We start from the raw sequence: 114,842 nt of genomic DNA on the forward strand, positions 1-114,842 counted from the left end.
GGGCTTACGGGTACCGCGACGACGAATACTTCTTCCTCAAGATCCGCGCCGCGTTCCCCGGTAATCCTCGATGAACCAAAAAAAAGCGCCACGGAGACCGTGGCGCTAAAAAAGTTCTAGCCATTCCGAGGGCCGTGCTAGAACCTGAGAGACTGCGCGAAACACCGTTGCCGGTTAAACTCCTGAAACGATGTTTCGAAAACGTGAGACATTCTTTCCGTTTCCGCCCGACAAGTCAAGCGGTATTTGCACCGGTTTGTTCACTTTCCGGCAATGCTCATTTGAGCACTTTCCTAATAAACCAAGGGTGAACCCGTAAAATCGCATCGAATGAACGATTCACCCATGGAACATGCATCTTTTGACAATCATCCTACAATACCAACAAAATGAAATCGAGTTTCGGAAATAGAGAGAATCCCTCGTGTCGACATCTGTAACGCCTCCCGCGCCCCGAGACCGCGAATCGTCGCCGGACGAGATCACCGCGCTCGCGCGCGGCCTCGCTGTGCTGCGCCGCATCGCGGCCGCCGACGCCCCGGTCAGCAACCGCGAGCTGACCGAATTGACGGGCATCCCGAAACCGACCGTGTCGCGCATCACGGCGACGCTCGTCAGCGCCGGCTTCCTGTTCCAGCTGCCCGACAGCGAGCGCTTCGTGCTGACCGCGTCGGTGCTGGAGCTGAGCCACGGCTTCCTGCGCAACTTCGACATCCGCGCGCGCTCGCGGCCGTTCATGATCGAACTCGCCGAGCGCACGTCGCTGTCGGTGCACCTCGCGGTGCGCGACCGGCTCGACATGGTCGCGATCGACGTGATCCGGCCGCGCTCGGCCGTGCTCGTCACGCGCCTCGAGATCGGCTCGCGGATGGACATCGCGCGCACCGCGGTCGGCCGCGCGTATCTTGCGGCGCTGGAGGACGACGAGCGCCGCACGCTGCTCGACGCGCTGCGCGCGACGGCGGGCGACGACTGGCCGCACGTATCGGCACGGCTGACCCCCGGCCTCGAGGACGCGATGCGCGCCGGCCACGCGATCGCGATCGGCGAATGGCGCGAAGGGCTGAATGCGGTCGCGGCCGGGTTCGTCGGCCCGTCGGGCCAGCGCTATTCGGTGAACTGCGGCGGCGCATCGAGTCAGTGCCCGCCCGAATGGCTGCAGGAACACGTGGTGCCCGCGCTGCACGAGTGCATCGCGAAAATCACCCGCGAGATCGGCGGCGCGCCGGCCCGGCGCAGCGCCGTGTAATCGATCCGTCATCGCCCCGTCGCGTTCTGTAACGACCGTAACCCGTTGAAAGATAGACGACTGGACTGTAACGGGGACGGGACGTAGGATCATGCCCATCGTCGCGCCGCATTCGCGGCGCGCACCGCTCTTTTCTTTTTCCGCGCAGACCGGAAGGGCCCGGACCGAGCCGGCCTTCCGGCACCGCATGCCCCTGCGCCGCCCAGGCCCGTTTTCCAGCCCGGTTTCGGGCCCGTTTCCCGGCCTGCCGAGCCGTCTTCCTGACAGAATCCGATGGACAATCAACAAAAGCCCACGCCCCCTTCGAAGGATCCCGCCTCCCCCGCCGCGCGCCGCCCGCGCCGCACGCTGGTGATCGGGACGCTCGCGGTCGTCGTCATCGGCGGCCTGCTGTGGTGGCACCCGTGGAACCGCACGCAGGCCGACGCGCAGGCGGCGGCCAGCGCGGCCTCCGGCGCGAGCGCAGGCGGCGGCCATCGCGGCCGCGGCGGCCCCGCCGCGATGGCGAACGTTCCGCAACCCGTATCGGTCGCGACCGCGACGCAGGGCGAGATGCCGATCGTGCTGTCCGCGCTCGGCACCGTGACGCCGCTCGCGAGCGTGACGGTCAAGACGCAGCTGTCGGGCTACCTGCAGTCGGTCGCGTTCCAGGAAGGCCAGATCGTCAGGAAGGGCGACCTGCTCGCGCAGATCGACCCGCGCCCGTACCAGGTCGCGCTCGAGAACGCCGAAGGCACGCACGCGCGCGACTCGGCACTGCTCGCGACGGCCCGCCTCGACCTGAAGCGCTACCAGACGCTGCTGTCGCAGGATTCGATCGCGTCGCAGACGGTCGACACCCAGGCATCGCTCGTCAAGCAATATGAAGGAACGGTGAAGACCGACCAGGCGGCGATCGATTCCGCGAAGCTGAACCTCGCGTACGCGCGCATCACGGCGCCGGTGTCGGGCCGCGTCGGCCTGCGCCAGGTCGACCCCGGCAACTACGTGACGCCGGGCGACACGAACGGGATCGTCGTGATCACGCAGCTGCAGCCGATGAGCGTGATCTTCACGACTTCGGAAGACAACCTGCCGCAGATCGTCAAGCAGGTGAACGCGGGCCGGAAACTGTCGGTCACCGCGTACAACCGCAACAACACGGTACCGCTCGAGACGGGTTCGCTCGCCACGCTCGACAACCAGATCGACACCAGCACCGGCACGGTCAAGCTGCGCGCGACCTTCGATAACAAGGAAGGGCTGCTGTTCCCGAATCAGTTCGTGAACGCGCGGCTGCTGGTCGACGTGATGCGCGATGCGACGATCGTGCCGACGGCCGCCGTGCTGACGGGCTCGATCGGCCAGTTCGTGTACATCGTGAAGCCCGACAACACGGTGACGGTGCGCAAGGTCACGATCGGCCCGGTCGACGGCGAGCGCACGAGCATCGTCAGCGGCGTCGCGCTCGGCGAGCGCGTGGTCACCGACGGCTCCGACCGGCTGCGCGAAGGCGCGAAGATCACGATCCCGGCCGACAAGCCGAAAGGCGCGTCGGGCGCGCACGGCGCCGGCGCGGCGTCCGGCGCATCGGGCGCGGCCGCCCGCCGCGGCGGACACAAGCACGGCGCGTCGCAGGCAGCGGCCCCCGCGGCCCAGTAACGCGCGGGCCGCTCGATGAATCCATCCCGCCTCTTCATTCTCCGGCCGGTCGGCACCGCCCTCCTGATGGCGGCGATCATGCTGGCCGGTCTCGTCGCGCTGCGCTTCCTGCCGCTCGCCGCCCTGCCCGAGGTCGACTACCCGACGATCCAGGTCCAGACCTTCTATCCGGGCGCGAGCCCGGAGGTGATGACGTCGGCGGTCACCGCGCCGCTGGAGCGGCAGTTCGGCCAGATGCCGTCGCTGAACCAGATGTCGTCGCAAAGCTCGGCCGGCGCGTCGGTGATCACGCTGCAGTTCTCGCTCGACCTGCCGCTCGACATCGCCGAACAGGAAGTGCAGGCCGCGATCAACGCGGCCGGCAACCTGCTGCCGTCCGACCTCCCTGCCCCGCCGATCTACGCGAAGGTCAACCCGGCCGACGCGCCGGTGCTGACCCTCGCGATCACGTCGAAGACCCTGCCGCTCACCCAGGTGCAGGACCTGACCGACACGCGTCTCGCGATGAAGATCTCGCAGATCGCGGGCGTCGGCCTCGTCAGCCTGTCGGGCGGCAACCGGCCGGCCGTGCGGATCCAGGCGAACCCGACCGCGCTCGCGCAGTACGGGATGAACCTCGACGACCTGCGCACGACGATCTCGAACCTGAACGTGAACACGCCGAAGGGCAACTTCGACGGCCCGACGCGCGCGTACACGATCAACGCGAACGACCAGCTCACCAGCGCCGATCAATACAACGACGCGGTCGTCGCCTACAAGAGCGGCCGCCCGGTGATGCTGACCGACGTCGCGAAGATCGTCGCCGGCTCCGAGAACACCAAGCTCGGCGCGTGGGTCAATGCGGAGCCCGCGATCATCCTGAACGTGCAGCGCCAGCCGGGCGCGAACGTGATCGCGACCGTCGACGCGATCAAGGCGCAGCTGCCGAAGCTGCAGGAGACGCTGCCGGCCGCGCTCGACGTGCAGATCGTCACCGACCGCACGACGATGATCCGCGCCGCCGTGCGCGACGTGCAGTTCGAGCTGCTGCTCGCGGTCGCGCTGGTCGTGCTGGTGATGTACCTGTTCCTCGCGAACGTCTACGCGACCATCATCCCGAGCCTGTCGGTGCCGCTGTCGCTGATCGGCACGCTCGCGGTGATGTACATGGCCGGCTTCTCGCTGAACAACCTGTCGCTGATGGCGCTCACCATCGCGACCGGCTTCGTCGTCGACGACGCGATCGTGATGATCGAGAACATCGCGCGCTACGTCGAGGAAGGCGACACGGGCCTCGAGGCCGCGCTGAAGGGCTCGAGACAGATCGGCTTCACGATCATCTCGCTGACGGTGTCGCTGATCGCGGTGCTGATCCCGCTGCTGTTCATGGGCGACGTGGTCGGCCGCCTGTTCCACGAGTTCGCGATCACGCTCGCGGTGACGATCGTGATCTCGGCGATCGTGTCGCTCACGCTCGTGCCGATGATGTGCGCGAAGCTGCTGCGCCATTCGCCGCCGCCGGAGAGCCACCGCTTCGAGGCGCGCGTGCACCGCGCGATCGACTGGGTGATCGCACGCTACGGGGTCGCGCTCGAATGGGTGCTGAACCGCCAGCGCTCGACGCTCGTCGTCGCGGTGCTGACGCTCGTGCTGACCGGCCTGCTCTACGTGTTCATACCGAAGGGCTTCTTCCCCGCGCAGGATACCGGCGTGATCCAGGCGATCACGCAGGCGCCGCAGTCGATCTCGTACGGCGCGATGGCCGAACGCCAGCAGGCGCTCGCGGCCGAGATCCTGAAGGATCCGAACGTCGCGAGCCTCACGTCGTTCATCGGCGTCGACGGCAGCAACATCACGCTGAACAGCGGCCGGATGCTGATCAACCTGAAGGCGCGCGACGCCCGCTCCGAATCGTCCGCACAGATCATCCGCGACCTGCAGCAGCGCGTCGCGAACGTGACCGGCATCTCGCTGTTCATGCAGTCGGTGCAGGACCTGACGATCGACTCGACCGTGAGCCCGACGCAGTACCAGTTCATGCTGACGAGCCCGAACCCGGACGAGTTCGCGACCTGGGTGCCGAAGCTCGTCACGCGGCTGCAGAAGGAGCCGTCGCTCGCCGACGTCGCGACCGACCTGCAGAGCAACGGCCAGTCGGTCTACATCGAGATCGACCGCGCGAGCGCCGCGCGCTTCGGCATCACGCCGGCGACCGTCGACAACGCGCTGTACGACGCGTTCGGCCAGCGCATCGTGTCGACCATCTTCACTCAGTCGAACCAGTACCGCGTGATTCTCGAGTCGGAGCCGAAGGAGCAGCATTACGCCGAATCGCTGAGCGACATCTACCTGCCATCCGCGGGCGGCGGCCAGGTGCCGCTGTCGTCGATCGCGTCGTTCCACGAGCGGCCGTCGCCGCTGCTCGTCGCGCACCTGTCGCAGTTCCCGTCGACGACGATCTCGTTCAACCTCGCGCCGGGCGCGTCGCTTGGCGAGGCCGTGAAGGCGATCGGCGCCGCCGAGCAGGACATCGGCCTGCCCGGCTCGTTCCAGACGCGCTTCCAGGGCGCCGCGCTCGCGTTCCAGGCGTCGCTGTCGAACCAGCTGTTCCTGATCCTCGCGGCGGTCGTCACGATGTACATCGTGCTCGGCGTGCTGTACGAGAGCTACATCCACCCGATCACGATCCTGTCGACGCTGCCGTCGGCCGGCGTCGGCGCGCTGCTTGCGCTGATGATCACCGGGCACGACCTCGACATCATCGGGATCATCGGGATCGTGCTGCTGATCGGCATCGTGAAGAAGAACGCGATCATGATGATCGACTTCGCGCTCGAAGCCGAGCGGGTCGAAGGCAAGCCGCCGCGCGAGGCGATCTACCAGGCGTGCCTGCTGCGCTTCCGGCCGATCCTGATGACGACGCTCGCCGCGCTGCTCGGCGCGGTGCCGCTGATCGTCGGCGCGGGTGCGGGCTCCGAGCTGCGCCAGCCGCTCGGGATCGCGATCGCGGGCGGCCTGATCGTGTCGCAGGTGCTGACGCTGTTCACGACGCCGGTGATCTACCTCGGCTTCGACAGCCTCGCGCGCCGCGTGCGCGGCTGGTTCGAGCGGCACGGCCCCGGCGCCGGCGCGCGCACGGACGTGTAAGCAATGAACCTGTCGCGCCCCTTCATCACCCGCCCCGTCGCGACGACGCTGCTCGCGCTCGGCGTCGCGCTCGCGGGCCTGTTCGCGTTCATCAGGCTGCCGGTGTCGCCGCTGCCGCAGGTCGACTTCCCGACCATCTCGGTGCAGGCGTCGCTGCCCGGCGCGAGCCCCGAGACGGTCGCGACCAGCGTGACGAGCCCGCTCGAGCGGCACCTCGGCTCGATCGCCGACGTCAGCGAAATGACGTCGACCAGTACCGTCGGCAACGCGCGGATCACCCTGCAGTTCGGGCTGAACCGCGACATCGACGGCGCCGCGCGCGACGTGCAGGCCGCGATCAACGCGGCGCGCGCCGACCTGCCCGCGTCGCTCAGGAGCAACCCGACGTATCGCAAGGTCAACCCGGCCGACTCGCCGATCATGATCGTGTCGCTCACGTCGGAAACGTCGTCGCCCGCGAAACTGTACGACGCCGCATCGACGGTGCTGCAGCAGTCGCTGTCGCAGATCGACGGGATCGGCCAGGTGTCGGTGAGCGGCTCCGCGAACCCGGCCGTGCGCGTCGAGCTCGAGCCGCACGCGCTGTTCCACTACGGGATCGGCCTCGAGGACGTGCGGGCCGCGCTCGCGTCCGCGAACGCCAACAGTCCGAAGGGCGCGATCGAATTCGGCCCGAAGCACTACCAGCTCTATACGAACGACCAGGCGTCGCAGGCGTCGCAGTACAGCGACCTCGTCGTCGCTTACCGCAAAGGCGCGGCCGTGCGGCTGTCCGACCTGTCCGAGGTCGTGGACGGCGTCGAGGACCTGCGCAACCTCGGTTTGTCGAACGGCAAGCGCGCGGTGCTCGTGATCCTCTACCGCTCGCCCGGCGCGAACATCATCGAGACGATCGACCGCGTGCGCGCGGCGTTGCCGCAGCTCACCGCGTCGCTGCCGGCCGACATCACGGTCACGCCGGTGCTCGACCGTTCGACGACGATCCGTGCGTCGCTGAAGGACACCGAGCACACGCTGCTGATCGCAGTCAGCCTGGTCGTGATGGTCGTGTTCCTGTTCCTGCGCAACTGGCGCGCGACGCTGATCCCGAGCGTCGCGGTGCCGATCTCGATCGTCGGCACGTTCGGCGCGATGTACCTGCTCGGCTTCTCGATCGACAACCTGTCGCTGATGGCGCTGATCGTCGCGACCGGCTTCGTCGTCGACGATGCGATCGTCGTGCTCGAGAACATCACGCGCCACATCGAGAACGGCAAGCCGAGGTTGCAGGCCGCGTTCGACGGCGCGCGCGAGGTCGGCTTCACGGTGCTGTCGATGAGCATCTCGCTCGTCGCGGTGTTCCTGCCGATCCTGCTGATGGGCGGCATCGTCGGGCGGCTGTTCCGCGAGTTCGCGCTGACGCTGTCGCTCGCGATCGGCGTGTCGCTCGCGGTGTCGCTCACCGTCACGCCGATGATGTGCGCGCGGCTGCTGCGCGAAGCGCACGAGGTGCAGGAGGAAGGCCGCCTCGGCCGCTTCCTCGAGCGCTTCTTCACGCGGATGCAGCGCGGCTACGAACGCTCGCTGTCGTGGGCGCTGCGCCGCCCGCTGCTGGTGCTGCTGATCCTGTTCGCGACGATCGGGCTGAACGTCTACCTGTACATCATCGTGCCGAAGGGCTTCTTCCCGCAGCAGGACACCGGGCTGATGATCGGCGGCATCCAGGCCGACCAGTCGACCTCGTTCCAGGCGATGAAGCTGAAGTTCGCCGAGATGATGCGGATCGTGCAGGCGAACCCGAACGTGAAGAGCGTCGCGGGCTTCACCGGCGGCACGCAGACCAACTCGGGCTTCATGTTCGTGACGCTGAAGGACCGCACCGAGCGCAAGCTGTCGGCCGACCAGGTGATCCAGCAGTTGCGCAGACCGCTGTCGGACGTCGCGGGCGCGCGCACGTTCCTGCAGGCCGCGCAGGACATCCGCGTCGGCGGCCGGCAAAGCAGCGCGCAGTACCAGTTCACGCTGCTCGGCGATTCGAGCGCCGAGCTGTACAAGTGGGCGCCGCTCCTGACCGAGGCGCTGCAAAAGCGCGCCGAGCTGACCGACGTGAACTCCGACCAGCAGCAAGGCGGCCTCGAGGCGATGGTGACGATCGACCGCGCGAGCGCCGCGCGGCTCGGCATCAAGCCCGCGCAGATCGACAACACGCTGTACGACGCGTTCGGCCAGCGCCAGGTCTCGACGATCTACAACCCGCTGAACCAGTACCACGTCGTGATGGAGGTCGCGCCGAAATACTGGCAGAGCCCGGAGATGCTGAACCAGGTGTGGATCAGTACGTCGGGCGGCAGCGCGAACGGCTCGCAGACCACCAACGCCGCGGCCGGCACCTTCGTCGCGACCTCGGCCGGCACGTCGAGCGCCGGCACGGCCGCCACCAGCGCCGCGGCGATCGCGTCCGATTCCGCGCGCAACCAGGCGCTGAACTCGATCGCGTCGAGCGGCAAGTCGAGCGCGTCGTCGGGCGCGGCGGTGTCGACGTCGAAGTCGACGATGATTCCGCTGTCCGCGATCGCGACCTTCGGCCCGAGCACGACGCCGCTGTCGGTCAACCACCAGGGGCTGTTCGTCGCGACGACGATCTCGTTCAACCTGCCGCCGGGCGTGTCGCTGTCGCAGGCGACCCAGGTGATCTACCAGACGATGGCGCAGATCGGCGTGCCGCCGACGATCGTCGGCAGCTTCCAGGGCACCGCGCAGGCGTTCCAGCAGTCGCTGAACAACCAGCCGATCCTGATTCTCGCGGCGCTGCTGGCCGTCTACATCGTGCTCGGGATCCTGTACGAGAGCTACATCCACCCGATCACGATCCTGTCGACGCTGCCGTCGGCCGGCGTCGGCGCCCTCCTCGCGCTGCTGCTGTTCAAGACCGAGTTCAGCATCATCGCGCTGATCGGCGTGATCCTGCTGATCGGTATCGTGAAGAAAAACGCGATCATGATGGTCGACTTCGCGATCGACCAGACGCGCAACGGCAACAAATCGTCGTTCGATGCGATCCACGAGGCGTGCCTGCTGCGCTTCCGGCCGATCATGATGACCACGATGGCGGCACTCCTCGGCGCGCTGCCGCTCGCATTCGGCCACGGCGACGGCGCCGAGCTGCGCGCGCCGCTCGGGATCGCGATCGCCGGCGGCCTGATCATGTCGCAGGTGCTGACGCTCTATACGACGCCGGTCGTCTATCTGTACATGGACCGGTTCCGCGTGTGGGGCGAAAAGCGCCGCAACCGCCGCGGCAATTCGGGCGGACCGGCGGTGGCCGGGGAGTAAGCGGACCACGGGCAGGCGGCCGCGCCACGCGGCCGCCTGACAGGCTTGCACGCCGGCGGCGATCGGCTATCGTGTGTCCATGCCCACCCTCGCGCCCCGTCCCGGGGACCCGCCATGAACGTCCAGCTGAACCATACGATCGTCTGGTGCCGCGACAAGCACGCATCGAGCCGCTTCCTCACCGAACTTCTGGAATTGCCGGCGCCGACGCCGTTCGGCGCGATGCTGGTCGTCCAGCTCGACAACGGCGTGTCGCTCGATTTTTGCGAAAAAGAGGGGGAGATCACCGCTCAGCACTACGCGTTCCTGACCGACGAGGCCGGCTTCGACCGCGTGTTCGCGCGCATTCGCGCGCGCGGCCTGCCGCACTGGGCCGATCCGGCGAAGCGGCAGCCCGGTGAGATCTACCGCCATGACGGCGGGCGTGGTGTGTATTTCGACGATCCGGACGGTCACTTCCTCGAGGTGATGACGCGGCCGTACGTGCTGAACGGATAACGAAGCGCGTCGGCCGGTGTTGCACCGGCCGACGCGGCGGCACGGGCAGCGCCCTCGGTCGGACGCCGCCCCGCCCGGACGCCCTCTGACGCCCGCTGACTCCGTTACTCGGCTACGGCAGCCGTCTTGCGCGGACGGCGCGCGCGGGTCGCCGTCTTGCGGGCCGGCTTCTTCGGCTTGGCGCCGGCTGCTGCGTCGGCGGCCGCTTCAACGGTCGATTCGGCGGCCGGTGCGGCTTCGTGCGACGGCTGCGCGGCAGCCGCCGAGGCACCGTACTCGCCGGCCGTCGGCGCCACGTGCTGCGCCGCGACGTGCCGGTCCTCACCGTGGTCCGCGTCGCGATGCGTCGCTACTGCCTGCTTGCCTTCGGTGTGCTTGCCTTCCGCATGCTTGTCGCCACCGTGCTTCGCACCGCCGTGCGCGGCCTCGTCCGGATTCGCCGCCGTGTGACGGCCGGCCCCCTTCGCATCGCCCGCCTGCTTCACGCCGGCCTTCTTCGCCCCTGCCTTCTTCGCTGCGGTCTTGCGCGCGCGCTTGCGGCCATCCTTCGCGTCACCGTGCGTCTCGGCCGCCTCATTCGCGTCGGCCGTCGCGGCCGGCACGAGCGCCGCTTCGTTCACGAAGTCGACGACGTCCGCCTCGTCGACATCGGCCCGCACGCTTTCGCCGACAGCCGCTTCCGCCCGCTGCCCGCGGCGCCGCGGCTCGCGCTCGGCCGTTGCGGCTTCCCCGTGGCGCCCGCCGTGACCGTGCTGCGCGCCGCCCGTATCGCGCGCCGCCGCCACCGGCTCGGCCGCCGCCGCGGACTGGCGCGGCCGCGACACGAACGCGCCCGACTTGTCGTCGCGACCCACCTCGAGCAGGCCGCGCGCCTGCGCTTCGTCGAGCAGGTTGCCGAATGCGCGGAAACCGTAATACGACTCGTTGAAGTCCGGCTTGCGGCGCTTGATCGCGCTCTTGAGCACCGACGCCCAGATCTTGCCGACGTCGTCGCGCTCCGACGCCAGCGCATCGAACGTCTCGACCGCGAGCGCGATCGCCTCGCTGCGGCGCACTTCCAGTTCCGGCTTGCGCGACGGCTCGTCGGCGCGCTTCGCGCCGCCGTTGCCGGTGCGCTGCTGTTCGCGCTTCGCCAGCGCGCGCTGCTGCTCGCGCACCAGGTCGTCGTAGAAGATGAATTCGTCGCAGTTCGCGACCAGCAGGTCCGACGTCGACTTCTTCACGCCGACCCCGATCACCTTCTTCGCGTTCTCGCGCAGCTTCGACACGAGCGGCGAGAAATCCGAGTCGCCGCTGATGATCACGAACGTATCGACGTGCGACTTCGTGTAGCAGAGATCGAGCGCGTCCACGACGAGCCGGATGTCGGCCGAATTCTTGCCCGACTGGCGCACGTGCGGAATCTCGATCAGCTCGAAGCTCGCCTCGTGCATCGAGGCCTTGAAGCCCTTGTAGCGCTCCCAGTCGCAATACGCCTTCTTCACGACGATGCTGCCCTTCAGCAGCAGCCGCTCCAGCACGGGCTTGATGTCGAATTTCTCGTACTTCGCGTCGCGCACGCCTAGCGCGACGTTCTCGAAGTCGCAGAATACGGCCATGCTGACGTTGTCCAGGGGTAATGCCATGTGTACTCCAACCGGTTGGTCGCCGCGTTGTATTGCCTGGCGGCGAAAAATGCATCGCGCACATGATAGCCGGTCGGCGGGGCGATTCCGCGATCCGTGCGCGCGAGCGCGCGGAGATGGGGCGCCGCGCCAGCCGTTTCGGTGCGGTACAGCCCCAATTACCCGAGCGCCGCCGCCCCGATCGACATACACTTGAGTATCGGTCGTCCGTCCCTATCTGGAAGGACGACGCATCGAGCAAGGAGCGGTTTCATGACGACGAAGGTATTGCTGATTGGCGCGACCGGCCGCACCGGCCGGGCCTGCGCGGATCTGCTGCTGGAGCAGCCGGAATTCGAGGTGACTGCGCTGGTGCGCCGGCACGGCTATGCGCTGCCGGGCGCGAAGGTCGTCGAGGCCGATCTGACGGGCGATTTCTCGCACGCGTTCCAGGGCATCACGCACGTGATCTACGCGGCCGGCTCGGCGGAATCGGAAGGCGCCGCCGAAGAGGAGCAGATCGACCGCGACGCGGTCGCGCGCGCGGCCGAGCATGCGCTCGCCTACAACGTGCAGAAGCTGGTCGTGATCAGTTCGCTGACCGCGTACTGGCCGGAGCGCAGCGGCGACGCGCTGCGCCACTACTCGCAGATGAAGCGCGAAGGTGACGACCGCGTGATCGCGTCGGGCATCGATTACGTGATCCTGCGCCCCGGCCCGCTCGCGGACGGCCCGGGCGTCGGCAAGATCGCGCTGACCGAGGAGCCGCTCGACGCAGCGCCGCCGGTGTCGCGCCAGGATGTCGCGTGGGCCGCGATCGAGGCGATCAAGCTGGGCATTTCGCGCAAGGTCATCGGCTTCGTCGGCGGCAGCGTGCCGATCGAACAGGCATTGCGCGCCTGACGCTTGCCCGGCCTGCCCGCGCCGCCACGGGGCGGCCGCGTGTCATCGCGCCAGCGGCCCGCGAAGCGGGCCGCTTTACGGCGGGCTGGCCGCCTGCGGATGGCTGCTTACGGCTTCGGATGCGCGTCGGCCCACGCCTTCACCGCGCCGAGCGTGTTCTCGACATGCTTGTCGGGCGACAGGCTCGTATATTCGTACAACACCTTCCCTTCCGGCGAAATCACGTAGGACACGCGGTTCGCGCGATCGAGCGCGGGCAGCTTCGCGTCGTATTCGCGGATGATCTTCGCGTCCGGATCGGCCGCGACCGGGAACTTGCTGCGGCACTCGCTCACCGAGAACTTCGTCAGCGTGTCGATGTTGTCCGCGGATACGCCGATCACCGTCGCGCCGTAAGCCTTGTAACGATCGACCGCATCCGCGAACGCATGCGCCTCGATGGTGCAGCCCTTCGTGAACGCGGCCGGATAGAAGTACAGCACGACCGGCCCGTGCTTCAGCGCATCGGCCAGCGAGTACGTGTAAGTCTTGCCGCCCAGCGACGCCTGCGTCGTGAAGGCGGGCGCCGTGGCGCCCGGCTTCAGTTCCGCCTGCGCGACCCGCGCATGGCCGGCCACCAGCAGCGCCGCCGCGGCGCCCATCCATAGTTTTCGCTTCATCTGCGTCCTCATTTCTTATAAAGTCAGCCTCGATGTAGGCCGTATCGGCGTTCGCCTGTCGAACGCCGATGTGCGCGACCCGGTCCAGCGGCCGTGCCAGCCGCGGCCGGCCGGTTAAAGATTTCGCGCAGCCTGCCGTTATTTCTTCCGGACAACCAGTTCCAGCCCTTCACGTCAGCGAGACACATGGAAGCCAACAGGAAACAGACGCCACGCAAGGGCTCCTGGCGCAATGCCTTGCATACGCTGCGCCGCTTCGCCTGGTCGGGCGGCGCGCTGATGCCTGCGCGCGCCGGCGCGCCGCGCCGCGACGACACCGTGCGCAACTGGCTGGAACAGACGGTCGGCACGGTGGACTTCCTCGCCCATGTCGACCGCGAGCTGCGTTTCCTGTACGTGTCCGATGCGAGCCTGCGCTTCATCGGCTATCACCGCGACTACCTGCACACGCTGACGCTGCGCGACCTGATCGCGGAACAGGATACCGCGACGCTCGAAGGCCTGCTTGCACGCGCCGCGCGCTCCGGCCAGGTCGAGAAGGCGACGATGTGCATCGTCAAGTCGCTCACGTATCCGCTCGACGTCGAGGTCCGCGCGTTCAAGAGCCGCCACCACGGCGTCGACGGCTTCGCGATCGCGGCGTTCGACGTGTCGGCCTGGCGTGCGCTCGAGGCCCGCCTGACGTACGAGATGCACCACGACCCGATGACGGGGCTCGGCAACCTGTCCGCACTCGTGCCGGCGCTGATGCGCGCCCAGCAGGCCGCCGACGAAAGCGGCACCTGCGCCGCCCTGCTGCTGCTCGACCTCGACGACTACCAGCGCATCAACCGCGCGCTCGGCTACGACGCCGGCGACACGCTGTTGCGCGACACCGCCCAGCGGCTGCAGGGGCTCGTCGCGCCCGGCGAGCAACTCGCGCGTGTCGCGAGCGACAAGTTCGCGGTCGTGCTCACCGCACCGGACCGCGCACACGCGAGCAATGCCGCGGACGCGCTCGCGCGCCGGCTGCAGGCCGCGGTGCGCGAACCTTACGCGTACCAGGGGCAGACCGTCCACCTGTCCGCGAGCATCGGCATCGCCGTGTACCCGGACGAACGGGCTGCGCCCCATCGCGCGCAGCATCACAGCCCGCTGCTGCGCCGCGCCGACCACGCACTCGCGCAGGCGAAGGCATCGGGCGGCAACGCGCTCGCGTTTCACGCGCCGGTCGACGATCCGGCCGACGCCGAGCGGCTCAAGCTCGAAGCCGACCTGTACGACGGCGTGCGCAACGGCGAGTTCTCGCTCCACTTCCAGCCGATCACGCGCAGCCAGTCGGGGGCGGTGGACGGCGTCGAGGCGCTGATCCGCTGGCGTCATCCGGTGCACGGCCTCGTGCCGCCGGCAACCTTCATTCCGCTCGCCGAATCGATCGGCCTGATCAACTATCTCGGCAACTGGGTGCTCAAGGCCGCGTGCATGCAGCTCGTCGCCTGGGATCGCCAGGGGCTCGCGCTGCAGTACGTGGCGGTCAACGTGTCGCCGCAGCAGTTCCGCGACCCGCGCTTCACGCAGAGCGTGCGCGAGGCGATCGCGCTGACGGGCATCGATCCGCGCCGCATCGTGCTGGAAATCACCGAAAGCCTGCTGATGCACGACCCCGTGCAGGCAAAGGGGCTGCTCGAGGAGCTGACCGAGCTCGGCATCCGCTTCGCGATCGACGATTTCGGCACCGGCTATTCGAGCCTCGCCTACCTGCAGCGCTTCCCGCTCGCGAAGCTGAAGATCGACCGCAGCTTCGTCGAGAACCTGCTGACGTCGCGCAACGACCGCGCGATCGTGTCGGCGGTGGTCGGCCTCGCGCAGACGCTCGATCTCGAACTCGTCGCGGAAGGCGTCGAGACCGAGGCACAGCGCGAACTGCTGACCGAGATGGGCTGCAACCACATCCAGGGCTGGCTCGTGTGCCAGGCGCTGCCGTCCGAGGAACTCGCACGGCGCTTCGAGGCGCAGCAGCTGCGCCTGCACGCCGCCTGACGCGCGCGGCGAACCGGATAGATCCGTATGTCAATCACCGCACACCTGCCCCGCACGGCGCTGCTCGACAAGCTGTGGGCCCGGATGAACGAACGGGGCGACTTCCCGCTGCTGTCGGAGTCGCTGCGCGCGACGATGGCCGCGATGAAGAACGACGACCTCGACTTCACCGCGCTCGTGCGCGTCGTGCTGTCGGATTTCGCGCTCACGCAGAAAGTCCTGCGGCTCGCCAATTCCGCGATGTACATGGCGTTCGGCGGCAACATCACGACCGTCACGCGGGCGCTGATGGTGCTCGGCATGGACACGGTCGGCCATCTGGTCGTCGGGCTGAAGCTCGTCGACCACTTCCACCACAGCACGCCGCGCCGCATCGACGCGAAGCTCGAGCTGAACCGCGCGCTGCTGTCCGGCTGCGTCGCCCGCAAGCTCACCGAGCATGCGGAGCTGCGCGGCGGCGAGGAAGCCGTCGTCTGCACGCTGATGCGCCAGGTCGGCAAGCTGCTGGTGGTCTGCTATCTCGACAGCGAATGGGACCGGATCCGCCGTCGCGCCGCCGAGCTGGACGGCGACGATGCGGCCGCGTGCATCGACGTGCTCGGCGTCGGCTTCGACGAGATCGGTATCGAGGCCGCCGCGAACTGGCGGCTGCCCGACGTGATCCGCGCCGGGATGGCCGACGGCGACGGCAGTACCGCGCATGCCGCGAGCCTCGACGAGGACGATGACGACGCCGATCGCCAGCGCTCCCGCGACGCGTGCGCCGACGACAGCCCCGGCCGCGTACGCTGGCTGCGCGCGGTGAGCCGCTGCTCGACCGATGTCGCCGGTGCGCTCGCGATGCCCGCGGGGCCGCAGCGCGACGCGCACATCGCGGTGCTCGCGCAGCACTACAGCCAGGAGCTGGACATCGACGCCGACGCGCTGGTGGCGATCGCCGACCGGCTCGCATCCGAGGAAGCGAGCGACACCGTGATGCGCGAGATCGTCGAGTTGCGCGCGAACGCCGACGCGATCGCGCGGGCGCAGCCCGATCCCGAGGCATGCCTCGAGGCCGGTCTCGCGGACCTGCGCGCGCTGCCGTCCGAGCACGTGCTGACGCCGGTGCTCGCGCTCGCGTCGGAAAGCCTGCTCGCGGGCCTCGCGTTCACGCGCACCGTGATGTTCGTGCGCCGGGAAGACGGCGCGTTCGCCGCGCGTCTCGGCTTCGGCCCGGGCGTCGATGCGGCGCTCGACCGGCTGTGCTTCGACGAGCGCTTCGAGCCGGACGTATTCCATCTCGCGATCACGAACTCGGTCGGCATCTTCATCGAGCAGGCGCAGGACCCGAAGATGGTGAAGCGCCTGCCCGCGTGGTATCTCGACGCGCTTCCGGACACGCGCGCGTTCGTGCTTCTGCCGGTGCGCGTCGGCGCGAAAACGGTCGGCCTGCTGTACGGCGACTGGGCCGGCGCGCAGCCGGCGCGCAAGATCACGCAGCAGGAGATGAGCGTGCTCAACGAACTCGCGCGCGAACTGGGGCGGTTCTTTCCCGCGTAATCGGCGTGATGCGGGCGGCGCCCCGAAAGCAAACCGGCCGCAAAAGCGGCCGGCTGCAGGTACGACGGATCGAAATGCTTACTTGAGCGTGACCGGCACGCTGAAGTACTTCTTCGCGAGGTTGTCGATCGTGCCGTCGGCCTTCAGTTCCTTCAGCGCCTGATCGAGCGCGGTCTTCAGCGCCGCGTCGTTCTTGCGCAGACCGAAGCCGACGCCCGAACCGAGGATCTCGGCATCGCTGACCGTGCCGCCGGCGAAGCCGAAGCCCTGGCCTTGCGGCTTCGACAGGAAGCCCTTCGAGCCCGCCTCCGAATCCTGGAACGCCGCGTCGAGACGGCCCGACTTCAGGTCGGCGTAGGCCAGGTCCTGCGTCTGGTACGGCACGACTTCGACGCCGGCCGGCGCCCACTTCTTCTTCGCGTACGCTTCCTGGATCGTGCCCTGCAGCACGCCGACGCGCTTGCCCTTCAGTGCTTGCGGGGTCGGCTGCAGGCCGCTGCCCTGCTTCGCGATCAGCTGGTTCGGGATCGTGTAGATCGGATCGGTGAACGCGATCGCGTGCTTGCGCTGGTCGGTGATCGTCATGTCCGAGTTGATCGCGTCGAACTTGCGCGCCTGCAGCGCGGGGATCAGGCCGTCGAAGTCGTTCTCGACCCACACGCACTTCGTCTTCAGCTTCGCGCACACCGCGTTGCCGATGTCGATGTCGAAGCCGGTCAGCTTGCCGTCGGGCGTCTTGTATTCGAACGGCGCGTACGAGGCCTCGACGCCGAACCGGATCTCCTTCAGATCCGCTGCCATCGCGCTGCCTGCCGCCACGGCCGATGCCGCCACTACCGCGTGCGCGGCCACTTTACGCCAATCCAACTTCATCAGGTGTTCTCCTCGATACTCGAATGTTCCGGAACTACGGGCGCATGCATCATCGCAGGGTCGGATGACGACGCCAATGCCGATGCCGCGCCTTGATGCGGCGCAACAGCCGCAAGGCCGCGATTGTACCAATCCGCGCGGCCCGGCACGGCAAAGCGGCCGCCGGCCCGCGATGCTGCGCTGCGTGCACGATGACGGCAGGATGCGCCGTCGAACTTGCAAGACGATGTCGCAAATACGCAAGCGCGCCGCACGGGCCGTCTGCGCGGCATGCGGGCGTCGATCGCAAAAAAGGGAAATGCGGCCGGACGATGCGCGTGCCGCGGCCCCCGCAGCCACGCGCCACCGGCCTTGGATCAGACGAGTGCGGCCAGCGTCTCGCGCGTCGTATCGACCACGAGCAGGCCCGCGCGCAGGCCCGGCTTCACGGCCGGATTCGGAAACACGATGCGCTCCTCGTCGTGCTGCACCGTGTAGCGGTAGTCGCCGTCCTGCGCGAGCACGGTACCGCGCGCGAACGCGGTGAAATTCGCGACGTCGGCCGCGACGAACAGCTCGAGTGCATCGCTCTGCTTCGTGATCTGGTCGATCACGGTGAACACGCGCGGCAACGCGGCGTCGACGTCGCGCGGCGCACCGGACACGAGCTTGCGCACCGCACGGTCCGCCGGCGCGAAGCGCGACAGGTCGTTCTGGCCGAACGGCCGCACCTTGCCGAGTTCGAGCGTGCACGCGAGCGCGCCGCAGTTCTCGGCCGTGTAATGCGAATACGTGTTGCCCTTCGCGGTATGCAGCAGCACGGCCGCGATGCGCGCATCGCCGAGCCATTCGACCATCTTGCGGGCCGGCGGCGTGCCCGTGTGGGGCAGCAGCGCGAACTGTTCGAACACCGATGCGCGGATCGCCGTGTGCATGTCGACGTGCCAGCGCGCGCTGCCGGCCGGCGCGGCCGCGAAGAACGCGGCGGCCGCCGCTTCGAGCTGCACCGCGCGCGGCGCTTCGCGGCTCGCGGGCACTTGTGCGTGACGGCCGCTGAACAGGCGGTTCAGGTCGTCGTCGAGATAGCGTGCGCCCGCGCGCATCGCCGGCACGTTGCCGAGCACGACGAGCAGGCGGCACGCGAGCGGCAGCGTGCCCGCCGCGAGATCGCGCACGAGCATCGACAGCAGCTCGATCGGCGCGGTCTCGTCGCCATGCACGCCGGCCGACACGAGCACGCTCGCACGCGCCGCATCGCCCGCTTCATCCGCTGCCGGCTCGAGCGCGAGCAGCCCGTCGCCGAGCCAATGCCAGCGCACCGCGCCGTTCGCGCACGTGCCGACCTTCACGGCCGGCGCGTCGCCCGCGAGCGTGAACGCGAGGAAATCGTCGAGCAGCACGGCGGCCGGCACGCGGGACTCAGCGCTGGAAGTCATACAGCGACCCGACGCGCAGGATCTGCGTGAGCTCGTCGAGCGCCGTGCGCGATTCGTCGAGCAGCGTCGGATCGGCGAGGTCTTCCGGTGCGAGACGGTCGCGGTAGTGCTTTTCGATCCACGCGTCGAGCGACGCGAACAGCGTGTCGTTGATCCACACGTTCGACGTGACGGCCGCACGCTCGGCGTCGTTCAGCACGACGCGCAGGCGCAGGCAAGCCGGGCCGCCGCCGTTCTTCATGCTTTCGCGCAGGTCGAACACGAGCACGTCGCGGATCGGGCCGTTGCCGGCCGCGAGCTGGTCGAGATAGGCGGCAACGTTCGCGTTCTCGCGGCATTCCTGCGGCACGACGAGCACCTGCGAGCCGTCCGCGCGCGACAGCAGCTGGCTGTTGAACAGGTACGACGTGACCGCATCGTTCACGCTCACGGCCGCATCGGGCACCTCGATCACGTTCAGCCGCGCGCCGCGCGCGTCGAGCGTGGCCGTCAGCGTGTCGTAGATCGCCTGCTTGTTGACGAACGCGCGCTCGTGCGTGAACAGCGTGTCGCGGTTGCCGACCGAGATCACGTCGTTGTGGAACACGCCTGCATCGATCACGTCCGGATCCTGCTGCGCATAGACCGTCGCCGTTTCGGCGAGACCGTGGCGATGCGCAACCGCGCGGCTCGCCTCGAAGGTCTGGCGCGCCGGGAAGCGCTTCGGCTCCACGCCGCGGCGGTATTCCGCGCGGCCGTACACGAAGAACTCGACGCCGGGCAGGCCGTATTCGGCGCAAAAGCGCGTGTGGTTGGCCGCGCCCTCGTCGCCGAGTGCCGGCGTGCCCGTCAGCGCCTCGTGCACCGCGAAGTGCGCGGGATCGGCGAACAGCGTCGACAGCGTGCGGCGCGTCGCTTCGTGCTCGATCGCGCGATGCAGCTTGCTGCACAGGTTGGCCGGCGTGAAGTGCACGCGGCCGTCGCTCGTGTCGGCCGACGGGCTGACGGTCGCCGCATTCGCGGTCCACATCGCCGACGCCGAGCTCGCCGCGGCGAGCAGCTCCGGCGCCTGCTTCGCGGCCTTCGCGATCACGTCCGCGTCCTTGCCGGAGAAGCCGAGCTCGCGCAGCAGGCGCAGCGACGGACGCTCCTGCGGCGGCAGCACGCCTTGCGCGAAGCCGAGGTCCGCGAGCTGCTTCATCTTGCGCAGCCCCTGCTTCGCGGCGGCCTTCGGATTCGCGGCCGACTTCTCGTTGTTGAGCGACGCCACGTTGCCGAACGACAGCCCGGCGTAGTTGTGGGTCGGGCCGACGAGTCCGTCGAAATTGGCTTCTTGTGCGTTCATCGTCGTTCCCTCGATCAGAAATGCAGGCCCGGCGACAGGCTCGCGGGCAAGGTCAGTTGGGTGCTTTCCACCGACGCCATCGGATAAGCGCAATAGTCGGCCGCGTAGTACGCGCTCGGCCGATGGTTGCCCGAGCGGCCCGTGCCGCCGAACGGCGCGGCGGACGATGCGCCGTTGGTCGGGCGGTTCCAGTTGACGATCCCCGCACGAATCGTGCGGCGGAAGTGGTCCCATGCGTTGGCGTCGTCGGCGAGCAGGCCGGCCGACAGGCCGAACGCCGTGTCGTTCGCGCGCTCGATCGCTTCGTCGAACGTCGCGTAGCGGACGATCTGCGCGAGCGGGCCGAAGTGCTCTTCGTCGGGCAGGTTCGCCACGCCGGTCACGTCGATGATCGACGCGTTCACGAAGCCCAGGCGCGGATCGCGCTGCGTCATCGCGATGATCGGCTGCGCGCCCTGCTTGATCAGGCGCGACTGCGCGTCGACGAGCTTGGCGGCCGCGCGTGCCGAGATCACCGCGCCCATGAACGGCTGCGGATCGGCGTCGAACGCGTCGGCCGTGATCTTCGACGTGACGTCGGCGAAGCGTGCGAGGAAGCGGTCGCCGAACGCGCCGTGCGGCACGAAGATGCGGCGTGCGCACGTGCAGCGCTGGCCGGCAGACAGGAACGCCGACTGGATCGTGTGATGCACGGCCGCGTCGAGGTCCTCGACTTCGCCGATCACGAGCGGGTTGTTGCCGCCCATCTCGAGCGCGAGCACGATTTCCGGACGGCCGCCGAACTGCTTGTGCAGCAGCGTGCCGGTATCCGAGCTGCCGGTGAAGAACAGCCCGTCGATCTGCCGGTGATTCGCGAGCGCGATGCCCGTGTCCTTCTCGCCCTGCACGAGGTTCAGCACGCCGGCCGGCAGACCGGCTTCCTGCCACACCTCGACCGTCGCGCGCGCGACGCCCGGGGCGAGCTCCGACGGCTTGAACACGACCGCGTTGCCCGCGATCAGCGCCGGCACGATATGACCGTTCGGCAAATGGCCGGGAAAGTTGTACGGACCGAACACCGCGACGACGCCGTGCGGGCGATGGCGCAGCACCGCGACGCCGTCGGCCATGTCCTGGCGCTTCTCGCCGGTGCGTTCCTGGTAGGCCTGGATCGAGATGCCGACCTTCGCGGCCATCGCCGCGACTTCGGTGCGGGCTTCCCACAGCGGCTTGCCGGTCTCGCGACCGATCGCGGTCGCGATCGCTTCCTTGCGTTCGGTGAGCAGCGCGGCGAAGCGCTTGACGATTTCGCAGCGCGCTTCGAAGTCGAGCGCCGACCAGCCGGCGAACGCGCGGCGCGCGCTCGCGACCGCGCGGTCGACGTCGGCCGCCGACGCGCTTTCGCCCTGCCATGCGATCGCGTCCGTGCCCGGGTTGCGCGAAGCGAAGACGGGGCCCGAGCCTGCGACCCAGGCGCCGTCGATGAAGAGTTCCGTCATGATTCGTTTATCCCTGTTTGACTTTGAGCGGCAGCACGCGGACCGGATCGCCGGCCTTCACGTCGAGCGCGGCGGCATCGTCGGCCGACAGCACGAACGACCCGTTCACGACCACGCCCGGCGCGACGCCGACGCGGAAATCGCCGAGCGACGTGTTCGATACGAGCGACTTCGGCATATCTTCCCGCACGTCGGGCACGCCGATCGCGACCGGCACGACGACGCTCTCGCGCACCGTGCGCAGGTCGTTGATGTGGCATTCGAGCACCGGGCCCGCGTCGAAGATGTCGACGTGGTTCTGGTAGCGCAGCCCTTCGGCCTCGAGCATCTTGCGGGCCGGCAGCGTGTCGCGGTGCGTGAGGCCGACCGCGTCCTGCGCGTCCTGCGGCAGCAGGTCGACGTACACCGGATAGCGCGGCATCAGTTCCGCGAGGAACGACTTGCGGCCGTGCGAGCTGAGGTAGTCGGCCGCGTTGAAATCGATCTGGTAGAAGTGCGAACCGACCGCGCGCCAGAACGGCGACGTTCCGTCCTCGTCGAAGTGGCCGCGCAGTTCCGCGCAGATGCGTTCCGGGAAGCGTTCGCGGAACTGCGCGATGAACATGAAGCGCGAGCGCGACAGCAGGCCGCCGACGCCGCCCGTGCGGTAACGCGGGCTCAGGAACAGCGAGCACACTTCCGCGTAGCCCGTCAGGTCGTGCGAGATGTTCAGCGCGGACATCCGCGTCCACACGCCGAGTTCCTGGCTCGCGTGCACGACCGTGCTCACGCGATAGTTGTAGAACGGCTGTTCGAGGCCGACCTGCGTCTCGATCCCGCACACGCCCGCGATGTCGCCCGTCTTCGATTCTTCCATCACGAAGAAGTAGCCGGCCTCGCCCGGCGCGGCCTCGCCGTCGAGCGTGCGGCGCGTGCGTTCGATGCGCGCGGCGAGCGCGTCGCGATCGGGCTTGAACGTGGTCAGGCCCGGCCCGGTTTCCTTAGCGAGCGACACGAGCGCGTCGACGTCGCCCGTTTGTACGACCCGAACGACGATCATGCTGCGTCTCCCTTCATGTCTTCATCGTCGCGGCGGTGCAGCGGCACGCAGCGCACGACATCACCATCCTTCACATCGAGCGCCGCGCGCACGTCGCCGGCGAGCGGCGCGTCGGCCGTATCGCCCGGCAGGTCGGCCAGCACGCAGCGGAACGATTCGCCGCTGCCGGTCGACACCATGTACGCGACGTCGCCCTGCTGATGCGCGGCTTCGCGCACCGTGCGCTCCGCGCCGTGCTTCACGCATGCGGTGCGGTCGACCTGCGCGGTCAGCACGGGGCCCGCGTCGAAGATGTCGACGAAGCGGTCCGGCTCGAAGCCTTCCTCGAGATGGATGTCGTACGCGAGCAGCGCCGTTTCGTTCGGCTCGCCGAGCACGCGCTGCGCGGCTTCCGGCAGCAGCGGCACGTAGAGCGGATACGCCGGCATCACTTCCGCGATGAACGTGCGGCTGCGGCCGCCCGACGCGATGTCGACGTCGGTGAAGTTGCGGCCGAAGAACTTGCGGCCCACCGCTTCCCAGAACGGCGATGCGCCCGTGCTGTCGCTCACGCCGAGCAGCAGCGTGAACACTTCCGGCGTGAAGCGGCGGCGGTTCGCGGCGATGTACATCATCCGCGCACGCGAGATCAGGTGCGCGGCCGCGTCGCCGCGCAGCGACGGATCGACGTAGAAGCCCGCCAGCCGGCTCTTGCCGGTCAGCTCGTGCGACATCGTGAGCGCGTGGATCTTGCGGTTCACGTGCAGCTCGCGCGACGCGTGGATCAGTGCATCGTTGCGGAATGCGTAGAACGGTTCCGAGTAGCCGGCCGCGGCCACGATGCTCGCCGTGCCGAGCAGCTTGCCCGTCGACGAATCCTCGAGCACGAAGAGATAGAACTCCTCGCCGGCGAAGTCGACGTCCGCGCGAAACGAATCCTCGGAGAGCGCCACGCGCGCTTCGAGCGCCGCGCGATCGTGCGGCAGCGAGTGCAGGACCGGCTGCGCGGTGCGCGCCATGTGCGCGAGCGCATCGAGATCCGTGAGTTTGCCGGGGCGAACAAATAGCATCGTCGTTCCTGTCTGCGATGGGCGCGCCGCTCAGCGCGCGGTGGCTTCCTGGGCCGCGAGCACCTGCTCGACTGCCTTCTCGAAGCGCTTCACGCCTTCGTCGAGCAGGTCGAACGGGATCACGAGCGACGGCACGAAGCGCAGCACGTTCGGGCCCGCGATCAGCATGATCAGGCCGTTCTCGGCGGCGGCGGTGACGAAGTCCTTCGCGCGGCCGTCGAATGCGGCGGTGAGTTCCGCGCCGACCAGGAGGCCCTTGCCGCGGACGTCCTTGAAGATGCCGAAGCGTGCGTTGATGCGTTCCAGCGCGCCCTTCAGGCGCACGCTGCGTTCGCGCACGCCTTCGAGCAGCGCCGGGTCGCCGATCAGCTCGACGACCTTGTCCGCGATCGCCGACGCGAGCGGGTTGCCGCCGTACGTCGTGCCGTGCACGCCGACCTTGAAGTGGGCGGCCAGTTCGTTCGTCGTCAGCATCGCGCCGATCGGGAAACCGTTGCCGAGTGCCTTCGCGGTCGTGAGGATGTCCGGCGTGACGCCCGTGTCCATGTATGCGTAGAACTGGCCCGTGCGGCCAACGCCCGTCTGCACTTCGTCGAAGATCAGCACTGCGTCGTTGGCGTCGCACGCTTCGCGCAGTGCCTTCAGGAAGGCCGGATCGGCCGGGATCACGCCGCCTTCGCCCTGCACCGGCTCGACGATCACCGCGCAGGTTTGCGGGCCGATCGCGGCCTTGGCCGCTTCGATGTCGTTGAACGGCAGGTGCTTGATGCCTTCCGGCACCGGGCCGAAGCCTTCCGAGTATTTCGGCTGGCCGCCGACGCTGACCGTGAAGAACGTGCGGCCGTGGAACGACTGGACGAACGACACGATTTCGTACTTGTCGGCGCCGTGGCGGTCGAATGCGACGCGGCGTGCGAGTTTCAGCGCGGCTTCGTTCGCTTCCGCGCCCGAGTTCGCGAAGAACGCGCGGTCGGCGAAGGTCAGCGCTTCGAGGCGCTTCGCGAGGCGCAGCACCGGCTCGTTCGTGTAGCCGTTGCCGATGTGCCAGAGCTTGCGGCCTTGTTCGTCCAGGACCTTCAGCAGTTCCGGGTGGCCGTGGCCGAGCGACGTGACGGCGATGCCGCAGGCGAAATCCACGTATTCGCGGCCGGCCGTGTCCCACACGCGCGAGCCCTCTGCACGGTCCGGCACGAACGGCGCGGGGGAGAATACCGGCACCATCACTTCGTCGAATGTCTGGCGGGTCACGGTCGAGGTCGTCATGGTCGTTCCTTTCGGTTTCGTAAGAGGGTTCAACAGGATCAAGTTTAGGTAAGGGTGACGCAAGCGTCTTGCGGAATTGCGACGGGTTCTATCGGAAGCGGATAGGGCGCTTTATTTTGCCTCTCCCCGGCGGGGGGCGTGGCGTTTTGTGCTTGGTTGCTGTTTCGCGGTTTTTTGGCGGTGCGCTCGCCGTTTGGCGTGAAGCACCTGTGATCGTGTCGGTCTATTAGCATCGCCCCTGCGCGGGGCGGCGGTTACTTTTCTTTGTCTTGCCAAAGAAAAGTAACCAAAAGAAAGGCGCCCGGATAACGCATGACTTCCCGGTGCCATGGCCACCGGAGTGGCCCTCGCCTAAGTGTCCGCGCCAGTCGGGAACCCGGAGTGGTTCGAGCAATGGTTCTGACACCACTCACTACGCAACGGAGCGGTATACCGCCCGCTAGCTCCGCCCTCGCTTCGCTCGGTCGACAGGTCCACACGCCCCGCTTTGAAAGCTGTCGGTTGATTGGCTTCCACAATTGCGGCGGGTGGCGCATGAATTCAATAAATTGAAATCGTCGTTGCGGTGCAGCGGCACCTCACTGATTTGGGGAACTGATCAGTGGGTGCCCATGTGTGGCGCGGGCGGATGAATTGCGGCCGAAGAACCTTGCAGCCGAGCATAGCGAGGATGGAGCTAGCGGGCGGTATACCGCTCCGTTGCGTAGAGAGTGGTGTCAGAACCATTGCTCGAACCACTCCGGGTTCCGGACTGGCGCGGACACTTAGGCGAGGGCCACTTGGTTGACTACGGCACCGGGAAGTCATGCGTTATCCGGGCGCCTTTCTTTTGGTTACTTTTCTTTGGCAAGACAAAGAAAAGTAACCGCCGCCCCGCGCAGGGGCGACGCTAATAGACCGACACGATCGCAGGTGATTCACGTCAAACGCAAGCGCACCATCAAAAAAACAGAATCAATCCTTAGCACCCCGCTCAACAAGCGCGCCCCCGCGAGGTTCACTACCACCGCCGGTCTGCTTCTCGAGCCAGGCTCTCCGATCCTCCCGAGGCGTGACCCCAAACCTTTCGCGGTACGCATTAGAAAAGTGCGCAGCAGAAGAAAACCCACAGGCGAGGCTCACCTGAACGACCGACTTGCTGGTCCGCTGCAACTGCGTGCGAGCCTTGAGCAACCGAAGATTGAGGTAATACTTGGAGGGCATCGCCCCGAGATACTGCCGAAAGAGCCGCTCCAGCTGCCGCCGCGACACGCCGACGAGCCCGGCGATCTCATCGGTCGTCAAAGGATCCTCGACATTGGCTTCCATCAAAAGCAACGCATCGTTCAGCCGAGGATGCCGCTCACCGGGCGCGGTGACAAAAGGAATCCGCTGCCGCTCCTCGCCGCTGCGCAGCGTGCCGGCCCCGAGCGCATCGGCAATGCGCTCACCCAGATCCGCCCCGTGTTCCCGGCCGATCATGGCCAGCATGAAATCGACGGTCGCCTGCCCGCCCGCACAGGTCGCCCGATCGCGATCGATCTCGAAGATCTGCTGCGTGACGATCGAGCGCTCGAACTGTTCGGCGAACTGCTGATACGTCTCCCAGTTCACGCTCACGCGATATCCGGAAAGCTGCCCGGCCATCGCGAGCCACCACACGCCGTGGTGAATCCCCGTGACGACCGGCGTGCGCTGCCCGACCCGCGCGAGACTCGCGAGAAACAACCGATAGTCGGCAAACTGCTGAAACCGCTCCGACACGACGATGAGCCAGTCGCACGCGATCGCATCGTTGAACGCCGCATCGGCATGCCACTGCGCGCCGCCGGCGAGCGGCACCGGCCGCCCGTCCCACGAACACACCTGCCAGCGATACAGCAAGCGCCCGTCGATCTCGTTCGCGAGATGCAACGCATCGACGATCGGACCCACACCCGACATCGACACGGGCGGCAATGCAACGATCGCCACCTGCGTCGTGCGGGTGGCGCCTGCGGGACGAGACACCGGTACCACGTATGAAACGCCCTTCGCGTTACTTGAGGCTACCCGACAGGAACTGCTTCAGACGCTCGCTCTGCGGACGCACCAGCACCTCCTTCGGATCACCCTCTTCCTCGGTCCGCCCCTGATGCAGGAACATCACGTGATTCGACACGTTGCGCGCGAAACCCATCTCGTGCGTGACGACGATCATCGTGCGGCCCTCCTCGGCCAGCTTCTGCATCACCTTCAGCACCTCACCGACGAGCTCCGGATCGAGCGCCGACGTCGGCTCGTCGAACAGCATCACGTCCGGATGCATCGCCAGCGCCCGCGCGATCGCGACACGCTGCTGCTGGCCACCCGACAAATGCGACGGATACTGCTTCTCGACGCGCGGCGGCAAACCGACCTTCTCCAGGTACTCGCGCGCTCGCTCCTCGGCTTCCTTCTTCGCAATGCCGAGCACGTGCACCGGCGCTTCCATCACGTTCTCGAGCACGTTCATGTGCGCCCACAGATTGAAGTGCTGGAACACCATCGCGAGCTTGGTGCGGATGCGCTGCAGCTGCTTGTGATCGGCCACCTCGAGCGCACCGGCGCGGTCGGTCCTGGTGCGCACGGCCTCGCCGTCGACGACGATCTGCCCCGCATTCGGCCGCTCGAGAAAATTGATGCAGCGCAGGAACGTGCTCTTGCCCGAACCGCTGGCGCCGATGATGCTGATGACGTCGCCGGCCTTCGCGTTCAGCGACACGCCCTTGAGCACCTCGTTGTCGCCATAGCGCTTGTGAATGTCGACCGCGGCAAGCTTGGTGGAAGCGGACGCGCTCGTTTGAGTGATCTCGGCCATCTGGCTCTCCTCGAATGAAATCAATGACGGCCGGCCGCGAGATACGCGAGCCAGTGGCGCTCCGCCCGGCGAAATGCCGCGACGAGTGCGAACGATACCGCAAGATAGATCAGTGCGGCGATCCCGAACGACTGGAACGCCATGTACGTCGCGGAATTGGCGTCACGCGCGACCTTCAGGATGTCGGGCACGGTCGCCGTGAACGCAACGGTGGTCGCGTGCAGCATCAGGATCACCTCGTTGCTGTACAGCGGCAGCGCACGGCGCAGCGCCGACGGCAGGATCACCCGGCGGTACATCGTGAACGGCGACATCCCGTACGCACGCGCCGCCTCGACCTCGCCGTGCGGAATCGCACGAATCGCACCCGCGAAGATCTCGGTCGTGTACGCGCAGGTGTTCAGCGCGAACGCGAGGATCGCGCAGTTGAAGCCGCTGCGGAAGAACGCGTCGAGCAGCGAGTGCGAGCGCACGAACTCGAGGCTGTACATGCCCGTGTACAGCAACAGCAGCTGCACGTAGAGCGGCGTGCCGCGGAACACGTACGTGTAGAACCGCACCGGCATCGACAGCCACTTCTTCTTCGACACGCGTGCGACCGCGAGCGGCACCGCGCACACGAAGCCGAGCGAAATCGACGCGACGAGCAGCCACAGCGTCACCGCAAGGCCGGAGAGGCGCTGGCCGTCCCAGTAAAGGAACGCCTGGCCGAATTCCTGGAGGATCTCGATCATAGTTCTGCGTGGCGCACGCCCGTGGAATAACGTTTCTCGAGCTGGATCAGCACGAGGTTGGAAACGGTCGTGATCGCGAGGTAGATCAGCGCCGCAACGAGGATGAAGAAGAACATGTTGAACGTGCTCTTGCCGGCGTCCTGCGCCGCCTTCACGACGTCCGCGAGACCGATGATCGACACCAGCGCGGTCGCCTTCACGAGCACCTGCCAGTTGTTGCCGATGCCGGGCAGCGCGAAGCGCATCATCTGCGGAAACATGATCCGCACGAACACGCGCAGCCCGCTCATCCCGTACGCCGAGCCGGCCTCGAGCTGGCCGCGCGGCACCGACAGGAACGCACCGCGGAACGTCTCGGTGAAGTACGCGCCGTAGATGAAGCCGAGCGTCAGCACGCCGGCGACGAACGGGTCGATGTCGATCTGGTCCCAGCCGACGAGGTCGGTGAACTGGTTCAGCCAGATCTGGATGCTGTAGAACAACAGCAGCATCAGGACGAGATCGGGCACCGAGCGGATCAGCGTCGTATAACCGGTCGCGACCGCTCGCAGCACCCGGTTGTGCGACAGCTTCGCCACCGCGCCGATCAGCCCCAGCGCCACCGCAGCGGCGAGCGACAGCACCGACAGCTCGATGGTCTGCACGGTGCCGGCCCAGAGGACAGGACCAAAGCCGTAAAGGAACACGCGCGTCTCCAGTGTTGATGTGAACACCGGCGCGCTCACTGTCCGGCGCCGGGCTGACGCGGATAGTCGCAAGCGAAATTGTTTGCCTCAAATCACCGTGCGCGCGATTGCTGCGTCGCAGCAATTCATCCCACCATTTGCAGGCACGGCCTACCGCGCTGTTTCAAAAGGAAAAAAGCCGCTTCCTGACAGTCGGATGACACGCAGGGAAGCGGACTTTTTGCAATTTTCCGGTCGCTTTTTCGATATAGCGCCGCAGGCGGTCTCACCGCCCTTTCAGGATGTCGGAGCGCGAAGTCGTATAGACAAGCCCGTCCGGGCCGAAATGGACGTTGAAGAACGCGTCGGTGTTGACGCCGTCCTCGAGCCAGCGCCAGCTCCATACGGTCTCGGGCTTCAGCGGATACTGCGCGACGTCGCCCGGCTTGCCGAGCAGGCGGCGCACCTCGTCCTCGGTCATCCCCGGGCGCACCTTCGCGAAGTTCTCGGCGGTCAGCACCTGCGTCGCGCCCGTGTAATACCCGTCCGGGTCGAGGTCGACGAACCAGGTCTGGTTGCCCATCGGGCCACGCGGGTATTCGAGGCGCTTCGAGCCGTCGGTGAACGCGCGCTCGGTCTCGGGCTTGCCCATCGTGGCGCGCACGTCGGCTTCGGTCGAGACGCCGGCCTTCAGCCCCTTGAGCAGCAGCGGCGCCGGCTTGATCGCGTTGAAGAAGTCCCTGATACGTTGCACGTCGAGATTGCCTTGCTTGTCGTCGCAGCCGGTCAGCGCCAGCGCGGCGGCCAGCATCGTGACGGGAAGCAGCCGGAAACGGAAGATCATCGGAAGAAATGCGCGTCGAGAAAACACGCGGCAAGGATACCCGCGCAACGCCAAAAGCGCGAGACGGACCGCGCGGCCCGTCTCGTGATCAATGCGTCGTTTCGGTTTGCACCTGGGCCTCGCGGCCCGCTTGCGGGGCGCGCGGCCCGGCCGGCACCGCCTTGATCCGGCGGCGCGTGCGCACCAGCTCGGCCAGTTGCCACGACCCGAGCGCGAGACAGCCGAACAGCACCTCGCGGCCGCGCTTGACCAGCGCGAGCGACAGCGCCGTCTCGCGATCGACGCCGAACATCTGCGCGAGCAGCACGACGGTCGCCTCCTGCACGCCGAGACCGCCCGGCACCATGAACGCCGCATGCCGCACGGCCTGCGTCATCGCCTCGATCGCGATCGCGCCGCCGATCGAGACCGGATGACCGAGCAGCGCGAGCGCCCAGTAGATTTCGAGCGCGCCGAGCACGTAGCCGGACAGCTGCCAGAAGAACGCACTGAACAGCAGCGGCGTGCGCGACATCAGCGCGTCGATGTCGCCATCGAGGCGGCGGCCGTCGACGCCCTGCAGCAACCGGTGCGAATCGCCGAGCAGGCGCCCCGCGAACCGCTCGATCGCATGGAAGATCCCGCCGCGCCGCATCAGCACGACGCCGAGCACCGGCAGCGGCAGGGTCAGCAGCAGCGCGAGGCCGATCGTGCCGCCGCCCATGTCGTGCGTCGTCGCGAGCAGCAGCACGAGGCCGAGCGCCGCGAACGCATACTGAACGACGATCGTCACCAGCACCTCGACGATCACCGACGCGGTCACGCGGCTCGCGTCGGGCACCTGCCAGCGCGCCATCCGGATCCCGACCAGCTCGCCGCCGATCCCGACGACCGGCAGCAGCCGGTTCACCGCTTCACGCACGGTCGCGACCCACCACAGGAACGACAGCGACGCGCGCCGGTCGAGCAGCTGGTGCCACGCATACGCGTCGAGCAGCAGCGGCAGCGCATGGAACGGCACGAGCCACAGCAGCGCGAAGCCGGCGCGCTCGAGCATCCGCGTCACGTCGCCGATGCCTTCGTGCAGCCCGAGCGCGAGCAGGATCCCGATGCCGATCGGCCAGCCGAGCCATTTGATCCACTTGGTCATGACGGCTGCGCCCCCGCTTCGCGCGACGCGTGCGTGCCGCGCCGCGCCGCCGGCTGGCCGAACACGTCGGCAAAACCGCCGGTCGCGACGCCCGCGGCCTTCAGCGCGGCCGCGACGCGCGGCGACAGCAGCGCATCCAGTTCGTCGACCGGCCGGTAAGCGGCCATCGTCGGCGTGATCGGGCCGTCGCCGGCTTCCGCCGGATGACAGTAGATCTCGCCGACCCCGGGCGGCAGCGCCGCGAGCGCGTCGAGCAGCACGCGCTCGTCCATCGCGCCCGTATGCTCGATGCCGACCACGTAGTCGTTGTGCGCGAGCCCCGCACGGTCGAGCCGCGCGCGCACCAGCGCGATCCACGGCTTGAGCAGCGCGGGCGCGCGCGTTTCGTACGGCAGCCGCACCGCACGCAGCCCGTAGTCGCGGCCGATCTCGATGATCATCGACAGCACGGTCGGATGCAGGTGGAAATGCTTGTGCGCGTTCACGTGGTCGAGCGGCAGGCCGCTCGCCGCGAACGCGTCGAACTGCGCGCGGATCTCGCGGCGCAGCTGCGCACGCACGTGCGGCAGGAAGAAGAAGCGACAGCCGTCCTTCGCCATCGCATCGCCGAAGCGCCCGTCGCGGCCGACGAGCGCGGGTATGTCATGCGCGGGCAGCGTGGCCGGCCCGTCCGCGAGGACGAGATGCAGGCCGACCGCGAGCGACGGCAGGCGCCGCGCGCGTTCGATCGCGTCCTGCGCCGCGGGCGCACCGACCATCAGGCTCGCGGCGTTCAGCACGCCGTCGCGATGCGCGCGCTCGACCGCCGCGTTAACGCGCGGATGCAGCCCGAAGTCGTCCGCGGTGAAGATCAGCGCCCGCGCCGCCCGCTGCGTCGCCACGAATCAGGCCTCGTGCGCGCGCAGGAAGCGGAAGAACTCGACGCCTTCGCGCAAGCGACGCTTCATCATGTCCCAGCTCGTCAGCATCTCGCGGACGATCTCCCAGATCTTCGACGGGCGGAAGTAGAACTGGCGATAGAACTGCTCGAGATGGTGATAGATCTCGTCGCGCGACAGGTGCGGATAGCCGATCGCCGCGAGCTGCACGCCTTCCTTGCTGACCAGGTTGATGGTCTTGTTCTCTTCCATCCAGCCGTTCTCGACGGCCTGCTTGTAAAGCGTCGTGCCCGGATACGGCGCGGCGAGCGACACCTGGATCGTGTGCGGATTGATTTCCTTCGCGTACTCGATCGTCTTCTTGATGGTGTCCTGCGTCTCGCCCGGCAGGCCGAGGATGAAGGTGCCGTGGATCTTGATCCCGAGCTTCTTGCAGTCCGCGCTGAAGCGGCGCGCGAAATCGGTGCGCACGCCCTTCTTGATGTTCACGAGGATCTGGTCGTCGCCGGATTCGAAGCCGACCAGCAGCAGGCGCAGGCCGTTTTCCTTCATGATCTTCAGCGACTTGTACGGCACGTTCGCCTTCGCGTTGCACGACCACGTCATGCCGAGCTTGCCCAGGCCGATGGCGATCGCTTCGGCGCGCGGCAGGTCGTCGGTGAAGGTGTCGTCGTCGAACATCAGCTCCTTCACTTCCGGCATGTTGTCGCGGATCCACTTCGCTTCCGCGAGCACGTTCTCGACCGAGCGCGTGCGGTAGCGGTGGCCGCTGACCGTCTGCGGCCACAGGCAGAACGTGCAGCGCGACTTGCAGCCGCGGCCCGTGTAGATCGACACGTACGGGTAGTTCAGGTAGCCGATGAAGTAGTTGTCGATCTTCAGGTCGCGCTTGTAGACGGGCGCGACGAACGGCAGTTCGTCCATGTTCTCGAGGATCGGACGCGCTTCGTTGTGCTCGATCGAGCCGTCCTTCGCGCGCCAGCTCAAGCCCTTGATCTCGGGGAACGGCTTGCCTTCGGCGATTTCCTTGCAGGTGTAGTCGAATTCCTCGCGGCACACGAAGTCGATCGCGTCGCTCGCCGTGAGCGAGTTGTGCGGATCGACCATCACCTTCGCGCCCACCATGCCGACCAGCATCGACGGCTTCATCTTCTTCAGATCCTGCGCGAACATCGCGTCGGTCGGGAACGACGGCGTGCTCGTGTGGATGATCACGAGATCGTAGTCGTTGGCGATCTTCAGCGTTTCCTCGACCGACAGGCCGTCGGCCGGCGCGTCGACGACGCGGCTGCCCGGCACGAGCGCGGCCGGCTGCGCGAGCCACGTCGGGTACCAGAAGGAACGGATTTCGCGCTTCGCCTGATAGCGCGAGCCGGCTCCGCCGTCGAAGCCGTCATACGAAGGGGCCTGCAAGAACAGCGTTTTCATGAATGCTCCGGTAGCCTGCATAGTTCGATTCGTTTCAACGATTCAGTCAATCAACCGCGGGCCGCCCTGCCGGCGCCCGCCTCTCTGTCATGTCGCGTCGCGCGACGTGGCCGCGCAACGCGTCTCGGCCTTCGGGCCGGATTCGATCGGGACCGGGCGCATCGCCGGTTCCCTTCGGGGAACGTACGTCAGCGGCCGTCCCCGCCCTCCACGATCACCGTCGCGCGTTCGCCGCCGACGACCGTCATCCGCGCGCCGCGCCACACGACGTGCGTGCCGAACACGGCCGCGAGCCATTCGAGCGCGAGCAGCGTGTCGCGCACCGCGACGAGCGGCAGGTCGCGCCAGAACGCGCGCCAGCCGTCCTCGCCGCGCGCGTGCAGCACCAGCCGCCCGAACGCGCCCACCACGGCCGCGCCACCCGCCAGCGTGCCGGCGACGGTGCCGTCGAGACGCAGCGCGAGCGCCGCGCCGATCGCGAGCCACGGCACGGTAAACGTGATGAACAGGAACGCGAAACCGGCCGGGTTCAGCGAACGGATCGTGCGCAGCCAGCGCGTCTCGCGGTGCCAGAGCGGCCCGAACGACGGCTCGATCACGTCGGTCGCGACCTCGACCTCGGACAGCACGGTGCGCCGCCCGAGGCGGCGCGGCAGCTCGGCCAGCCAGAAGTCGTCGGCCAGCTCGTCCTTCAACGCGAGAAAACCGCCGATCCGCTCGAGCGTGTCGCGCGTGAGCGCCAGCGTCGCGCCGAAGCCGAAGCGGCTCGAGCGGCCGAGGTGCGTGATCCGTACCGACGGCGCGAACCACGCATCGACGAACTGCGCGCCGATCCGCGTCCAGAACCCGCCGACGCTGCGCGCATGATACAGGCACGTGACGACCCCGACCGACGCGTCGGCGAGCGGCGCCGTCACGCGCTCCAGATAGTCCGGCTTCACCGCGATGTCGCTGTCCGCGATCACGATACGGCCGTACTTCGCGCGTTCGGCGAGATTGATCAGGTTGCTGACCTTCAGGTTCTTGCCGTGCACGCGCGCGTCGATCACGAGCGTGATGTCGCATTCCGGATAATCGGCGCGCAGCCGCTCGACCACGGCGACCGCCGGATCGGATGCCGACGCGACCCCGAACAGCACTTCATGGCGCGGGTGGCGCTGTTCGCAGAACGTCGCGAGGTTCTCGTACAGGTGCGGCTCGGCGCCGCACAGCGGCTTGAGCACGCTGACGGGCTCGAAACCGTCGCGCGCGGCGGTGCGCGGCGTGCGCGGGCGCGGCGCGAACGCCGCGACGAACGCATAGCCGGCCGCAGCCAGCGTGAACACGGTCAGGAGCCAGTCGAGCAGCGTGACGGTCGGCGTCATGCGCGACGCCCTCCGGCGACGCGGGCGCCCTGCCGACCGATCGAACCGGGTTGAACGTGATTGGGTATTCCGACAGCAACGAACGCGGGCACGACCCGACTCCTTGTTCCAGCAGCGTCTGTGTAATGGGGAGGCACGGCCCATTTCCCCGAAAGCGGCCATGCCCGGCATCGCGTGGCACATCCTCGCGCGATGCCCGGACGGGATGCGGGAAGATTCTAATGGCTACCGTCGGCACAACATGGACAGGCGCCGGATTTTAGCAGCCCGCGCCACCCCGCGCTTGGCACCACGCGAAACGGACTACTGCGATTTCGGCAAAGCTGTGCGGCCGGGGAACCATTCCGGTGCCACCTCGTTCACGTTAGCGTAAGCACTTTGCAGGCGGATTGCAGTCTTGAAAATCAAACGTTTCGTGGAAATTTGTATGTCGATGCGAAGACATGGCCAATCGCCGTAAAGATCGGTAATTATTCGGTGATTAGATTGATTTTTGCAACAGTTGCCCGCGCCACCTTGCACCCCTGAAAGGCGCATGGGTATCCGCGCGTCGCCAGCGCGTTCCGGAACCCTTTGGCAAAATCATCGCAATCTGTTGCGCATCCGCATCACCGCGCCCCTCCCTTCCGAAGGCCACCCGATGATTCCGTTTTCCGTACTCGATCTCGCCCCCATTCCCGCCGGCGCCGACGCCGCGCAGGCGTTCCGCAACACCGTCGATCTCGCGCAGCACGCGGAGCGCCTCGGTTATCGCCGCTACTGGCTCGCCGAACATCACAACATGCCCGGCATCGCGAGCGCGGCGACGGCCGTCGTGATCGGCCACGTGGCGGGAGCGACGAAGACGATCCGCGTCGGCTCGGGCGGGATCATGCTGCCGAACCATGCGCCGCTCGTGATCGCCGAGCAGTTCGGCACGCTCGCGTCGCTGTATCCGGGGCGCATCGACCTCGGGCTCGGCCGCGCGCCCGGCACCGACCAGACCACGTCGCGCGCGCTGCGCCGCGACCTGATCGGCAGCGCCGACTCGTTTCCGGACGACGTCGCCGAGCTGCAGCGCTACTTCGCGGAACCGGTGCCCGGCCAGCGCGTGCGCGCGGTGCCCGGCGCGGGGCTGGACGTGCCCGTGTGGCTGCTCGGTTCGAGCCTCTTCAGCGCGCAACTCGCCGCGATGCTCGGGCTGCCGTTCGCGTTCGCGTCGCACTTCGCGCCGGACTACCTGATGCGCGCGCTCGAAGTCTATCGCGCGCAGTACCGGCCGTCGGCCGCGTGGCCGAAGCCGCATGCGATGGTCGGCGTCAACGTGTTCGCGGCCGATACCGACGACGAGGCGCGGCGCCTCTTCACGTCGCTGCAGCAGCAGTTCATCAACCTGCGCCGCGGCACGCCCGGCAAGCTGCCGCCGCCCGTCGACGCGCTCGAGGCGAGCGAGTTCGAACTCGCGAACGTCGCGCATGCGCTGTCGTTCGCGGCCGTCGGCTCGCGCGACACGGTGCGCGACAAGCTGCGCGACCGGATCGCGCAAACCGGCGCTAACGAGGTGATCATCACCGCGCAGATCTACGATCACGCCGCGCGCGTGCGCTCGTTCGAGCTGGCCGCGCAGATCCGCGACGAACTCGCGAACGAAACCCGCTGACCCGGCGGGCGGCCCACCCAGGCGGGTGCGCCCGCCTGCGCGTCACTGCGGGTGCACCGCCCCCATCCCGTCGAGCAGCGCCTTGTGGAACGCGTCCGGATCCTGGATCTGCGGCGCGTGCCCGAGCGCCGGGAATTCGACGAGCTGCGCGCCGGGAATCGCCGCCTGCGTGCGTTTCGCGAGTTCCGGGTAACGGCCGAGCTTCGCGTGCACGTCCGGCGGCGCCACGTCCTTGCCGATCGCGGTCGTGTCCTTGTCGCCGATCAGCAGCAGCGTCGGCACGCGTATCGCGCCGAGTTCGTAGACCACCGGCTGCGTGAGGATCATGTCGTAGATCAGCGCCGAGTTCCACGCGACCGCGTCGCGGCCCGGGCCGCGATACATGCCGGCGAGCATCTGCACCCAGCGCTCGTATGACGGCGCCCACTTGCCCGCGTAGTAGGTCGCCTGCTCGTAACGGCGGATGCCGTCCGCCGTCGTCTTCTGCTCGCGTGCGTACCAGTAGTCGACCGACAGCGGCGGCACGCCGAGCGCCTTCCAGTCCTCGAGGCCGATCGGGTTCACCAGCACGAGCTGCTCGGTCGCCTTCGGGTACATCAGCGCGTAACGCATCGCGAGCATCCCGCCCGTCGAATGGCCGACGATCGTCGCCGATTTCACGCCGACCGACTCGAGCAGCGCATGCGTGTTGCGCGCGAGCTGCTGGAAGCTGTACTGGTAGCGCTCGGGCTTCGACGACTTGCAGAAGCCGATCTGGTCCGGCGCGATCACGCGATAGCCGGCGCGGCTCAGCACGCCGATCGTGTCTTCCCAGGTCGCCGCGCAAAAGTTCTTCCCGTGCAGCAGCACGACGGTGCGGCCGTTCGGGTGCGCCGGCTGCACGTCCATGTACATCATCTCGAGGGTGTCGCGCTGCGACACGAACGCGTAGCGATGCACCGGCTCCGGATAGGCGAAGCCTTCCAGGCGAGGGCCGTACGCGGGCCCGTCGTTGCCGGCCGGTGCCGGGACGGCGACCGCGACCGACGTCGCGCATGCGGCGGCGACGCCCGCGCCGAGCACGGCCGCGCGCGCGAGGGAGAACATCTTGCAATTCGAAGGCATGGCGCTCACGGTAATGGGAAATGCACGCGGTCAGCCGGGCGGCTTCACGCCCCGCGATTCTACGCGGTCGGGCTGACGACGGCGCGCAACACTCGTCGGCCGAGCGACTTCCGCGCACGCGACGAACTCGGGTATCGTGTGACGAGACCCTGAAACGCCTGCAGGCGAACGCTCATGAAAAACGTCCTCAGCATTCAGTCGCACGTCATCTACGGACACGCCGGCAACAGCGCGGCCGTGTTCCCGATGCAGCGCCTCGGCGTCAACGTCTGGCCGCTCAACACCGTCCAGCTGTCGAATCACATGCAGTACGGCCACTGGGCCGGCAGCGCGATCGACGCCGCGAAGATGGAGCAGCTGGTCGACGGCGTCGCCGCGATCGGCGCGCTCAAGCGCTGCGACGCGGTACTGTCCGGCTTCGTCGGCTCGCCGGCGCAGGCGCGCGCGACGGTCGAGATCGTGCGCTCGGTGAAGGCGATGAACCCGAACGCGTGGTACTTCTGCGATCCGGCGATGGGCCAGACGGGCGGCATCCGCCCCGAACCCGGCGTCGAGGAATTCATCGTCGCGGAGATGCCGGCGCTCGCGGACGGCATGTCGCCGAACCACACCGAGCTGCAGAAGCTCGCCGGGCGGCGCATCGAGACCGTCGCCGAAGCCGTCGACGCGTGCCGCGCGCTGATCCGCCGCGGGCCGAAAATCATCCTCGTCAAGCACCTGCACGACCGCAGCAGCCCGGCCGACCGCTTCAACATGCTCGCCGTCACCGAGACCGAAGCGTGGATCGGCCAGCGCCCGCTGTATGCGTTTCCGCGCCATCCGGTCGGTGTCGGCGACCTCACCAGCGCCATTTTCGTCGCGCGCCGGTTGCGCGGCGACTCGGTGCGCGCCGCGTTCGAGCACACGCTCGCGGCGGTGCACGCGGTCGTGAAGGCAACCTACGACGCACGCCGCTACGAGCTCGAACTCGTCGCCGCGCAGGACGAAATCGCGCGCCCGAGCGAATGGTTCGGCGCGTGGGTGACGGACGCCTGACGCCGCTGCATCCGCATCGCCGGCGCGCGTCAAGCGCCATCTGCTGTCGTGCTGTCGTGCTGTCGTGCTGTCGTGCTGTCGTGCTGTCGTGCTGTCGTGCTGTCGTGCTGTCGTGCTGTCCTGCTGTCCTGCTTTCCTGCTTTCCTGCTTTCCTGCTTTCCCGCTGTCCCGCTGTCCCGCTGTCCCGCTGTCCGCTGTCCGCTTTCCCGCTATCCGCGTCCCCGCTGCCCGTTGCACCGCGACCGTCGGCCGTTGTCCGTTCAACGCCGCGCCTGCAAACGTTTCCGGACTTCACATGAATGACACCGATTTCTCGCTATGCTCGCGGCGGCACGACCCGGCGCAGCCGCATCCTGCGCCACGGGGCGCGTCCATTTTCCGCATGTCCCGCCAACCGGCTCCCCCCTTTAACGCACGATAACGACCATGACCCGATCGAACCGTCGTGACTTCCTGCGCGTCGCCGCCGGCACCGCCGGCGCAGCCGCGCTGAACCTGTTCCCGCCCGTGATCCGCGATGCGCTCGCCATCCCCGCGAACCGCCGTACCGGCACGATCCGCGATATCGAACACATCGTGATCCTGATGCAGGAGAACCGTTCGTTCGACCATTACTTCGGCACGATGCGTGGTGTCCGCGGATTCGGCGACCCGCGCCCGCTGCGCCTCGCGAACGGCAAGTCGGTGTTCCATCAGCCGGTCGGCCCGGCCGAGCTGCTGCCGTTCCACCCGGGCGCCGACAAGCTCGGCCTGCAGTTCCTGCAGGACCTGCCGCACGGCTGGCAGGACATGCACGCCGCATGGAACAAGGGCCGCTACGACCAGTGGGTGCCGAACAAGGGCACCACGACGATGGCGTACCTGAAGCGCGACGACATCCCGTTCCACTACCAGCTCGCCGACGCGTTCACGATCTGCGACGCGTACCACTGCGCGATCCCGAGCTCGACCGACCCGAACCGCTACTACATGTGGACCGGCTACGTCGGCAATGACGGCACGGGCGGCGGCCCGGTGCTCGGCAACGAGGAAAAGGGCTACGGCTGGACGACCTATCCGGAAGTGCTCGAGCAGGCCGGCGTGTCGTGGAAGATCTACCAGGACGTCGGCACGGGGCTCGACGCGAACGGCTCGTGGGGCTGGACGCAGAACCCGTACATCGGCAACTACGGCGACAACGCGCTGCTCTACTTCAACCAGTACCGCAGCGCGCTGCCCGGCACGCCGCTGTACGACAAGGCGCGCACCGGCACCAACATCAGCGCCGGCGGCACGCTGTTCGACGTGCTGCAGCAGGACGTGAAGAACGGCACGCTGCCGCAGGTGTCGTGGATCTGCGCGCCGGAAGCGTACTCGGAGCACCCGAACTGGCCGGCGAACTACGGCGCGTGGTACATCGAGCAGGTGCTGAAGGTGCTCGTATCGAATCCGGACGTGTGGAGCAAGACCGCGCTCTTCATCACCTACGACGAGAACGACGGCTTCTTCGACCACGTGCCGCCGCCGTTCGCACCGCAGTCGCGCGAGAACGGGCTGTCGACGGTCGCGACGACCAACGAGGCATTCGCCGGCGACGCGTCGCACATGGCCGGCCCGTACGGGCTCGGGCCGCGCGTGCCGATGCTGGTGGTGTCGCCGTGGACCAAGGGCGGCTGGGTCTGCTCGCAGACCTTCGATCACACGTCGCTGCTGCAATTCATCGAAGCACGCTTCGGCGCGCAGTACGCGGTCACCGCGGCGAACGTGTCGCCGTGGCGCCGCACGGTGTGCGGCAACCTGACGTCCGCGTTCGACTTCGCGACGCCCGACGCAAGCTGGCCGCAGCTCCCGGACACGAGCGGCTACGCGCCGCCCGACCGCAACCGTCACCCCGACTACATCCCGGTGCCGCCGGTCGTCCAGCATCTGCCGAAGCAGGAGGCCGGCCTGCGTCCGGCGCGCGCGCTGCCGTACGAACTGTTCGTGCACGGCCGGATCGACAATGCGAGCGGCCAGTTCCGGCTGACCTTCGCGAACACCGGCACCGCGGGCGCGGCGTTCCAGGTCCAGGCGCGCAATCGTGTCGACGGCCCGTGGACCTACACGGTCGACGCCGGCAAGCGGCTCTCCGACCTGTGGAGCCCGGCGCCGTCGCTCGGCCTGTACGACCTCGACGTGTACGGCCCGAACGGCTTCTACTGCCACTTCCGCAGCCCCGCGGCGATGGCGGTCGGCCCCGCGAGCATCAATCCCGAGGTGATCTACGGCTACGACGTCGCGAACGGCAACATCACGCTGCGCCTGATGAACCGCGGCCACCAGGCCGTGCGGCTCAGGGTGACGAGCGCCTACGGCCACGGCCATGCGCGCGAGTTCGACCTCAAGCCGGGTACGCACGTCGACGACTACTGGGATCTGCGCGGCAGCCACGGCTGGTACGACCTGACCGTAAGCGACGGCCGCCCGCTCGGCTTCCTGCGCCGTTTCGCGGGCCACGTGGAGACCGGCCGCCCGAGCACGAGCGACCCGGCGATCCGCACGAACGCGTCGCATGACGACGCCGAAGCCGCGTCGGACGCCCTGTCCGACTGACGACGGCGAACGCGGCGCGGCCCCCTCTGGGGGTTGCGCCGCCCGCCCGCACCCGCCTCCCGTCCATTCGTGACGGGAAACTCCCGATACCAGCCGCCCGCGCTCGCGCGGAAGCTGTGCGCAAATCCGCATCGAATGCGCGGCAAATTGCCAAGACCCGCGCATATCGGCGACCTATATATCGAGACGATCGGGGCTCCTCGCAGAGCCTGACGGGAGGTCCTTTCCGGGAAGCATCAGCAAGCCGACCTCCACGTCCGATTCCGAGAAGCGGTCGAACCGCCCGCCCGTCGCACGCGCCCGGCCCGCCGGCTGCGTGCGGTACCCACCCGCTGGTGTTAGAACAAGAGGAACGAACATGACATTCCGTCATTCCCTGTTGTCGGTATCGGTCGTATCCGCGGTAGCCCTTCTCTCGCAACACGCCGCCCAGGCCGCCGACGCGTCCGACGTGAAGGTCGGCTTTGCCGCGCCGCTCACCGGCGTGAACGCCGGCTACGGCAAGGATCTCCAGAACGGCGTGCAGCTCGCGCTCGACGACGCCGCCGCGCAGAAGGTGCAGATCGCCGGCAAGCCCGTGCATTTCGACCTGGTCGTGCAGGACGACCAGGCCGACCCGCGCATCGGCGTGCAGGCCGCGCAGGCGCTCGTCGACCAGAACGTGTCGGTGGTGGTCGGCCACTTCAACTCGGGCACGACGATTCCGGCGTCGGTGGTCTACGACAAGGCCGGCATTCCGGTGATCGACCCGGCCGCGACCAACCCGACGCTCACGTCGCGCGGGCTCGCGAACATGTTCATGGTGATCGCGACCGACGGCCAGAACGCCGGCAACGCGGGCAAGTACGCGGTCGACGTGACCAAGGCGAAGCGCATCGCGATCATCGACGACCGCACCGCGTTCGGCCAGGGTGAGGCCGACGAGTTCGAGAAGGCCGTGAAGGCGGCCGGCGGCAACATCATCGGCCGCGAGTTCACCAGCAACCAGGCGGTCGACTTCCGCGCGCAGATCACGAGCCTGAAGGGCAAGAACCCCGACCTGATCTTCTTCGGCGGTCTCGACTCGCTCGCCGCGAACTTCATCAAGCAGATGCGCCAGCTCGGGCTGAACGCGCAATTCGTCGGCGGCGGCGGTGTGAAGGACAACGAGTTCATCAAGATCGCCGGCCCGGCCGCGGAAGGCGCGATGGCGTGGGAATACGGGCGGCCGCTCGACGAGCTGCCGCAGGGCAAGGATTTCGAGCAGCGTTTCAAGAAGCGCTTCGGCGTCGACGTGCTGTCGTACGCGCAGTTCGGCTACGACGCGGCGTGGGCGGCGATCAAGGCGATGCAGGCGGCCAACTCGACCGACCCGAAGGTCTATCGCCCGGCGCTGAAGAAGGTCGACTTCGAAGGCGTGACCGGCCGCATCTCGTTCGCGAACGACGGCTCGCTGAAGAGCGGGATGTCGACGCTGTACCAGGTGAAGAGCGGCGCGTGGAAGACCATCGTGACGAAGGGGGGCTGATCGGGCAGGATCGGCGGTCCGGGTAGGGGGCCGCCCCGGGGCGCGGGCGACGGCGGGAACGCCGCCCCGGCGCCCCTCCCACGATGCAGGTGAACGGACGATCCGCAGCCGGCGCTAAAACGATCGGCGCAATCGCATCGATCTCATACGATGACTGATGTTGCGGCGATATTCGTCAAGGCCTGCGGCGCCGCGCAGGCCATGTCAGCGGTCACGCGTCAGCTGGCCTGCGTGTCGCGTTCCGCCTCGGCCGCTTCGTGCGCACGGCGCAGCCGCTCGCGGCTGTTGGTCAGGTGCGTGCGCATCGCGGCGCGCGCGGCTTCCGGGTCGTGACGCGCGATCGCCTCGTAAATGTCTTCATGCTCGTGATTGAGCCGGCCGACATAGCGCTCGAGGTCGTCGCCGGCGAAGCGCGCCGAATTCACGCGCGTGCGCGGAATGATCGACGCGCCGAGCTGCGTCATGATGTCGACGAAATAGCGGTTGCCGGTGGACTGCGCGATCTGCAGGTGGAACTGGAAATCGAGTGGTGCCGTGTCACGGCCGCCGCCCGCCCCCGACGCAATCGCGTCGAGCGCGCGCCGCAACGCGGCGAGGTCGGTATCGTTCGCGCGCTGCGCGGCGAGGCTCGCGCATTCGCTTTCGAGGCTGATGCGCAGCTCGAGCACCGCCAGCACGTCGCGCAGCGTCGTGATGGTCGCGGGATCGATGCCGAGCGTCTGCCGGCGCGCCGGCTCGAGCACGAAGCTGCCGATGCCGTGGCGCGTCTCGACGAGGCCGCTCGCCTGCATCCGCGAGATCGCTTCGCGCACGACCGTGCGGCTGACGCCCTGCGCCGCCATGACTTCGGTTTCGGTCGGCAGCTTGTCGCCGGGACGCAGCGTGCCGTTTTCGATCTGCGCGGTCAGCGCGTCGACGACATCTTGTGCGAGGCTGCGTGCGCGACGGCGCGGCGCTGCGGGAAGCGTGGGCACGGACATGAGGCCGGTTCCTTTTTGAATGATCGTAATGTGAGCCGAGGGTTTACGCGGGGTTTGAGCGAACGCCGATGATTCATTATACTGCGTCACAAGTCATCCGACGACTGATGATCGCGACACGGATCTCCTGTCGACCGAGGCTGGCGCTCCAGCACTGCCCGGTCCCGTGGTTCGCGATCGGCCGGCATTCGCGCTTCTGCGCGGCTGCCGGCGCCCGGTTTCGGGACCGATCGAAGCGCGCTTGCGCGCGTGCTCCGGCCTGTCGCGACACCGGCATCGAGCGGGTCGCCCCCATCCTTTCGGGTTGCTGTCGACATGCGGGGCTTGCGCACCGCGCACGTCGGTTGTCGAATGATCGCACCTCCCGCCGCGCGCAGCAAAGATTTTGCCGCACGGCATTGCCCACTCTTTTGCCATCGCCGCCATGAACGCCGTCACTGCCTCGCCTTCCCACGACACGCCGCGCATCGTCGACCTGCAAGCCATCCCGGTCGCCGGCCACGACAGCATGCTGCTCAACCTGAGCGGCGCGCACGGCCCGTTCTTCACCCGCAACCTCGTGATCCTGAAGGACAGCGCGGGCCGGACCGGCGTCGGCGAGGTGCCGGGCGGCGAAAGCATCCGCCGCACGCTGGAGGACGCGCGCGCGCTCGTCGTCGGTCAGCCTGTCGGCAACTACCATGCGGTGCTCAACGACGTGCGGCGCACCTTCGCCGACCGCGATGCGAGCGGCCGCGGCCTGCAGACCTTCGACCTGCGCACCACGATCCACGCGGTCACCGCGCTCGAAGCCGCGCTGCTCGACCTGCTCGGCCAGCATCTCGGCGTGCCCGTGGCGGCCCTCCTCGGCGAAGGGCAGCAACGCGAGCGCGTCGAGATGCTCGGCTATCTGTTCTACATCGGCGATCGCACGCAAACTGCGCTGCCCTATCGCGACGGCCGCGGCGCGACCGACGACTGGACCCGCGTGCGCGACGAAGCCGCGCTGACGCCCGAGGCGGTCGTGCGCCTCGCCGAAGCCGCGCATGCGCGCTACGGGTTCAACGACTTCAAGCTGAAGGGCGGCGTGTTCGAAGGCGCGCGCGAGGTCGACGCCGTGACGGCGCTTGCCGAGCGCTTCCCCGAAGCGCGCGTGACGCTCGATCCGAACGGCGCATGGTCGCTCGACGAGGCCGTGCGGCTGTGCCGCGACCTGCATCACGTGCTCGCGTATGCGGAAGATCCGTGCGGCGCGGAGAACGGTTATTCGGGCCGCGAGGTGATGGCCGAATTCCGCCGCTCGACCGGGCTGCCGACGGCCACCAACATGATCGCGACCGACTGGCGCCAGATGGGCCACGCGGTGCAGTTGCAGGCGGTCGACATCCCGCTCGCCGATCCGCACTTCTGGACGATGCAGGGCTCGGTGCGCGTCGCGCAGATGTGCCGCGACTGGGGCCTCACGTGGGGCTCCCATTCGAACAACCACTTCGACGTATCGCTCGCGATGTTCACGCACGTCGCGGCCGCCGCGCCCGGCCAGGTCACCGCGATCGACACGCACTGGATCTGGCAGGACGGCGAACGGCTGACGCGCGAGCCGCTGAAGATCGAGAACGGGCTCGTGGAAGTGCCGAAGCGTCCGGGCCTCGGCATCGACATCGACATGGAGGCGGTCGCGGTCGCGCACGAACTGTACAAGCAGCACGGGCTCGGCGCGCGCGACGACGCGACCGCGATGCAGTATCTGATTCCGGGGTGGACGTTCAACAACAAGCGCCCCTGCCTCGTGCGCTGAGCGCGGGACGAAACGGGCGGCGGGTCCGCCCGGTCGACATGCGCGGCCGGCCGGGCCTAGTCGGCCAGACCTAGCCGGCCGCACCTACCAGGCCAGACCTAGCCGGCCGCCCCTACCCGGCCAGCCCAATCCCCCGCGCCATCCCCGACGCGGCGAGCACGATCACCATCACGAGCACGGCCTGCCAGTGGCCGATCCGCACGTAGGTCCGTGCGCGGCCCAGATCGGGCATCTGCTGCTGCCGCGCGGCGATGCGCCAGCGGATCAGCCCGAGCATCGGCACGATCTCGAGCAGCAGGATCAGCACGAGCGCGGTCATCTTGAGGTGAAAGAGCGGCTCATGAAGGTAGTACGCCGAGCCCTTCTCGAAGCCGCCGAATGCGCGCGTGAGCCCGGTCGCGATCAGTACCAGCGCGGACAATCCCCAGGCCGCGTCGGCCTTGAACACGCCGGGCAGGTCGGCGGCCTGCGCCGACGCGATGACCCGGCGCAGCGCACGGTTGCGTCCCGCGATCGCGGCGAACGCGACGCCGAATGCCATCAGGTGAACGGCTGCCAGCAACCAGCGGACGATCATTGCGCCTCCTTGTCGCCCGCGCGCCGCGCAGGCCTTGTCAGACGATCTGTTTGAGCGCCGCGTCGAGCGCGAGCACCGCGACGCGGTCGCCCTCGGTCGCGAGCGGCGCGCGCATCACGATCTGCCGGTTATGGCCGACGGCCGCCGGCGAATCCCACAGCAGTTCCACCTTCGGCCGCCGGAACAGGCTGCCGCGACGCGGCGGCACGGCGGCCGGCTGCGCACCCTGCTCGCCCGCGGCGGGCGCGACCCGGCCGGGCCAGCGCACCGACAGTTCGCGCGCGTCGTACTGACCGACCTTGCGGCTCTCCATCCAGACGATCGCGGTACGCGTGAGCGTATCGAGCGAGATCGCGTAGCGGCCGACCGCGAAGCGGCGCGCGGCCACGTTGGTGCGCCACAGCGGCCGCGGGCGGCACATCCAGACGATCGCCGCATACAGCGCCGGCGCGGCGACGAGCCAGCCGTTGGTCGCCGTCACCGCGTGCAGCGCGCGGCGCCAGCCGGCCGCCCACGCGAATGCGCCGATCGACCACACGGCGAACAGGAAACCGATCAGCGCGAAGACCCGCAGCGCCTGGCGCAGCCACTGCGGCAGCGGATGGAACGGCCGCTCGGCGCGCGCGACGGCGCCCGGCAGCGCGAGCAGCAGGAAGATCAGGACGAGATAGACGAACGCCCAGGGCGACGACACCATCGCCGACAGCGACGCGCGATAACCCATCTGGGACATCGAGAACAGCCAGCGCGCGAGCAGCACGAGACCGATCGCGCGCAACGCGAAGATCACGCCGGCGCCGGGGGCCGGTGCTGCGCGCGTGGTTTTCGTTCTCGCCAAGACTGCTCTCCTCTCGATGTTCGTGCGGGGCCGGATTTCACGGCACGGCCATTATAGGGACATTACCGTCTGGACAGACGGCCGGATGGCGTGCCGGACCGCTTCCGCGGCCGTTCGTGGCGCCGGGCGCGGCGAGAATACAACAGATCCGCGCCGCAGATGTGACAACGCCCCGCCGGAGACCCGGACGGGGCGTCGATGACGGGGCCTCAGCCGCGGTGCGGCCGGCGGCCCGGCATCAGCCTGCGTTGACTTCGCGCAGCACCGTGCGGCGCTTCTGGCGCAGCAGTTCCTCGTAGCCCTTCACGTAGTTCTGCGCCATCACCTTCGACGAGAAACGGGCTTCGAACGCGGCGCGCACCTTCTCGCGCGGCAGCGTATCGAGGCGCTTGAGCGCCGCGACGGCCGACAGTTCGTCTTCGACGACGAAGCCCGACACGCCGTTCTCGATCACTTCCGGCACCGAGCCGCGCTTGAACGCGATCACCGGCGTGCCGCACGCCATCGCCTCGATCATCACCAGGCCGAAGGGCTCCGGCCAGTCGATCGGGAACAGCAGCGCGTGCGCGTTGCCCAGGAATTCGGTCTTTTCCGACTCGCTGATTTCGCCGATGTACTCGACGTGCGGCAGCGCGAACAGCGGCTTGATCTTCTCTTCGTAGTACGCGCGGTCAGCCTTGTCGAGCTTCGCGGCGATCTTGATCGGCAGGCCGGCCTGCTCGGCGATGCGGATCGCGGTGTCGACGCGCTTTTCCGGCGAGATGCGGCCGAGGAACGCGAGGTAGCTCGGCTTCACGTTCGGGATCGGCGTCAGCAGGTTTTCCGGCAGGCCGTGGTACACGGTCGACAGCCAGTTCGCCTGCGGCAGCGGGATGCGTTGGTTGTCGGAGATCGACACGACCGGCACGTCGCTGAACGCATTGAAGATCGGCTGCAGTTCCGGCAGGTCGAGACGGCCGTGCATCGTCGTCAGATGCGGGACCGGCTGGCGCGAGAACAGCGAGAACGGGTAGTAGTCGATGTGGCAGTGCAGGACGTCGAACTCTTCCGCGCGGCGGCGCACCTGCTCGAGGAGCAGCATGTGCGGAGCCATCACGTCGCGGATCGTCGGGTCGAGGCGCAGTGCCTGCGGCCAGCACGCTTCGAGCTTCGCCGACGTTTGCGAATCGCCGCTCGCGAAGAGCGTGACGTCATGCCCCATCTCGACAAGTGCTTCGGTGAGGTAGGACACCACTCGCTCGGTACCACCGTACAGTTTCGGGGGCACCGCTTCGTGCAACGGAGCGATTTGGGCGATTCGCATGCGTAACTCCTAAAAAATCGGCTAAAAACCAGGTATGGGTCGGCAACCTGCCGGCGGTCCGGGCTGGATGCATTTCATCCGAAAAATCGGACGAATCAGCCTGCCGGGGGCGTCGAACCCGCGCTGCTCAAGGAGCGTCGGCGACGCGACAGGCATAGAACGTTTGAAACGAAGACCCGTTGACAGGGGTTCGTAAAAACCTGGAATCGAACCCGGAGCCGATTATCTAGGGTTAATCCCGATACGGCGCACAACATTTCAAACTCTTTGCTTTGTTACAAAGGCGCAACACTTTGCAACCCGCGGACTTGGGTGTCCGTTCTAGAGTGGAAGGCTCTTTTTGGCGTTCCGAGTCATCCGCCACGGCCGGCATCGTGATTCCGGTGCACGCGGCAGGACGGATGCCGGATTTTATCTCAAAATTGATCGCGCGCCCCTGACCAAGGCAAGATTCGCGCTGCGCAATGCACGGCCTTGTTTACAATGCCGGATTATTCAGTCCGGGCGGCCGTGGGCTGCGATCCTGACGATCCGCTCAACCACCGAATCACCGCACGCATATTTTGGAATCTCTCACCCCTGCCCAGCGCAACGCCCACAACGCGAAGCTGTCGAGCTACGCGCATCGGCCGATCGCGTTCCTGTTCCGCTACATCCGCCTGCATCCGGTCGCGCACCTGGTCGTGCTCTGCAGCGTGCTGGCCGCCGTCGGCTGCGCGCTCGGCTCGCAATACGCGATCAAGCACCTGATCGACGTGCTCGCGACCGGGCGCCATCATCCGGGCCCGCTGTGGAGCGCGTTCGCGCTGCTCGTCGGCCTGATCGCGGCCGACAACCTGCTGTGGCGCGTCGGCGGCTGGGCTGCCGCGCACACGTTCGTCGCGGTCACCGGCGACCTGCGGCGCGACCTCTTCCAGTACCTGATCGGCCATTCGCCGACCTACTACTCGGAAAAGCAGCCGGGCACGCTCGCGAGCCGCATCACCGCCACGTCGAACGCCGTCTATACGTCGGAGAACACGATGGCGTGGAACGTGCTGCCGCCGTGCATCGCGGTGATGGGCGCGATCCTGATGATCATCGTCGTGAACCCGCTGATGGCCGCCGGCCTGCTCGGCTGTTCGGCCGTGCTCTCCGTCGTGCTGTTCAAGCTCGCCGGGCGCGGCTCCGCGCGCCATCACGCGTTCGCGTCGAAGGCCGCCGCGGTCGACGGCGAGCTCGTCGACGTGATCGGCAACATGGGCCTCGTGCGCGCATTCGGGATGACGCTGCGCGAACAGAAGCGCTTCGGCGCGACGGTGAAGGCCGAGATGGACGCGCGCCAGCAAAGCCTGTTCTACCTCGAGAAGCTGCGCCTGCTGCACGCGGTGATCACCGCGATGCTGTCCGCCGGCCTGCTCGGCTGGGCGCTGTGGCTGTGGGACCAGGGCCGCGCGACCTCCGGCGACATCGTGCTCGTCAGCTCGCTCGGCTTCACGATCCTGCACGGCACCCGCGACCTCGCCGTCGCGCTCGTCGACGTCACGCAGCACGTGGCACGCCTGTCCGAAGCCGTGAAGACGCTGCTCGAGCCGCACGGGATGCCGGACCGCTCCGACGCGCAGCCGCTGTCGGCCAAGGGCGGCCGCGTCGATTTCGAACGCGTGACGTTCGCGTATCCGCATCGCCGCGCAATCCTCGACCACTTCGATCTCCATATCGAACCGGGCCAGCGCGTCGGCCTGATCGGCAAGTCGGGCGCCGGCAAGTCGACCGTGCTCGCGCTGCTGCAGCGCTTCTACGACACGCAGGACGGCGCCGTGATGGTCGACGGCCAGGACGTGAAGGCGATCACGCAGGACAGCCTGCGCCATGCGATCGCGCTCGTGCCGCAGGACATCTCGCTGCTGCACCGGACCATCTACGACAACATCGCGTACGGCCGCCCCGAGGCGACCCGCGAGGAAGTGCTCGCCGCCGCGCGCGACGCCCGCTGCTCGGAGTTCATCGAGGCGATGCCGGAAGGCTATGACACGATCGTCGGCGACCGCGGCGTGAAACTGTCGGGCGGCCAGCGCCAGCGCATCGCGATCGCGCGCGCGATCCTGAAGGACGCGCCGATCCTGCTGCTCGACGAAGCGACGTCCGCACTCGACAGCGCATCCGAGGAAGCGATCCAGAGCGCGCTCGACCGCCTGATGGTCGGCCGCACGGTGATCGCGATCGCGCACCGGCTGTCGACGCTGCGCAACTTCGACCGGATCATCGTGATGAGCAACGGCAAGGTGATCGACGACGGCAGCCCCGACGTGCTGCGCAATCGTCCGGGCCTGTACCGCGACCTGCTCGCAAAGCAGCACGGCCGCCATCACGCCCCCGACGGCACCGCGCCGACCGGCGAACGCGTGGCCTGACGCCGCCCAGGCAGCATCCCGTCCTGGCAGCCGATAAAAAAACCGCCGTGCGCGAAGCACGGCGGTTTTTTTCATGGCGCCGCGCGACCGTCGCCGCGCGGCACGCGGATCACACGCGCTGCAGGTCGCGCAGGAAGTTGTCGCGCCACACCGACACGTTGTTCTCGCGCAGCTGCGCGATCATGTCCGCATAACGCGCGCGCCGCTCCGCGAGCGGCATCGTCAGCGCCTGCGACAGCGCATCGGCCATCCCGTCGATGTCGATCGGATTGACGATCAACGCGCCCGTCAGCTCGCGCGCGGCGCCCGCGAAGCGCGACAACACCAGCACGCCCGGATCGTCCGGATTCTGCGCGGACACGTACTCCTTCGCGACCAGGTTCATCCCGTCGCGCAGCGGCGTCACGAAGCCCACGCGGGCGAGGCGATACAGTGCGGCCAGCACCTGCCGATCGTACTGGCGGTGAATGTAGAGGATCGGCGCCCAGTCGAGCTCCGCATAGCGGCCGTTGATGCGCCCCGACTCCGCTTCGAGCTGCAGGCGGATGTCCTGGTACGCGCGCAGGTCGGCGCGCGTCGACGGCGCGATCTGCAGGAACGACACGCGGTTGCGGATCGAGGTCTGGTGCTCCAGCAGCTTCTCGAACGCGCGGAACCGCTCGACGAGCCCCTTCGAATAATCGAGCCGGTCGACGCTCATGATCAGTTGGCGCCCGCGCAGCGACGTGGCCATGCGCGCGGCCTTGCCGTGCTCGCCCGCCTGCGCGAGCGACGCGATCTCGTCCGGATACACGCCGATCGGATAGGCGGCCGCGCGCAGCGTGTTGCCGAACGCGCTCACGCGCACCGTGTGCCCTTCGCGCGCCACTTCGCCGCCGGCCTCGAACTCGATGTAGTCGCAGAACGCGCGCAGGTCCGGCTCGGTCTGGAAGCCGAGCAGATCGAACGCGCACAGCGATTCGACGAGCTCGCGATGCGGCGGCACGTTGACGAGCACCTGCGCGGCCGGAAACGGAATGTGCAGGAAAAAGCCGATGCGGTTCTTCACGCCGGCCGCACGCAGCGCACGCGCGAACGGGATCAGGTGATAGTCGTGCACCCAGATCACGTCGTCGTCCCGCAGCAGCGGCACGAGCTGCTGCGCGAGCCAGACGTTCACTCGGCCGTAGCCGTCGAACTCGTGGCGGTCGTACTGGATCAGGTCCGCGCGGTAATGGAACGCGGGCCACAGCGTCGCGTTCGAGAAACCGCGGTAATACTGGTCGTAATCGCGGCGCGACAGCCCGACGGTCGCGAACGTCACGGGGCCGCGCTCCTCGATGCGGATCTGCGGCGCACCGGACGCGACCACCTCGCCGCTCCAGCCGAACCACATGCCGCCCGTCTCCTTCAGCGCATCGTAGACGCCGATCGCGAGACCGCCCGCCGCCGGCTCGCCTTCCGAAATCGGGGCGACGCGGTTCGAAACGATGATGAGTCGACTCATGCGCCCTGCAGCTCCGCGCCAAGCCAGCGGGCGATCTGCGCGTGCAGCGCGTCGACCGAGTCGAGCCGCGTGCGGGCCGACGTCTCGCCCGCGCCGACCTTGATCGACAGGCCGCCGCGCGCGTTGACCACCGCGAAGCCCTTCTCGTCGGTCAGGTCGTCGCCCGCGAACAGCGGCACGCGGCCCGCGAACGGCGGCTCGTCGAGGAACGCGGCCAGCGCGCGCCCCTTGTCGACACCCTTCGGCTTGATCTCGAACACCATCTTGCCGGGCTGCAGCACGTACGCATCCGCATATTCGGCGACGAGGCGCTCGGCCGCCGCGCGCGCGGCCGGCTCACGCTCGGGCGCGTTGCGGTAGTGCAGCGCGACGGCCGCCCCCTTGATTTCGAGCAGCATGCCCGGATGACGGTCGACGACGGCCGCGAGCTCGCGCTCGATGCGCAGCAGCCGTTCGTCGTTGAAGCCGATGCGCTGCGTGTCGCCGTTCGCGTCGCGCCGCTCGGCGCCGTGCAGGCCGGCGATCGGCAGGTCCGGCATGTTCAGGAACGTGTCGAGGTTGTCGATGCCGCGCCCCGACACGATGGCGACTGCACCGTGCGAACGGCGCCGCAGTTCATCGAGCAGCGTCAGCAGCGACGCCGGCACGTGAATGCTGTCGGGTGTCGGCGCCAGCTCGACGAGCGTGCCGTCGAAGTCGAAAAAGAACGCGGTATCGGTCAGGGACAGGGAAGCCGGAACGGATTGCATCGATTCGATGGTCTGAGAGCGGCCTGCCAACGCGGGGGCCGCCGCTGCGAGAATGGAATTGTGCGCATCTTACCGCGCCTGCGTACCGAGATGGGCGAAACCGGTGCGGGGCTTGCCTCGCGCCGCCGCACGCGTCAACTGCGACATATTGCCCCGCTCGCCCGTGCCGTACGGGTTTCGAAAGGACGCGGGCGCGGGAATTGCGCTACAGTCGGCAACCGCCGGCCGCGCGACGCATGGCGCCGCGCCGGCCGACGACCGTTCCGTCCGATCGAGCCCCAGGATGTCGTCTGCCCGTCCCGCGCCGCACTGGCGCTTCCTCAGCCTGACCCGCCTCGTCCGCGCGGCCGCGGCGCTGACCGCCGCCGTCGCGCTCGCGGCCTGCACACACGACGAGCCGGGCTGGCGCCTGACCAACGTCACGGGCCACCTGCCCGACCTGTCGTTCACGCTCACCGGCGGCGACGGCCGCACGGTCGACGCGAACGCGTTTCGCGGCCGCATCGCGCTCGTCTACTTCGGCTACACGCACTGTCCCGACGTCTGCCCCGAAACGATGGCGCGGCTGATGGAAGTGCTCGCGAAGCTCGGCCCGCAGGCGAACGGCGTGCGCATCCTGTTCGTCTCGGTCGATCCCGCGCGCGACACGCCGCAGGCGATGCAGTCGTACGTCGCCGCGTTCGATGCCGCGCACGCGCGCGGCCTGACCGGCACCGACGGCCAGATCGAATCGCTCGCGAAACGCTATCGGGTCGCGTACCAGATGGAAAAACGCGACCCGTCCGGCGGCTACGAAGTCACGCACAGCTCGGCCGTGTACATCTTCGACGCGACCGGCCGCGCGCGCCTGCTCGCGACCGACCGCGATTCGCCCGACGCGATCGCCGCCGATGTACGCCGGATCATCGACACCGCCTCCACCACCTCCTGAATTCCGAACTCCGACATCTCCGACATGAAGACGACCCTCAAGACGTTCGCCCTCCTCGCCGCGCTGTGCACCGCTGCGCAAGCCTGTGCCGCGGGCGCGATCACCGCGCAGAATGCATGGGTGCGCTGGCTGCCGAACCGGCTGCCCGCGGGCGGCTACGTGACGCTCGTCAACACGGGCGACAAGCCGGTCGACCTGGTCGACGTCGACAGCCCCGACTACGGGATGGCGATGCTGCACCAGACCGTGTCGAACGGCTCGACGCAGAAGATGGAAATGGTCGACAAGCTGACGATCCCCGCGCGCGGCAAGGTCGACATCGCGCCGGGCAGCTATCACTTCATGCTCGAGGAACCGAAGCACGCGATCAAGCCCGGCGACACCGTGCGCCTGCGCCTGAAGTTCTCCGACGGCGAAACGGTCGACACGCCGTTCGCCGTGAAGTCGCCGGCCCAGGCGAAGTGATGCGCGCGCGATGAACGTCCTGTACTGGCTCGATCCGTGGGAACCGTCGCCGACCGTGGTCATCGCGGTGCTGACGGCCGCCGTGCTGTTCGCGCGCGGCGTGAAGAAGGCGAAGGTGTCGCCGCTGCGGCAGTTCTCGTTCTGGCTCGGGCTGACGGCGCTCTACATCGCGCTGCATACGCGGCTCGACTACTTCTTCGAGCACGAATTCTTCCTGCACCGCGCACAGCACCTGGTGCTGCATCACCTCGGGCCGTTCTTCATCGCACTGGCCTACCCGGGCGCCGCGATCCGCGCGGGCATTCCGTTTCGCTGGCGGCAGCGCTTCGTGCGCCCCGCGCTCGCGTGGGCACCCGTGCGCGCGACGCTCGACGTGGTGTTCCATCCGGTCGTCGCGGTCGTGCTGTTCGTCGGGCTGATCTATTTCTGGCTGCTGTCGCCGATCCACTTCGTCGCGATGCTCGACTGGCGCCTGTATCGCGTGATGAACTGGAGCATGGTGATCGACGGGCTGCTGTTCTGGTGGCTCGTCGTCGATCCGCGTCCCGCGCCGCCCGCGCGGCTGTCGCCGGGCCGCCGGATCCTGATCGTCGTCGCGGCGATTCCGCCGCAGATCGCGCTCGGCGCGCTGATCTTCTTCACGCCGCACGAGCTGTATCCGATCTACTCGATCTGCGGACGCGCGTTCACGTGGCTCAGCCCGCTGCGCGACCAGCAGATCGGCGGCCTGCTGCTGTGGATTCCGGGTTCGATGATGAGCGTGATCGGCGCGCTGATCGCGCTGCGGCACTGGTTGCGGTTGTCCGCGCGCGGCCGCTTGATCGAAGAGCGGGCTGCCGCCCTGCACGCGGCACGCCCGCCGGTGACGCGCGCCGCCCACTGACGGCGCGCCGCGCGTCAGCCGCGCGCGCTGGTCATCCACACGTGCGGGATGCCGTCCTCGTCGTGCACGTCCGAACTCGGCGTGAAGCCGAATGCCCCGTAGAAGCGCTGCAGGTGCGCCTGCGCATGCAGGCTCACCTGCGCATCCGGCCACTGCGCGCGGATGTGCCCGATCGCGCGAGAGAGCAGCGCGTTACCGAGGCCGGCGCCGCGAAACGCGGCGGTCGTCAGCACGCGGCCGATGCGCACGTCAGGGTGCTGCGCATCCGGCAGCAGCACGCGCAGGTAACCGGCGAGACGGCCCGCGGGATCGTATGCGGCCAGGTGCCACGCAGCCTGGTCCGCACCGTCGATGTCGCGATAGACGCAGTTCTGCTCGACGACGAACACGGCGCTGCGCGCGTCGAGGATCGAATAGACTTCGCGCGCCGTCAGCGCGTCGAAGAATTTCCAGTGCCAGTCGAGATCGTCGGCATGCAGGGATGCGGCGGGTGCGGAAGCATTCATGGTCGGTCCTGATTCGGGCGCGCCGGCCGGCGCGCGGCAACCGTCGATTATGCCTCGAAGCGCACGCGGCACGCGTGCCGCCCTTCCGCGCGCGAAAAAAAGGCCCCGCATTGCGCGGGGCCTGTCCGTCATGCCGGCATCTGGCCGAAGCGGCCGTTGTTGAAATCCTCGATCGCGGTCCGGATTTCCTCTTGCGAGTTCATCACGAACGGGCCGTAACCGACGACCGGCTCATCGATCGGCTCGCCGCTCAGGATCAGCAGCTTGGCGTCGCCGTTCGCTTCGATCTCGACGTCGCGGCCGTCGCGGCTCAACTGCACGAACTGCGCTTCACGGGCGACCGTCTCGCCGTTCACCAGCAGCGTACCGCTCAGCACGACCACCGCGAGCGTGCGCCCTTCGGCGATCGGGAACCGCGCACGGCCGCCGGCTGCGAGCCGCACGTCCCACACGTCAATCGGCGTGTGCGTGCGGGCCGGGCCGCGCCGGCCGTCGAATTCGCCCGCGATGATCCGCGCGCGACCTGCGCCCTCCGGCAGTTCGACCACCGGGATGTCCGCGTCCAGAATCGTCTGATAGCCGGGCGCACCCATCTTGTCGGCGGCGGGCAGGTTCACCCACAGCTGCACCATCTCGAGCGGGCCGCCCCGCTTCGTGAACGCTTCCGAGTGGAATTCCTCGTGCAGGATCCCGCTCGCGGCCGTCATCCACTGCACGTCGCCCGGGCCGATCACGCCGCCCGCACCGGTCGAGTCGCGGTGCGCGACTTCGCCGTCATAGACGATCGTCACCGTTTCGAACCCGCGGTGCGGGTGCTGGCCCACCCCGCGCGGTGCCGAAGCCGGCTCGAAGTTCGCGGGACCCGCGTAGTCGAGCAGCAGGAACGGGCTCAGGTGCGTCCCGTGAGACTGGTAGCTGAACATCGAACGCACCGGGAAACCGTCGCCGACCCAATGACCGCGCGGCGCACTGTACACACCCTGGATCTTCTTCATTTGCCCTCTCCGAATTGCGGCGAAACACGTGTTTCTCAACCTGAGTAGGAATATAGAGGTGGAACGATCGATCCGGTAGACTGCCAAAATCGCACTCAGCGTTCTATTTCATGAACGATAACGAACGGGATCTGAACGATCTCTATTACTTCGTGCAGGTGGTCGAGCACGGCGGCTTCGCACCGGCCGGGCGCGCGCTGAACATGCCGAAGTCGAAGCTGAGCCGCCGCATCGCGCTGCTCGAGGCGCGGCTCGGGATGCGGCTGATCCAGCGTTCGACGCGCCGTTTCACCGTCACCGACGTCGGCCAGACCTACTACGCGCATTGTCGCGCGATGCTCGTCGAGGCGGACGCCGCCGACGAGGCGATCGCGCTGCTGCACGAGGAGCCGCGCGGCATCGTGCGGGTCAGCTGCCCGGTCGTGCTGCTCGATTCGCTGGTCGGCACGATGATCGCCGCGTTCATGGTCGCGTGCCCGCGCGTCGAGATTCACCTGGAAGCGACCAACCGGCGCGTCGACGTGGTCGGCGAAGGGATCGACGTCGCGATCCGCGTGCGCCCGCCGCCGCTCGAGGACAGCGACCTCGCGCTGCGCGTGCTGGCCGAACGCGGCCAGTGCCTCGTCGCGAGCCCCGCGTTGCTGCGCGAGCGCGGCGTGCCGGCCGTCCCCGCCGACCTGACGCGCCTGCCGAGCCTCGATCACGGCGTGCCGCAGGCCACGCACGTGTGGCGGCTGCGCGGCCCCGACGGCGCGCACGCGGAAATCCACCATCAGCCGCGGCTCGTCACGGGCGGCATGCTCGCGCTGCGCGCGGCCGCCGTCGCGGGGGTCGGCGTCGTGCAGCTGCCGACGATGATGGTGCGCGACGAAGTCGCGCGCGGCGAACTGGCGACCGTGCTGCCGGACTGGGCGCCGCGCCGCGAGATCGTGCATGCGGTGTTCGCGTCGCGGCGCGGGCTGCTGCCCGCGGTGCGCGCGCTGCTCGATTTCCTGGCAGAGCGGTTCGCCGAACTCGAGCCCGATTGAGCGGCATCGCCACGGCGGTCGCCCCGCGTTCGGCGTTTCGGCGTGTGCGTCGCGAACCGGACGCTGCAGACCGGCCGCGCGTGCCGTAGACTGCGGGACGCGCATCGCGCTTTTCACGCCGTTTTCACAACCCCGCTGTTCACAACCTCTTTTCGCCTTTCAGCCATGTTCACGCTGTCCACCGACCCTCACGCCTCCAAGGCCGAACTCTATGCGACGCTCGTCGAGCAGGCACGCGCGCTCGTCGAATCGGAACGCGACCTGACCGCGAACGCCGCGAACTTCTCCGCGCTCGTCTATCACTCGCTCGACCGCCTGAACTGGGCCGGCTTCTATTTCTTCGACGGTTCGGAACTCGTGGTCGGGCCGTTCCAGGGCAAGCCCGCGTGCGTGCGGATCGCGCTCGGCAAGGGCGTGTGCGGCACGGCTGCGCAGACCCGCGAGACGCAGGTCGTGCGCGACGTGCATGCATTCCCCGGCCATATCGCCTGCGATGCCGCGTCGGAATCGGAAATCGTCGTGCCGCTGGTCGCTGCCGACGGCACGCTGATCGGTGTGTGGGACGTCGACAGCCCCGTCGCCGCGCGTTTCGACGACGAGGACCGCAACGGAATGGAAGCGCTGTGCCGCGTGTTCGTCGAACACGCGTGGCAGAAGGCGCGCGGTCGAGCCGCGTGACGCTGCCGGCGGCGGCTGCGGAGACCGCAGCCTGCTGATCGCGCCGCTTGGCCGCCAACGAAAACGGGCCCCGCTCATTCACGCGGGGCCCGTTTTCGTTGCGTCGCGGCGCGCGGCGCGCCGCGTGTCAGGCCGCGTGCGTGCCGGAAAGCGCCGCGAACGCCGGCGGCTTCACGTCGTCCGACAGGATCTCGAAGCCCTGCTCCGTCACGACGACCATGTGCTCCCACTGCGCGGACAGCGAATGATCCTTCGTGACGACCGTCCAGCCGTCCGCCAGCACGCGCGTATCGCGCTTGCCCGCATTCAGCATCGGCTCGATCGTGAAGATCATCCCCGGCCGCAGCGGCACGCCGGTGCCCGGGCGACCATAGTGCAGCACCTGCGGCTCGTCGTGGTACACGTCGCCGATCCCGTGCCCGCAGTACTCGCGGACCACGCTGAATCCCTCACGATGCGCGACCTGCTGGATCGCATAGCCGACGTCGCCGAGCGTCGCGCCGGGACGCACCGCGCGGATGCCCGCATGCATCGCCTCATAGGTCGTCGCGACGAGGCGCCGCGCGAGTTCGCCCGGCTCGCCGACGAAGTACATGCGGCTCGTGTCGCCGAACCAGCCGTCCTTGATCACCGCGATGTCGAGATTCACGATGTCGCCGTCGCGCATCGGCCGCGACGACGGAATGCCGTGACAGACCACGTGATTGACCGACGTGCACAGGGTTTTCGGATAACCGTGATAGCCGATGTTCGCCGGGATCGCGCCGAGCACGTCGACGATATATTCGCGGCAGCGCACGTCGAGCTCGTCGGTGGTGACGCCCGGTTTCACGTGTTCGGTGATCATCGTCAGCACCTGGGACGCGAGCTTCGCGGCCTCGCGCGACTTGGCGATTTCCGCGGCACCGCGGATCGGGATTTCGCGCCTCGCCATTACGCCACCTGCTCGATGCCGTGGGCGACGACCGATTCCGTGCCGCCGGCATCGCCGCCGCGCGCTTCGGTCTCGATCAGCAGCCGGCAGATATCGCCGTAGGACAGAGACGGATTGAGTTCCGCCAGCATCCCGACGCGCAGCCAGTGCTCCGCCTGCGCATTAATCGAACGGCTAAGCGCGGTACTGGTCGAACGCAGCCGTTCGTGCATGTGCTCGGATATCTTGATGATTCCCATATGTCTCTAATTAAACGAAATGTAGTCGTTTCGTATATTACGCTCACCCCGGTCGCCCGGCAAGCGCCCGGCTGCCGGCGAATCGCCGATCCGGGATCCCGTTGACATCGAATTCCAACTTGCTGGAAAATAAATCCATCATGAAAGAATCAATCGACGCCCCTGGCGACGACACCGGCATCAACGAACGCATCGCCCGGCGCGTGCGCGAGCTGCGCACGCTACGAGGCTACACGCTCGATGCGCTCGCCGCGCGTTCCGGCGTCAGCCGTTCGATGATCTCGCTCATCGAGCGCGCGTCGGCGAGCCCGACGGCCGTCGTGCTCGACAAGCTCGCGGCCGGTCTCGGCGTGTCGCTGGCCGGGCTGTTCGGCGGCGATCGCGACGACGCGCCCGCGCAACCGCTGGTGCGGCGCGCGCAGCAGGCGGAATGGCGCGATCCGGCGTCCGGTTACGTGCGGCGCAACCTGTCGCCCCCCGGCTGGCCGTCGCCGATCCAGCTCGTCGAGGTCGATTTCCCGCCCGGCGCGCGCGTCGCGTACGACTCCGGCGGGCGCGAAAGCGCGCTGCATCAACAAATATGGGTCATCCACGGGCGCGTCGACGTCACGTGCGGCGACCAGCTTCACGAACTTCACGAAGGCGACTGTCTGGCCATGCGCGTCGATCAGCCGCTGATTTTCAGCAACCCGTCGTCGCGCGTCGCGCGCTATGTCGTCGCGATCTGCGATGTCCCCGCCGCCGCCGGCGCGCGGAGTGTTTCATCCGTTCAAGGCCGACAGGCGCAGGAGCCCGCATGAATTCCCCGAAACCGCGCGAAGACGTGCGCCTGATCGATTGCAGCGAGGCCGAGCATGCCGCGGCCATCCTCGACATCCTGAACGACGCGATCGTGAATTCGACCGCGCTGTACGACTACCGGCCGCGCCCGCCGGAAGCGATGGTCACGTGGTTCGCGACGAAGCGCGCCGGCGGTTTTCCGGTCGTCGGCGCGGTGGATGAATCGGGCACGCTGGTCGGCTTCGCGAGCTGGGGCACGTTCCGCGCGTTCCCCGCGTTCAAGTACACGGTCGAACACAGCGTGTACGTCCACCGCGACCATCGCGGCCGCGGGCTCGGCGAACTGCTGCTGCGCGAGTTGATCCGGCGTGCGCGTGAAGCCGAAGTGCATGTGCTGGTCGGCTGCATCGATGCGACCAACGGCGGCAGCGTCGCGCTGCACACGCGCCTCGGCTTCGTGCACTCGGGCACGATCACCGAAGCGGGCTTCAAGTTCGGCCGCTGGCTCGATGCGGCGTTCTATCAGCTGAGGCTCGACACGCCGGCTCGGCCGGTCGATGGCTGATCGGCATCGCCGAATGTTTGGCACACGCATGATGACGCGGGCGGCCGCAGCCGCGGTCCGGAAAACGGCATCGACACCCCGTCGGATCTCGAATCGGAAATTCGCAAACAGGTTTTAGACGAACCGGCCGACGGCAACAATCCGAATCGCAGGACGATCATGCTGCCGATCCTGAACAGCAAGGGCCGGCATCTGCTCGCGATTTACGACTATGGCGGCAAGAGCACGTCGAAGTGCGAGCGGGTGACGCTGACGTATCCGGCGGAGTAGCCGCGCGGATCGAGCGCAGAAAAAAGAAAAGCCCCGCCGAAGCGGGGCTTTTCTTTTCTTGCTGGAGGCGCGAGCCGGAGTCGAACCGGCCTAAACGGCTTTGCAGGCCGCTGCATAACCGCTTTGCTATCGCGCCAAAAGCGGACTGTCCGGATGCCGTTGAGGCAAGCGACAGATTTCTTATTCGAGGACCGTCGGTCCATCAAATAAAAAGGGAAGCGTGGCTTCCCCATGACTTGGAGCGGGAGACGAGTCTCGAACTCGCGACCTCAACCTTGGCAAGGTTGCGCTCTACCAACTGAGCTACTCCCGCATTGTCCTGCACCTGCAGCGCTTTGCCTTACAACACGCTGCCAGAAAAATCTGGAGCGGGAGACGAGTCTCGAACTCGCGACCTCAACCTTGGCAAGGTTGCGCTCTACCAACTGAGCTACTCCCGCATGTGTCCTGCATCTGCAGCGCTTTGCCGTACAACACGCTGCCAGAAAAAATCTGGAGCGGGAGACGAGTCTCGAACTCGCGACCTCAACCTTGGCAAGGTTGCGCTCTACCAACTGAGCTACTCCCGCGTATTGCTGCGCTACTGCTTCCCCGTCACACACTTACTTCGTCGTGCAGCGGAGAAGCGAGATTATGTCGAAGGCACATTCGTGTGTCAAGGGCTTTTCCAGCCCTTTTTCCAAAAAACTGCGAACCGACCGTGCAGGGGCCGGTCACGCACCGCCGCGCTCGCGAATCTGCGGCCATGCGAGCTTCATGTAGTACAGCATCGACCAGATCGTCAGCACCGCGGCGAGGTACATCAGCCACTCGCCCCACACGCGCGTGTCGATCGTCGCGATGCCGAGCGGCAGCGGGCCGTAGTACAGCAGCATCGGAATCGCGACCATCTGGCACGCGGTCTTGAACTTGCCGAGCTGGTTCACCGCGACGCTCTTCGACGCACCGATCTGTGCCATCCATTCGCGCAGCGCCGAAATCGCGATCTCGCGGCCGACGATCACGAGCGCGATCGCCGCGTCGACCCGCGAAATCTGCACGAGGATCAGCAGCGCGGCCGTCACCATCAGCTTGTCCGCGACCGGATCGAGGAACGCGCCGAACGACGACGTCTGGTTCCACTTGCGGGCGAGAAACCCGTCGAACCAGTCGGTCAGCGCGGCGAGGATGAAGATCGCCGCCGCCGCGAGGTTGCGGTGCGCGCCGCCCATCACCGTGTCCGGCAGATAGAACACGCCGACGACGAGCGGGATCAGCACGATCCGTACCCACGTCAGGAAAATCGGGAAATTGAACGGCATGGCATGCGGGTCAGTAAAGGATTCGCAATTGTGCCGTGTCGACCGGCCTGCCACAAGAACGCGAGATCGCGCTCAGGCGCGGCCGGTCGCACGGCCGGATCAGTGAAGCTGCTTGTAGATCTGCTCGGCGAGCGCGTGCGAGATGCCGTCGACGCTCGCCAGCTCCTCGACGCTCGCCGCGACGACACCGCGCAGCCCGCCGAACCGCGCAAGCAGCCGCTGCCGGCGTTTCGCACCGACCCCTTCGAGCTCCTCGAGCCGCGAGGTCTGGCGCGCCTTCGCCCGTTTCGCGCGCATCCCGGTGATCGCGAAGCGGTGCGCCTCGTCGCGGATCTGCGCGACGAGCATCAGCGCGGCGCTCTCCTTGCCGAGTTCGAGCGGCGTGCGGCCGTCCGCGAACACGAGCGTCTCGAGGCCGACCTTGCGCCCCTCGCCCTTCGCGACGCCGACCAGCATCGACGTATCGAGCCCGAGCTCGGTGAACACCTGGCGCGCGATCTCGACCTGCCCCTTGCCGCCGTCGATCAGCACGATGTTCGGCAGCAGGCTCGATGCCTCGGCCTGGCGCGTCGATTCGCCGTCGATGCCGGCCGCATCGTCGGCGGCCGCCGCCTGCGCGGCCTGCTCGACCATCTTCTCGTAGCGGCGCGTCAGCACCTGCCGCATGGCCGCGTAATCGTCGCCCGGCGTGATGCCGGTGATGTTGTAGCGACGGTACTCGCCCGACTGCATCTTGTGATGGTGATAGACGACGCACGACGCCTGCGTCGCCTCGCCCATCGTATGGCTGATGTCGAAACATTCGATCCGCAGCGTCGCGAGATCGTCGCTTTCGAAGCCGAGCGTTTCCGCGAGCGCGCGCGTGCGCGCCTGCTGCGAACCCTGCTCGGACAGCAGCCGCGCGAGCGCGATCTGCGCGTTCTGCTCGGCCATCGACAGCCACGCGCGCCGCTGCCCCTGCGGCTGCCGCACCAGCGAGACCTTGTGACCGGCCTGCTCGGACAGCAGCTCGAGCAGGTCGCGGCTCGCGGGCGCATGGCTCACGACCAGCACGGGCGGCACGCGATTGCCGAGATAGTGCTGCGCGATGAACGCATCGAGCACCTCGGCCTCCACCGACGCGCCCGCGTCACGCGCGGCGGCAGCGTCTTCCGCGGGCCGCTCGGGCAACGCCGCAGCGGTGTCGTCGGCAGCCTCCGCTGCCTCGCCCTCGGCCTCGTCGCCGAGCCCGCCTTCGGCCAGCGTCAGCGCACTTTCGACGTGCGCCGGGAAATAGGCCTTGTCGCCGAGATGCCGGCCGCCGCGCACCATCGCCAGGTTCACGCACACGCGTCCGCCCTGCGCGACCACCGCGAGGACGTCGACGTCGCTGTCGCTGCCGACCTCGATCGCCTGCTGGTGCAGCACCGTCGCGAGCGAGCTCATCTGGTTGCGCACGGCGGCTGCCTGCTCGAACTTCAGCTCGGCCGCGAACGCGTGCATCTTCTGCTCGAGTTCCTTCATCACTTCCGATTGCCGGCCGAGCAGGAAGCGCGCGGCGTTCGACACGTCGATCGCGTAGTCGTCCTCGGAAATCGCGCCGACGCACGGCGCCGTGCAGCGCCCGATCTGATGCAGCAGGCACGGCCGCGTGCGATTGTTGAAGACCGAATCCTCGCAGGTGCGCAACTGGAATACGCGCTGCAGGATCTGGATGCTCTCGCGCACGGCCCACGCGCTCGGGAACGGCCCGAAATACTGGTTCTGCTTGTCGACCGAGCCGCGGTAGTACGCCATGCGCGGAAAGCGGTGCGCGGTGAGCTTCAGGTACGGATACGACTTGTCGTCGCGAAACAGGATGTTGTAGCGCGGCGCGAGCGCCTTGATCAGGTTGTTCTCGAGCAGCAGCGCCTCCGCCTCCGAGCGCGTGACGGTCGTCTCGATGCGCGCGATGCGCGTGACCATCATCGCGATGCGCGGCGACAGCTGCGTCTTCGTGAAATAGCTCGAGACGCGCTTCTTCAGGTCGCGCGCCTTGCCGACGTAAAGCACGGCGCCCGCCGCATCGTAGTAGCGGTAGACGCCCGGCATGTGCGGCAGTTGCACGAGGATCTTCTTCGGTTCGAACGGGGTGTCGGCGGCTTCTGGGGATGTCATGCGCGATTCGGGTGCCTTGTGGCGCGGAACGGGTCCATTAGAATCGCCAGTTTAGAGCATTCACCGGTCCGCTTCGATGCCCCGCACCGCCCCCGCCTCCCCTGCCTCCGCTGCGCCGCTCGCGCCCGACGAACCGATCGCGTGCGACCTCTTCTGCACCGTGATCGACAACTTCGGCGACATCGGCGTGTGCTGGCGCCTCGCCCGCCAGCTCGCGCACGAGCACGGCTGGCAGGTGCGCCTGTTCATCGACGACCTGCGCACGTTCGCGCGGCTGCTGCCGGGGGTCGATCCCGATGCCGGGCGGCAGACGCTCGACGGCATCGTGATCGAGCACTGGCATGCGGAAGTCGGCGACGCACTGGAGATCGCCGACGTCGTGATCGAGGCCTTCGCGTGCGAGCTGCCCGGCGCCTATCTCGCCGCGATGGCGCGCCGCGCGCGCCGCCCGGTGTGGATCAATCTCGAATACCTGAGCGCCGAGGACTGGGTCGCCGATTTCCATTTGCGGCCGTCGCCGCATCCGCGCTATCCGCTGCTGAAGACGTTCTTCTTCCCGGGACTGTCGGCCGGCACGGGCGGCGTGCTGAAGGAACGCGACCTCGACGCGCGCCGCACCGCCTTCGAAGCCGACGCGGCGGCGCGCACCGCCTGGTGGCGGCATGCGACGGGCGACGCGCCACCGGCGCCGGGCACGACCGTCGTCAGCCTGTTCGCGTATGAGAATCCGGGCGTCGACGCGCTGCTCGCGCAGTGGCGCGACGGCGCGTCGCCCGTCGTCGCGCTCGTGCCCGCCGGCCGCGTGTCGCCGGCCGTCGCCCGCTTCTTCGGGGTCGAATCGTTCGGCGCCGGCGCGCGCGCAAGCCGCGGCAATCTGACCGCGTACGGGCTCGCGTTCGTCCCGCAGGCCGACTACGACCCGCTCCTGTGGGTGGCCGACGTCAACTTCGTGCGCGGCGAGGACTCGTTCGTCCGCGCGCAGTGGGCGCGCAAGCCGTTCGTATGGCACATCTACCCGCAGGCCGACGATGCGCACCTGCCGAAGCTCGACGCCGCGCTCGCGCACCTGTCGGCCGGCCTCGCCGACGCACCGCGCGCGGCACTCGGGCGCTTCTGGCATGCATGGAACGGCGCCGGCACGCCCGACTGGGCCGATTTGCTGCAACACCGTGCCGCACTGGATGCCAACGCGGCGTGCTGGGCCGACGCGCTGGCGAGCGTCGGCGATCTCGCCGGAAAGCTGGCGGAATACGTAAAATCTCAGTTAAAATAAGCGGTTATCCGACGGCTGACCACGCAAGCGCTCGCGTTTGGGGCTCTTGGCACCTACCGGAACGCACCGCCGCTTGCGCCGTCAGCCGTTGCGCAACGCTCAGGCACCTATTTATTTGATTGGATCAGGACAGTTTTTATGAAGACCGCACAGGAACTCCGCGTAGGCAACGTCGTGCAGATCGGCAGCGAAGCATGGGTCATCGCAAAGGCGGAATACAACAAGTCGGGCCGCAACTCCGCCGTCGTCAAGATGAAGATGAAGAACCTGCTGACGAACGCAGGCCAGGAATCGGTCTACAAGGCTGACGACAAGTTCGACGTCGTCGTGCTCGACCGCAAGGAAGTGACGTACTCGTACTTCGCCGATCCGATGTACGTGTTCATGGACGCCGACTACAACCAGTACGAAGTCGAAGCGGAAATGATGGGCGAAGCGCTGAACTACCTCGAAGACGGCATGGCGTGCGAAGTCGTGTTCTACAACGAGAAGGCGATCTCGGTCGAACTGCCGACGATCCTGGTTCGCGAGATCACCTACACGGAACCGGCCGTCAAGGGCGACACGTCGTCGGGCAAGGTGCTGAAGAACGCCAAGCTCGCAACGGGCTTCGAACTGCAAGTGCCGCTGTTCTGCAATACCGGCGACAAGATCGAAATCGATACGCGTACGAACGAATATCGCAGCCGCGCGTAATCGTCTGCGATTTCCGGATCGAACAAAGCGCCCTTCGGGGCGCTTTTTGTTTGTCTGGCGTCAACAGCAGCGGGCGTCGGCACCATGGACAGCACGAAATCCAGCATTAAAGGTATTCAATTTGTATCATCGGTAACTGTTTTATAGCGTGAAAGAAATAATGCACGTCAGGCGTTCAGCGGGGCATAAAATCAGTTTTTAATCTGACATGCGGCTGCGGCCGGCTCGATGGCCGACAGCCCGCCTCTCTTGACTCGACTCGCGTCCACCATGCCACACGCCCTGATTGTCGAAGACGATCCCAACAGTCTGTCCGGCCTGACCGCGCTGCTCGCCGCAGACGGCTTCTCGGTCGACACGGCCACGTCGCTCGCCGAGGCACGCACGGCGCTCGGCCGCTCGATTCCCGATGTCGTCCTGGTCGACCTGAACCTGCCGGACGGCAGCGGGTTCGACCTGCTCCAGCACCTGCCGCAGCAGCAACCGAACGGCTCGCTGCCGGTGATCGTGCTGACGGGCAACGCGACGGTCGAGAGCGCGATCGAAGGCCTGCGTCACGGCATCTGGGACTACCTGCTGAAGCCGATCAACATTCCGCGCCTGCGCAGCCTGCTGGCCCGGATTCCGCGCCCCTACGAACTGATCGACGAAGTGCGGACGCTGCGCGCGTCGCTGCGCCACCTCGGCCGCTTCGGCGCGCTGGTCGGCCGCAGCGAGGCGATGCAGCACGTGTACGACATGATCGAGCACAACGCGGGCACCGAAACGGCCGTGCTGTTCACCGGCGAAGCCGGCACCGGCAAGAAGCTGGCCGCGCGCACGCTGCACGACCTGAGCCGGCGTCGCAAAGGGCCGTTCGTGTCGTTCGACTGCCGCACGATCGCCCAGGCCGGACGCCACGGCGCGTCGCTCGACAGCGTGCTGTTCGGCCATGAACGCGGCGCGTTCGACGGTGCCGAGCGGCGCGAGTCGGGCCTGTTCGAACAGGCCGGCGGCGGCACGCTGTTCCTCGACGAGATCACCGCACTGCCGCTCGTGCTGCAGGAGGCGCTGCTGCATGCGCTCGACTCGCAGAACTTCATGCGGATCGGCGGCACGAGTTCGATCGCGAGCGACTTCCGGCTGATCGCGACCACGCGCCGCCCGGCCCGCGAGGCGGTCGCGAACGGCATGCTGCGCGAGGATCTGTGGCTGCGTCTCGATGCGGCATCGATCACGATGCCACCGCTGCGCGAACGCGACGGCGATGTCCTCGCCATCGCGGACGCGCTGATCGACGACCTCAACCGCGAAGCGCGCGGCACCGGCCGCAGCACGACCGACAAGCGCGCGGCGCCGGGCTTCGTGCGCGAATGCGTGTCCTACGAATGGCCCGGCAACGTGCGCGAACTCCAGGAGCGCGTGCGCTTCGCCTATGACGCATCCGGCGATTTCATCGAAACGCTGCGCGCGGGCGAAGCAAGCTTCGCGGCCGGCGCCGCGCTGAACGGCAGCAGCGTGCAGATCAAGGTCGGCACCCCGCTGTCCGACGTCGAGGATCTGCTGATCCGCGCGACGCTCGACGCGGTCGGCGGCACGCGCCATCGCGCGGCGACGCTGCTCGGCATCAGCCCCAAGACGCTGTACAACAAGTTGCAGCGGATGAAGGTCAACTGACCGGGCGGCCGTTGTTCGGGGCGCCGGCCGGAGCTGACGGTTAGTTGCGCAAAGGCGTGTGACCCCATGCTTCGCCGTCAAAGCAAAAAAGCCGCGCAAAAGCGCGGCTTTTTTGCTTTCGGCAACGGAACAGGCGGCTTCGCGCCGCCCTTCCCGCTTACGCCAGTGCGCTGCTCAACAGCGCCTGCGCCTGCAGATACTCGGGCTGCGCGATCAGCTTGTCCCACTTGAGCGGCTTGCCGCGCGCCCGCATCCGCTTGATGCGCCGCACCGACTCGGCCGACGCCTGCGCCTTCAGGCCGTTCAGCACGACTTCGGCAGCATCCGGCTGGTTGCAGACGAGCACCATGTCGCAACCGGCGGCGAGCGCCGCATCGGCCGCCTGCGTGAGCGTGCCGCCCTCGCGTGCCGCCTCCATCGACAGGTCGTCGCTGAAGATCGCGCCCGTGAAGCCGAGCTGCCCGCGCAGGATGTCCTGCAGCCACACGCGCGAGAAGCCGGCCGGCCGCTTGTCGACCTGCGTGTAGATCACGTGTGCGGGAATCACCGCGGTCAGCGCCAGGCCGAGCCAGTCGTACGGCGCAACGTCCTGCTTGAGGATCGCGTCGAGCGGCCGGTCGTCGGTCGGCAGCGCGACGTGCGAATCGGCTTCCGCGAAGCCGTGCCCCGGGAAATGCTTGCCGCAGTTCGCCATGCCCGCGAGCGACAACCCGTGGTTGAGGCTCTTCGCGAGCAGCGTGACGACGCGCGGGTCGCGATGGAACGCACGATCGCCGATCACCTTCGAGTGCCCGTAGTCGAGATCGAGCACCGGCGTGAAGCTCATGTCGATGCCGCATGCGCGCAGCTCGGCCGCCAGGATGTAGCCGACCACGGTCGCGACCTTCGTCGCGAGCAGCACGTCGCGGTCCCACAGTTCGCCGAGGCGGCGCATCGCCGGCAACACCGTGAAGCCGTCGGTGCGGAACCGCTGCACGCGGCCGCCTTCGTGATCGACGGCGATCAGGATGTCCTCGCGCACCGCGCGGATCGAGTCGGTCAGCGCGGTGAGCTGCGCACGGTTCTGGAAATGCCGCGCGAACAGGATCACGCCGCCGGTGTTCGGATGCGCAAGGCGCCGCGCATCGTCGCGCGACAGGGCCGTGCCGACGACGTCGAGCATGACCGGGCCGGGAGTCGTTTTCATCGAATCGGAAAGTCCGTCAGGGAGTGGTTCGGGAAACAGGTGCGGGTGCAGGCGGCGCTGCGTCGGTCTCGGCGACCACGAACGACACCGCGTAGTCGCGTTCGTCGCTGACCGTCACGCGCGCCGTGATGCCGCGCGCGGCGAGCCAGTCGGCCAGTTCACCCGACGCGACGACGTACGGTTCGCCGCTGCGCTGGTTGAGGGTCTGCAGCGCGCGCCACGTCATCGGCCAGTGCATGCCGAGCCCGATCGCCTTCGAGAACGCTTCCTTCGCGGAAAAGCGCGTCGCGAGAAACGCGATGCCGCGCGCCTCGGAGCGCGCGCGGCGCGCATGGAACACGCGCAGCTCGTCGGGGCCCAGCACCTTCTCGGCAAACCGGCCGCCCGTGCGCTCGAGCACGGCCGCGATGCGGCTCACCTGGACGATGTCGGTACCGATGCCGTAGATCGCCATGTCAGCGCCCGCCGTGACGCACGGACGACGCCGGGTGACGAGCGAAGCGCGCGCGCACGGAATGCATCGTCAGCGCGCGCCGCCGTGCAGCGCGGCCACACGCGCGGCGACCATGATCGCCTTCATCTCGCGCACCGCGTTGTCCCAGCCCGCGAAGATCGCGTGCGCGACGATCGCGTGGCCGATGTTCAGCTCGACGATGCCGTCGATCGCGGCGATCTGCTGCACGTTCGTGTAATGCAGTCCGTGACCGGCGTTGACCTTCAGGCCCAGTTGCGCGCCGGCCTGCACGCCCGCGACGATGCGTTCGTATTCGCGCTGCTGCTCGGCTTCGTCGTGCGCATCGGCGTAGCGGCCGGTATGCAGCTCGACCACCGGCGCGCCGGCTTCGTGCGCGGCGCGGATCTGCGTTTCGTCCGGATCGATGAACAGCGACACGCGCACGCCGGCGTCGGCGAGCTGCCGGCATGCCGCACGCACGGCCTCGAAGCGGCCGGCGACGTCGAGACCGCCTTCGGTCGTCAGTTCCTCGCGCTTCTCGGGCACGAGGCACGCGTCGTGCGGACGCACTTCGCATGCGATGTCGAGCATCTCGGCCGTCACCGCGCATTCGAGGTTCATCCGTGTCTTCAGCAGCGGGCGCAACGTGCGCACGTCGGCGTCGACGATGTGGCGGCGGTCCTCGCGCAGATGCAGCGTGATCGCGTCAGCACCGGCCTCTTCGGCCGCGAGCGCCGCGCGGATCGGATCGGGATAGGCCGTGCCGCGCGCGTTGCGCAGCGTCGCGACGTGGTCGATGTTCACGCCGAGGTCGATGACGGTGGGCGTTGTCAGGAAGAAGCTCATAGGTTTTGCAGGTCGATCAGGATCTGACGCGTGGCAAGCGGCGTACCGCCGAGATAGGTGTTCAGCAGGAAGCGCATCAGCGTCTTGCTTTGCGCGACCGTCTGGGCTCGATGGTAATCGTCCTGCTCCATGTCGAGCAACGTCTGTCCGGTAATCACCGGCCAGTGCGACGGCACGTCGTCGTCCGCATTGCGCACGCCGCGCTCGGGATCGAACACGTAGCGGCGATCGGGCTCGACCGCCCGGCGCGCGACCGTGCGGTTCAGCGCCATCGCATAGCCGGTCTCGCGCAGCAGCACGCGCTCGAACGAGCGCAGCACCTGCACCGCGGGCTCGCCGTGCGCGAGGCGCGTCAAGGTCAGCACGTAATGATTGAAGAGCGGCGGCTGCGGATCCTCGCGCGCGCAGAATTTCACGAGCAACTCGTTCGCGTAGAAGCCGCACAGCAGCCCGTCGCCGCCGAGCGGCAGCATCCCGCCGACCCACTCGGCGCCCGTCAGCGTGCGCACTTCGGATTTGCCCGACCAGGACAGCAGCAGCGGCTGGAACGTCTGCAGCACGCCGCGCAGCGCGGAGTGCGGGCGCTTCGCGCCCTTCGCGACGAGCGCGAGCCGGCCGTGATCGCGTGTGAGCACGTCGATGATCAGGCTCGTTTCCCGGTACGGATAGCTGTGCAGCACGAACGCCGGCTGCTCGGCGACGCGGAAATCGGACGTGCGAGAGGTCGCGCGCCGCGCCTTGCGACGCGGCGGTTCGGGCGGTGCCGGCAATGGCGCGTCGTTCGCGCCGGCGGTCACCGCATCTTCGGTCGACGTCAGCGCGTCATTCGTACCCATAGGCGCGCAGCCCCGCCTCGTTGTCGGCCCAGCCGCTCTTCACCTTCACGAAGGTCTCGAGGTACACGGGGCCGTCGAACAGCTTCTCCATGTCCATCCGCGCCTCGGTGCTGATCTGCTTGAGCTTCTCGCCCTTCTTGCCGATCACCATCGCCTTGTGCGAATCGCGTTCGACGAGGATCGTCGCGAAGATGCGCTTCAGGCGCCCTTCCTCCTCGAATTTGTCGATCAGGACGGTGCTCGTGTACGGCAGTTCGTCGCCGGTCCAGCGGAACACCTTCTCGCGCAGGATTTCGGCCGCGAGAAAGCGCGAGCTGCGGTCGGTCAGCTCGTCCTCGCCGTAGATCGGCTCGCCTTCCGGTAGGTACGGCTTGATCGTGTCCAGCAGGCGCTTGATGTCTTCCGGCTTCTGCGCCGACAGCGGCACGAGCTCGGTGAATTCGCGCAGTTCGCTCACCTTCTGCATGAACGGGAACAGCGTGGCCTTGTCGTTCACGCGGTCGATCTTGTTCGCGATCAGCAGCGTCGGCATGCCGGGCGGGATCAGGTCGAGCACCTTCTGGTCGTCGGGCCCGAAGCGGCCGGCCTCGATCACGAACAGGATCACGTCGACCGACGTGAGCGTCGACGTGACCGCGCGGTTCAGCGAGCGGTTCAGCGCGGTGCTGTGACGGGTCTGGAAGCCCGGCGTGTCGACGAACACGAATTGCGCGTCGTCGAACGTGTTGATGCCGGTGATGCGATGGCGCGTGGTTTGCGCCTTGCGCGACGTGATGCTGATCTTCTGGCCGACGAGTGCGTTCATCAACGTCGACTTGCCGACGTTCGGGCGGCCCACGATCGCGATCATGCCGCAACGGAAACCGGTAGGAGCGGGAGTGTTCATATCGTTTGGGAGACAGGTTCGGAAACGGCCGCGCGACGCGCGGCACGATCGATGGGCAATTCAGTGATCGGCATCGGCCACGCGCGCCTGCGCGGCAGCGAGGCTTGCGCCGCCCTGCGGCGCCTCGGGGCCGGGCGCCGCGGCGTCGCGGGCGCGCGGTGTCGCACGCGAAGCGGCGTCGGAACCGGCAGCAGGCTTGTCGGCGGACGACACGGCCGGATCGGTCGCCTGGCCCGCCGGCTTGTCGGCTGCACGGGGCGCGCCTTCGGCTGGCTTGTCAGTGCGTTCGGCTGGCTTGTCCGCCGCGCGCGCGCCGGGTTCGCTGCGATCCGCCGGCTTGTCTGACGGTTTGTCGGTCGCCTTGTCGGCAGGTTTCTCGGCAGGCTTGTCGGCCGTCGGCTTCGCGGGCCGGTCGGCCTTGTCCGCGGCTGTATCGACATGCGCCGCGCGAATCGCGGCCATCGGCGCCTGCGCCGGCCGGTCGCCCGGCTGTGCGCCGGCATCGGCCGCTGCGGACGCGGCGGCGGCCGCCTTCGCGTCGCGCGCCGCCGCACGCTCCTTGCGCTCCGGAGAACGCAGGTCGAGCGCTTCCTGCACCCCCTTCACGCCGGGCACGATTTCAGGCTCGATATGCTTCGACCCGCGTGCGTTCTTCGAACGCTTCGGCTTCGCGGCCAGCATCGGCGCGGCTGCCAGCACCTCGTCGAGCGCCTTCTTCGCGGCGGCCTGCTCGGCCGCCCGCCGGCTCGCGCCGGAGCCCGACACCTTCACGTCGAGCTTCGGCACCGTGCATTCGACCTCGAACTGCTGATTGTGCGCCGCACCATGGGTCGCGACGACCGTGTAGGTCGGCAGCGCGATCTTGTGCCCCTGCAGGTATTCCTGCAGCAGCGTCTTCGCGTCCTTGCCGAGCGTGCGCGGATCGATGTGGTCGAGAATCGGGATATAGAGGCGCTTGATGACCCCTTGGGCGGCTTCGAAGCCGCCATCGAGGAATACCGCCCCGATGATGGCTTCGAACGCGTCCGCGAGGATCGACGGGCGACGGAAGCCGCCGCTGCGCAACTCGCCCTCGCCCAGCCGCAACCCTTCGGAAATATTCAGGGCCTGAGCGATTTCATACAGCGACTGCTGCTTGACGAGATTGGCGCGCACGCGCGACAGGTCGCCTTCGTCCAGCTTGCTGAAACGCTGGAACAAAAGGGCGGCCACCGCGCAATTCAGAACGGAATCGCCGAGAAACTCGAGCCGTTCGTTGTGCGTGGCACTGTGACTGCGATGGGTCAAAGCCTGGCGCAACAATTCCGCATTGCGAAATTCGTAGCGCAGCCGGCTTTCCAACTGGGATAGGGGCATGTGCAGGAGTATAACGCGGGCGCCGGTCGGGCCGAAACGGCACGGCCGGACGCGAAAAGGCGTGACGAGGCGGTGTTACCGCCGGTTCTTAAAGTAGTTCGGCAATACGCGACGCGGCCCGTGCGTCGCGTATTGCGTGTGAATCGAATACGGTCAGTTGAAGGAACCGATGCGCTTCAGGTCGCCGAAGTTCATCCAGATGAAGAACGCACGGCCGACGATGTTGTTGTCCGGCACGAAACCCCAGTAGCGGCTGTCCGCGCTGTTGTCGCGGTTGTCGCCCATCATGAAGTAGTGACCGGGCGGCACCTTGCAGATCACGCCGCGGCTGTTGTACGTGCAGTTGTCGCGATACGGATAGTCGTAGGCGCCCATCACGAACGGCGGCACGGCGGGATTGTTGAGGATCGCGTTCTTCTTCGTGCCGATCGTTTCCTCGAACTGCTTCGCGTAGTTCTGGCGCTCGTCGTCGAAGAAATCCGGCAGCGGCGTTTCGGGCACCGGCTGGCCGTTGATCGTCAGTTGCTTGTCCTGGTAAGCGACCGTGTCGCCCGGCAGGCCGATCACGCGCTTGATGTAGTCGACCGACTCGTCCTTCGGATAACGGAACACGACGACGTCGCCGCGCGACAGCGGGCTGCCCTGCGTGATCTTCGTGTTCGTGATCGGCATGCGCAGGCCGTATTCGAACTTGTTGACGAGGATGAAGTCGCCGACCAGCAGCGTCGGCACCATCGAGCCCGACGGGATCTTGAACGGCTCGACGATGAACGAACGCACGACGAACACGGCCAGGATCACCGGGAAGAAGCTCGCGGTGTACTCGAGCCACCACGGCTGGCGCAGCTTTTCGTCGCGCAGCTTCGAACGCGTCTGCCCCGCGTTTTCGTCCGCGAAACGCTTGTCGATACGCGACTGCTGACGATCGAACTCCTCGATCGCCGCGTCGGCCGCCTTGCGCCGCTGCGGCAGGAACACCAGTTTGTCCAACACCCACGCTACGCCCGTCACGACGACGAGCACAAAAAGAATCAGCGCAAAATTCATAAAAGGATCAGTCCTGTTATTTGTCTTCGACGCGCAAGATCGCGAGGAACGCCTCCTGCGGGATCTCGACCGAACCCACCTGCTTCATGCGTTTCTTACCTTCTTTCTGCTTCTCGAGCAGTTTCTTCTTTCGCGTGATGTCGCCGCCGTAGCACTTCGCGAGCACGTTCTTGCGCAGTGCCTTGATGTTCTCGCGTGCGACGATGTGCGCGCCGATCGCGGCCTGGATCGCCACGTCGTACATCTGGCGCGGAATGATCTCGCGCATCTTCGCGGCAACCTCGCGACCGCGGTATTGCGACTGCGACCGGTGCACGATGATCGACAGCGCGTCGACCTTGTCGCCGTTGATCAGCATGTCGACCTTCACGACGTCCGACGAACGGTATTCCTTGAACTCGTAGTCCATCGACGCATAGCCGCGCGACACCGACTTCAGGCGATCGAAGAAGTCGAGCACGATCTCGGCCATCGGGATTTCGTACGTGAGCTGCACCTGGCGGCCGTGATACTGCATGTTGATCTGCGAGCCGCGCTTCTGCTCGCACAGCGTGATCACGGAACCGACGTAGTCCTGCGGCATGTACAGGTTCACGGTGACGATCGGCTCGCGCACTTCGGCGATGCGGCCGGGCTCCGGCATCTTCGCCGGGTTCTCGACCATGATCGTCGAGCCGTCGCTCTGCACGACCTCGTAGACGACCGTCGGTGCGGTCGTGATGAGGTCCATGTCGAACTCGCGCTCGAGTCGCTCCTGCACGATTTCCATGTGCAGCAGCCCGAGGAAGCCGCAGCGGAAACCGAAGCCGAGTGCCTGCGACACTTCCGGCTCGTACTGCAGCGATGCATCGTTGAGCTTCAGCTTCTCGAGCGATTCACGCAGCGCGTCGTACTGGTTCGCCTCGACCGGATAGAGGCCCGCGAACACCTGCGGCTTCACTTCCTTGAAGCCCGGCAGCGGTTCGGCGGCCGCCTTGGTCGCGTGCGTGACGGTGTCGCCGACCTTCGCGGCCGTCAGTTCCTTGATGCCGGCGATGATGAAACCCACCTGCCCCGCCGACAGCGAGTCGAGATTGCGCGACTTCGGCGTGAACACGCCGACGTGCTCGACCGGATACTGCGCGCCGGTCGCCATCATCTTGATCTTGTCCTTCGGACGCAGCGTGCCGTTGACGATCCGCACGAGCATCACGACGCCGACGTAGTTGTCGAACCACGAGTCGATGATCAGCGCCTGCAGCGGCGCGGCCGGATCGCCCTTCGGCGGCGGCACCTTCGCGATCAGCGCTTCGAGCACGTCCTCGACGCCGAGACCCGTCTTCGCGCTGCAGCGCGTCGCGTCGGTCGCGTCGATGCCGATCACGTCCTCGATCTCCTCGATCGCATTCTCGGGGTTCGCGGCCGGCAGGTCGATCTTGTTCAGTACCGGCACGACCTCGACGCCGAGCTCGATCGCCGTGTAGCAGTTCGCGACCGTCTGCGCCTCGACGCCCTGGCTCGCGTCGACCACGAGCAGCGCCCCTTCGCACGCGGACAGCGAACGGCTGACTTCGTACGAGAAGTCGACGTGCCCCGGCGTATCGATCAGGTTGAGGTTGTAGACCTTCCCGTCGCGAGCGCGATAGGACAGTGCAGCCGTCTGCGCCTTGATCGTGATGCCGCGCTCGCGCTCGATATCCATCGAGTCGAGCACCTGCGCTTCCATTTCACGGTCGGCGAGGCCGCCGCATACCTGGATGATGCGATCCGCGAGCGTCGACTTGCCATGGTCGATGTGCGCGATGATCGAGAAATTGCGAATATGATCCATTCAGTGCCGATCAAGCGAAAAAGGCGCGCTCGACGACTGCGGAGCACGCCTTGTAAGTCGGTGAAAAAACGGCTTATTTTAGCCGAAAAGGCCTTTGCCGGGCGGTAATTTGGGACGCCCGGTCAGGGACGCCCGGCCAGGGACGCCCCGCCGGAGGCCCTGGCCGGCGGGTCCGCCACCGGAAGCCCCGCGCAACGCGCGGCCGGCCGGCAGCAGAGCCGGGTTCAGCGCCGAGCCGCGAGCGCGCCGCGCACCCTCGCCTCGTCGAACCGGTGGCGGCACACTTCCGTGCCATCCAGCAACAGCACCGGCACGTCCTCGTCGTAACGCGCAACGAGTGCCGGATCCGCATCGATGTCGACGTAGTCGACCGCGACGCCGAATTCGGCCGCCAGCGGCGCCAGCGCATCGCGCAGGTCGTCGCACAGATGGCACCAGCCGCGGCCGTAGAGCGTGAACATCGGCGCGTTACTTCTGAATCGGGCGCGGGCGCACCGGCACGAACTGCGTGTTGTCGCCGCGCCGCACCAGCACCGCGACCGCCTTCTGCGGATCGAGCTGCGCGGTCACGTCGGCGAACTGCTTCGCGCTCGTGATGTCGGTGTCGCCGACGCGCAGCACGATGTCGCCGCGCTGCAGCCCCGCTCGGGCCGCCGGGCCGTCGACGCCGTCGATCTGCACGCCGTTCTTCAGCTTCAGCGACTTCAGCTGATCCGCGGAAAGGTCGCTGACCGTCAAGCCGAGCGAATTCGCCTGGCGCGGCTTCTGCGGCGCGCTCTTGCGCTGCTCGGCCTTCGCCGTCGTCTCGGCCGGCGTCTCGGCGATCGTGATCGGCAGATCGCGCGCCTGACCCTTGCGCCATACGCTGACGGTCGCCTTGGTGCCCGGCTTCGTGTCGCCGACCATGCGCGGCAGATCCGACGCCGTATCGACCGGCCGGCCGTTGAACTTCAGGATGATGTCGCCCGGCTGGATACCGGCCTTGTCGGCCGGACCGCCCGGTTCGACGCTGCTGACGAGCGCGCCTTCCGCCTTCGGCAGCCCGATCGAGTCGGCCACGTCCTTCGTCACCTCGCCGATCGCCACCGCGATGCGGCCGCGCGTGACCTTGCCGGTCGCCTTCAGCTGGTCGGCCACGCGCATCGCCTCGTCGATCGGGATCGCGAACGAAATGCCCATGAAACCGCCGGTGCGGCTGTAGATCTGCGAGTTGATGCCGATCACCTCGCCCTGCATGTTGATCAGCGGGCCGCCCGAGTTGCCGGGGTTCACCGCGACGTCGGTCTGGATGAACGGCAGGTAATCGCCCGTGTTGCGGCTCTTCGAACTCACGATGCCGGCCGTCACGGTGTTGTCGAGGCCGAACGGCGAACCGATCGCGACGACCCACTCGCCGACGCGCACCTTGTTCGAATCGCCGATCGCGACGACCGGCAGGTTCGACGCCTGGATCTTGACGACCGCGACGTCCGTGCGGTCGTCGACGCCGATCAGCTTCGCCTTGAATTCGCGCTTGTCGGTCAGCGTCACGTAGATGGTGTCCGCGTCGTCGACGACGTGCGCGTTGGTCATCACGTAGCCGTCTGCCGACACGATGAAGCCCGAACCGACACCGCGGTTCTGTTCGGTGTCGGGCGGATTGTCCGGCGCCGGCGCGTTCTTCGGATTGCCATTACCGCCGCCACCACCGTTGCCGGGCGCCTGCGGCAGCGGAATGCCGAAGAAGCGCCGGAAGAATTCCGACATGTCGCCATTATCGAAGCCTGGCGGGAGCACGCCGCGCGGGCCGGGCGTCGGCACGTTCGCGGTGGTCCGGATGTTCACGACAGCCGGCCCGACCTTTTCGACCAGATCGGCGAAATCGGGAAGGCTGGCAGCGGGAGGCGTGACCGCGGCCGCGGTATGCGGGGCGAGCGGCAGGCAGGCACACAGCACCGCCGCCGCGAACACTTTGCGCAGCGTGAGTTTCGTCATGTCGGAAGCCGTAGCGTTACTTGGTAGGGTAGGCCCACCCTCCTTGCGGAGAGGGACCCCCCTTGGAACCGTACGTGCGAGTTTCCCCGCATACGGCTCGAGCCTACAAACAAAGTCCTAGCTATTGCAGGACCGGCTTAGTTACAGCGATTCTACCAATGTGCACCTGCTGGTGGCAGTGTTGGTGCAGCAGCACTCTGTTGGATAGCGCGTCAGAACCGCCATGCATCCGGTACTCCAGATGATGGTCGTGCCAACCCGTTTCCTCCGTCAGAGCACATCCGCAGTGCGCGCACATCCCGCCCTGCGTCATGTATAACGAGACCCACTGCCGCCGATAACGCATCGAATCCGCCATGCGTTCCTGCCGTAGTAGCTCGCTGTACTGCTCCCATTCCGGATCAAAGGGATTGAAGTCCCCCTTCACCTTCTTATGCCGCTTGATAGCCGTACCACTAATTGGGTACAGAGCAAGCAGCCCCTCACTGCCGTCATCTCGAACAGTGTGGACGGCAAATACCCACTGCTTGTCATCGACGGGATGGAAGTACTTCCTTCTCACCCAGTCGGCGCTTTTCTGCGGGTGTCGCCTCTTTGACCACCGCCAGAGCCTCCGGAACACCAGATACTCCATGCGGCTGTACGCCTGTTTGGCCACCACGGGGCTGTGATACTGCGCCCATCCCCGTAGCATCGGATTCAGCTTCTGGATCAAATCCTTCTGCTTCACCGTCTTGTTGCCGCTGATCGTTTCCGCCACCTTGCGGTAGAACGCTTTTGCGTTCTTCTTGCTCGGTTTGATGAGCAGTTTCCCCGAGTACTTCCGGAAATTCCACCCAAGGAAATCGAAACCGTCGTCAATATGAGCGATCCGTGTCTTTTCCTCGGAGAGTTGCAATCCTCGTTGTGCAAGGAATGCTTCCACCCAAGGTCGAACTTCGTTTTCCAGCACCTCTTGCGAGGCACCAGTGATCACGAAGTCATCCGCGTACCGCACCACATTCACTTTCTGTTTCTGGGTCGTCCTGACTCCTAATGTCGCACGAAGGTGCTCCATCAGTCCTCGTTCCAACCCGTTCAGCGTCACATTGGCCAACGTCGGGGAAATGATGCCTCCCTGCGGCGTACCGGCCTCCGTTGCCTGTAGCTGACCGTTGTAAATCAGGCCAGCCTTCAACCATTTGCGGAGGATCTCCTTGTCCATTGGGACATGGTTCACCAGCCAGTCATGGTTGATATGGTCAAAGCACCCTTTAATGTCTGCTTCCAGTACCCATTGGGCCGAGGCCTTCTTGGACAGAGAAACAAACAGTTGAGACATGGCGTCAGCCGTTGAGCGATTTATCCTGAACCCATACGAGTTCGGGTCGCTCGTCGATTCCGACACCGGCTCCAAGGCCAGCAGATACAAAGCTTGCATCGCTCTGTCCCGCATGGTCGGAATGCCCAGAGGGCGTAACTTCCCATTGGCCTTGGGGATAAAGACTCTCCGTAATGGCAGAGGCTTATATCCGCGCCGCTTCAACCTGCCGACAGCTTCCCATCGGCACTCAGGCGAGTCCCATAGTTCGCGATCGACTCCAGCCGTTCGCGCACCCTGGTTCTGCGTAACACGTCGTACCGCGTGCAACTTTGCGGACAACGTGCGGGTCAGCATCCGTTGCAGGGCTTTCACCCTGCGCCAGTCGCCTTCCCGCGTCGCCTTCGCAATTCGAATCTGCATCCCTCTCACGTTCCGTTCCACTCGACGCCAATCTACGGCGTACCAGTTATCCGGCGCGTGGGAAAGCGCAGATCCATCCTTTCGGACGGATACTTTCATGCTGCTCTCCTACCTTGGGGTGATCAGCCCACCAGCGGAGACACAGCTGCCCCAGCGGGGCAGATATGCCCCACTGGGGAACCACTCTTGTTCTAGGTATGGGCACGTGCGTCCATACTTCGAACCGGTACTTGCAAACGGGCACAAGTGCCCGCGTTGCACCAAGTCAAAAAGGTCTGTCAGCCGTCTTGCGACGGTAGACCAGACGGAAGTCTGCCCGCTTTCGCGTGAGGTAATGTTTCAACCTCTATGCGAGCCATTACAGCCCGCCATTCGCTTTTTCCGTCCTCCCATACCCGCACTGCCAACAGTGTTCCTCACGGTCCACCTGCCAAGCCAACTTCTCTTGGCGGCTATACGGGCTTACCGCGTTCCCGGCATGTCACACGACTGACTTAGGCCCTGCCTCTCCCCCGGCGGCTTGACGACGACGTAACCCGAGACTCCAGCGAGTTATCCAGCCGCACACCTTTTGGTTGATGCCTATCATCAGCTTTGGCATCGTAATACTGACGAGGTTTATCAGCAGTTCACTTACATTGGCCGTATCAGTCAACCTAGCTCCTTGACCCCTTGCTGCTAGGGATCTCCAAATAGTGATCTCACAATCACTACCTGCCCGAGACTTCCGGGGGCTACGTTGTCAGAGAAGCTTCACACCCCACCGTTACCAGTGGCGCATGTCCTCCTAGGTTACTGCTGGTCGCACAGCAGGTTCACTGCACCCACCCATCAACTGGTGAGGCCGAACAATGACACACCGAGCATTCGCTCGACCAGATACGTACCCCGCATCCGGAAGCTACGGGGAAATTGCAAACACCAATCCGCTTTGTTAGCGGATTTGACGCCGCTAACAAGGCGGAACCTGACGGTAATCAGGCTAATGCAGATGCGATAAACGGTTAGCTGCAACCGCTTTTCGCCTACGGTGAGTTCCGGCGTACAACTGCCAGTTCCCACTTCTCAAAAATAGTGACCAGAGGTCACTCTATGGTCGGCTCATCGCCGACAGTCGATGCGACTCGCGTCGCACGAAGCCTTGTATTCTATGGCAGACGCGAACTGCTGCAACGTGGCCGGCGGCACTTCGCCGAGCACGGTGATCCAGTAGTCGCCGCGACGCTTCACGAGCACGTGGGTCGCGCCGGTGCTGCCCGCGCCTTCCTTGCGCGTATTCTTTTCGGCCGGCTCGATGAAGACGGAGATCGTCGCGAGGCCGTCCGTGAAGACGGCCTGGTCGACCGGAATCGGAGGATCACCGGCGTCGCGCGCGGCCATCGGCCGGCGCACCTCGCGAATCTTCCGGAAGCCGGCGATGGTCGGCGCGATCTGCCAGCCCTGCGCCTCCATGTCGACCGCCGCGACCGGCGGGCGGACCACCGTCCAGCCGCTCAGGTTGCGCATGCCGGCCGCGATCGCGGATTTGTCACCGGTCGCGCCGCCCGTCTGCAGCTGCGAAAACGCGACCTGCTCGAGCACGTGATCGCTCGCATCGAGCGTCTGTGAACGCAGCAGCAGCCCGGTGCGGGTGTCGGCCCACAGCTTGTAGGTGAAGCGGTACGCGTCCTTCGGCACGAGCTCGACCACCTGTGCGTCGATCCCGGCCACACGGTCCTTGCCGAGCAGCTTCGCGTCGTAGACGGACATCACGTGCTCGCCGCCGGCACCGAGCAGCGCGGGGAACGAATCGCGCGTCTGGCGGCGCTCGACCACGCACAGCTTGCGCTCGGGCACGAACGTGTACAGCTCGTCGTTATGCCGCAGCACCTTGCGCGGCTTGCCGTCGAGCGACTCGATCCGCTCGAACTCGCCGTCGCGGGACGCCACATGCGCGATGCGCGACGACTGGACATACCCGCCGCGCTGGTAGACGAACGTACCCTCGTAGCTCTGCTGCTGCGCCGCCTGCTGGATGCGGTCGAGCCAGTCCGCCGCACCCTTGCGGGTCGCGACGGGATCGTCCGGTTGCTGGGCGCTGGCAGGCAGGGATTGAACGGACAACAGGGCGGCTGCGCAAAGCAGGAGAGCCGGCAGCCGCTTCCATCCGGAGATGGCGTGATTCAACTGCAATGTCCGCATCGGGTTTATTGGCCTGGCGTGGTGGTCACGGCAGCGCGGATCAGCGGCATCGAGCCCGTGACGACGGGCTGCTGCGCGAATTGCTGATGCGCTTCAAGGTATTGGTCGAGACTTGCGTCGCGGATGATGTTGACGTCCTGCAGGCCCGGCTGCGCGGATGCCTGTGCAACCGTCACGCGCTGCAGGTTGCCGCTCTGCGGCGCGCCTGCCGATGCGACCTGGACGGCGCCCGGCACACCCGCCGTCTGCATCTGCGGGACGACGATCCACGTCAGCGTGGCTGCCGCGGCGGCCACCGCGAACGCGGGCACGACACGCCGGCGCAGCGACAGCAGCTTGCGCGCGACCGGCGCGGCGGCCGGCGCGAGCAGGTGCGGCTCGCTTTCGAGCGCGGCGGACATGCGCGCGGTGAACGCGACGCTCAGCGCGGGCGACAGCGCGAGCTCGTCCGAGCGCAGCGCATCGCCGATCAGGTGGTAATGGGCCCACGCAGCGCGATCCGCGCGGTCGAGCTCAGCCAGAAACTGCCCGTGATCCGGGCCGTCGAACAGTTCACCGTCGACCAGAGCGGAAAGGCGCTCGCCGCGCGAGCACGCTTGCGACTGCGTATTGACCGACCCCATGATGCTCCCCATCTTGCACACACCCCGTCGTGATTTCACGACTCTATCCGTAATAGACCCCGACCCGCGTCGTTGCGCCCGCCGCGCTTACCAGCGCTTGCCTTCGGGCGTATCGAGCAGCGGACGCAATTTCGCAGCGATTGCCTCGCGCGCCCTGAAGATCCGCGACCGGACCGTCCCGATCGGACAATCCATCATTTCCGCGATCTCTTCGTAGCTCAAGCCTTCGATCTCGCGCAGCGTAATCGCCTGGCGCAGCTCTTCGGGCAGGACGGCCATTGCAGCGTTGACCGTCTCGGCAATCTGCTTGCTCATCAACATCGACTCAGGCGTGTTGATATCCCTTAGTTGGTCTGCGTCGGAGAAAGTTTCCGCTTCCTCGGCATCGGCCTCGGTGGAGGTCGGTGCCCGCCGGCCCTGCGTCGCAAGGTAGTTCTTCGCCGTATTGACGGCAATCCGGTACAACCACGTGTAGAACGCCGACTCGCCGCGAAATTGCGGCAGCGCACGATACGCCTTGATGAACGCGTCCTGGGCCACATCCTCGACCTCGGCGGGATCCCGCACGAGGCGCGAGATCAGCCGAATGATCTTGCGGTGGTATTTGGAGACCAGGAGTTCGAACGCTGCCTTGTCGCCTTTCTGTACGCGCTCGACCAGAGCCTGATCGATTTCTTTTTCACTCACCTGACAAATCCGTTAACTAGGGATGCAACGCGGAGCGTTATTGTAGCGTTCCGGCGCCGGCCGCTGGTTACGGCTGGTAACCGCGCCGCCGTCATGCCCGCCCCGCCGTGCCCGCGGTACGCGCCAGCACGGACAGCGCGCTGAACGACGCGGTGTCGAGCGCATCGGCCGGAATCAGCAACGGCCGCGCGCGCCGGGCGCCCTGCCCGACCGACAGCACGAGCAGCAGGCTGCTCCAGTGTGCATGACCCGTCACGCGGCCCCGGGCCAGCAAGCGCCCGGTGCGGCCAAACGCCGCAATCTCCCCGAATGCATCGATCCGCAACTCGGCCGGCAGCCGGCGGGCACAGGCTCGCGCGGCGCACACGGCAAGCAGCGCGGCCGTCGCCGCCGACACGCACGCGCCGGCAGCGGCACCGGCCCGCGGCGCCCAGAACAGGTACGCGGAGACGGCCGCCGCCGCGACGAACGCGGCCAGCACCACATACGACACGGCCGAGGCCCGCAATGCAAAGCATTGCGGACGCCCGGCCGGAGCATCGAATGGACTCGTCAAGCGATTTCAGCGTCAGACGCGCTTGAACACCAGCGTGCCGTTGGTACCGCCGAAGCCGAAGTTGTTCTTCACGGCCACGTCGATCTTCATGTCACGCGCGGTGTTCGCGCAGTAGTCGAGATCGCACTCGGGGTCCTGATTGAAGATGTTGATGGTCGGCGGCGACACGTTGTTGTGCAGCGCCAGCACCGTGAACACCGACTCGAGGCCGCCCGCGCCACCCAGCAGGTGACCCGTCATCGACTTCGTCGAGTTCACCACGAGCTTGTACGCGTGCTCGCCGAATGCCGCCTTCACCGCATCGGACTCGTTCTTGTCGCCGAGCTGCGTCGACGTGCCGTGCGCGTTCAGGTACTGGACCTCGTCCGCGTTCACGCCGGCGTCGCGCAGTGCCGCGACCATGCAGCGGCGAGGACCGTCCATGTTCGGCGCGGTCATGTGGTACGCATCGCCCGTCATGCCGAAGCCCGAGACCTCCGCATAGATCTTCGCGCCGCGTGCCTTCGCCGCCTCGTATTCCTCGAGCACCATCACGCCTGCACCCTCGCCCAGCACGAAGCCGTCACGGTCCTTGTCCCACGGACGGGACGCGGTGGCCGGATCGTCGTTGCGGGTCGACAGCGCGCGCGCGGCCGCGAAACCGCCGATGCCCAGCGGCGACACCGTCGATTCGGCGCCGCCCGCGACCATCACGTCGGCGTCGCCGGCCTGAATCAGGCGCGCCGCGAGGCCGATGCTGTGCAGACCGGTCGTGCAGGCCGTCACGGCCGCGAGGTTCGGGCCCTTCAGGCCGAACATGATGCTCAGGTGACCCGAGATCATGTTGATGATCGAACCCGGCACGAAGAACGGGGAAATCCGGCGCGGGCCGCGATCGACGTAGGTCTGGTGCGTGTCTTCGATCATCGGCAGGCCGCCGATACCGGAGCCGACCAGCACGCCGATGCGTTCCGCATTGGCTTCGTTCACTTCGAGGCCGCTGTCCCGGATCGCCTGGACGCCGGCTGCGATGCCGTAATGGATGAACGTATCCATGTTGCGGGCTTCCTTCGCCGGGATGTACTCCTCGGCGCTGAAACCCTTCACTTCGCCCGCGAAATGGCAGGCGAGGTTCGACGCATCGAACTTCGTGACGGTGGCGATACCGGACTTGCCGGCGACGAGATTGGCCCAGCCGTCGGCAACATTATTGCCAACAGGCGAAATCAGCCCCAGGCCTGTAACAACAACACGACGGCGGCTCACGGTAACCTCTTTTCCATTATTGGATGACAAAAACAAAAGCCACAGTGGCCACAGGAACCAGCCCTGCGAGCCCTGTGGCTGTTAGTCCGTCCGGCACGAAGCCGGCAGGATGGCGCGTCAATCGCGAAGATCGCGGCGACGTGGCGGACAAGCGCGAAAGGCGCTTACGCCTTGACGTTTGCGCGAGCGTAGTCGATCGCTTGCTGAACGGTCGTGATCTTCTCTGCTTCTTCGTCCGGGATTTCCATGCCGAACTCGTCTTCCAGAGCCATCACCAGTTCGACCGTGTCGAGCGAATCCGCGCCCAGATCGTTCACGAACGATGCCTCGTTCTTGATCTCGGCTTCCGCGACGCCCAGTTGCTCAGCGACGATCTTCTTGACACGTTGTTCGATGTTATCCATTACCCCTCCGAGGGAAAGTTCAGATTTACAAGTGCGCGCATTTTATCAGGTTTGCTGACGGCAAAACGCGCGTTGGCTTGATGGTCGATCAAGCACCGATCCGCCTGAAAAACGGGATACGGCGCGGATGGTAAACGAAAACCGTTACGACATGTACATGCCGCCGTTCACGTGCAGCGTCGTGCCGGTGATATAACCGGCCTGCGGCGATGCGAGGAACGCGACGGCATGGGCGATGTCTGCCGGGCTGCCGAGGCGGCCGAGCGGAATCTGGGTCTTGAGCGCGGCCTGCTGTTCTTCCGGCAGCGTCTTCGTCATGTCGGTGTCGATGAAGCCCGGCGCGACGCAGTTCACCGTGATGCCACGGCTGCCGATTTCACGTGCAAGCGCACGCGTCATGCCCGCGACGCCGGCCTTCGCGGCCGCGTAGTTGACCTGGCCCGGGTTGCCGGCCGAGCCGACCACCGACGTGATGTTGATGATGCGGCCGCCGCGGGCCTTCATCATCGGGCGCAGCACCGCGCGCGACAGGCGGAACACCGACTTCAGGTTGGTGTCGATCACCGCATCCCAGTCCTCGTCCTTCATCCGCATCGCGAGCTGGTCCTGCGTGATCCCCGCGTTGTTGACGAGCACGTGGAGCGCGCCGAATTCCTTCACGGTCGCGTCGATCAGCGCTTCGGCTGCCGCCGCGTCGTTGACGTTCAGCACCGCGCCGCGGCCCGTCACGCCCGCTTCCGCGAACCCGGCGGTAATCGCGGCGGCGCCCGATTCGCTCGTCGCCGTGCCGATCACCGTCGCGCCCAGGCGCGCGAGTTCGAGCGCGATCGCCCGGCCGATGCCGCGCGATGCGCCGGTCACGATCGCGACCTGTTTATCGAGAGTCTTTTCCATGAATCGAATATCCGTCTCTTGAGGAAAGGCGCCGCGTCAGGCGGTCGCCAGCTTCAGTGCTTCGTCGAGCGAAGCCGGATCGAACACCGATGCGCCGACCAGGTTGCCGTCGATGCGCTTCGTCAGGCCTGCCAGCACCTTGCCCGGACCGCATTCGATCACGTGCGTGACGCCCGTGCCCGCGATGTGCCGCACGCATTCGACCCAGCGCACCGGGCCCGCGGCCTGGCGCACCAGCGCGTCCTTGATCGCGGCCGGATCGCTGACCACCGCGACGTCGATGTTGTTGACGACCGGAATCTGCGGCGCCTTCACGTCGACGTTCGCCAGATAGTCGCGCAACTGGTCCGACGCCGGCTTGAGCAGCGACGAATGGAACGGCGCCGATACCGGCAGCGGCAGCGCGCGTTTCGCGCCCTTCGCCTTCGCGATCTCGCAGGCCTTCTCGACGGCCGCCTTCGCGCCCGCGATCACGACCTGCGCCGGCGCGTTGAAGTTCACCGCTTCGACGATGCCCGCTTCCGCGGCTTCGGCGCACACGGCGCGCACCATGTCGTCATCGAGACCCAGGATCGCCGCCATGCCGCCCTGGCCGACCGGCACGGCCGTCTGCATCGCCTGCGCGCGGAAGCGCACGAGCGGCACCGCGTCCTTGAACGCGATCGCGCCCGCGGCGACGAGCGCCGTGTATTCGCCGAGGCTATGGCCCGCGACGATCGACGGTGCCGGACCGCCGGCCTGCTGCCATGCGCGATAGCACGCGTAGGCGGCCGTCAGCATCACGGGCTGCGTGTTGGTGGTCAGATTCAGCTCTTCGGCCGGACCTTCGGCGATCAGCTTGCCGAGATCCTGATTGAGTGCATCGGATGCTTCCTGGAGCGTCTCGCGCACGACGGCGAGATCGGCGAATGCGTTGAGCATGCCGACCGACTGCGAGCCCTGCCCCGGAAAAACGAATGCGAATTTCATATCGTCCCCAATTGAATCGATTCGGACGGCGCGCACGAACGGCGCGCCGGTTCGGGATCCGCGCGCAGCAATTGCGCGCCGCGGATCAGTAGCGGAAGACGGACGCGCCCCACGTGAAGCCGCCGCCGACGCCTTCGATCAGCACGTGCTGACCGCGCTGGATGCGGCCGTCACGCACCGCGGCGTCGAGCGCCAGCGGGATCGACGCAGCCGACGTGTTGCCGTGCTGGTCGACCGTCACGACCATGCGCTCCTGCGGCAGGCCGAGCTTGCGGCAGGTGCTGGTCATGATGCGGATGTTGGCCTGGTGCGGAATCAGCCAGTCGACCTGCTCGGGCGCGAGATTCGCCTTGGCGAGCGCCTCGATCGCGACCTTTTCGAGCACGTTGACCGCGAGCTTGAACACGGCCTGCCCATCCATGTACAGGAACGCGCTGCCGTCGATCACACCGCGATTGACGTTGCCCGGCGTGCAGAGGATGTTCGAATAGCTGCCGTCCGCGTGCAGCGCGCTGCCGAGCACGCCCGGCTCTTCCGAGGCGGACAGGATCACCGCGCCCGCGCCGTCGCCGAACAGCACGCAGGTCGTGCGGTCCTTGAAATCGAGAATGCGCGAGAACGTCTCCGCGCCGACGATGAGCGCCGTGCGGTGCTGGCCGCTGCGGATGAAGCTGTCGGCCGTCGCCATCGCATAGGCGAAGCCCGAGCACACGGCCTGCACGTCGAATGCCGCGCCGCCGTTCTTGATGCCGAGCTTGTTCTGCAGCAGGCAAGCCGTGCTGGGGAACACGAAATCGGGGGTCGAAGTCGCGACGATGATCAGGTCGATCGACTGCGGATCGATATCGGCCGCCTCGATCGCACGGCGCGCCGCTTCGAGCGCGAGATCGCTCGTCGTGACGTCCGGTGCGGCGAAATGGCGCGCATGGATGCCCGTGCGCGCAACGATCCACTCATCGCTCGTCTCGATGCCTTCCTTCGCGAGACGGTCGGCGAGCTGCTGGTTCGTGACCCGGTCGGGCGGCAGGTAGCTGCCCGTGCCGAGCACGCGGGAATAGAGAGTCGATTGGGCCATTTATGCTTTAGAGGATTGCGCAGCGGAAGGTTCGGCGTGGTGGCCTGCGGCCGGGCTCGTCGGGCCTGCGCCGCCCGCGTCGTGTTCGCCGTCGCCGAGCGACACCGAATTGTCCGCCATCGCACGCGTGAGGCGCTCCAGCACGCCGTTTTTGACGGCATCATAACCCCGTTTGATCGCCCACTCAAACGCGTAGGCGTCGGCCGAACCGTGGCTTTTGATCACGAGGCTCTTCAGCCCCAGCAGCGCCGCGCCGTTGTACTGGCGGTGATCGACGCGCTTCTTGAAACGCATCAGCACCGGCAGCGCGAGCAGCGCCATCAGCTTCGACATCAGCGACCGGCCGAACTCCTCGCGGATGATGTCGGACAGCATCTGCGCGAGCCCTTCGGACGTCTTCAGCGCGACGTTGCCGACGAAGCCGTCGCAGACGATCACGTCGACCGTGCCTTTGTAGATGTCGTTGCCTTCGACGTTGCCACGGAAATTCAGCGTGCTGGCGCGCAGCAGTTCGCCGGCGCGCTTGATGGTCTCGTTGCCCTTGATGACCTCTTCGCCGATGTTCAGCAGGCCGATCGTCGGACGCTCCTTGCCTTCGAGCGCGGCGACGAGCGCGTGCCCCATCTCCGCGAACTGCAGCAGGTGCTGCGGCTCGCAGTCGACGTTCGCGCCGAGGTCCAGCATCATCGTGTAGCCGGTCGGGTTCGGCAGCGCGAACGCGATCGCAGGCCGCTCGATGCCGGGCAGCGTCTTGAGCACATAACGGGAAACGGCCATCAGCGCGCCGGTGTTGCCGGCGGAAATACAGGCCTGGGCCGCGCCTTCCTTGACGTGGTTGAGCGCGACACGCATCGAAGAATCCTTCTTCTTGCGCAGCGCCACTTCAACCGGGTCGTCCATCGCCACGACTTCGGTGGCGGGCACGATGGTCAGCGCGGGATCGTCGAGGGCTTTCAGCTTTTTCAGCTGAGCGCGGATCGCGCTTTCGATGCCGACGAGCATCAGGTGCGCATCGGGATGCGCGCGGACGAACTTGACTGCCGCGGGAACGGTCACGGACGGGCCGTGGTCGCCTCCCATGCAATCGATTGTGAGCTTTACGGTCATGGAATGCGACGAATTTCAGGCACAAAAAAGCGGCAGTTGAATGCCGCCTTTTTGTTGAGCCAGGAAAGTGTCAAGCGAACCAGTTGTCACGCGAACGGCGATCGTAGCGCGCAACGCGTGACTTGACGCTTAGTCGTTCTTCGTCTTGACGACTTTCTTGCCGCGATAGTAGCCGTTCGGGCTGACGTGGTGACGCAGGTGCACTTCACCCGTGCTCGGCTCGACTGCCAGCGGCGCTGCCGTCAGGAAATCGTGCGAACGATGCATGCCGCGCTTCGACGGCGACTTCTTGTTTTGCTGGACTGCCATGACTAACTCCTAAATAATTTTCCGGATTCTAACACAGCCCGATCCGGCGCTTAACTACCCTGGCCCAAAGCCCTTACGCCTTCCCGCGCCACAACTGCTTAGTGTTTCTTGCTGCCGTCCCCGTCCTTCTTCAGCGCTTCCAGCGCTGCGAACGGATTCGGCCGTTTGCCCTCGTCCTCGTCTTCGGCGGACTCGTCGTCCGCGTCTTCCGAAGGACCGCTCGCACCCGACACGAGGCTTTCGTGAACTGCCGGGCAAACCTCGTGCTTGGGCACGAGCGGCAACGAAAGCAGCAACTCCTCTTCGATCAAGTCGACGAGATCGAACTGGCGTGAGCCCACGATCACATCGGCTTCATCGTCGTCGAGCGGAAATTCTTCAGCTTCTTCTTCGGTCGCAACGACCCGGTACGTCATGTCGACGTCGAACGTCTGGTCGTACGGGGTCATGCAGCGCTGACACGTGAGCCACGCATGGCCATGCACCGCGAGGCGCAGATACGGCTGCTGCCCATCGGCGCCGTCGTCCTGCAACTCCTTCTGGGTGAACCCTTCGGCCTGCCACGTGAAGACCGTGTCGCGATCGGGCGCGTCCGCCGGCACTTCGTTCAGCATGCGCGGCAGTTGCGACAGGCGCACGGCACCCGCTGCCTGCCGCCCGCTGCGGGCGAATTCGAACAGATCGACCGCGTGCGGATCAAGCGCTGCCGCAGGCTTGCCAGAAGAAGTGTTCATGTTGCGCTCCTGCCTACAGGCTGACTTGCGGGATCCGGCTTGCTGGCGCCACTCATTTGACGCCGCGCACGTACGCGATCCACGCCACGTACGCCTCGCACGATTACGTACTTTACTTCCGAAGACCCGGCAGGCGCCACCACCGCGGAAAGCCTGCCGACGAAAAGCGGGAAAGCATACCTGTTTTACCTTTTGCGGTCAATCACTTATGCTTGCGCCCTTGCAACACCGCGCCACACCCGACGACTCACCGACCCAACCGACCATGCCGGATACCGTTTGCCGCCCGCCGCGGCTGATTCTCGCCTCCAGTTCCCGCTACCGCCGCGCGCTCCTCGAGCGCCTCGGCCTGCCGTTCGACGTCGTGTCGCCCGACCTCGACGAAACCCCGCTCGCGGGCGAAGCGCCGGCCGCGACCGCGCTGCGCCTCGCCGGTGCGAAGGCGCGCGCGGTCGCGGCGACGATCGACGCGCCGGACGGCGTGCTCGTGATCGGGTCGGACCAGGTCGCGACGTTCGACGGCCACCAGATCGGCAAGCCCGGCACGCACGAGCGCGCGCTCGCGCAGCTGCTGTCGATGCAGGGCCGCGACGTCGAATTCCACAGCGCGCTCAGCCTTTACGACAGCCGCACCGGCGAAACGCAGAGCGAGGACGTCGTCACACACGTGCGCTTTCGCTCGCTGCCCGAAGCCGAACTCGATGCGTACCTGCGCGCGGAAACGCCGTACGACGTCGCCGGCAGCGCGAAGTCCGAAGGGCTCGGCATCGCGCTGCTGGATGCCATCGACTCCGACGACCCGACGGCGCTCGTCGGCCTGCCGCTGATCGCGCTCACGCGGATGCTGCGCGCCGTCGGTTATCCGCTGTTCGCCGCACCCCAAGGAGACCGCGCATGACCGCCGGCACGCTCTATCTCGTCCCGAACACGCTCGGCGAGGGCGACGCATCGATGCTCGCCGCCGTACTGCCGGCCGCCGTGCAGGCGCGCGCCGGCACACTCGGCTATTACATCGGCGAAAACGCGAAAACGACCCGCGCGTTCCTGAAGAAGATCGGCACGACGCGGCCGATCCAGGAAATCGAGATCAGCGAACTGAACGTCAATACGCCGGCCGGCGCCATCGACCGGCTGCTCGCGCCCATACTGGCCGGCGCGGACGCCGGCCTCGTGTCGGAGGCCGGCTGCCCGGCCGTCGCCGATCCGGGCGCGCTGCTGGTGCGCCGCGCGCACGAGCGCGGCGTGAAGGTCGTGCCGCTCGTCGGGCCGAGTTCGATCCTGCTCGCGTTGATGGCGTCGGGCCTGAACGGCCAGAGTTTCGCGTTCAACGGCTACCTGCCGGTCGATGCGGCCGCACGTGCGAAGCGCTTGCGCGAACTTGAGCAACTGTCACGCAAGGCGCGCCAGACGCAGATCTTCATCGAGACGCCGTACCGGAACCAGGCGATGCTGGATACGCTGGTCGCGACCTGCGCGCCGTCGACGCAAATCTGCGTCGCGGCCGACCTGACCCTCGAGACCGAGACGATCGCCAGCCGCTCCGTGGCGGACTGGAAAAAGACGCCTGCGCCGAATCTGCAGAAGCGCCCCGCCATCTTCCTGCTGCTCGCGAACTGAAGCCGGCGGCCGCGCGACACGGGGCGCCCTGCCCCGTTCGCCGCGGCGCCGGCTGGCCGCCGCTCAGCGCAGGCTGAACGACGTGCCGCCCGCGGTGAGCGCCTTCATCGCGGCACCGCCGACCGCAGCGCCGAACTTGCGCGCGACGCGGTTCGTCAGGCTTTCCTTCACCGTATAGTCGACGAGATCCGGCGCCTTCAGCACGTCGCGCGCGACCGTGTCGGTCGTGCCGTAGCCGTCGGCGAGCCCGAGCTCGACGCTCTTTTCGCCGGTCCAGAACAGCCCCGAGAACATGTCGGGCGTTTCGTGCAGCCGCTTGCCGCGGCCGTCCTTCACGGCCTTGATGAACTGCGCATGGACCTGGTCGAGCAGCGCCTGCGCGTGGGCATCCATCTTCGGCGTCTCGGGCGAGAACGGGTCGTAGAAGCCCTTGTTTTCGCCCGACGTATGCAGGCGGCGATCGACGCCGAGCTTGCCCATCAGGCCCGTGAAGCCGAACCCGTCCATCAGCACGCCGATCGAGCCGACGATGCTCGCCTTGTCGACGAAGATCTTGTCGGCGGCGGACGCAATGTAATAACCGCCCGATGCGCACATGTCGGTCACGACGACGTACAACGGCTTGTCCGGATACTTCTTGCGCAGCCGGCGGATCTCGTCGTAGACCATCCCGGCCTGCACCGGGCTGCCGCCCGGGCTGTTGATCCGCAGCACGACGCCGGCCGTGCCGCTGTCGTCGAAAGCAGTATCCAGCGCCGTGTTGATGTCGTCGGCGTTCGCGTTGGTGCCCGCCGCGATCTCGCCGTCGATCGTCACGAGCGCCGTGTGGCGCCCGCTCGCCGAGAATTTCGAGTCGCTCGAGAAATCGATCAGCGCGAACGCGAGCAGCACGAACACGCCGAGGAACGCGAAACGGAAGAAGATCTTCCACCGCCGCGCGGCGCGCTGTTCCTTGACGGCCGCGAGCGCGATCCGCTCGAGCGCCGCGCGCTCCCAGTTCGGTTCGCGGCTGTCGGAACGGGACGAGGAATCAGGAAGGTTCGGTTGGTCGGCCATGCAGTGGTGTCGTCAGTCGGTCGTGGCGGGAGGGGGCGAAGCGGCGGGACCCAGGTCGGCATCCGGTAGCCAGAATACCGCACGCCCGTCCGGCGTGTCGCGCTCGTCGACCTCGACCGGCCGCAGGCGGCCGCCGCGGCACGGGCCGCCGACGCACTTGCCGGTATCCGGCGCGTAGATCGCGCCGTGCGTCGCGCACATCAGGTACAGGCCCGACGACTCGAAGAACTGCCCTTCGGCCCAGTCGAGCTCCATCGGCACGTGCGCGCAGCGGTTCAGGTAGCCGTATGCACGGCCTTCGTAGCGCACGAAGAACACGACCGCCTGCTCGCCGCGCAGCGTCGCATCGACGCGCACGCCGGCACCGCCGTCGGCCAGCGCGTCCGATGCGCACACGCGCACGGCATCCGGCGCCGCGCTCACGCGTGCTCCCGCAGCCACGCGGCCAGCGCGCCGACGTCCGGCGCGACGAAGCGCGGTGTCAGCGCGGCCAGCGCATCGGCCGTGTGCGCGCCGTACGCGACGCCGATGCCGGCCGCCCCCGCACTCGCGGCCATCTGCAGGTCGTGCGTGGTGTCGCCGATCATCACGGTACGCGCGAGATCCTGCCCCAATTCACGGGTCAATTCGTGCAGCATTGCCGGATGCGGCTTCGAGAACGTTTCGTCGGCGCAGCGCGTCGCATCGAACAGGCTCGTGAGCTTCGATTGGTCGAGCACGCGGTTCAGCCCGACCCTGCCCTTGCCGGTCGCGACCGCGAGCAGGTAGCCGGTATCGCGCAATTCCGCGAGCAGTTCGCGCACACCGGCGAACAGCTCGATGCGCTGATCGTCCAGCAGGTAGTGATAGCGGTAGCGTTCGGCCAGCCGCGGATAGTCGGACGGATCGAGGGTCGGAGCAGTAATCTGCAGTGCATCGCGCAGGCCGAGGCCGATGACGTAGCGGGACGCCTCGTCCGACGGCGTGGGCAGGCCGAGATCGCGGCAGGCGGCCTGGATGCTGTGCGCGATGTGCGCAGTCGAATCCATCAGCGTGCCGTCCCAGTCGAAGACGATCAGATCAAATTGCTGTCGGGCCATGCGAGTCAGGCGGTATCGCGCAGAGCGCGGAGTTGATCGAGGAAGCGCCGGCATTCGTCCGGCAGCGGCGCATCGAACTGCAACGCCTCGCCGGTCAGCGGATGCGCGAGCTTGAGCCGGTGCGCATGCAGGAACATCCGCTTGAGCGACGGTTGCGCGTTCGCGCGCGCCAGCGCCTTGTTCAGTGCGAAATCGCCATACTTGGCGTCGCCGGCGATCGGCAGGCCGAGATGCGCGAGGTGCACCCGGATCTGATGGGTCCGACCCGTCTTGAGTTCCGCCTCGACCAGCGCGTAGTCCGGCCAGCGCTCGATCAGGTTGAACACCGTGTGCGACGGCAGGCCATCGTCCTGTACGCGCACGCGCCGCTCCCCTTCCGGGGTCGAATACTTGAACAGCGGAGCCTTCACCACGCGACGGCGGCCCCAGTCGGGCTGCCATTCGCCGTGTCCGCACGCGAAGTAGCGCTTGTCCATCCGGTTCTCGCGGATCTGCTCGTGCAGGCCGACGAGCGCCGTGCGCTTCTTCGCGAGCATCAGGATCCCGGAGGTCTCGCGGTCGAGCCGGTGCACGAGTTCGAGGAATTTCGCGCGCGGGCGGGCCTGGCGCATCTGCTCGATCACGCCGAACGCGACGCCGCTGCCGCCGTGCACGGCGACGCCGGCCGGCTTGTTGATGACGAGCAGCGCGTCGTCTTCGTACAGCACCTCGAACTGCGCGGGCGGCACGATCGGCGTGTCGGCGCGCGCGAGGTCGGCCGCCGCCACCCGCACGGGCGGCACGCGGACGAGGTCGCCGAACGCGAGACGGTACTGGGCGTCGACCCGACCCTTGTTCACGCGGACTTCGCCGCTGCGCAGGATCCGGTAAATATGGCTTTTGGGCACGCCTTTACAGACGCGCAACAGGAAGTTGTCGATCCGCTGACCGGCCGAGTTTTCGTCGATCTGGATCATCGATACCTGGCCGCTTGCGACTGAATTCTGGGATATTTTGCCTAACTCATTCATACTGAATATAATTTTGCCCAGCCTGACGTTGAGGGTGGCCTGACAGGCCGGTCCCGACGGAATCGGGCAAGGCGCAAGCGCAAACCGTTATTTTACTTGCGCCGGGGGTCTGCTGCTCGCCCCTAATCAAAGAGATGCAGCAAGTTGCACGCACGGCGCCGGCCGTCGGCAAGGATCGCGCCCACAGGCGGATTCGGTCGATCAGGCGCCGCGGTAACGGAAAGTTGGTTGAAAAGAATTTGATCGGCAGCCCGACGGCGCGAGGTGCGTCCGCAGGCTGCCGGTTGCGAAAATTACGGCGTTGCGCCCGATTTGGCCCCGCGAAGCGTGCGGGGCTTGGCGACGTCAAACCAGGGAAGTACACCCCAGGCGGGAAAGTCGGGCTGGATTCGATACTCCCCGCTGCGGCCCAAGCCGCAGCATCTGCCGCCCGTCGGCGCGCGCGACGCATTGCGCGCGCCCCGTGGCAGTGCCCCGGTCTCAGGCTTAGCGCGCTTTCGCAGCGTGCGGTGTGTGGACGCCGTGCTTTGAAGCCGTGTTCGCAGGTGCCCTATGGCCGCCGGCCCCGTCTTTCGGGCCCAAGCGCCTCTTCAGGCAATTCTCCCCGCCATCCTTCCCGCTCCAGCGTGCTTGTGACAACACAACAAGGTGCGGCCTGCCGTCGTTCCCGCCCTCGCGACTGACAACCGCGAGGCGCCGGCAGCAGAGCCGCCTGGAGTCGTTCATGAAACGCATGCTGTTCAATGCGACGCAGCAGGAGGAGCTGCGCGTCGCCATCGTCGATGGGCAAAAGCTCATCGACATCGACATCGAGACAGCCGGGCGCGAACAGCGCAAAGGCAATATCTACAAAGGTGTCATCACGCGCATCGAGCCGTCGCTCGAAGCGTGCTTCGTCAACTACGGCGAAGACCGCCACGGCTTCCTGCCGTTCAAGGAAGTCGCCCGCCAGTACTTCAAGGAAGGCATCGACATGCGCTCCGCGCGCATCCAGGATGCCCTGCGCGAAGGCCAGGAGCTGATCGTCCAGGTCGAGAAGGAAGAGCGCGGCAACAAGGGCGCCGCCCTCACGACCTTCATCTCGCTCGCCGGCCGCTACCTCGTGCTGATGCCGAACAATCCGCGCGGCGGCGGCGTGTCGCGCCGGATCGAAGGCGACGAGCGTCAGGAACTGCGCGAAACCATGGCGCAGCTGCAGATTCCGGACGGCATGAGCATGATCGCCCGCACCGCGGGCATCGGCCGCAGCGCCGAGGAACTGCAGTGGGACCTGAACTACCTGCTGCAGCTGTGGCGCGCGATCGAAGCGGCGTCGCAAAGCGGCAATGCCGGCCAGCCGATGCTGATCTATCTGGAATCGAGCCTCGTGATCCGCGCGATCCGGGACTATTTCCAGCCCGATATCGGCGAAATCCTGATCGACACGACCGAGATCTACGATCAGGCCCGTGCGTTCATGGACATCGTGATGCCGGACAACGTGTCGAAGGTGAAGCGCTACCACGACGACGTGCCGCTCTTCTCCCGCTTCCAGATCGAGCACCAGATCGAGACCGCGTACTCGCGCACGGTGCCGCTGCCGTCGGGCGGCGCGATCGTGATCGACCACACCGAGGCGCTCGTCGCGATCGACGTGAACTCGGCGCGGGCGACCAAGGGCGCGGACATCGAGGAAACGGCGACCCGCACGAACCTCGAGGCGGCCGACGAAGTGGCCCGCCAGCTGCGCCTGCGCGACCTCGGCGGCCTGATCGTCATCGACTTCATCGACATGGAGTCGGCGAAGAGCCAGCGCGAAGTCGAGCAACGCCTGAAGGACGCACTCAAGCACGACCGTGCGCGCGTGCAGATGGGCAAGATCTCCCGCTTCGGCCTGATGGAACTGTCGCGCCAGCGCCTGCGTCCGGCCCTGTCGGAAGGCAGCCACGTGACGTGCCCGCGCTGTAACGGCACGGGCCACATCCGCGATACCGAATCGTCCGCGCTGCAAGTCCTGCGGATCATTCAGGAAGAAGCGATGAAGGAAAACACCGCGGCGATCCATTGCCAGGTGCCAGTCGAGGTGACCGCCTTCCTGCTCAACGAAAAGCGTCAGGAAATCAACAAGATCGAGTCGCGCTTCAAGGTCGGCATCGTGCTGATCCCGAACAAGCACCTCGATACGCCGCATTACAAGCTCGAGCGCCTGCGCCATGACGACGCGCGCCTCGACGATCCGCGCGCGTCCTGGAAGATGGCCGAGGAAGCCGCCCGCGAACTGGAGTCGGAAACCGGCTACAGCAAGCGCGCGGCCGACGTGAAGCCGAAGCAGGAAGCGGCGGTCAAGGGCATCACGCCCGAGCGTCCGGCACCGAGCCCGGCACCGCAGCGCCCGGTCGAGCCGGTTGCGGCACCCGCACCGGTCGCCGCGGCGAGCGGCGGCTTCATCGGCTGGCTGAAGGGTCTGTTCGGCATGTCGCCGGCTCCGGCGCCCGCGCCGATCGCACCGGCGCCGGCCAAGGAACAGGCTGCCCGTCCGGCCCGCGAGCGGACCGAGAAGACCGAGCAGCGCGGCGGCGATCGCAACCGCAATCGTCGTGGCGGCGCCCAGCAGGCTCAGGGTGGTCGCGACCAGGCAGCGGCAGGCCGTGGCCAGTCGCAACGCCAGGAACGCGAAGGCAAGGAAGCGCGCGAGCCGCGTGAACCGCGCGAGGGTCGCGAACCGCGTGAAGGCCGCGAGCCGCGCGAAAGCCGTGAAGGTCGTGAGGGCCGCGAAGGTCGCGAGGGCCGTGGCCCGCGCGAAGGCCGCGAATCGCGCGAGCCGCGTGAAAGCCGTGAGCCGCGCGAACCGCGCGAGAACCGCGAACCGCGCGAGCGCACCGAGCAGCCGGAAGCCGTCGAGGCAGCCGGCCGCGGCGAGCGCCAGGAACGCGGCGAACGTCGCGAGCGCGGTGAGCGCCGCAAGCCGACGCAACACGCGGCTACGCTCGAGACCGTCACCCGTGGCGAGAACCATCCGGAAGCGGAAGCCGACCAGGCCGCAGCCGTCGCCCTGCCGGGCGCCGATGTCGCAGCCGACGCGGAAGCCGGCGCACGTGACGGCGAGGAACGTCGTCGCCGCCGCCGCGGTCGCCGCGGCGGTCGTCGCGAGCGCGAGGACGAAGGCGCAGTCGTCGACCACGCCGAGCAAGGCGCGGACGGCGAAGCCGTGCAAGCTGTGACGACGGAAGCCCCGAGCGCGTTCGAGCCGGCCCATACGGCCGCACCGGTCGCCGTGGCAGCGGTCGCCGCAGCGGGCGCCGTGGTAGCCGAGGCCGCAGTCGAACAGCGTGCCGAAGCGGTCGAGCCGGCCGTGGTCGAGCCGCAACCGGCACCGGTTCGCGTCGAAGCGACGCCGGTCGCGCCGATCGAGCCCGCCCCGGTCGCACCGGTCGCCGAATCGGTACCGGTCGCGCCGGCCGCTGCTCCGGAAGCCGGCCCGGCACCGGTCGCGGTGTCGCCGACCGATGCGTTCGAAGTGCCGGCTGCCGTCGAAGCGCCGCAGTTCGCGCCCGTCGAGCAAGCCGCACCGGCATCGGTCGCCGCGGTTGAAGTCGCTCCGGCACCGGTCGCCCCAGCACCGGTCGCGCCGGCAGCCGTCGAACCGGCTCAGGTCGAACCGGCCCCGGTCGAAGCCGTTGCCGCGCCCGCGCCGGCGCCGGTTCAACCGGCCGCTGCGCCCGCTTCGGCGAGCCTCGACGTCGTGCTGGAACAAGCCGGCCTCGTGTGGGTGAACACGGATGCCGCCAAGTTCCGCGCTGCCCAGGAAGCCGCGTCGCGCCTGCCGCGTCCGGCCCGCGTGCCGCGCGAGCGCAAGGCGCTGCCGCCGGTCGATACGACCCCGATGCAGCAGGTCGAGACGTCGCACCATTAAGCGGCGCATCGCCCGACCAGGAAAAGCCCGCCTCCGGCGGGCTTTTTCATGTCCGCGCTGCGGGTTTCCGCCCACCGGCCCGGCCGGCCGCTTGCGGCTAAAATAGAAGACTGGCTCGCACTTCTTTCAACATGTCCCGACGCATCATTCCCCTCGCCGACGTCAGCGGGATGCCGGATATCTCCGGCGTCGCGCATACCCCTGACGGCGCCCTGGCCGACACGTTCGCCAGGCCGCTGCGCGACCTGCGCATCTCGGTGACGGATCGCTGCAACTTCCGTTGCGTGTACTGCATGCCGCGGGACGTGTTCGACAAGGACTACCCGTTCCTGCCGCACAGCGCCCTGCTCACGCACGAAGAGATCGAGCGCGTGGCACGGCTGTTCGTCGCACACGGCGTCGAAAAGATCCGGATCACCGGCGGCGAGCCGCTGCTGCGCAAGAACCTCGAGTTCCTGATCGAGCGCCTCGCGCGCCTGACGACCCACGACGGCCGCCCGCTCGACCTGACGCTGACCACCAACGGCTCACTGCTCGCGCGCAAGGCGCGTGCGCTGAAGGATGCCGGCCTCACACGCGTGACGGTCAGCCTCGACGCGCTCGACGACACGCTGTTCAAGCGCATGAACGATGCCGACTTCGCGAGCGCCGACGTGCTCGACGGCATCTTCGCCGCGCAGGCCGCGGGCCTCGCGCCGGTCAAGGTCAACATGGTCGTGAAGCGCGGCACCAACGACCGCGAGATCCTGCCGATGGCCGAGCGCTTCCGCGGCACCGGCGTGATCCTGCGCTTCATCGAATACATGGACGTCGGCACGTCGAACGGCTGGAACATGACCGAAGTGCTGCCGTCCGCGGACGTCGTCGCGCGGATCGCCGAGCAGTTCCCGCTCGTTCCGCTCGAGCCGCACACGGCGGCGGAAACCGCGCAGCGCTGGGGCTATGCGGACGGCAGCGGCGAAATCGGCGTGATCTCGAGCGTCACGCAGGCATTCTGCGGCGACTGCACGCGCGCGCGGCTGTCGACCGAAGGCAAGCTGTACCTGTGCCTGTTCGCGTCGACCGGCCATGACCTGCGCGCACTGGTGCGCGGCGGCGCGAGCGACGCCGAGATCGCGACCGCGATCGCCCGGATCTGGCAGGCCCGCACCGACCGCTACTCGCAGCTGCGCGGCAGCGCGGCCGCCGACGCCGCGCCCGACGGCGCCGGCAAGCGCGTCGAAATGTCGTACATCGGCGGCTGACGCGCGCCGCCCGCCCCGCTTTCCCGCGATGTCCGCTTCCGCCTCGCCTTCCATCACCGGCCTGCTGCTCGCGGGCGGGCGCGCGACGCGCATGGACGGCGCAGACAAGGGCCTGCAGCTGCTCGACGGTACGCCGCTCGCGCTGCACGTGCTGCGCCGGCTCGCGCCGCAGGTCGACGAGACGCTGATCAGCGCGAATCGCAACGCCGCGCGCTACGCCGAACTCGGTGCGCCGTTCGATGCGCGCATCGTACCGGACGAAACCCCCGATTTCCCCGGCCCGCTCGCGGGCCTGCTCGCCGGCATGCGCGCGGCGCGCGCACCGCTCGTCGTGTGCTCGCCGTGCGATACGCCCTATTTGCCGGCCGACCTCGTCGCGCGGCTGCACGCGGCACTCGACGCGCAGCAGGCCGACATCGCGATGGCGGTGACCGTCGACGCGCACCACGCGCGTTCGCCGCAGCCGACCTTCGCGCTGCTGCGCGCGTCGCTCGCCGACGATCTCGCGGCCAGGCTCGCGGCCGGCGAGCGCAAGGTGCGTGCGTGGTACGCACGCCACAAGACGGTCGAAGTCGAGTTTCGCGACGAGCGTGCGTTTTACAATGCCAATTCCTGGCAGGAACTTGCCGCGCTTGCCCGCCGCTGACGGCACCGGCATCCGTTCCCGCCCGCCGCATGCGCCTTCGCGCTTCGGCGCCCTCCGCGGGCCACCGGCCACGAACCCGATACGCCTCGCGGCGCAGTCCGACTGATGATCACGCAATCCTCGCCCGCCTCCCGAACCGCACCCGATTCCGCGGCCCCGCTGTCGCTCGCCGATGCGCAGGCGCTCGCGTGCCGGTTCGCGGTGCCGGTCGACGCGTGCGAAACGGTACCGCTGCATGACGCCCTCGACCGCGTGCTCGCGGCCGACGTGAATGCGCCGTTCGACATTCCCGCATACGACAACTCGGCGATGGACGGCTACGCATTCGACGGCAGCGCAGTCGCGCTGGCAGCGGCCGCCGACATCGCGCTGACGGTCGCCGGCACGGCACTCGCCGGCCATCCGTTCGATGGGGCCGTGGTGCCCGGCACGTGCATCCGCATCATGACCGGCGCGGCGATGCCGGCCGGATGCGACACGGTCATTCCGCAGGAACGCGTGCGCGTCGACGGCGACGTCATCCGCTTCGCCGCACACGAGGTCGCGCGCGGCGCAAACTGCCGCCGGGCCGGCGAAGATCTCGCGCGCGGCGCCTGCGCGCTTGCCGCCGGCCGCATCCTGCGCCCGTCCGATCTCGGCCTGCTCGCATCGTTCGGATTGCGCGAAGTCACGGTGCGCCGCCGCGTGCGCGTCGCCGTGTTCTCGACCGGCGACGAACTGCGCGAACCCGGCGAGCCGCTCGGCCGCGGCACGCTGTACGACAGCAATCGCGGGATGCTGGTCGCGATGCTCGAAAGGCTGCACATCGACGCACTCGATCTCGGGATCGTCCGCGACGATCCGGCCGCGCTCGAACGCGCATTGCACGATGCGATCGCCGCACAGGCCGACGCGGTGATCACGTCCGGCGGCGTATCGGTCGGCGAAGCCGATTTCACGCGCGACGTGATGGCGCGGCTCGGCGACGTGACCTTCGCGAGCCTCGCGCTGAGGCCCGGCCGGCCGCTCGCGTGCGGCACGCTCGCGCGTGCGGGCGACGGCCGCGTGCTGTTCTTCGGGCTGCCCGGCAATCCGGTCGCCTCCGCCGTGACGTTCTACGCGATCGTGCGCCCCGCACTGCTGACGCTGGCCGGCGCGCACACGCCGCCGCCGACGATGTACACGGCACGCAGCACGCAGGCGCTGAAAAAGCGTCCGGGCCGTACCGAATACCTGCGTGCGATCGCGACGCGCGCCGCCGACGGCCAGTGGCACGTCGCGCCGGCCGGTTCGCAGAGTTCCGCATCGCTGAGCGGCCTTGCGGCCGCCAACTGTTTCATCGTCCTGGGCCACGATTCCGCGGCAGTCGACGCGGGCGCCCCGGTCGACATCCTGCCGCTCGACGGCCTGATCTGAATTCCAATCGGTATATTTCTACGGGGGCAATCCGCACATGAAGAAACAAATCTCGTCGATCGCCGCGGGGCAGACCGCGAAGGCGCTGATCCTCGTCTACCTGACGTTCAGCGTGCCGATCGTGCTGCTCGGCATCCTGGTCGCGTACATCCGTTACGGGATGGTCGAACTGAGCACGATCCTGAGCGCGCTGCTGCTGAACGCGATCCTCGGTTTCGTGCTGCTGTGGATCGCCTGCCACGCGTACAACTGGGTCGCGTCGCGCTTCGGCGGCATCGAGATCGTGCTGTCCGATCCGCCGGAGGAAGCGTGAGCGGCACACCGCTGATCCGCGCGGCCGAAACGCGCGACGTTGGCGCGATCCTCGCGCTAATGCGCGAGCTGGCCGAGTTCGAAAAGCTCACGCACCTGTTCGTCGCGAGCGACGCCGACCTGGCCGACGCGCTGTTCGGCGAACGCCCCGCCGCCGAAGCGCTGGTGGCCGAGCGCGACGGCGCGATCGTCGCGTATGCGCTGTTCTTCCACAACTATTCGACGTTCCTCGGCCGGCGCGGGCTGTATCTCGAGGATCTGTACGTGCAGCCGTCGCAGCGGGGCACGGGCCTCGGCACCGCGATGCTGCAGCACCTCGCGGCACTCGCCGTCGAGCGCCGCTGCGCTCGCTTCGAATGGTCGGTGCTCGACTGGAACCAGCCGGCGATCGACTTCTACGAGAAGATGGGCGCGACCGTGCTGCCGGAGTGGCGCATCGTGCGCGTCACCGGCGACGCACTGGACGCGCTCGCCGCACGCTGAACGCGCGCCGGCTACGCCGGTCGCCGTGTCAAAGGAAAACGGGCGCCGCGGCGCCCGTCTTCGTTCCAGCCGGTTTCGGCTGCGTGCATCATGCGGGATGCGTCATGCGTCGTCCGCATCGGCGCCGTCGGCGGCTTCCGCGCCGAGCAGCCCGGCCGCCGTCTCGCCCGGCAACGCCTCGACCTGTTTCAGCTTGCGGTTCATCACACGGGTGCGCTGCTCGGCGGCCTCGATCGAACGCGTGACCGTCTCGAGCTGCGCCTTCGTGCGTGCGAGCACGTCGCCAAACTTGCCGAATTCGGTCTTCACCGCACCGAGCACCTGCCATACCTCGCTCGAGCGCTGCTCGATCGCGAGCGTGCGGAAGCCCATCTGCAGGCTGTTCAGCAACGCGGTCAGTGTGGTCGGCCCGGCCACCGTCACGCGATAGTCGCGCTGCAGCAGGTCGGTCAGCCCCGGGCGGCGCAGGATCTCCGCATAAAGCCCCTCGGTCGGAAGGAACAGCAGCGCGAAATCGGTCGTATGCGGGGGCGCGACATACTTCTCGGCGATCGTGCGCGCCTCCATCCGCACGCGCGCCTCGAGCGCACGGGCCGCCTCCTCGACCGCCACCGAATCGGCACGCTCCTGCGCATCGATCAGGCGCTCGTAGTCCTCACGCGGAAACTTCGCGTCGATCGGCAGCCACACCGGCGGCGCGTCGCGCGTGCCCGCGTCGCGTCCCGGCAGCCGGATCGCGAACTCGACGCGTTCGCTGCTCTTCGGCACCGTCGCGACGTTCTTCGCGTACTGGTCGGGCGTGAGCATCTGCTCGAGCAATGCCTCGAGCTGCACCTCGCCCCAGGTGCCGCGCGTCTTCACGTTGGTCAGCACCTTCTTCAGGTCGCCGACGCCGGCCGCGAGCGTCTGCATCTCGCCGAGCCCGCGGTGCACCTGCTCGAGCCGGTCCGAAACGAGCTTGAACGATTCGCCGAGCCGCTGCTCCAGCGTCGCATGCAGCTTCTCGTCGACGGTGCGGCGCATCTCCTCGAGCTTCGCCGCGTTGTTCGTCTCGATTTCCTTCAATCGCTGTTCGAGCGTCGCACGCACTTCGCCGATCCGGCGATCGTTGGCCTCGGTCAGCTGTGTGAGCTGCCGGTTCAGCGTGTCGCCGAACAGACGCAGCGCGACCGTCTGCTCTTCGCGCGCCTGCTGCGCCTGGCGCTGCACGCTCTCGCGCATCGCGTCGAACTGCTGCGCGTTGCCCGCGACCAGCTTGCCGAGCTGTTGCGCGAAACCGTCGATCTGGTTGTTCTGCACGGTCGCGATGCTCGTCAGCTGCGTCGCGAGCGTCTGCTGAAGCTGCGAGAAACTGCCGGCCAGCTCGGTGCGCGAACCACGCGCGTTCTCGACGATCTCGCCGCGCAGCTCGCGTTCGAGCCGCTCGACCGCAAGCGCCTGCGCGTGCGCGGCGTCCTCGATCTGGTCGCCGAGCACGGCCGCGTCGTCGTGGCGGCCGCCGCCGCGCACGATCGCGACGATCGCCACCGCCAGCGCGACGGCCAGCACGACGACCGCCGCCAGCAACAACATCGTCGTCATGCGCGCGGCTTCCCGATCACGTCAGGGTTGATCGGATTCGGCGGCTGCCCCGCGCGCGGCCCTTCGCCCAGCGCGGCGATCAGGTTGTCGGCCGCGAGGTTCGCCATCGCGCGGCGCGTCTTTTCGGTCGCGCTCGCGATATGCGGCGTCAGCACGACGTTCGGCACCTCGAGCAGCGCCGGGTGCACGCTCGGCTCGCCTTCGAACACGTCGAGGCCGGCCGCGGCGATCGTCCCGTCGCGCAGCGCGGCGGCCAGCGCCGCGTCATCGACGATGCCGCCGCGCGCGATGTTGGTCAGCGTCGCGGTGGGCTTCATCTTCGCGAGTTCGGCCGCGCCGATCGTATGATGGTTCTCCTTCGTGTACGGCAGCACCAGCACGACGTGATCGGCGCGCGTGAGCAGCGCATCCTTCGACACGTATTCGGCGTTCAGCTCGGCCTCGATCTCGGGCGCGACCCGCGACCGGTTGTGATAGATCACCTGCATCCCGAAGCCGCGCGCGCGGCGTGCGAGCGCCTGGCCGATGCGCCCCATGCCGATGACGCCCAGCGTCGAGCCGTAAATGTCGCCGCCGAGGAAACCGTCGTACGCCCACTTCTGCCAGTGCCCGGCGCGCAGCCAGTGCTCGGATTCGGCGATCCGGCGCGCGGCGGCCATCATCAGCGCCCAGCCGAAATCCGCGGTCGACTCGTTCAGCACGTCGGGCGTGTTGGTGCCGAGCACGTTCGCCGCGTTGAATGCGGCCATGTCGAAGTTGTTGTAGCCGACCGCCATGTTCGACACGACGCGCAGGCGCGGCGCCGCCGCGAGTGCAGCCGCCCCGACCGGGTCGCCCGCCGTCAGCGCGCCGTCCTTGTCCGCGAGACGCGCGGCGAGCGTATCGGGGGCGAGCGCGTCGCCGTTGTTCCAGTCGACTTCGAAATACTGCTCGAGCCGTTCGATCACGTCCGGAAAGATCGGACGTGCGACCAGGATCTTCTGCATCGCCATCTCCGCATGCCGCGGCCGGAACGCGGCGCATCGTGCGCCGCCCGAACCGTCCGCGCTTGGTTGAAAATCGTCAGCCTACGCCGTGAAGAAGATCCACGACGTAAGCAGGAATACAGGTACCAGTATGGCGAACGCCCAGCCGAGATACGCGAAGAAGCTCGGCATCTTCACGCCGCGCGATTCCGCGATCGCCTTCACCATGAAGTTCGGCGCGTTGCCGATGTAGCTGTTCGCGCCCATGAACACCGCTCCCGCGGAGATCGCGGCGAGCGTCGTCGCGCCCGCCGTCATCAGCGCTTGCGCGTCGCCGCCCGCGAGGTTGAAGAACACGAGGTAGGTCGGCGCGTTGTCGAGGAACGACGACAACAGGCCGGTGGCCCAGAAGTACATCGCATCGATCGGCTTGCCGTCCGACCCCGTCACGAGATGGACGATCTGCGCGAACGCACCGTCCGCCCCCGCGCGCAGGATCACGATCACCGGCGCGATCGTCACGAAGATTCCCGCGAACAGCTTCGCGACCTCCTCGATCGGCGCCCAGTTGAACGCGTTGCCTTCGCGCGCGGAGCGCGGCGTCAGCGCAAGCGACGCGAGTGCCACGACAACCAGCGCGACGTCGCGCACGAGATTCTGCAGCGCGACGTGCGTGCCCCACACGTCGAACGTGATGCCCGGCTTCCAGATGCCGCTCATCAGCACGAGGCCGATCACGGCCGCGAGCAGCACGAAGTTGACCTTGCCGTCGATCGACAGCGCGCCATCGTCAGGTGTCGGGTCGAGCACGACCGGCCGCTCCTCGCCGCCCTTCCGGTAGAAGTACGTATCGAGCACGAAGAACAGCGTCAGCAGCACCGCGCAGATGAACAGCATCGGCAGCGCGAGATGCGTGGTCGTCCAGAAGAAGCTCACGCCGTTCAGGAAGCCGAGGAACAGCGGCGGATCGCCGAGCGGCGACAGCGAGCCGCCCGCGTTCGCGACGAGGAAGATGAAGAAGATCACGACGTGCACGACGTGCCTGCGATTGTCGTTCGCGCGCAGCAGCGGCCGGATCAGCAGCATCGCGGCGCCCGTCGTGCCCATCACGCTCGCGAGCAGCGTGCCGAGCGCGAGGATCGCGGTGTTCAGCTTCGGCGTGCCGTGCAGGTTGCCGTTGACGCAAATGCCGCCGGCGACCGTATACAGCGCGGTCAGCAGCACGATGAACGGGATGTACTCCTCGAGCAGCGCGTGCACCAGCGTTCCGAACGCCGTGCCCGCGCCGAACGCGACCGCGAACGGGACCAGAAACGCGATCGCCCATGCCGCGGCGATCTTGCCGAAGTGGTGATGCCAGAACACCGGCGCGACGAGCGGGAACACCGCGATGGACAGCAGGATCCCGGCGAACGGGATGCCCCAGAGTGCGGACAGCGTGGCACCGTCGAGCGTGGCGGCCGATGCGAGCGCGGGAACGGCGCCAAGCGCGGCTCCCGACGCCATGCCCGCCCAGGCGGCATGTCGTTTCATGCAGAACTTCCTTGTGCGAGTGAGTCGAGTGAGGATCGAGCGGACGCGATCGTCATGCACCGCGCACGACGATCGCGTGAACGCGGTACGGGCCGTGTGCGCCCAGCACGATGGTCTGCTCGATATCGCCGGTGCGCGACGGGCCCGATACGAAATTGACCGCGCGCGGCAATTCGCCGCGCTCCGCGCGAATCAGCGCGAATGCGTCTTCATGGCCCGCGACGATCCGCGACGCCGGCACGATCGCGATGTGGGTTTCCGGCAGCAGCCCGGCCGATGCATAGGTGTCGGGGCCGGACAGCAGCACCAGCGAGCCCGTTTCGGCGGTGGCGCAAAAGCAGCCGGTGAGGCCGACGAGATCGCCGTCGCGCGGCTTGCGGCATTCGACCGACAGGCCGGCGCCGGCCCAGTCGAGCTCGGCCAGCGTGCGCCATGCGACGGCCTGCATCGGCAAGCCGTGAGCGGAAAGATAGCGGGCAGCGGCGGCGGGCGCGTCGGCCAGCGTCGCGACTTCGTCGACCGTCGTCGACAGGCGCGCCGCTTCATCGACGAATGCGGCGACGAGGTCGGCCGGCATCGGCGGCCGCGGCCCCTCGGGATGGCGGGCGAGATAGTCGGCGACGCCGTCGCGCTCCGCTGCATCGGGTTCGGGCGCGCGTCCTTGCGCCGCGCGAATGCGTGCGAGGATCTGGCGACGGGCAGCGGAAGTGTCCATGAACGGTCCTCGTGACGTTGGCGTGCGATACCGTCGGATTATACCGGCCGCCCCCGCCGCGACGCACCTCGCCGGACGGCCGACGCTTGCTACGATGCGGCGTCGTCGGCCGGCTGCGCGATGCCGAACACCTGGCGCAGGTACGCGAGATACGCCTTGTCGTCGCACATGCTCTTGCCCGGCGTATCCGACAGCTTCGCGACCGGCTGCCCATTGCAGCGGACCATCTTGATCACGATCTGCAGCGGCACGTAACCGAGATCGTTCGTGAGGTTGGTGCCGACGCCGAACGCGAGCTTGCAGCGGCCGCGGAACCGTTCGTACAGCTGCATGACCTTCGGAATGTCGAGCGCGTCGGAGAACACGAGCACCTTGGTGCGCGGATCGCAGCGGTTCGCCTCGTAGTGGCGCAGCATGCGCTCGCCCCACTCGAACGGATCGCCTGAATCGTGGCGCGCGCCGTCGAACAGCTTGCAGAAGTACATGTCGAAGTCGTTCAGGAACGCGTCCATCCCGTAGACGTCCGACAGCGCGATCCCGAGGTCGCCGCGATACTCCTTCGCCCACATCTCGAAACCGTAGGTCTGCGAATCGCGCAGCCGCGGGCCGAGCGCCTGGCAGGCCTGCAGGTATTCGTGCGCCATCGTGCCGAGCGGCGTCAGGCCGTGCTTCATCGCGTAGAACACGTTGCTCGTGCCCGCGAACTGCGGTCCGAGCCCGTCGCGCAGCGTCAGCGCGACCTCTTCGTGCCAGACCTTCGAGAAGCGCCGGCGCGTGCCGTAGTCGGCGATCTTGCAGTCGGCGAACTCGGGCTTCGCGCCGAGCAGCTTGATCTTCTCGCCCAGCCGCTCGCGGCCTTCGCGATAGTCGGGCTCGCGCTGCGTGTTGCGGAAATAGACCTCGTTGACGATCGCGAGCACCGGGATCTCGAACAGGATCGTGTGCAGCCACGGCCCTTCGATCACGATGTCGATCTCGCCGTTGCCCTTCGGCGAAGGCGTGATCGAGATGTACTTCTCGTTCAGGTGGAACAGCGCGAGGAAGTCGACGAAGTCGCTCTTGATGAAGCGCATGCGCCGCAGGTAGTCGAGTTCGTCGTCGGTGAAGCGCAGCGCACACAGGCCGCGCACCTCGTCGCGGATCTCGTCGATGTACGGCACGAGATCGACGCCGGGCGTGCGACACCGGAACCGGTACTCGACGTTTGCGGCAGGAAAGTGATGCAGGACGACCTGCATCATCGTGAACTTGTAGAGATCCGTGTCGAGCAGCGAAGTGATGATCATGTTTACGGCACCGCCAATATCGTGACAGGGCCCCGGCGCACCGCGCGCCGCCCGGTCTGTCGGCCATGTTACCCGAATGCGGGCCCGACCATCGTGAAACCGCCCTGCCCGACGCGCCGGGCGCGCGGCCGCACGCACCGCGCCCGCCGCCAGCCCCATAAACTAATCACGAAACGATATAAGCCGGAAAGCCGACCACGCCATGCGGGTTTTGCGCTTCAGTTACAATGCCGCTTTTGGCGCACACGCCACCCCATATATACCGCCAAGCAGGAGCGTTTTAATGACTCACGTTGTGACCGAAGGCTGCATCAAGTGCAAATACACGGATTGCGTGGATGTGTGCCCGGTGGATTGCTTCCGTGAAGGTCCCAACTTTCTCGCCATCGATCCGGACGAGTGCATCGACTGCGCCGTGTGCGTCGCCGAGTGCCCGACCAATGCGATCTATGCCGAAGAAGACGTTCCGGGCGACCAGCAGCAGTTCACCGCGCTGAACGCCGAGCTGGCGAAGGACTGGCCGTCGATCACGAAGACCAAGCCGGCACCGGCCGACGCGGACGAGTGGAAGGACGTGCAGGACAAGCTGCACCTGCTCGAGCGCTGATCGCGCAGCGGCGCTGCAAAAATTTTTTGGTGCGCCGCCGCTCAAAAGTGTTGACAGGTTAGCGAACACTCCATACAATCTCGTTTCTCTGCTGTTGTTGTTTGTTCCCCGATAGCTCAGTCGGTAGAGCGCCGGACTGTTAATCCGTAGGTCCCTGGTTCGAGCCCAGGTCGGGGAGCCAGACAGCGAAAGGCCCGTCATTCGACGGGCCTTTTGTTTTTCCGGCGCCCGCCGGTCACCGCCGCGCATGCTAGAGTTTCTGTCCCGCATTCGCATCCGGTTCCGTCGATGAAGCACCGCCTCCTTTCCGCCGCGTCGCTCGCCCTTCTGCTCTCCGCCTTTGCCACCGCGCCGCTCGCGCACGCGGAGGAAGTCGGCAGCGTCAACACCCATTTCCGCGTGACGGGCTCCGACCGCGTGGTCGTCGAAGCGTACGACGATCCGCTCGTGACGGGCGTCACCTGCTACGTGTCGCGGGCGCGCACCGGCGGGATCAAGGGCACGCTCGGCGTCGCCGAGGATCCGAGCGAAGCGTCGATCGCGTGCCGGCAAGTCGGCCCGCTCAGCTTCAAGGAGCCGCTCAAGCAGCAGACCGACGTGTTCAGCGAACGGATGTCGTTCATCTTCAAGACGCTGCACGTCGTGCGCGTGGTCGACAAGAAGCGCAACACGCTCGTCTACCTGACCTACAGCGACCGCATCGTCAGCGGCAGCCCGAAGAACGCCGTGACCGCCGTGCCGATGCCGGCCGGCACGACGATTCCGGTCAAGTAAGCCCGCGCCGGCCGGGCGCGCGAGCGCTACACTGTCGATTCGACCGCCCTCGCGCCCGACCATGTCCGCCCTCCGCCTTCTTCCGGACTCCGCACGTTACTGGCGCACGCCGCTGCTGCCGGACGCGGATCTGCTCACCGCCACCTATCGCGACCACACGTTCGCGCCGCACTGGCACGACGCGTACACGATCCCCGTGATCCTCGAGGGGGCGGAGCGCTACACCTGTCACGGCAGCGGCCATGTCGCCGAAACCGGCACCGTGCCCGTGATCAATCCCGGCGAAGTGCACACCGGCTCGCGCGCGACCGACGAAGGCTGGTGCTATCGCGTGAGCTACGTGCCGGTCGACTACATTCGCGCGCTCGCGAGCGCGATCGCGGGGCGGCCGCAGGATGCGCCATGGTTCCCGTCCGACGTGATCCGCGACACCGATCTCGCGGCACGGCTCGCGCTGGCCCACCGGATGATGGAGGCCGGCAGCGAACGCATGCCGCCGTTCCACCCCCACGAGCAGCCGGCCGCCAATGATCCGGCCGCCGCGGCACCGCGCGTCTACGATCCGCTCGCCGCCGAAACGGCGATGCTCGATGCGCTGTCGACACTGATCGCGCGCCATGCCGACGCGCGGCTGCAACCGGCGGCGCTCGCGGCCGACGAACCGCGCGTCGACGCGATGCGCGAACGGCTCGCCGCCGATCTCACGGGCACGGTCACGCTCGACGACGTCGCGCAGGCCGCCGGCCTGTCGCCGTTTCACGCGGCGCGCCTGTTCACGCGCACGACCGGGATGCCGCCACATGCGTGGCGCAACCAGCTGCGGCTGCAGCGCGCGCTTGCGCCGTTGCGCGCGGGCGTGCCGATCGCCGATGTCGCCGCGGCCAGCGGCTTCGTCGACCAGAGTCACTTCACGCGGCATTTCAAACGAATGTTCGGCGTGCCGCCCGGACGCTGGCAGGCGCGCTGACGCCCTTCCCTGCATTCGACGACGGACGGCAACCCGCACGCACGCAGCGCCATCGGCACCCGCGCGGGCGCAAGAACATACAAGCCGCCGCCGCATCACCCCGCTATCCTCCATTTCATGGAGACGCGCCCCTTGAACCCCACACCCACACCTACGCCCCCGCCTCGCCGCCCGCTCAACGAGTGGCTCGACGGCGCACGCGACACGATCCCGATGATGATCGGCGCGGCACCGTTCGGCGTGATCTTCGGCACGCTCGTCGGCGGCGGCCCGCTCGCCGCATGGCACGGCGCGCTGATGTCGCTCGCGGTGTTCGCGGGCTCCGCGCAATTCATCGCGCTCGGCCTGATCGCGGGCAGCGCGAGCTTCGTCGTCGTTCTCGCGACGACGCTGATCGTGAACCTGCGTCACCTGCTGTACAGCGCGACGCTCGCGCCGTACGTCGCGCACCTGCCACTACGCTGGCGCGCGACGCTCGGCGCGCTGATGACCGACGAGGTGTTCGCGGTCGCCTACGCGCACTACCGCCACTTCCCGCCCGGCGCGATCGGCCCGCACTACTTCTTCGGCTCGGGCCTCGCGATGTACCTGAACTGGCAGGTCTGGACGCTCGCGGGCATCGGCTTCGGCGCGGCCTTCCCGGGCCTCCAGTCGCTCGGCCTCGATTTCGCGATGGCGGCCACCTTCATCGCGATCGTCGTCCCGCAGCTCGGCACGCTGCGCTATCTGGCGGCCGCCGCGACGGCCGGCACGCTCGCGTACTTCTGGCAGGGCTGGCCGTACAAGCTCGGGCTGCTGGGCGCGGTCGCCGCCGGCGTCGTGGTCGGCGTCGCGCTCACGCTGCTGCACGAGCGTTCGCGCACCGCTTCACGCACGGAGGCCGCATCGTGAGCTACGCGCTGCTGATCCTCGGGATGGCCGTGATCACCTATGCGATCCGGACGACGCTGTTCCTGTTCGGCGAGCGGCTGACCTTCCCGCCGCTCGTGCGGACCGCGCTCGGCTTCGTGCCCGTCACCGTGCTGACTGCGATCATCGTGCCGATGACCGTCTCGCCGCACGGCGGCACGGCCGAGCTGACCTGGCGCAATCCGCAGCTGGTCGGCGCGCTCGCCGCCGTGCTCGTGTCGGCGACGACACGCCGGCCGCTCGTGACGATCGCGGTCGGGCTCGCGGTGTTCTTCTTCTGGCAAGGGGTCGTGATGCCGCACTGGCTGCCGGCCTGAGCGGACCTCGCCGGCCGCGCTCAAGTTTCCGTCCGGCGCGCCGATATAGGAAGTGAAGACCCGCCATCGGCCTCGGCGCGAACCGGTCCGTCGACGCCGCGCCCGCACCGGTGCGCGATGTCGGCCGCCGGCCCGCGCGGGCCGCCATCGAGACGATTCATGGGCCAGATCACCCTTTCCCTCAAGGACGACACGCTTGCGTCCCTGCGCAAGGACTACGACGCGTTCGTGCGCGTGTCGCTGAAACTCGACCCGCAGTTCGCGACGCCGTCGTTCGAGGATTTCCTGCGCGCCAAGCTGCTCGACAACATGGTGCCGCTGACCGAGCACGCCGTGCAGCGGATGCTCGAGGGCGGCCAGTACGCGTGGGCGAAGCGCACGCTCGACAAGGAATTCCCGGACGTCGTCGCGATCCTGATGCGGCAGGCCGGCGAATTCGGCTTCGGCTTCGCGTCGCGCTCCGAATGGACGCCCGACGAGCTAGCGAAGGCGTGCCGCGACTGGGCCAAGGCGATCGTCGCCGAAGCGCAGGGCGATGCGTCGCTGGTCGATCCGCTCGCGGCGCAGATCAAGAGCGCGGTCCACGACATCCAGGCGCTCGAGGAATCGATGCAGACGCCCGCGTGGCGGCTCGCGGAATCGCTGCGCCAGCGCATCTACGAGGCGAAGCTCGCGTGCGAGATGAGCGTCGGCAGCGCCGCGCGCGACAAGCTCGGCGAACTGCGCGGCCTGCTGCGGCTCGGGCTCGCGCACGGCTCGTTCCAGAAACAGGAAGCGCAGCAGATCATGGAATATCTGCGGCTGCTGAAGCCCGAGATCTTCGTCGACGAGCCATACGACGTATTCACGCGGCTCGCCGCGTGGCTGCGCAGCGTATTTACCCCGTCCGCGGCACGACCGGCACACGGACCGGGGCCGGAGCAGCGCCGGCCGTGACGGCCCGCGTCCACGCATGAAGAACGGCCCGGTTCGCGCGAAGCGAACCGGGCCGCCGGTCGATCGCCGTCACGACGCGCCGTCCGGGGCGAGCGTCGTGCGACGTCGGGGTGCCGCTTACTGCGCGGCGCCCGAGGCCGATGCACCGCCCTGCACGCCGGCCGACGCACTGCCTTCGACCGCTTCGTCGCCCACCTTCGACTTCGCCGAGCCGGCGTGATGCTTGGCCGACTTCGCCGCATGCTTCGCGTGCTTCTTGGTCGAGTGGACCGACGACGCCGCCGTATCCTTCGCGCCGTCGGCTGCCGCGCCAACCGCATCGGTTGCGCCGCCGACCGCGTTGCCCGACGCATTCGCGCCGGCACCACCCTGCATACCCGCGTCTGCGCCTGCCCCCGCTGCCGGCGCCTGCGTCTGCACGCCGGCGCCTGCGGTGCCCTGCGCCGCGACGCCGGTCTGCGCGAATG

At 67.4% G+C, this 114,842-nt stretch carries 102 protein-coding genes and 5 tRNA genes (1 of these 107 running past the window's edge); 39 read left to right on the forward strand and 68 right to left on the reverse strand.

From position 1 onward, the window contains the following. The first annotated feature begins 424 nt into the window (after positions 1-424). The 5 genes from DID99_RS16330 to DID99_RS16350 all read left to right on the forward strand — a co-directional run bounded on the left by DID99_RS16330 (position 425) and on the right by DID99_RS16350 (position 9,829). Positions 425-1,249, forward strand: a complete 825-nt coding sequence (locus DID99_RS16330; RefSeq protein WP_124487387.1) for an IclR family transcriptional regulator — start codon at positions 425-427, stop codon at positions 1,247-1,249. 273 nt (positions 1,250-1,522) lie between these two features. After that, positions 1,523-2,890 (forward strand): MdtA/MuxA family multidrug efflux RND transporter periplasmic adaptor subunit, encoded by a 1,368-nt coding sequence (locus DID99_RS16335; RefSeq protein WP_124487388.1) that lies wholly within the window; start codon positions 1,523-1,525, stop codon positions 2,888-2,890. 15 nt (positions 2,891-2,905) lie between these two features. After that, positions 2,906-6,019 carry an MdtB/MuxB family multidrug efflux RND transporter permease subunit gene (locus DID99_RS16340; protein WP_124667165.1) on the forward strand — a complete coding sequence of 1,038 codons (3,114 nt, stop codon included), beginning with the start codon at positions 2,906-2,908 and terminating at the stop codon, positions 6,017-6,019. Between the two features lie 3 nt (positions 6,020-6,022). Then, positions 6,023-9,331, forward strand: a complete 3,309-nt coding sequence (locus tag DID99_RS16345) for an efflux RND transporter permease subunit (RefSeq protein WP_124667166.1) — start codon at positions 6,023-6,025, stop codon at positions 9,329-9,331. A 114-nt stretch (positions 9,332-9,445) separates the two neighbouring features. Then, positions 9,446-9,829, forward strand: a complete 384-nt coding sequence (locus DID99_RS16350) for a VOC family protein (protein ID WP_409362701.1) — start codon at positions 9,446-9,448, stop codon at positions 9,827-9,829. 104 nt (positions 9,830-9,933) lie between these two features. Here DID99_RS16350 and DID99_RS16355 read toward each other — a convergent pair whose 3' ends face one another. After that, entirely contained in the window at positions 9,934-11,454 is a 1,521-nt protein-coding gene (locus DID99_RS16355; protein ID WP_124667168.1) for an NYN domain-containing protein, read from the reverse strand. A 252-nt stretch (positions 11,455-11,706) separates the two neighbouring features. Between DID99_RS16355 and DID99_RS16360 the strand changes: the two genes are divergently transcribed. After that, positions 11,707-12,336: an SDR family oxidoreductase gene (locus DID99_RS16360; protein ID WP_124487395.1), complete on the forward strand. Its 630-nt coding sequence runs from the start codon at positions 11,707-11,709 to the stop codon at positions 12,334-12,336. 107 nt (positions 12,337-12,443) lie between these two features. Here the strand turns inward: DID99_RS16360 and DID99_RS16365 are convergent, their stop codons facing one another. After that, complete coding sequence (locus DID99_RS16365; protein ID WP_124667169.1) at positions 12,444-12,995, reverse strand: peroxiredoxin; 552 nt, start codon at positions 12,993-12,995, stop codon at positions 12,444-12,446. A 279-nt stretch (positions 12,996-13,274) separates the two neighbouring features. Between DID99_RS16365 and cdpA the strand changes: the two genes are divergently transcribed. Beyond that, positions 13,275-15,014 (forward strand): bifunctional diguanylate cyclase/phosphodiesterase, encoded by a 1,740-nt coding sequence (cdpA, locus tag DID99_RS16370; protein WP_221622528.1) that lies wholly within the window; start codon positions 13,275-13,277, stop codon positions 15,012-15,014. A gap of 27 nt (positions 15,015-15,041) precedes the next feature. Continuing rightward, positions 15,042-16,553: an HDOD domain-containing protein gene (locus tag DID99_RS16375; protein WP_124521331.1), complete on the forward strand. Its 1,512-nt coding sequence runs from the start codon at positions 15,042-15,044 to the stop codon at positions 16,551-16,553. Between the two features lie 78 nt (positions 16,554-16,631). Here DID99_RS16375 and DID99_RS16380 read toward each other — a convergent pair whose 3' ends face one another. The 16 genes from DID99_RS16380 to hpnI all read right to left on the reverse strand — a co-directional run bounded on the left by DID99_RS16380 (position 16,632) and on the right by hpnI (position 34,854). Next, on the reverse strand, positions 16,632-17,426 hold the full coding sequence (locus DID99_RS16380) for an ABC transporter substrate-binding protein (protein ID WP_044849131.1): 795 nt from the start codon (positions 17,424-17,426) through the stop codon (positions 16,632-16,634). Positions 17,427-17,782: 356 nt separating this feature from the next. Then, positions 17,783-18,841, reverse strand: a complete 1,059-nt coding sequence (gene astE, locus DID99_RS16390; protein ID WP_124667170.1) for a succinylglutamate desuccinylase — start codon at positions 18,839-18,841, stop codon at positions 17,783-17,785. Continuing rightward, positions 18,825-20,165, reverse strand: a complete 1,341-nt coding sequence (gene astB / locus DID99_RS16395) for an N-succinylarginine dihydrolase (RefSeq protein WP_044849129.1) — start codon at positions 20,163-20,165, stop codon at positions 18,825-18,827. The genes astE and astB overlap by 17 nt, the downstream gene beginning before the upstream one ends. A 14-nt stretch (positions 20,166-20,179) precedes the next feature. After that, positions 20,180-21,643 (reverse strand): succinylglutamate-semialdehyde dehydrogenase, encoded by a 1,464-nt coding sequence (astD, locus tag DID99_RS16400; protein ID WP_124667171.1) that lies wholly within the window; start codon positions 21,641-21,643, stop codon positions 20,180-20,182. Between the two features lie 7 nt (positions 21,644-21,650). Beyond that, entirely contained in the window at positions 21,651-22,682 is a 1,032-nt protein-coding gene (gene astA / locus DID99_RS16405; protein WP_124521337.1) for an arginine N-succinyltransferase, read from the reverse strand. Further along, positions 22,679-23,731: an arginine/ornithine succinyltransferase subunit alpha gene (gene aruF / locus DID99_RS16410; protein ID WP_044849126.1), complete on the reverse strand. Its 1,053-nt coding sequence runs from the start codon at positions 23,729-23,731 to the stop codon at positions 22,679-22,681. Before aruF ends, astA begins: the two co-directional genes overlap by 4 nt. Before the next feature lie 30 nt (positions 23,732-23,761). Then, entirely contained in the window at positions 23,762-24,994 is a 1,233-nt protein-coding gene (locus DID99_RS16415; protein ID WP_124667172.1) for an aspartate aminotransferase family protein, read from the reverse strand. A 954-nt stretch (positions 24,995-25,948) separates the two neighbouring features. Then, complete coding sequence (locus DID99_RS16425) at positions 25,949-26,992, reverse strand: GlxA family transcriptional regulator (RefSeq protein ID WP_059815947.1); 1,044 nt, start codon at positions 26,990-26,992, stop codon at positions 25,949-25,951. A 19-nt stretch (positions 26,993-27,011) separates the two neighbouring features. Further along, entirely contained in the window at positions 27,012-27,812 is an 801-nt protein-coding gene (locus DID99_RS16430; protein ID WP_124487404.1) for an ABC transporter ATP-binding protein, read from the reverse strand. A 20-nt stretch (positions 27,813-27,832) separates the two neighbouring features. Beyond that, the gene (locus DID99_RS16435; RefSeq protein WP_044849122.1) at positions 27,833-28,546 is read right to left on the reverse strand and encodes an ABC transporter permease; all 714 of its coding nucleotides are present in this window, start codon (positions 28,544-28,546) and stop codon (positions 27,833-27,835) included. After that, the gene (locus DID99_RS16440; protein ID WP_044849121.1) at positions 28,543-29,232 is read right to left on the reverse strand and encodes an ABC transporter permease; all 690 of its coding nucleotides are present in this window, start codon (positions 29,230-29,232) and stop codon (positions 28,543-28,545) included. The genes DID99_RS16435 and DID99_RS16440 overlap by 4 nt, the downstream gene beginning before the upstream one ends. Positions 29,233-29,497: 265 nt before the next feature. Next, on the reverse strand, positions 29,498-30,055 hold the full coding sequence (locus DID99_RS16445) for a hypothetical protein (RefSeq protein WP_124667173.1): 558 nt from the start codon (positions 30,053-30,055) through the stop codon (positions 29,498-29,500). 88 nt (positions 30,056-30,143) lie between these two features. Next, positions 30,144-31,184: a lysylphosphatidylglycerol synthase domain-containing protein gene (locus tag DID99_RS16450; RefSeq protein ID WP_044849119.1), complete on the reverse strand. Its 1,041-nt coding sequence runs from the start codon at positions 31,182-31,184 to the stop codon at positions 30,144-30,146. After that, entirely contained in the window at positions 31,181-32,065 is an 885-nt protein-coding gene (gene hpnK, locus DID99_RS16455) for a hopanoid biosynthesis-associated protein HpnK (RefSeq protein WP_124487405.1), read from the reverse strand. Before hpnK ends, DID99_RS16450 begins: the two co-directional genes overlap by 4 nt. Before the next feature lie 3 nt (positions 32,066-32,068). Further along, the gene (gene hpnJ, locus DID99_RS16460) at positions 32,069-33,511 is read right to left on the reverse strand and encodes a hopanoid biosynthesis associated radical SAM protein HpnJ (RefSeq protein WP_308234889.1); all 1,443 of its coding nucleotides are present in this window, start codon (positions 33,509-33,511) and stop codon (positions 32,069-32,071) included. A 167-nt stretch (positions 33,512-33,678) separates the two neighbouring features. Further along, a complete protein-coding gene (gene hpnI / locus DID99_RS16465) occupies positions 33,679-34,854 on the reverse strand; it encodes a bacteriohopanetetrol glucosamine biosynthesis glycosyltransferase HpnI (protein WP_124571062.1) in 1,176 nt (391 codons plus the stop codon). A 640-nt stretch (positions 34,855-35,494) separates the two neighbouring features. On the opposite strand from hpnI, the gene DID99_RS16470 reads away from it, so the two are divergent. Continuing rightward, positions 35,495-36,493, forward strand: a complete 999-nt coding sequence (locus DID99_RS16470; RefSeq protein WP_124487406.1) for an LLM class flavin-dependent oxidoreductase — start codon at positions 35,495-35,497, stop codon at positions 36,491-36,493. Positions 36,494-36,535: 42 nt separating this feature from the next. Here DID99_RS16470 and DID99_RS16475 read toward each other — a convergent pair whose 3' ends face one another. Beyond that, positions 36,536-37,597, reverse strand: a complete 1,062-nt coding sequence (locus DID99_RS16475; RefSeq protein ID WP_124487407.1) for an alpha/beta fold hydrolase — start codon at positions 37,595-37,597, stop codon at positions 36,536-36,538. Between the two features lie 174 nt (positions 37,598-37,771). Between DID99_RS16475 and pdxY the strand changes: the two genes are divergently transcribed. The 3 genes from pdxY to DID99_RS16500 all read left to right on the forward strand — a co-directional run bounded on the left by pdxY (position 37,772) and on the right by DID99_RS16500 (position 42,710). Then, positions 37,772-38,632: a pyridoxal kinase PdxY gene (gene pdxY, locus DID99_RS16480; RefSeq protein ID WP_044849114.1), complete on the forward strand. Its 861-nt coding sequence runs from the start codon at positions 37,772-37,774 to the stop codon at positions 38,630-38,632. Positions 38,633-39,058: 426 nt separating this feature from the next. Beyond that, positions 39,059-41,203 carry a phosphocholine-specific phospholipase C gene (locus DID99_RS16490; RefSeq protein WP_124667175.1) on the forward strand — a complete coding sequence of 715 codons (2,145 nt, stop codon included), beginning with the start codon at positions 39,059-39,061 and terminating at the stop codon, positions 41,201-41,203. Positions 41,204-41,561: 358 nt separating this feature from the next. Continuing rightward, positions 41,562-42,710 carry a branched-chain amino acid ABC transporter substrate-binding protein gene (locus DID99_RS16500; RefSeq protein ID WP_044844737.1) on the forward strand — a complete coding sequence of 383 codons (1,149 nt, stop codon included), beginning with the start codon at positions 41,562-41,564 and terminating at the stop codon, positions 42,708-42,710. 218 nt (positions 42,711-42,928) lie between these two features. On the opposite strand, the gene DID99_RS16505 is transcribed toward DID99_RS16500, so the two are convergent. Next, positions 42,929-43,690: a FadR/GntR family transcriptional regulator gene (locus DID99_RS16505; RefSeq protein ID WP_124487410.1), complete on the reverse strand. Its 762-nt coding sequence runs from the start codon at positions 43,688-43,690 to the stop codon at positions 42,929-42,931. Positions 43,691-44,114: 424 nt separating this feature from the next. Here DID99_RS16505 and gudD point away from each other — a divergent pair, with 424 nt between their 5' ends. Then, positions 44,115-45,467 carry a glucarate dehydratase gene (gudD, locus tag DID99_RS16515; protein ID WP_124667176.1) on the forward strand — a complete coding sequence of 451 codons (1,353 nt, stop codon included), beginning with the start codon at positions 44,115-44,117 and terminating at the stop codon, positions 45,465-45,467. Positions 45,468-45,579: 112 nt separating this feature from the next. On the opposite strand, the gene DID99_RS16520 is transcribed toward gudD, so the two are convergent. The 3 genes from DID99_RS16520 to DID99_RS16535 all read right to left on the reverse strand — a co-directional run bounded on the left by DID99_RS16520 (position 45,580) and on the right by DID99_RS16535 (position 48,185). Then, the gene (locus tag DID99_RS16520; RefSeq protein WP_124487413.1) at positions 45,580-46,044 is read right to left on the reverse strand and encodes a DUF2214 family protein; all 465 of its coding nucleotides are present in this window, start codon (positions 46,042-46,044) and stop codon (positions 45,580-45,582) included. Between the two features lie 37 nt (positions 46,045-46,081). Then, a complete protein-coding gene (locus DID99_RS16525; RefSeq protein WP_124487414.1) occupies positions 46,082-46,882 on the reverse strand; it encodes a hypothetical protein in 801 nt (266 codons plus the stop codon). A gap of 238 nt (positions 46,883-47,120) precedes the next feature. Then, positions 47,121-48,185, reverse strand: a complete 1,065-nt coding sequence (locus tag DID99_RS16535; RefSeq protein WP_044844742.1) for a glycosyltransferase family 4 protein — start codon at positions 48,183-48,185, stop codon at positions 47,121-47,123. A 563-nt stretch (positions 48,186-48,748) separates the two neighbouring features. Between DID99_RS16535 and DID99_RS16540 the strand changes: the two genes are divergently transcribed. After that, the gene (locus tag DID99_RS16540; protein WP_044844743.1) at positions 48,749-50,578 is read left to right on the forward strand and encodes an ABC transporter ATP-binding protein; all 1,830 of its coding nucleotides are present in this window, start codon (positions 48,749-48,751) and stop codon (positions 50,576-50,578) included. A 109-nt stretch (positions 50,579-50,687) separates the two neighbouring features. Here DID99_RS16540 and otsA read toward each other — a convergent pair whose 3' ends face one another. Together otsA and otsB are read right to left on the reverse strand one after the other, a co-directional pair. Beyond that, entirely contained in the window at positions 50,688-52,064 is a 1,377-nt protein-coding gene (gene otsA / locus DID99_RS16545; RefSeq protein WP_124487417.1) for an alpha,alpha-trehalose-phosphate synthase (UDP-forming), read from the reverse strand. Beyond that, positions 52,061-52,813, reverse strand: coding sequence for a trehalose-phosphatase (otsB, locus tag DID99_RS16550; protein WP_124487418.1), 753 nt, complete (start codon positions 52,811-52,813; stop codon positions 52,061-52,063). Before otsB ends, otsA begins: the two co-directional genes overlap by 4 nt. Positions 52,814-53,096: 283 nt before the next feature. On the opposite strand from otsB, the gene DID99_RS16555 reads away from it, so the two are divergent. The 3 genes from DID99_RS16555 to DID99_RS16565 are packed head-to-tail and all read left to right on the forward strand — an operon-like array spanning position 53,097 to position 55,092. After that, positions 53,097-53,744, forward strand: a complete 648-nt coding sequence (locus DID99_RS16555; RefSeq protein ID WP_124571067.1) for an SCO family protein — start codon at positions 53,097-53,099, stop codon at positions 53,742-53,744. A gap of 24 nt (positions 53,745-53,768) precedes the next feature. Next, complete coding sequence (locus tag DID99_RS16560) at positions 53,769-54,209, forward strand: copper chaperone PCu(A)C (RefSeq protein ID WP_124667177.1); 441 nt, start codon at positions 53,769-53,771, stop codon at positions 54,207-54,209. A 10-nt stretch (positions 54,210-54,219) separates the two neighbouring features. Next, positions 54,220-55,092, forward strand: a complete 873-nt coding sequence (locus DID99_RS16565; RefSeq protein WP_124521357.1) for a cytochrome c oxidase assembly protein — start codon at positions 54,220-54,222, stop codon at positions 55,090-55,092. A 14-nt stretch (positions 55,093-55,106) separates the two neighbouring features. Here the strand turns inward: DID99_RS16565 and DID99_RS16570 are convergent, their stop codons facing one another. Both DID99_RS16570 and DID99_RS16575 read right to left on the reverse strand, forming a co-directional pair. Beyond that, positions 55,107-55,598 carry a GNAT family N-acetyltransferase gene (locus DID99_RS16570; protein WP_124487421.1) on the reverse strand — a complete coding sequence of 164 codons (492 nt, stop codon included), beginning with the start codon at positions 55,596-55,598 and terminating at the stop codon, positions 55,107-55,109. Positions 55,599-55,726: 128 nt separating this feature from the next. Continuing rightward, a complete protein-coding gene (locus DID99_RS16575; RefSeq protein WP_124667178.1) occupies positions 55,727-56,593 on the reverse strand; it encodes a pirin family protein in 867 nt (288 codons plus the stop codon). A gap of 110 nt (positions 56,594-56,703) precedes the next feature. On the opposite strand from DID99_RS16575, the gene DID99_RS16580 reads away from it, so the two are divergent. Both DID99_RS16580 and DID99_RS16585 read left to right on the forward strand, forming a co-directional pair. After that, a complete protein-coding gene (locus tag DID99_RS16580; RefSeq protein WP_044844751.1) occupies positions 56,704-57,621 on the forward strand; it encodes a LysR family transcriptional regulator in 918 nt (305 codons plus the stop codon). A 165-nt stretch (positions 57,622-57,786) separates the two neighbouring features. Next, the gene (locus DID99_RS16585) at positions 57,787-58,299 is read left to right on the forward strand and encodes a GAF domain-containing protein (RefSeq protein WP_124487423.1); all 513 of its coding nucleotides are present in this window, start codon (positions 57,787-57,789) and stop codon (positions 58,297-58,299) included. 127 nt (positions 58,300-58,426) lie between these two features. Here DID99_RS16585 and map read toward each other — a convergent pair whose 3' ends face one another. Together map and DID99_RS16595 are read right to left on the reverse strand one after the other, a co-directional pair. After that, positions 58,427-59,233, reverse strand: a complete 807-nt coding sequence (gene map / locus DID99_RS16590) for a type I methionyl aminopeptidase (protein WP_044844753.1) — start codon at positions 59,231-59,233, stop codon at positions 58,427-58,429. Then, the gene (locus DID99_RS16595; protein ID WP_044844754.1) at positions 59,233-59,472 is read right to left on the reverse strand and encodes a ParD-like family protein; all 240 of its coding nucleotides are present in this window, start codon (positions 59,470-59,472) and stop codon (positions 59,233-59,235) included. Before DID99_RS16595 ends, map begins: the two co-directional genes overlap by 1 nt. Positions 59,473-59,612: 140 nt before the next feature. Here DID99_RS16595 and DID99_RS16600 point away from each other — a divergent pair, with 140 nt between their 5' ends. Together DID99_RS16600 and DID99_RS16605 are read left to right on the forward strand one after the other, a co-directional pair. Further along, on the forward strand, positions 59,613-60,272 hold the full coding sequence (locus tag DID99_RS16600; protein ID WP_124667179.1) for a helix-turn-helix domain-containing protein: 660 nt from the start codon (positions 59,613-59,615) through the stop codon (positions 60,270-60,272). Continuing rightward, positions 60,269-60,817 carry a GNAT family N-acetyltransferase gene (locus tag DID99_RS16605; RefSeq protein ID WP_044844756.1) on the forward strand — a complete coding sequence of 183 codons (549 nt, stop codon included), beginning with the start codon at positions 60,269-60,271 and terminating at the stop codon, positions 60,815-60,817. Before DID99_RS16600 ends, DID99_RS16605 begins: the two co-directional genes overlap by 4 nt. A gap of 332 nt (positions 60,818-61,149) precedes the next feature. Here the strand turns inward: DID99_RS16605 and DID99_RS16615 are convergent. From DID99_RS16615 to uvrC, 6 genes are all read right to left on the reverse strand, one after another. Beyond that, positions 61,150-61,223 (reverse strand) — tRNA-Cys (locus DID99_RS16615). Positions 61,224-61,324: 101 nt separating this feature from the next. After that, positions 61,325-61,400, reverse strand: a tRNA-Gly gene (locus tag DID99_RS16620). A gap of 51 nt (positions 61,401-61,451) precedes the next feature. Further along, positions 61,452-61,527, reverse strand: a tRNA-Gly gene (locus tag DID99_RS16625). A gap of 53 nt (positions 61,528-61,580) precedes the next feature. After that, positions 61,581-61,656 (reverse strand) — tRNA-Gly (locus DID99_RS16630). Between the two features lie 144 nt (positions 61,657-61,800). Then, entirely contained in the window at positions 61,801-62,388 is a 588-nt protein-coding gene (gene pgsA / locus DID99_RS16635; protein WP_006757520.1) for a CDP-diacylglycerol--glycerol-3-phosphate 3-phosphatidyltransferase, read from the reverse strand. 99 nt (positions 62,389-62,487) lie between these two features. After that, positions 62,488-64,524 carry an excinuclease ABC subunit UvrC gene (uvrC, locus tag DID99_RS16640; RefSeq protein WP_124571071.1) on the reverse strand — a complete coding sequence of 679 codons (2,037 nt, stop codon included), beginning with the start codon at positions 64,522-64,524 and terminating at the stop codon, positions 62,488-62,490. A gap of 76 nt (positions 64,525-64,600) precedes the next feature. Between uvrC and earP the strand changes: the two genes are divergently transcribed. The 3 genes from earP (at position 64,601) to DID99_RS16655 (ending at position 68,149) form a co-directional block, all read left to right on the forward strand. After that, positions 64,601-65,797 carry an elongation factor P maturation arginine rhamnosyltransferase EarP gene (earP, locus tag DID99_RS16645; RefSeq protein ID WP_124521370.1) on the forward strand — a complete coding sequence of 399 codons (1,197 nt, stop codon included), beginning with the start codon at positions 64,601-64,603 and terminating at the stop codon, positions 65,795-65,797. A 138-nt stretch (positions 65,798-65,935) separates the two neighbouring features. Continuing rightward, positions 65,936-66,493 (forward strand): elongation factor P, encoded by a 558-nt coding sequence (gene efp, locus DID99_RS16650; RefSeq protein ID WP_044844759.1) that lies wholly within the window; start codon positions 65,936-65,938, stop codon positions 66,491-66,493. A 270-nt stretch (positions 66,494-66,763) separates the two neighbouring features. Further along, positions 66,764-68,149, forward strand: coding sequence for a sigma-54 dependent transcriptional regulator (locus tag DID99_RS16655; protein WP_044844760.1), 1,386 nt, complete (start codon positions 66,764-66,766; stop codon positions 68,147-68,149). A gap of 157 nt (positions 68,150-68,306) precedes the next feature. Here DID99_RS16655 and nagZ read toward each other — a convergent pair whose 3' ends face one another. The 23 genes from nagZ to DID99_RS16770 form a co-directional block, all read right to left on the reverse strand. After that, a complete protein-coding gene (nagZ, locus tag DID99_RS16660; RefSeq protein WP_124667180.1) occupies positions 68,307-69,335 on the reverse strand; it encodes a beta-N-acetylhexosaminidase in 1,029 nt (342 codons plus the stop codon). A gap of 16 nt (positions 69,336-69,351) precedes the next feature. Further along, on the reverse strand, positions 69,352-69,789 hold the full coding sequence (gene acpS, locus DID99_RS16665) for a holo-ACP synthase (RefSeq protein ID WP_044844762.1): 438 nt from the start codon (positions 69,787-69,789) through the stop codon (positions 69,352-69,354). A gap of 69 nt (positions 69,790-69,858) precedes the next feature. Beyond that, a complete protein-coding gene (pdxJ, locus tag DID99_RS16670) occupies positions 69,859-70,635 on the reverse strand; it encodes a pyridoxine 5'-phosphate synthase (RefSeq protein ID WP_124667181.1) in 777 nt (258 codons plus the stop codon). Then, positions 70,632-71,471 (reverse strand): DNA repair protein RecO, encoded by an 840-nt coding sequence (recO, locus tag DID99_RS16675; RefSeq protein WP_014897645.1) that lies wholly within the window; start codon positions 71,469-71,471, stop codon positions 70,632-70,634. Before recO ends, pdxJ begins: the two co-directional genes overlap by 4 nt. After that, on the reverse strand, positions 71,458-72,357 hold the full coding sequence (gene era / locus DID99_RS16680) for a GTPase Era (protein ID WP_006476493.1): 900 nt from the start codon (positions 72,355-72,357) through the stop codon (positions 71,458-71,460). The genes recO and era overlap by 14 nt, the downstream gene beginning before the upstream one ends. A gap of 60 nt (positions 72,358-72,417) precedes the next feature. Further along, positions 72,418-73,713 carry a ribonuclease III gene (rnc, locus tag DID99_RS16685; protein ID WP_124667182.1) on the reverse strand — a complete coding sequence of 432 codons (1,296 nt, stop codon included), beginning with the start codon at positions 73,711-73,713 and terminating at the stop codon, positions 72,418-72,420. Between the two features lie 153 nt (positions 73,714-73,866). Beyond that, complete coding sequence (gene lepB / locus DID99_RS16690) at positions 73,867-74,760, reverse strand: signal peptidase I (RefSeq protein WP_124487453.1); 894 nt, start codon at positions 74,758-74,760, stop codon at positions 73,867-73,869. A 16-nt stretch (positions 74,761-74,776) separates the two neighbouring features. After that, positions 74,777-76,570, reverse strand: a complete 1,794-nt coding sequence (gene lepA / locus DID99_RS16695) for a translation elongation factor 4 (protein ID WP_044844766.1) — start codon at positions 76,568-76,570, stop codon at positions 74,777-74,779. A 224-nt stretch (positions 76,571-76,794) separates the two neighbouring features. Then, positions 76,795-77,031, reverse strand: a complete 237-nt coding sequence (locus DID99_RS16700; RefSeq protein WP_124487454.1) for a glutaredoxin family protein — start codon at positions 77,029-77,031, stop codon at positions 76,795-76,797. A 7-nt stretch (positions 77,032-77,038) separates the two neighbouring features. After that, positions 77,039-78,544, reverse strand: coding sequence for a DegQ family serine endoprotease (locus DID99_RS16705; protein ID WP_124571074.1), 1,506 nt, complete (start codon positions 78,542-78,544; stop codon positions 77,039-77,041). A 121-nt stretch (positions 78,545-78,665) separates the two neighbouring features. After that, positions 78,666-80,366: a group II intron reverse transcriptase/maturase gene (gene ltrA / locus DID99_RS16710; protein WP_062884674.1), complete on the reverse strand. Its 1,701-nt coding sequence runs from the start codon at positions 80,364-80,366 to the stop codon at positions 78,666-78,668. A gap of 1,002 nt (positions 80,367-81,368) precedes the next feature. Continuing rightward, the gene (locus DID99_RS16715; RefSeq protein ID WP_124667183.1) at positions 81,369-82,448 is read right to left on the reverse strand and encodes a MucB/RseB C-terminal domain-containing protein; all 1,080 of its coding nucleotides are present in this window, start codon (positions 82,446-82,448) and stop codon (positions 81,369-81,371) included. 5 nt (positions 82,449-82,453) lie between these two features. Then, complete coding sequence (locus DID99_RS16720; protein WP_124487502.1) at positions 82,454-83,071, reverse strand: sigma-E factor negative regulatory protein; 618 nt, start codon at positions 83,069-83,071, stop codon at positions 82,454-82,456. Positions 83,072-83,158: 87 nt separating this feature from the next. Beyond that, on the reverse strand, positions 83,159-83,758 hold the full coding sequence (rpoE, locus tag DID99_RS16725; protein WP_006752490.1) for an RNA polymerase sigma factor RpoE: 600 nt from the start codon (positions 83,756-83,758) through the stop codon (positions 83,159-83,161). Between the two features lie 91 nt (positions 83,759-83,849). After that, entirely contained in the window at positions 83,850-84,314 is a 465-nt protein-coding gene (locus DID99_RS16730; RefSeq protein WP_124487457.1) for a hypothetical protein, read from the reverse strand. A 12-nt stretch (positions 84,315-84,326) separates the two neighbouring features. After that, entirely contained in the window at positions 84,327-85,559 is a 1,233-nt protein-coding gene (fabF, locus tag DID99_RS16735; protein ID WP_044844772.1) for a beta-ketoacyl-ACP synthase II, read from the reverse strand. 164 nt (positions 85,560-85,723) lie between these two features. Continuing rightward, positions 85,724-85,963 (reverse strand): acyl carrier protein, encoded by a 240-nt coding sequence (gene acpP, locus DID99_RS16740; protein WP_004197638.1) that lies wholly within the window; start codon positions 85,961-85,963, stop codon positions 85,724-85,726. A gap of 144 nt (positions 85,964-86,107) precedes the next feature. Beyond that, positions 86,108-86,857 carry a 3-oxoacyl-ACP reductase FabG gene (fabG, locus tag DID99_RS16745; protein ID WP_044844773.1) on the reverse strand — a complete coding sequence of 250 codons (750 nt, stop codon included), beginning with the start codon at positions 86,855-86,857 and terminating at the stop codon, positions 86,108-86,110. A gap of 36 nt (positions 86,858-86,893) precedes the next feature. Beyond that, a complete protein-coding gene (fabD, locus tag DID99_RS16750; RefSeq protein WP_124571076.1) occupies positions 86,894-87,826 on the reverse strand; it encodes an ACP S-malonyltransferase in 933 nt (310 codons plus the stop codon). Between the two features lie 85 nt (positions 87,827-87,911). Then, complete coding sequence (locus DID99_RS16755; RefSeq protein ID WP_044844775.1) at positions 87,912-88,901, reverse strand: beta-ketoacyl-ACP synthase III; 990 nt, start codon at positions 88,899-88,901, stop codon at positions 87,912-87,914. After that, on the reverse strand, positions 88,902-90,008 hold the full coding sequence (plsX, locus tag DID99_RS16760) for a phosphate acyltransferase PlsX (protein WP_044844776.1): 1,107 nt from the start codon (positions 90,006-90,008) through the stop codon (positions 88,902-88,904). It abuts the gene before it with no gap. Between the two features lie 129 nt (positions 90,009-90,137). Continuing rightward, positions 90,138-90,317 carry a 50S ribosomal protein L32 gene (gene rpmF / locus DID99_RS16765; protein WP_006051932.1) on the reverse strand — a complete coding sequence of 60 codons (180 nt, stop codon included), beginning with the start codon at positions 90,315-90,317 and terminating at the stop codon, positions 90,138-90,140. 98 nt (positions 90,318-90,415) lie between these two features. After that, complete coding sequence (locus DID99_RS16770) at positions 90,416-91,051, reverse strand: DUF177 domain-containing protein (RefSeq protein ID WP_044844777.1); 636 nt, start codon at positions 91,049-91,051, stop codon at positions 90,416-90,418. 265 nt (positions 91,052-91,316) lie between these two features. Between DID99_RS16770 and DID99_RS16775 the strand changes: the two genes are divergently transcribed. Together DID99_RS16775 and DID99_RS16780 are read left to right on the forward strand one after the other, a co-directional pair. Continuing rightward, on the forward strand, positions 91,317-91,949 hold the full coding sequence (locus DID99_RS16775; protein WP_124487459.1) for a Maf-like protein: 633 nt from the start codon (positions 91,317-91,319) through the stop codon (positions 91,947-91,949). After that, positions 91,946-92,668: an SAM-dependent methyltransferase gene (locus DID99_RS16780; RefSeq protein ID WP_124487460.1), complete on the forward strand. Its 723-nt coding sequence runs from the start codon at positions 91,946-91,948 to the stop codon at positions 92,666-92,668. The genes DID99_RS16775 and DID99_RS16780 overlap by 4 nt, the downstream gene beginning before the upstream one ends. A gap of 63 nt (positions 92,669-92,731) precedes the next feature. Here the strand turns inward: DID99_RS16780 and DID99_RS16785 are convergent, their stop codons facing one another. Genes DID99_RS16785 through DID99_RS16800 form a run of 4 tightly spaced genes read right to left on the reverse strand, consistent with a single transcriptional unit; the run spans position 92,732 to position 95,813 of the window. Then, positions 92,732-93,724: a S49 family peptidase gene (locus DID99_RS16785; protein ID WP_124487461.1), complete on the reverse strand. Its 993-nt coding sequence runs from the start codon at positions 93,722-93,724 to the stop codon at positions 92,732-92,734. A gap of 12 nt (positions 93,725-93,736) precedes the next feature. After that, positions 93,737-94,147, reverse strand: a complete 411-nt coding sequence (locus DID99_RS16790) for a Rieske 2Fe-2S domain-containing protein (protein WP_124487462.1) — start codon at positions 94,145-94,147, stop codon at positions 93,737-93,739. Then, complete coding sequence (locus tag DID99_RS16795; RefSeq protein ID WP_044844782.1) at positions 94,144-94,803, reverse strand: HAD-IA family hydrolase; 660 nt, start codon at positions 94,801-94,803, stop codon at positions 94,144-94,146. Before DID99_RS16795 ends, DID99_RS16790 begins: the two co-directional genes overlap by 4 nt. A 5-nt stretch (positions 94,804-94,808) precedes the next feature. After that, positions 94,809-95,813, reverse strand: a complete 1,005-nt coding sequence (locus tag DID99_RS16800; RefSeq protein WP_124667184.1) for an RluA family pseudouridine synthase — start codon at positions 95,811-95,813, stop codon at positions 94,809-94,811. A gap of 724 nt (positions 95,814-96,537) precedes the next feature. On the opposite strand from DID99_RS16800, the gene DID99_RS16810 reads away from it, so the two are divergent. The 6 genes from DID99_RS16810 (at position 96,538) to DID99_RS16835 (ending at position 103,785) form a co-directional block, all read left to right on the forward strand. After that, on the forward strand, positions 96,538-99,705 hold the full coding sequence (locus DID99_RS16810) for an Rne/Rng family ribonuclease (RefSeq protein WP_124571097.1): 3,168 nt from the start codon (positions 96,538-96,540) through the stop codon (positions 99,703-99,705). 131 nt (positions 99,706-99,836) lie between these two features. Then, complete coding sequence (moaA, locus tag DID99_RS16815) at positions 99,837-100,949, forward strand: GTP 3',8-cyclase MoaA (protein ID WP_124487465.1); 1,113 nt, start codon at positions 99,837-99,839, stop codon at positions 100,947-100,949. A 28-nt stretch (positions 100,950-100,977) separates the two neighbouring features. Continuing rightward, the gene (mobA, locus tag DID99_RS16820; RefSeq protein ID WP_124487466.1) at positions 100,978-101,595 is read left to right on the forward strand and encodes a molybdenum cofactor guanylyltransferase MobA; all 618 of its coding nucleotides are present in this window, start codon (positions 100,978-100,980) and stop codon (positions 101,593-101,595) included. 105 nt (positions 101,596-101,700) lie between these two features. Further along, complete coding sequence (gene glp / locus DID99_RS16825; protein WP_124487467.1) at positions 101,701-102,990, forward strand: gephyrin-like molybdotransferase Glp; 1,290 nt, start codon at positions 101,701-101,703, stop codon at positions 102,988-102,990. Positions 102,991-103,027: 37 nt separating this feature from the next. Further along, entirely contained in the window at positions 103,028-103,303 is a 276-nt protein-coding gene (locus DID99_RS16830; protein ID WP_006476519.1) for a hypothetical protein, read from the forward strand. Further along, a complete protein-coding gene (locus DID99_RS16835; protein ID WP_124487468.1) occupies positions 103,300-103,785 on the forward strand; it encodes a GNAT family N-acetyltransferase in 486 nt (161 codons plus the stop codon). The genes DID99_RS16830 and DID99_RS16835 overlap by 4 nt, the downstream gene beginning before the upstream one ends. A gap of 102 nt (positions 103,786-103,887) precedes the next feature. Here the strand turns inward: DID99_RS16835 and DID99_RS16840 are convergent, their stop codons facing one another. The 5 genes from DID99_RS16840 to pncB all read right to left on the reverse strand — a co-directional run bounded on the left by DID99_RS16840 (position 103,888) and on the right by pncB (position 109,865). Beyond that, positions 103,888-105,366 (reverse strand): DNA recombination protein RmuC, encoded by a 1,479-nt coding sequence (locus tag DID99_RS16840; RefSeq protein WP_124487469.1) that lies wholly within the window; start codon positions 105,364-105,366, stop codon positions 103,888-103,890. After that, on the reverse strand, positions 105,363-106,352 hold the full coding sequence (locus DID99_RS16845) for a D-glycerate dehydrogenase (protein WP_124667185.1): 990 nt from the start codon (positions 106,350-106,352) through the stop codon (positions 105,363-105,365). Before DID99_RS16845 ends, DID99_RS16840 begins: the two co-directional genes overlap by 4 nt. An 81-nt stretch (positions 106,353-106,433) precedes the next feature. Next, positions 106,434-107,864 carry a sodium:proton antiporter gene (locus tag DID99_RS16850; RefSeq protein ID WP_124667186.1) on the reverse strand — a complete coding sequence of 477 codons (1,431 nt, stop codon included), beginning with the start codon at positions 107,862-107,864 and terminating at the stop codon, positions 106,434-106,436. Positions 107,865-107,916: 52 nt separating this feature from the next. Further along, positions 107,917-108,579, reverse strand: a complete 663-nt coding sequence (locus tag DID99_RS16855) for a lactate utilization protein C (RefSeq protein WP_059523763.1) — start codon at positions 108,577-108,579, stop codon at positions 107,917-107,919. Positions 108,580-108,668: 89 nt separating this feature from the next. After that, positions 108,669-109,865: a nicotinate phosphoribosyltransferase gene (pncB, locus tag DID99_RS16860; RefSeq protein ID WP_124521381.1), complete on the reverse strand. Its 1,197-nt coding sequence runs from the start codon at positions 109,863-109,865 to the stop codon at positions 108,669-108,671. Positions 109,866-110,148: 283 nt separating this feature from the next. Between pncB and fdxA the strand changes: the two genes are divergently transcribed. The 7 genes from fdxA (at position 110,149) to DID99_RS16900 (ending at position 114,375) form a co-directional block, all read left to right on the forward strand. After that, positions 110,149-110,472, forward strand: coding sequence for a ferredoxin FdxA (gene fdxA, locus DID99_RS16870; protein ID WP_011351384.1), 324 nt, complete (start codon positions 110,149-110,151; stop codon positions 110,470-110,472). A gap of 105 nt (positions 110,473-110,577) precedes the next feature. After that, positions 110,578-110,653 (forward strand) — tRNA-Asn (locus tag DID99_RS16875). A gap of 107 nt (positions 110,654-110,760) precedes the next feature. After that, entirely contained in the window at positions 110,761-111,246 is a 486-nt protein-coding gene (locus DID99_RS16880) for a CreA family protein (protein WP_044844793.1), read from the forward strand. Positions 111,247-111,307: 61 nt separating this feature from the next. Beyond that, on the forward strand, positions 111,308-112,213 hold the full coding sequence (locus DID99_RS16885; protein ID WP_124667187.1) for an AraC family transcriptional regulator: 906 nt from the start codon (positions 111,308-111,310) through the stop codon (positions 112,211-112,213). Positions 112,214-112,330: 117 nt separating this feature from the next. Continuing rightward, a complete protein-coding gene (locus DID99_RS16890; protein WP_044844795.1) occupies positions 112,331-113,104 on the forward strand; it encodes an AzlC family ABC transporter permease in 774 nt (257 codons plus the stop codon). Beyond that, positions 113,101-113,439, forward strand: a complete 339-nt coding sequence (locus DID99_RS16895) for an AzlD domain-containing protein (protein WP_044844796.1) — start codon at positions 113,101-113,103, stop codon at positions 113,437-113,439. The genes DID99_RS16890 and DID99_RS16895 overlap by 4 nt, the downstream gene beginning before the upstream one ends. Positions 113,440-113,598: 159 nt before the next feature. Then, positions 113,599-114,375, forward strand: a complete 777-nt coding sequence (locus DID99_RS16900) for a DUF4088 family protein (protein ID WP_044844797.1) — start codon at positions 113,599-113,601, stop codon at positions 114,373-114,375. A gap of 117 nt (positions 114,376-114,492) precedes the next feature. Here DID99_RS16900 and DID99_RS16905 read toward each other — a convergent pair whose 3' ends face one another. Next, positions 114,493-114,842 carry the 3' portion of a hypothetical protein gene (locus tag DID99_RS16905; RefSeq protein WP_124487477.1) on the reverse strand. The gene runs 61 nt beyond the window's last position, so the window shows 350 of its 411 coding nt (coding positions 62-411); its start codon lies beyond the right edge, outside the window — the gene reads right to left on this strand; it ends in the stop codon at positions 114,493-114,495.

It is taken from the genome of Burkholderia sp. Bp8986, assembly GCF_003854225.1.
In the GTDB taxonomy this organism is placed as follows: domain Bacteria; phylum Pseudomonadota; class Gammaproteobacteria; order Burkholderiales; family Burkholderiaceae; genus Burkholderia.

Coding starts and splice junctions, on each gene's coding strand:
- DID99_RS16335 (WP_124487388.1), top strand. CDS start 1,523: ATGGACAATCAACAAAAGCCCACGCCCCCTTCGAAGGATCCCGCCTCC.
- DID99_RS16340 (WP_124667165.1), top strand. CDS start 2,906: ATGAATCCATCCCGCCTCTTCATTCTCCGGCCGGTCGGCACCGCCCTC.
- DID99_RS16345 (WP_124667166.1), top strand. CDS start 6,023: ATGAACCTGTCGCGCCCCTTCATCACCCGCCCCGTCGCGACGACGCTG.
- DID99_RS16350 (WP_409362701.1), top strand. CDS start 9,446: ATGAACGTCCAGCTGAACCATACGATCGTCTGGTGCCGCGACAAGCAC.
- DID99_RS16355 (WP_124667168.1), bottom strand. CDS start 11,454: ATGGCATTACCCCTGGACAACGTCAGCATGGCCGTATTCTGCGACTTC.
- DID99_RS16360 (WP_124487395.1), top strand. CDS start 11,707: ATGACGACGAAGGTATTGCTGATTGGCGCGACCGGCCGCACCGGCCGG.
- DID99_RS16365 (WP_124667169.1), bottom strand. CDS start 12,995: ATGAAGCGAAAACTATGGATGGGCGCCGCGGCGGCGCTGCTGGTGGCC.
- cdpA (WP_221622528.1), top strand. CDS start 13,275: ATGCCTGCGCGCGCCGGCGCGCCGCGCCGCGACGACACCGTGCGCAAC.
- DID99_RS16375 (WP_124521331.1), top strand. CDS start 15,042: ATGTCAATCACCGCACACCTGCCCCGCACGGCGCTGCTCGACAAGCTG.
- DID99_RS16380 (WP_044849131.1), bottom strand. CDS start 17,426: ATGAAGTTGGATTGGCGTAAAGTGGCCGCGCACGCGGTAGTGGCGGCA.
- astE (WP_124667170.1), bottom strand. CDS start 18,841: ATGACTTCCAGCGCTGAGTCCCGCGTGCCGGCCGCCGTGCTGCTCGAC.
- astB (WP_044849129.1), bottom strand. CDS start 20,165: ATGAACGCACAAGAAGCCAATTTCGACGGACTCGTCGGCCCGACCCAC.
- astD (WP_124667171.1), bottom strand. CDS start 21,643: ATGACGGAACTCTTCATCGACGGCGCCTGGGTCGCAGGCTCGGGCCCC.
- astA (WP_124521337.1), bottom strand. CDS start 22,682: ATGATCGTCGTTCGGGTCGTACAAACGGGCGACGTCGACGCGCTCGTG.
- aruF (WP_044849126.1), bottom strand. CDS start 23,731: ATGCTATTTGTTCGCCCCGGCAAACTCACGGATCTCGATGCGCTCGCG.
- DID99_RS16415 (WP_124667172.1), bottom strand. CDS start 24,994: ATGACGACCTCGACCGTGACCCGCCAGACATTCGACGAAGTGATGGTG.
- DID99_RS16430 (WP_124487404.1), bottom strand. CDS start 27,812: ATGGCCGAGATCACTCAAACGAGCGCGTCCGCTTCCACCAAGCTTGCC.
- DID99_RS16435 (WP_044849122.1), bottom strand. CDS start 28,546: ATGATCGAGATCCTCCAGGAATTCGGCCAGGCGTTCCTTTACTGGGAC.
- DID99_RS16445 (WP_124667173.1), bottom strand. CDS start 30,055: ATGATCTTCCGTTTCCGGCTGCTTCCCGTCACGATGCTGGCCGCCGCG.
- DID99_RS16450 (WP_044849119.1), bottom strand. CDS start 31,184: ATGACCAAGTGGATCAAATGGCTCGGCTGGCCGATCGGCATCGGGATC.
- hpnJ (WP_308234889.1), bottom strand. CDS start 33,511: ATGCAGGCTACCGGAGCATTCATGAAAACGCTGTTCTTGCAGGCCCCT.
- hpnI (WP_124571062.1), bottom strand. CDS start 34,854: ATGACGCCGACCGTCACGCTGCTCGACTGGCTCCTGACCGTGTTCACG.
- DID99_RS16470 (WP_124487406.1), top strand. CDS start 35,495: ATGATTCCGTTTTCCGTACTCGATCTCGCCCCCATTCCCGCCGGCGCC.
- DID99_RS16475 (WP_124487407.1), bottom strand. CDS start 37,597: ATGCCTTCGAATTGCAAGATGTTCTCCCTCGCGCGCGCGGCCGTGCTC.
- pdxY (WP_044849114.1), top strand. CDS start 37,772: ATGAAAAACGTCCTCAGCATTCAGTCGCACGTCATCTACGGACACGCC.
- DID99_RS16490 (WP_124667175.1), top strand. CDS start 39,059: ATGACCCGATCGAACCGTCGTGACTTCCTGCGCGTCGCCGCCGGCACC.
- DID99_RS16500 (WP_044844737.1), top strand. CDS start 41,562: ATGACATTCCGTCATTCCCTGTTGTCGGTATCGGTCGTATCCGCGGTA.
- DID99_RS16505 (WP_124487410.1), bottom strand. CDS start 43,690: ATGTCCGTGCCCACGCTTCCCGCAGCGCCGCGCCGTCGCGCACGCAGC.
- gudD (WP_124667176.1), top strand. CDS start 44,115: ATGAACGCCGTCACTGCCTCGCCTTCCCACGACACGCCGCGCATCGTC.
- DID99_RS16520 (WP_124487413.1), bottom strand. CDS start 46,044: ATGATCGTCCGCTGGTTGCTGGCAGCCGTTCACCTGATGGCATTCGGC.
- DID99_RS16535 (WP_044844742.1), bottom strand. CDS start 48,185: ATGCGAATCGCCCAAATCGCTCCGTTGCACGAAGCGGTGCCCCCGAAA.
- otsA (WP_124487417.1), bottom strand. CDS start 52,064: ATGAGTCGACTCATCATCGTTTCGAACCGCGTCGCCCCGATTTCGGAA.
- otsB (WP_124487418.1), bottom strand. CDS start 52,813: ATGCAATCCGTTCCGGCTTCCCTGTCCCTGACCGATACCGCGTTCTTT.
- DID99_RS16555 (WP_124571067.1), top strand. CDS start 53,097: ATGTCGTCTGCCCGTCCCGCGCCGCACTGGCGCTTCCTCAGCCTGACC.
- DID99_RS16560 (WP_124667177.1), top strand. CDS start 53,769: ATGAAGACGACCCTCAAGACGTTCGCCCTCCTCGCCGCGCTGTGCACC.
- DID99_RS16565 (WP_124521357.1), top strand. CDS start 54,220: ATGAACGTCCTGTACTGGCTCGATCCGTGGGAACCGTCGCCGACCGTG.
- DID99_RS16570 (WP_124487421.1), bottom strand. CDS start 55,598: ATGAATGCTTCCGCACCCGCCGCATCCCTGCATGCCGACGATCTCGAC.
- DID99_RS16575 (WP_124667178.1), bottom strand. CDS start 56,593: ATGAAGAAGATCCAGGGTGTGTACAGTGCGCCGCGCGGTCATTGGGTC.
- DID99_RS16580 (WP_044844751.1), top strand. CDS start 56,704: ATGAACGATAACGAACGGGATCTGAACGATCTCTATTACTTCGTGCAG.
- DID99_RS16585 (WP_124487423.1), top strand. CDS start 57,787: ATGTTCACGCTGTCCACCGACCCTCACGCCTCCAAGGCCGAACTCTAT.
- map (WP_044844753.1), bottom strand. CDS start 59,233: ATGGCGAGGCGCGAAATCCCGATCCGCGGTGCCGCGGAAATCGCCAAG.
- DID99_RS16595 (WP_044844754.1), bottom strand. CDS start 59,472: ATGGGAATCATCAAGATATCCGAGCACATGCACGAACGGCTGCGTTCG.
- DID99_RS16600 (WP_124667179.1), top strand. CDS start 59,613: ATGAAAGAATCAATCGACGCCCCTGGCGACGACACCGGCATCAACGAA.
- DID99_RS16605 (WP_044844756.1), top strand. CDS start 60,269: ATGAATTCCCCGAAACCGCGCGAAGACGTGCGCCTGATCGATTGCAGC.
- pgsA (WP_006757520.1), bottom strand. CDS start 62,388: ATGCCGTTCAATTTCCCGATTTTCCTGACGTGGGTACGGATCGTGCTG.
- uvrC (WP_124571071.1), bottom strand. CDS start 64,524: ATGACATCCCCAGAAGCCGCCGACACCCCGTTCGAACCGAAGAAGATC.
- earP (WP_124521370.1), top strand. CDS start 64,601: ATGCCCCGCACCGCCCCCGCCTCCCCTGCCTCCGCTGCGCCGCTCGCG.
- efp (WP_044844759.1), top strand. CDS start 65,936: ATGAAGACCGCACAGGAACTCCGCGTAGGCAACGTCGTGCAGATCGGC.
- DID99_RS16655 (WP_044844760.1), top strand. CDS start 66,764: ATGCCACACGCCCTGATTGTCGAAGACGATCCCAACAGTCTGTCCGGC.
- nagZ (WP_124667180.1), bottom strand. CDS start 69,335: ATGAAAACGACTCCCGGCCCGGTCATGCTCGACGTCGTCGGCACGGCC.
- acpS (WP_044844762.1), bottom strand. CDS start 69,789: ATGGCGATCTACGGCATCGGTACCGACATCGTCCAGGTGAGCCGCATC.
- pdxJ (WP_124667181.1), bottom strand. CDS start 70,635: ATGAGCTTCTTCCTGACAACGCCCACCGTCATCGACCTCGGCGTGAAC.
- recO (WP_014897645.1), bottom strand. CDS start 71,471: ATGGGTACGAATGACGCGCTGACGTCGACCGAAGATGCGGTGACCGCC.
- era (WP_006476493.1), bottom strand. CDS start 72,357: ATGAACACTCCCGCTCCTACCGGTTTCCGTTGCGGCATGATCGCGATC.
- rnc (WP_124667182.1), bottom strand. CDS start 73,713: ATGCCCCTATCCCAGTTGGAAAGCCGGCTGCGCTACGAATTTCGCAAT.
- lepB (WP_124487453.1), bottom strand. CDS start 74,760: ATGAATTTTGCGCTGATTCTTTTTGTGCTCGTCGTCGTGACGGGCGTA.
- lepA (WP_044844766.1), bottom strand. CDS start 76,570: ATGGATCATATTCGCAATTTCTCGATCATCGCGCACATCGACCATGGC.
- DID99_RS16700 (WP_124487454.1), bottom strand. CDS start 77,031: ATGTTCACGCTCTACGGCCGCGGCTGGTGCCATCTGTGCGACGACCTG.
- DID99_RS16705 (WP_124571074.1), bottom strand. CDS start 78,544: ATGACGAAACTCACGCTGCGCAAAGTGTTCGCGGCGGCGGTGCTGTGT.
- ltrA (WP_062884674.1), bottom strand. CDS start 80,366: ATGAAAGTATCCGTCCGAAAGGATGGATCTGCGCTTTCCCACGCGCCG.
- DID99_RS16715 (WP_124667183.1), bottom strand. CDS start 82,448: ATGCGGACATTGCAGTTGAATCACGCCATCTCCGGATGGAAGCGGCTG.
- DID99_RS16720 (WP_124487502.1), bottom strand. CDS start 83,071: ATGGGGTCGGTCAATACGCAGTCGCAAGCGTGCTCGCGCGGCGAGCGC.
- acpP (WP_004197638.1), bottom strand. CDS start 85,963: ATGGATAACATCGAACAACGTGTCAAGAAGATCGTCGCTGAGCAACTG.
- fabG (WP_044844773.1), bottom strand. CDS start 86,857: ATGGAAAAGACTCTCGATAAACAGGTCGCGATCGTGACCGGCGCATCG.
- fabD (WP_124571076.1), bottom strand. CDS start 87,826: ATGAAATTCGCATTCGTTTTTCCGGGGCAGGGCTCGCAGTCGGTCGGC.
- DID99_RS16755 (WP_044844775.1), bottom strand. CDS start 88,901: ATGGCCCAATCGACTCTCTATTCCCGCGTGCTCGGCACGGGCAGCTAC.
- plsX (WP_044844776.1), bottom strand. CDS start 90,008: ATGACCGTAAAGCTCACAATCGATTGCATGGGAGGCGACCACGGCCCG.
- rpmF (WP_006051932.1), bottom strand. CDS start 90,317: ATGGCAGTCCAGCAAAACAAGAAGTCGCCGTCGAAGCGCGGCATGCAT.
- DID99_RS16770 (WP_044844777.1), bottom strand. CDS start 91,051: ATGAACACTTCTTCTGGCAAGCCTGCGGCAGCGCTTGATCCGCACGCG.
- DID99_RS16775 (WP_124487459.1), top strand. CDS start 91,317: ATGCCGGATACCGTTTGCCGCCCGCCGCGGCTGATTCTCGCCTCCAGT.
- DID99_RS16780 (WP_124487460.1), top strand. CDS start 91,946: ATGACCGCCGGCACGCTCTATCTCGTCCCGAACACGCTCGGCGAGGGC.
- DID99_RS16785 (WP_124487461.1), bottom strand. CDS start 93,724: ATGGCCGACCAACCGAACCTTCCTGATTCCTCGTCCCGTTCCGACAGC.
- DID99_RS16795 (WP_044844782.1), bottom strand. CDS start 94,803: ATGGCCCGACAGCAATTTGATCTGATCGTCTTCGACTGGGACGGCACG.
- DID99_RS16800 (WP_124667184.1), bottom strand. CDS start 95,813: ATGAATGAGTTAGGCAAAATATCCCAGAATTCAGTCGCAAGCGGCCAG.
- DID99_RS16810 (WP_124571097.1), top strand. CDS start 96,538: ATGAAACGCATGCTGTTCAATGCGACGCAGCAGGAGGAGCTGCGCGTC.
- moaA (WP_124487465.1), top strand. CDS start 99,837: ATGTCCCGACGCATCATTCCCCTCGCCGACGTCAGCGGGATGCCGGAT.
- mobA (WP_124487466.1), top strand. CDS start 100,978: ATGTCCGCTTCCGCCTCGCCTTCCATCACCGGCCTGCTGCTCGCGGGC.
- glp (WP_124487467.1), top strand. CDS start 101,701: ATGATCACGCAATCCTCGCCCGCCTCCCGAACCGCACCCGATTCCGCG.
- DID99_RS16830 (WP_006476519.1), top strand. CDS start 103,028: ATGAAGAAACAAATCTCGTCGATCGCCGCGGGGCAGACCGCGAAGGCG.
- DID99_RS16840 (WP_124487469.1), bottom strand. CDS start 105,366: ATGACGACGATGTTGTTGCTGGCGGCGGTCGTCGTGCTGGCCGTCGCG.
- DID99_RS16845 (WP_124667185.1), bottom strand. CDS start 106,352: ATGCAGAAGATCCTGGTCGCACGTCCGATCTTTCCGGACGTGATCGAA.
- DID99_RS16850 (WP_124667186.1), bottom strand. CDS start 107,864: ATGAAACGACATGCCGCCTGGGCGGGCATGGCGTCGGGAGCCGCGCTT.
- DID99_RS16855 (WP_059523763.1), bottom strand. CDS start 108,579: ATGGACACTTCCGCTGCCCGTCGCCAGATCCTCGCACGCATTCGCGCG.
- pncB (WP_124521381.1), bottom strand. CDS start 109,865: ATGATCATCACTTCGCTGCTCGACACGGATCTCTACAAGTTCACGATG.
- fdxA (WP_011351384.1), top strand. CDS start 110,149: ATGACTCACGTTGTGACCGAAGGCTGCATCAAGTGCAAATACACGGAT.
- DID99_RS16880 (WP_044844793.1), top strand. CDS start 110,761: ATGAAGCACCGCCTCCTTTCCGCCGCGTCGCTCGCCCTTCTGCTCTCC.
- DID99_RS16885 (WP_124667187.1), top strand. CDS start 111,308: ATGTCCGCCCTCCGCCTTCTTCCGGACTCCGCACGTTACTGGCGCACG.
- DID99_RS16890 (WP_044844795.1), top strand. CDS start 112,331: ATGGAGACGCGCCCCTTGAACCCCACACCCACACCTACGCCCCCGCCT.
- DID99_RS16900 (WP_044844797.1), top strand. CDS start 113,599: ATGGGCCAGATCACCCTTTCCCTCAAGGACGACACGCTTGCGTCCCTG.